Here is a 115,343-nt window from a genome sequence, read left to right on the forward strand (position 1 = left end):
ATCATGAAGAAATACTTCACTTACGACATCAAGATTTAACCGTCCACTTACCCGGCCCTCTTGGGCCGGGTTCTTCAAGAGCGTTACAACATGATTGAATACCTGTTCGACTTTCACGGCTACGGCCCCTCTATCATGAAGGGAGCATTGCTTACCATTGAAGTAGGCTTCCTCGCTCTCTTGCTTTCACTGTTATTAGGGTTAATTGGAGCCTCAGCAAAGCTCTCCAACAGCAAGACTGCTAAAGGCATTGCAACCTTCTACACCACCACAATTCGCGGTGTACCAGACTTGGTCTTGATGCTCCTCATATTTTATGGCGGACAGGTACTGATAAACTCGGCCTTGGACTGGATCAACTACGACCTCCCAGAGATATTGCTAAAGAATTTTGATCTTGAAGTAGCTATTGAGCTCCCTTGGATCAATATTGACCAATTTGTTGCTGGAGTCGGCTCAATAGGATTTATTTTTGGCGCTTACATGACAGAGACTTTCCGTGGTGCGTTTATGGCTGTCGATCGTGGCCAGATCGAAGCTGGCTATGCCTATGGCATGACCAAATGGAAAGTTTTCAGTCGGATAATGTTCCCCCAGATGATGAGACACGCCTTACCGGGACTGGGCAATAATTGGCTGGTATTACTAAAAACCACCGCCTTAGTATCAATTATTGGACTGGCAGATATGGTAAGACTCGCAAGCGAAGCATCGAAGGCTGTCCATCAACCGTTCAAGTTTTTTATTCCCGTTGTAATTGTTTACCTCTTACTCACATCCATATCCGAGTGGGTAATTAAGCTGTTAGAACGTCGATATAGTGCTGGCGTAGTTAAAGGTTAAGGGGAGGTAAATATGGAGTGGTTAGAACAAATCTTAGCAAGCAATGCAATCTTCAATTTAGAAACGCTTTCACATTATGGGGCTGGACTCATTCTCACAGTGAAACTCGTCTCTGTCGCCTTGCTAATTGGTTTAATATTATCTTTCCCACTAGCGCTAATGCGCTGCTCTGACAATCCTTTTTTATCAAAGCCTGTCTGGGTTTTTACTTACATTTTTCGAGGCACGCCACTAATAGTCCAACTATACATTATCTATTATGGCTCTAGTTTCACACTGCAAGACACGATTGTATGGCCAATATTTAAAGAGGCCTTCTATCCCGCTCTAATAGCATTTGTCTTAAACACAGCAGCTTATACGACCGAAATTTTACGTGGCGCCATTATGGCCACTCCTCGCGGAGAAATAGAAGCAGCAAAAGCCTACGGTATGAGTTGGTGGAAACGCACCATTAGAATCGTTATTCCCAGCGCATTTAGGAGAGCGCTCCCCGCTTACAGCAATGAAGTAATATTCATGCTGCATGCAAGCTCCGTCTCTTTTACAGTAACATTGGTAGATCTCACAGGTGCGGCATATGACATATATTCTCGTTATTACGCCCCATTTGAAGCATTTATTTTTGTTGCTTGCATATACCTGACATGCACCTTCAGCATTATCTATGGATTCAAGCGGCTGGAAAACCGACTTATGGCCCATTTAAAACCAGCACCATCTAACTAAACCGGCCTATTACCTCCTAATGAACCTACTTTTTGCAACACACCCTGACTTTCTTAGCCTGACGCTAAACTACGCTAAACCAACGACACCATCCGTGTCGTTGGCCTCAGGCACTGTCAGCATCCCAGAGACCGGATTTTTGATTTTCCGGACACCAGCCGGCACCCGTAACAAGGTTGTTATATCTGCCGGCATTCATGGCAATGAAACCGCTCCAATAGAACTCCTAAATCAGATAATCAGTGATATCGTCAGCGGCCAACTGGAGCCAAAAGTCGATTGCCTGTTCATCTTTGGCAATCCGGAGGCCATGAATGCAGGAGAGAGGTTTATTGACACAAACCTGAACAGGTTATTCGCCTCCTCTGGAGAGGAAAAAATCGATACTGAATACTTACGCGCCCGTATCATCATGGATCAAACCAGACAATTTCTGGAGAATGCCAGCCATAGCGTGCACTACGACCTGCATACCGCGATTCGGGACTCATTCTTCGAGAAGTTTGCCATCTACCCCTACCTGCCCGCACGCACCTGCTCTCCGACCCATATCAACCTGATGGGACATAGCGAGATTCAGGCGATATTGCTGCAGAACAAACCCTCTACCACTTTCTCAGGCTGGACCGCCAACAACTTTGGAGCTGAAAGCTTCACAGTGGAACTTGGCAAGGTTGCCCCGTTTGGACAAAACGACCTCAGCCGTCTCAACGGTATTGATGACACCATTCGTAAATTAATCCTGGGGCAATCCAGATCTGACTTACCCGAAAGACTCCCAATACAGTTTCAGGTCGTCGATGAGGTTATCAATACAGGCAAAGGGTTTACACTCTGCATCGAGGAGGACACGGCAAACTTCACCGAACTCCCCTCTGGCTTTGAAGTGTGGAAAGATCATGAGACAAGCTATATCGTGGGAGAAGAGTCACTATATATTGTCTTCCCCAACTCAAACGTAGGGCCAGGTCAACGTGCCGGCTTGCTGGTCAAACCGATGGCAGGCATCACACTCGCCTGACGCCACCCGTTTTGGATAACCAACTTAGACGCTCTGGATAATCGACTTTAGATTCAGCTGACCACCGGCAAGATAAAGTAGAAGGTGCTGCCATCCTCCTGGTTTGGCCGATAACCTATTTCACCGCCATGTGAATGAATGATTGACTGGCAAAGGGTAAGGCCGATTCCCATCCCTGATTTTTTGGTAGTGAAGAATGGGCTGAACAGACTCTCCCGATACTCCTCTTTCACCCCCGGACCGGCGTCGGCAACTTCAAAGCGTACCTTACCGCCCCCTTCTTCAACCTGGACTGAAAACTCGATAACTCCGTCAATCTCAGCCTGCTCCATCGCTTCCATGCCGTTTCGCAACAGATTCAGCGCAACTTGCTGCACCTGAATTTCTTCAACATTCAGATTGGGGAGATCTTCAGCCACCTTGATCACCAGTTCAATACCATGTTCCTTGGCTTCTATTTCGGCCAGTTCGATAATATCCTGCGCCAACTGCGCTCCGCTGACGATTTCCTTGCCTTGCAAAGGTTTTTTCACAAAGTCGCGAATATGCTGAATGACCTGACTGGCCCGTAAGCACTGGCTTTCAATTTTCTCAAGTGTGCTTGTCATGGATTCCCTGTCCAGGTTTTCAGCCTTGGAAATCCTGGCAGCGAGCCGAACATAGTTAACAATCGCCGTTAACGGTTGATTTACCTCGTGCGCGATACCTGCGGCCATTTCCCCCATCATACTCAAACGGGAAACATGGGCCAGCTGAGCCCTTTGAGCATCCAGACTCTGACGAGCTCGCTCCAGCTCCTGCTCCTGCTCAAGCTCTTCACTGATATCATGAAATACCACCACTGCATGCGTAGAGAAGCTGCCTGACTTGGTGGAAGCTGCACTGAAGGCCACCGGGAAAACCGTTCCTCCCGGCCTGGAAAACACCGCATGACCAATTTTCAGCGACTCGCCATTGGTGAGCACCCTTTGCAGACGCTCGGTAATGCGATCGAGATCGTACTCGTTATCGCCCTCAGGGATATGGCTGTGATTAAAATGCAGATTGGCAAAGCTTTGCCCAAGCAACTCACTTTCTTCGCAGCGATTCATACGACAGGCCGCTGGATTGGCAAATATGATCTGCCCTTTGCGATTGAGGCCATATATGCCCTCACTCATCGCTTCCAATATGCTGGTCTTGTCGGTTTGCAGCTCAAGGTTTTTCCATTCGAGCTGTTGCTCAAGACGATGAATCTTTAAATGAGTTTCAACCCTGGCAATAACTTCCTTGATCTGGAAAGGCTTGGAAATATAGTCGACACCGCCTGCATCAAAACCGATAACCTTGCTATCGGTATCATCCAACGCAGACAGAAAGATAATTGAAGAGCGGGCGGTTTCCGGGTCCTGCTTAAGAACGCGACAAACCTCGAATCCGTCCATACCAGGCATCATGACATCCAGCAATACCAGATCCGGATGAGACTTTTTAACGATGCTGACCGCTTTTTCACCGCTATCGGCTACAAGCAGCTTGTAGCCACGACCATCAAGAGTCTCATAGAGGATCTTTAAATTAGCAGGATTGTCATCGACCAGCAGTATTTGATCTTGACGGGAAACCTTCTTGATCACGTTAATTGCTGCTGTCGCCATATACCACCGATTTTTTGCCTGGACTTGCGACTATAGTCAGCGCTCCAGGCACGAAGTATACGCGAAAACACCTATGCAATATGGCTATTGATTCAGGAACAGTCATTCAAAAGACTTATCCCAATGGAATTAGCCGCGAACGGCCAACACCATCTGGACCAACTGCGCCAATGAGTGAGTTCCCATTTTCTGCATCACTCTTGAACGATGAATTTCAACCGTTCTTTGGCTGATATCGAGTTCGATGGCAATAACCTTGTTGGCATTTCCCTCGATCATCATGTCCATAATTTCTCTCTCTCTGGGCGTCAGAGACTCGATTCGTTGCTGCAGTTTTTCCTTATACTTCAGCGCTTCCTGCTGCTCGGCATCCATCGTCAATGCCTGCTTCACCTTATCCAGTAAATCCTCTTCCCGGTATGGTTTCTGGACAAAGTCGACAGCGCCCAGTTTCATGGCCTCCACCGCCATGGCAACATCTCCATGACCGGTGACAAAAATCACGGGAATCGCACAGCCCATTTCCAACAGCTTCTTGTGCAGCTCCATTCCCGTCATCCCAGGCATCCGTATATCCAGAATGAGACAACCTGACAGCGAGACCACATCTTCTTCCAAAAACGCATGGGCACTCTCATACCCTTTGGTCGCATACCCTTCTGCCTTCAACAGCAAAAGCAACGAATCTCTTACTGGTTCGTCATCTTCAACAACATACACGGTCTGGTTGAGTTCGCTCATTAAAACTTCCCCGGCTATCTTTTTTATCTTTTGCGTCGAGAAACGCCAGCTTTCATTCAGGATCCTTTGACCCGGAATAGTTTGATTAAAATTCTTACCTTAAGCTTACACTTACATATTTATTTAACACATAATCCCGATACTGCCCATTATGCATGCAGGGATTTTCGCCCGATCCATAGGCAATTCCTTCTCTGGAGCTCTATTTTGGCTGTGATGCAGCCATCAATAGATTCAAGGCTGTGGTTCAGCCATCAGCAGACCAGGGTCGAGTCTCGTCTGAAACCAGTTAATCCGCCAATCCAAATGTGGACCGGTAGCTCTTCCCGTAGCCCCCACCAGGGCAATGACATCTCCCTGATTAACCATCTGCCCCTTCTCCACCAGAATTTTGTCCAGGTGAATGAAAGTTGAAGTAATTCCATATCCATGGTCCACGATCAGCGTACCACCGGAAAAAAACATATTATCATGCACCAGCACAACCTTCCCGGACGCAGGAGCAACAACCTCCGCTCCACGTGGCGCAGCGATATCCAATCCAAAATGAGGACGCCTGGGCTCCCCGTTGTAATACCTCTGACTTCCATAGACCCCGGTAATGGGTCCTTTGGCTGGCCAGATAAATGTCTCCAGAAAAGACTTCAGTGTGGAAAATTGTCCGCGAGCCCCTGAAACCAGGGCATTCTCCTCACGGATCCGCTTCAGATCATCCTCATTCGGGGACATGATCTTCTTGGAAATACCTTCGATATACTGGATATCATAGTCCCTGGCCTTGATTGCCAGTGCTTTTTGCTCCTGAACACCGTCAGGATAAATCACTTTCAAGTCATGATCCGCTTCGGCATCACGACCGAAGCCAAATACGAAGTGCCCATCCGAAGTGAGCTCAAGGGATTTGCCGTCCAGCCATACCTGACTACCGGGAGGAGCCTGTCCAATTATCATCCCCCCCTGAACCAGCTTACCTTCCAGGGCCAGCGTATTGTCTTGAAATTCATCCGCTGACCAGGCGTTTTGGGCAAACACAGACAATCCAAGTGCAGCCCCAAGAAAAACCGATAACAATCTCACCATAAAATGACCCAGGTCGAGTGAATGTAAGTACCTGGTAATATAATAATTACTCTCAGCCCACAGCATCATAACGGTAGTACTCCGCAGGTCAAACAGGTAAAGGTCTATTTACGGGGAAATACGGGAAATTTACTAGTTGCAATCACCGTAAAGCTATCTGTCGGCATGCGAGTTACCAGAAATTGGCTAATGGACTACCAGATATTGCCTGGCTGGCAACCAGATATTGAAGAGATGGATATCTGCAAATGAGGGACCGGTCACCAAAATGAGCAGTTGTCATATGAGTTATAATCAACTCAGTAACACCATGGGAACCTGCGGGAGCCTGCTATGAATACTGCGACACCTCCGGAGTTTTATCCTACCCAGTATTGGCACGAGTTGGAGGATGGACGAATACAATGCGATGTCTGCCCCAGAGCCTGCAAGCTCAGAGAAGGACAACAGGGCTTATGTTTTGTCAGAGCCCGCCACGATAATGCCGTTGTATTGACCAGCTACGGCCGCTCAAGCGGCTTTTGTATTGATCCAATTGAAAAGAAACCCCTGAATCACTATCTACCCGGCACGCCGGTACTTTCCTTTGGCACGGCAGGTTGCAACCTCGCCTGTAAGTTCTGCCAGAACTGGGACATGAGCAAGTCTCGGGAAATGGATACCCTGGCAGATCAGGCCATGCCGGAAGAGTTGGTAAAGACGGCTCTGGCTTATGATTGTCGCAGCATTGCCTTTACCTACAATGATCCTGTGATATTCATGGAATATGCCATGGATGTGGCCGATCAGTGCCACCAACACGATCTCGCCGCTGTGGCTGTCACCGCAGGATATATGTGCGCCAAGCCCAGAGAAGAATTCTTCCGTCATATGGACGCAGCCAATGTTGACCTGAAAGCCTTCACTGAAGATTTCTATCACAAAACCTGCGGCGGTAGCCTTGCTGACGTACTGGACACCCTGCTCTACCTTAAACATGAAACCTCCGTCTGGTTCGAGATCACCACATTACTGATTCCCGGCCACAATGACTCCAATGAAGAATTGGAGAAAATGAGCCAATGGATCGCCGAAAAGCTTGGACCCGATATACCTCTGCACTTTTCAGCCTTTCATCCGGACTGGAAAATGATGGACACCCCGGCCACTCCACCTACCACCTTGACGAGAGCACGTGAAATCGCCATGAAACAGGGGCTGCATTATGTCTATACGGGCAATGTGCATGACAGTAAGGGCGGTAGCACCTGGTGCCCGAACTGCCACCAATGCCTGATAGAAAGAGACTGGTACCAGTTGGGAGCCTGGAACCTGGACAACCATGGATGTTGCAATCAGTGTGGCACCCGAATCCCCGGCCGCTTTGAATCCGAACATGGTCATTGGGGACCACGCAGGCTGCCGGTAGCCATTCACCGACATTGAGAAAAACAGATATTGACGTCGTTTCGCCGGCTGCCAACTCCGGGTATTATTCGCGCCTGATGCAAAGTTCGGGAAAGCCATGAAGCCGTTAGCCGCCAATTGCGACTCACTCAGCACAAGCTATGACATAGATGATGGACACATGGATCTCATCTGCCCGGTTATCGACGAATCTGGTGCGGATATCTATGACACCCTGGAAAACACTTTGAGTTGGCGCAGAGACAGTATCCGCGTTAGAGGGAACCTGGTGGAAATTCCGAGGCTTCAAGCCTGGTATGGAGAGGCACATTGTTTTTATACCTATTCGGGTCTGACGCTCGCCCCCGAACCTTTCCCCCCTGTTCTGGACAGACTCAGAAACATTGCCCAGGATCTGGCCAAGGCCCCTTTTAACTGCGTACTTTGCAATTGGTATCGGGATGGTCGTGACAGTGTCGGTTGGCATTCAGATAATGAGCCTGAGCTGGGCATCAATCCGGTCATTGCCTCATATTCTTTCGGGGCGACACGCCGATTCCTGATAAAACCCAAGAAAGGCCGGCTACGCGCCTCAGCAATCGAATTGCCCCACAACTCGCTGCTGATTATGAGTGGTGCCATGCAGCATCACTGGAACCATCAGGTACCAAAAACAGAAAAACCTGTCGGTGGGCGTATCAACCTGACTTTCCGATACATCCAGGATAAATAATACTTATTGGGCAACCAGATTCAGGATACAAACCAGTAGCCGCCATTTAGAAGACGGCATATCAGACAGAAAGCTGATAGACGACAAGTAATCTTACAAATTGAGGAGCCGAAGTGGCTGAGGAATTATACCGGTCCCGTCTGCGACAAAAGCTGTACATCATTATTTTTCATGCCAACACCCCCATGGGTAAAGCGTTTGATATTGCTTTGATCGCGGGCATTATGATCAGTGTTTTTACGGTCATGCTGGATAGTGTTCAGGAACTGCACACCCAGTATGGCAGATGGTTTGCTGTGACAGAGTGGGTCTTTACGATTCTGTTCACCATTGAATACCTGGTCAGAATTTACTGCATTGAACGCCCGGTCAGGTACATCTTCAGTTTTTATGGGGTGGTGGATCTTCTCTCCATACTCCCCAGTTATTTGAGCCTGCTGCTGCCCGGCAGCCAGTACTGGCTGGTCGTCAGAATACTCCGAGTTCTGAGGGTTTTCAGGATTCTGCGACTGGCCCGATATGTCTCCCAGGCAAATTTACTGATGCATGCCATTCGTCAGAGCCGTCAGAAAATCACCGTATTTTTCTTTTCCGTAATGGTGCTGGTTATTGTCTTTGGTTGTGTGATGTACATGATCGAGACTCCCGAAGACGGTTTTACCAGCATCCCGAGAAGTATCTACTGGGCCATCGTCACACTGACGACTGTTGGCTATGGCGATATTTCTCCCCGCTCCGATCTTGGACAAGCGGTTGCTGCACTGGTCATGCTGATGGGTTATGCCATTATTGCCGTTCCCACCGGAATTTTTACGGCTGAGCTGTCAAATGTTTTAAGGGGTGATGTATTGCGCCAGGACTGCCAGCGCTGCCTGAAGTCAGTGCATGACAAAGATGCTGTGTACTGCAGTCGGTGTGGGGAAAAACTGGTACCGCAGGAAGCCTAGCGCCTCTCCGTGCCCCCTTCGACTCGTTCAGAGAGAAGGGGGCTTCTATCAACCCGGAGTGGGATTGAATCAGAAATGGCACTCAATCAGAAATGATGTCCAATCAGGAGTGACGTTTCCGATCCAGTGCGGCAAGTTGCTTCAGGCGCTGCTGAACCATTCCGAACACCGTGTTCTTGGCATAGGTTCCTTTGTCGTTCGGATGCCCAACCTTGAGGCCCGTCAATAGCTCAATGGCTTCCGCCACAGTAGAAACAGAATAGATCACAAACTGCTTCTTCTGGCAGGCATCCAACACCTTCTGGTTAAGCATCAGGTTGCTGACATTCTGATCAGGAATAATCACGCCCTGGGTACCGCTCAATCCTTTAATGCAGCAGGTTTCGAAGAAACCTTCTATTTTCTCGTTCACCCCGCCGACCGGCTGCGCTTCGCCAAACTGGTTCATTGAGCCGGTAATGGCCAGACTCTGCTTGATCGGCACATCAGCGATCGAGGAAATCAGGGCGCAGAACTCTGCCATGGAGGCACTGTCGCCATCCACCTGGTTATACGATTGTTCGAAGGTGATACTTGCGCTTAACTTGATCGGCTCTGTCTTACCAAAGGTCGAAGCCAGATAAGACGACAATATCATCATCCCCTTCGAGTGAATGGCTCCGGCAAGCTTAACATCCCGCTCAATATCGATAACTTCCCCACTGCCGTAGGCGGTGGTTGCGGTTACCCGACTCGGCACGCCAAACTCATGATCACCGGTATGCAATACCGATAATGCATTGATCTGCCCCACCTTTTCTCCCACGGTGGCTAACAAGGTTGAGCCATCACGAATGCTGTCAAAGACCTTGTCCCGGATTCGGCTGGAACGGAATTCCGCACTGTCCAAAGCCTTATCCACATGTTCAGCATGCAGCATCTTGGCATTGGCTTCCCGAGCCCAATAATTACTTTCCCGCAGCAGATTGGCGATATCCGCCGCATGCAAAGACAACCGATTCTGGTCCTCAGCCACTCGTGAACTATGCTCAATGATCCGCATCAGAGCCTTGCGATCACAGTGCAACAGGTTTTTGTCCTGGATCAGCGAAGTAATGAATCGCGCATAAAGCTTCTGGGTTTCCGGTGTTCGCTCAATTTCGCTTTCAAAATCAGCAACAACCTTAAACAGCTCGCTGAAGTCCGGATCATACTGTTGCAGCAGCAAATAGGTATCGCGGTCACCAAACAGAACGATCTTCACTTCAAACGGCATGGCTTCGGGCTCAAGCGAAATGGTTCCGGACAAAGTCAATTCTTTCTCCAGGGTATTGATCGCCACATTGCCTGAACGCAAAGCCCGCTTGATGCCATCCCAGACAAAAGGCTGTTCGAGCACCTTAATGGCATCCATCAGCAGATACCCGCCATTGGCCCGATGCAGTGCCCCTGGTCGAATCAGGGTGAAATCGGTGAATACAGTACCTTTATAGGTTACGCTTTCCACGGCTCCGAACAGATTGTTATAGGTGGGATTATCTTCCACGACAATCGGCGCATGGCCGGTAGAGTCATGGTGCACCATCACGTTGATCTGATATCTCCGCGGCAACTTGTTATCCATGGTTGCCGCCGCAAGAGCCGCCTGCTCTTCCCCGTCTTCCAGGAACACTTCGACATTCTTCAGAATGTCGGCCTGAACACTCTCAAGATGGGAGACCACTTCCTGATACTGAGAATATTTTTTGACCAGATTGTCAATCAGGTGCTCAGAAACGGCCAGAGCCACTTCTTCATTGAGCCCCTGCTGTTTATCCGCATACTCCTGCTCCCACTGACTGAGCTTGCGTAGCACCGTTCTCAGACGTTTCTCAAGCTTGTTGATGGCATCTTCGAACTCCTGCTGCTTAGTCTCCGGCAATGCCGCAAAGGTTTCGGCGTCATATGGGTTCTCACCATCAGTGGCCACCAGACGATAACCGCCCGGAGTGGTGATTGTCAGGCTGACATTCTGCTTCTTCGCCGCGTTAGCCACTCTGGCCAGGGCCTTTTCCTGCTTCTGGGCCAGCTCATTCTTCAGCTGTTCAGAACGCTCATAGTAGGACTCATTATCGAATGCCTGGGGAACCCCCTTCTGCAGACGAGTCAGCAACTGTTCGATATCTTTCTTAAGCGGCATCCCCACACCGGCGGGCAAACGCAACACTTTAGGAGAGCGCACATCATCGAAATTGTTGACGTAACACCAGTCGCTGGCCACTGAGTCGGATCGTTTCTTCTCCAGATAGCGCATAATCATGGTGCGCTTACCCAATCCATTACGCCCGGTGGCGTATATGTTGTAACCGCTATCCATCATGGAAATGGCAAATTGCACGGCATCCTGCGCCCGGGTTTGCCCGAGAATACCTTCTAACGGTTCAAGATTACGGGTGGAGTTGAAATTAAAGTCTTTGGTCAAACAAGGCTTATACAGTCTTGACAGCGGTAGGGCTTTGGCAGACTTCATCATGTGATATACAAACGTCCGGTTAGAAATCGTTTTTCAGGGAGATACTCAGTACCCGGCATAGCTGAAAATCTATTTACAAACAAACCTGAAATTTACAGCAAGCGGTACTGGCTTTCGGTGCAGTGTAACGAATTCGACATGACGTAAAAACCAGTTTTGAAAGCAACCTGGGATGAAATACTCGCATCTTGCGCCTTTTTCGAGCAAAATTTAATCATTCCTGCCTGTTATCACCAAAAGTGTTAACAGGCAGCGATTAAAGAAAATATGGATCTGGTCGATAACTGAACAAAAGATCCAATTTTTCTAAAGATGAATTGAGATATTTAATTACGACATACAGGGCGTGGATAAACCAGGGTTTAATTAACGCGCAGCAGATACATTAACCAGTTCGAGTTTTCTATAAAAAATACAATGTCAGATCTCGATAGAAACTGTGTAGGCGATAAGAAACCTGAATGAAACGGCGGCAATGTGCAGTGACGACTGACCGCCAGGTTGATTAGAGTAAATGAAGGACTAGCCAACATGATTAATATCGATTCAAGAAACAAGCCTCTCACCCAACCCAGCTCGCCAAATTTGCAACAGGCAAAACAGGTTGAGTCCACCCCGACACAAGCGCCTATCAGAGAAAGCCTACCCAGTGATCGGCGTCTGGTACCTGATCGCCGCCGTAGACAAGACCCGGAATATAAAGGCAGCGAAAGAAGAAAACGCAAAGATCGCAGAAAACCAGAGCTGCTGAGCGCGAAAGATGGTTCCCCCGAAAGCATTTCGCAGAGACGTGGAAGATTAATTAACACTTCTGTGTGACAAGTCACAGTTTTTACATTAAATTTTACTCTCGCCGGTTATTACCGATGGTAATGTATAAGGGGTATCCCTTATCTGGTGGTTTCTGTACAATGTAAAACCCTGTCAGTAACGGTCCGGCAGTGATAGAGGCACCTGACAGGGAAAATGGAATAAAAACAATACTAAGCACTCTTGAGGCTATGCGAGATTGTATTTTCCAGCGCCACTTTGAGCGGCGTATCAAAACGAGACATAAAGCACCATTCCTAACGGTGACGGCGAACTTTGTCGGACTCTTCAGCCGTAGCCGTCAGCCTTTAAAGGTTAAATGTATCGACTTTAACCGGTATGGAATGGCCATTCTCAGTGATCAGAGACTGAAGCCTGGTGATAAGCTGGAATTCAGCTTTCGGGGTCGGTATATCACCGAAGACGGAATACAGGGAACGGTGACCAGCGTGGCTGAGTTGCAGGCACCCTGCCAGAGCTCACATCCAAGACAGATATCTGCAGAATCCTTATCGGGCTATCGCTACGGAATCAGGTTCACCTACTGCCAGTCACCCAAGGAATACAGCCGGGACGTGGACAATGCCATGTCTCGAATAGAAGGTCTGTTCGGACAGATCAGCCAGCAAATTCAGCCACAGGCCTCCTGAACGACATTGCTGAATACAGTCAGATGAATTGGTGAATACAGTCAGATGAATATCAAGGGCTTGATACTTGCCGGCGGTGAAGGCTCAAGAGCCGGAGGCAGGGACAAAGGTCTCCTGAAATGGCGCGGAATCCCTCTGGCCAGCCACATTGCTGAGGCAATGGGTGCCACCTGTCAGGACATCCTGATCAGCTGTAATCGTCATCTGGACGAATACAGCGCCATTACCCCTCATTGTTTCCAGGATATAGACACGTCAATCAAAGGCCCCCTGGCCGGATTGTTCACTGCCTGGCATTACTTTCCTGACAGCTGGTTTCTGATTTCTGCCTGCGACACCCCCATGCTGACAATGGAATACAGCCGACGTATGTGCTCATCTCTGCCCAAGGGTAACGCACAGGTCGCCTGGGACGGCGAAAGACGACAATACCTGCACTGCCTGTTAAGACCAGAGAGTTATCCTGTTCTGAAGGAATACCTGGAAAATGGCGGCAAAAATGTCCGTGGATGGCTTGAATTGCTGGAGCCGGAACTGGTTGATTTTTCTGATTGCCCGCAGCTGTTCACCAATATCAATACGCTGCAACAGCTGGACGAACTGGATCAGGCATAACCGGCTCTCTCATCAACGCACGAGGCCGGTACTTTATCTAAATTGCTATGCCACTTCTAAATTGCTATGCCACATCGAAAGCCTATGCCACAGCCCGCGTTGAGTCAGCCCCGATCAATATCCCACTTGTCGGCCCGTTCGCTATCCTTATCCCGCGCTTCTACCCAGTGTTCTCCCTGACTCGTCAGCTCTTTCTTCCAGAATGGCGCATCCACTTTCAGATAATCCATAATGAACTCGCAGGCAGCAAAAGCTTCTGCCCGGTGGGCCGACGTAGTGATCACCAAAACAATCTGATCCCCGGACATCAACCGTCCAATCCTGTGAATTATGGTGATGCCTTCCAACTCCCAGCGACGGCAGGCTTCTTCGGCAATATTGCCAAGAGACTTTTCTGTCATGCCCGGATAATGCTCTAACTCCAGGCCAGTGACCTCAGGACGTTCACTAAAATCCCGGACATAACCGACAAAGCTGCAGGAAGCCCCTACCCCGTGATCCTTTCCAACCAACCGGTCAACTTCCCCTCCCAGATCAAAATCATTTGGGGTTACTTCAATGCGGATATTTTTGGTCATGGAAGGCTTCTCTCGGAATTTGCGTTCAATTTCACTATCCTAACCCCAACTTTTCCGGGAACCAAATCTGATGACTTACAGCCTGTTAAAAAGCATCCACCTAATCTGCGTCACCCTGACCATCTTATTATTTACCCTGAGATACTATTGGATGCTCACTGACAATGCTTTGTTATTGAAGCCTCTCGTTCGGGTTCTCCCACATATTGTCGATACACTTCTGCTTCTCAGCGCCATTGGACTGGCGTTATTGCTGGTGCAGTATCCTCTGGTCAACCACTGGCTGACAGCCAAGGTCATAGGATTGGTTGGATATATTGTTCTGGGAACTGTGGCACTTAAGCGGGGGAAAACAAAAAGAACCCGGGCAATGGCCGGGATAGGCGCCTACCTTTGCGTTGCCTATATTATCAGCGTGGCAGTTACTAAAAACCCCTGGCTGATCTGAGGCCCGACGACAACTTCAGGCCTCAATACAGGCAATCTAAAGCACCAGAAGACTTATCACACCACACCGGATTAACCGGCATCAATAACGGTCGTTCTGATGATCGTCAGGTGTACGGTCTTCTTCGTGCGGCGGTTTGACATAGAACCGATTCTGATCAATTTCCTTGTGATCCGGATCGGCGTATTTATTCTGCATCTTGTTCTTGCGAATCCATACAGCAGCTATGGCAATAACCGCAATAAGCAATACCCATTTCAGCATGAGAACCTCCCTTGGCTCCGGTAACAATTCAACACCCTTCCTTCCCTGGGGATGTCACTGGGGCCGGTTAGTTTTCAGCCCCTCTACATATAAAAACACCACCCGACTCAAAGTGCAAACCAAGCAGCCGAGCAACAATAGCGAAGAGTCTATCTATTTGCCTGAGCCGGCTCGCTATTTGCCTGTACCAGCTCAAACAAGGCTTGAGAAGGCGTCATTAAACTGAACCGCGGACCCTGCATATGGCGCACCGATGCTTTGACGACCAAAGGCACTTTATTTCCTTCAATATCAAATTCAAACAGCAGATCTTCCTCTTCTCCATCACTGAGGCCTTCAGCCAGAGATATCGCAGACTGAACGCTGTCCGGAGATAAGATCGCTCCGGCCTTTTCTCCCAGTTGATGCAGATAGTTTTCCAATTGGTCGAGTGAGATATTTAAATCTGTCTGGTACATGGCGACTCCCGCAGTACTTATTATTCGTTGTTCCTTCATCCGGAGCTTTTATCTCCGAACACATATCCTTTATCTCATGACAATTACAGCTACAGACGACTGTTGCTGGCTATTACTACTGTTGCTAACTATTACTACTGTTGCTAACTATTACTATAGCCTCTGGAAGCAATTTATTATTGATTCCGCTCAATTTGCAGAGACTGTGCATTGGGAGCCCCACAGGATCCTATTAAACTCCCGATCCAAAGCTCGCAATTGCTGGCTCAACTGTTCCCGATCAATACTCTCGCCAACGGCAATATCCGTGACAATTTCTTCCTTCAACGGGAAACGGGGTATTACCCGCAGAGAATAATCACGACAGTTCCGTGAAGTTTTCACCTGAGCAGAATAACAGTAGCCGTATATCTCCCCAGGTAGCGGGTCACATCGGAGCAGACTAATACACTCCGCAGCCTGCCCCCCCAAGGAATCAGCATATAATTGCACTTCCACACAATCGGCGGGAATTTCCCCCAGGTGCACCTGCACACTGATGTCGAATCCCTCGGGACTTATAGAAACTTCGGATTCACCAAAGTGAATTTCATTCCAGTACCGCAATAACTGACTCTGCCAGGCAAGAATTTCGCGGGCTAGACGCCCCTGATCACTTTCTCTCAACCTCAGTGCCAGACTGGCTGGTTGGTATAACCGGGTCATGTATTCTCTGACCATACGATTGGCACTATATTCCGGCGCCAGCAACGCCATACTGTTACGCATCCGGCCGATCCATTTTCTCGGAAGCCCGTCTCGTTCACGGGAATAGAACTGAGGGACCACTTCATTTTCAAGGATATCGAACAGCATCTCGGTTTCTTTCCGGTCCTCCAGTTCAATATCCTCTTCACGTCCATCCCCGACCGCCCAACCAACGTCTTCCGTGTAGGCTTCAGCCCACCATCCATCAATTTCGGACAGATTGAGACCACCGTTCACCAACACCTTCATACCACTGGTGCCGCAGGCTTCCCAAGGGCGCCTCGGCGTGTTTATCCAGACATCTACCCCTCTGACCATTTCCTGGGCCAGGGAAATATCATAGTCCTCCAGCAATACGGCGCGCCCCTCGACATCACTTCGCCGCATGAACCTGGCCCATTGCTGCAGCATCTTTTTGCCTTCCATATCCCTTGGATGGGCTTTTCCTGCAACCACAATCTGCACCGGGCGCTCACTGTTCGACAGGATACGGGCCAGTCTTTCCGGCTGTCTAAGCAACAAATTAGGACGTTTATAGTTCGTAAACCTACGCGCAAATCCCAGAGTCAGCGCATTGGGATCAAGCACACACTGTGCACGCTCCAATTCCTCATCCGATCCGCCTTTACGGGATAACTCATAGGTATAGCGCTGTCTTGCATAAGTCACCAGATCCTGCCGCTGACGGCAACGAAAGGTCCACAGTGCTTCATCCTCAATTTTATTAACCGCTTCCGTCAGATTCTCCTGCACCCCAAGCCAACGATCCTTACCGGCGGCTTCAGTCCACAGAGTATCCGCCCACTCCGAATCCCAAGATGGAGCGTGGACGCCATTGGTAACATGGGTAATAGGGATTTCCGCCATCGGCCAGCGGAGAAACATCGGAGCGAACAATTTACGGCTCACTTCACCATGAAGGGCACTGACGCCGTTTACCCACAAACACCCGCGCATGGCCAGATAGGCCATATTAAAAGGTTCATTCTCTGAGTCCCCGTGCAGACGGCCCAGCGACAATAGCGTCTCCATGGGGATACCGGTTTTCTGAATGATCAAACTGCCGTACTCACGGATCAACCCGACATCAAACCGGTCAAAAGCGGCTGCAACAGGAGTGTGCGTTGTAAATACATTTCCAGCACGGGTGATCGCCCAGGCATGTTCTGCGGAAACATCGTGTTTTTTCATATAGGAACGGGCACGCTCAAGTACCACAAATGCCGCATGGCCCTCATTGATATGGCATATGTCGATATCCAGCTCCAACGCTTCAAGGGTTCGCCATCCCCCGACTCCCAGAACGATCTCCTGCAATAGGCGGATTTCCTCGCTGCCACCATATAATTGGGCAGTAATACCACGGTCAACCGGTGTATTGAGTGGATGGTTGCTATCCAGAAGATACAGTGTGACTTTCCCTACCCTGGCCTGCCACACCCTCAACAATAAAGATCGGCCGGGGAGCTCTATCGATACCTGCAGCCATTCGCCGGAGTTTCTGTACACCGGCTCGACAGGAAGTGTGGAAGGGTCACATAGAGGATAAAACTCCTGTTGCCAGCCTTCCGAATCCAGCATCTGACGAAAATACCCCTGCTGGTATAGCAGACCGATACCCACGACAGGCACCTGAAGATCACTGGCACTTTTCAGATAATCCCCGGCCAGAATGCCAAGCCCGCCCGCATAAAGCGGTAACGCTTCTCCGATACCAAACTCCATACTGAAATAGGCCACGCCCTTCAGTCTGGAATCAGGAAAGTACTCGGGAAACCAGCCTTTGCGCTCCAGGTAACGCTTACGCTCCTTCAGTACGTCTTTAAGACGTTGGGTGAACCCGGTGTCTTCCGCCAGTTCCTGCAAGCGTTGCTGGCTGATACTTTGCAGAATCACATAGGGATTTTTGGTTAACTCCCAGATGTCAGTATCCAGAGAGTTCCATAACTCGTCTCCCGCATGACTCCAGGTCCAGCGCAGATCTGCCGCCAGCTCCACCAGCCCCTCCAGAGATTCAGGAAGATCCGCAATAAGATGGGTGATAGAACGTCTTTTATCTTGCATGATGCAGCTTCTGTCCAAGCATTTCCGGGGTTACCAGCACAACACCTTTGTCACTGACATAAAAGCGTTGGCGGTCCTCGTCGGGATTCTCTCCTATGACGGTTCCATCCGGCACGAATGCCCGTTTATCAATCACCGCATTCCGTATGCGGCACCCATGACCAATAACCACGTCGGGAAGAATCACGGAATTTTCCACGACGGAATCGGATTCCACCCGCACGTTACTGAATAGCAGAGAGTGTTTGATATAGGCACCGGATATGATACATCCTCCGGAGACCATGGAATCCGCCGCCACGCCACGCTGCCCGTTGTCACTGAATATGAATTTGGCCGGTGGAGTCTGTTCCTGATAGGTCCAGATCGGCCATTCTTTGTCATACAGGTTAAGGTCCGGGGTAACATCAATCAGCTCCAGATTGGTTGCCCAATATGCATCAATGGTTCCCACATCACGCCAGTAGGCCTGCTTGCCCATCGCTTCGCGAAACGGGTAGGCAAATACCCGGTAATCATGGATCAGCGAGGGAATGATATCCTTGCCGAAATCATGCTCAGAGTTCGGCTTATCCGCGTCTTCCAATAATTGACGCAGCAGAAAGCCAGTACTGAACACATAAATGCCCATACTGGCCATCGCCAGGCCGGGTTGATCAGGAATAGGCTCGGGATCATCAGGTTTTTCCACAAACCGCTCGATCCTTCGCTCATCATTGATACTCATTACCCCGAACGCACCTGCCTGCTCCAGGGGAACTTCAATACACCCGACCGTCACATCAGCGCGATTTTTCACATGCTGGGCCAGCATGGGACCGTAGTCCATTTTGTAAATATGGTCACCAGCCAATATCAATACATAGTCTGGGTAATGTCCCTGGATGATATCGATATTCTGGTACACCGCATTGGCCGTTCCCAGATACCAGTTGCTCTCCAAGCGTTGCTGGGCCGGGAGCAGCTCAACAAATTCGCCGAACTCTCCACGCAGAAACCCCCAGCCTTTCTGCACATGGCGAATCAGGGAGTGGGCTTTATATTGGGTTAGCACGCCGACCCGGTGAATACCCGAGTTCACGCAATTGGAGAGGGGAAAATCGATAATTCGGTATTTGCCGCCAAAAGGGACGGCAGGCTTGGCTCGCCAGTCGGTCAGATTCTTGAGTCGGCTGCCCCGTCCTCCTGCCAGAACCAGGGCAAGTGTTTTCTTGGTTAATCGACTAACCAGTCGTTCAGTGGAATTGAATGTCATTCGTTGATCTCGTCCAAAGTCATCCTGAAGTACTGTCGATCAGCCATGTGAAAGCGCTGATCCGGTTTCGATGAGTTGACCACTGACTAACCCACCGTTACCCCTCCTGCATGATTAAATGAGGATTATTTCAGGTATGGCAAACAAAAAGCGCTTGATCAAGCCGCAATCAGATCGTCAGGTAACAGTTTGATGCAATCATCTTCGCTGCTGTCCCACATAAGCCCTGCCCGGCCATCGGTTGTATGGACCACCAATCCATACATGATGCAGTCTTCAGGCATCAGCGTTTTACCATCAGCATCTTTTTGGTAGGAGTAGACTGAGTGCGGGAAAATGACTTTGACGAAGTCCCCTTCAGGTAACCGGCCTTCAGAATCTTCCAGTCCAATTCCCCCCTCACTGATGTTGAGAACCTTGAAGTCCCCAAGTGATTGAGACGCGTCCCTTAATCTGACGGTGAAATTCACACGGTTTCTGATATCCAACCTGTGCTCCATAGTATCGCCCCTAACTATGACAATTTTTATTATGTGATGATGAAAGTGACAATTGTCCGGCGATTACTTCGCAGCCTACTGCGACAACTGAGTTGTTTAATTTTCAACCACAGCCAAAATATTTTTCTTGTCGCATGTCAACTATACGACCTATATCAGCAAATTGTCATATTGCCTGCGGATCTCAATATGAACAGTTTGCCTTTTCCAAGCCACGAATTCGGAAACGGCCCCATCAGCAGATTCTTGGCAATGGATCACTATAGCGCCAGTCCACCAGACGCTGCCCCCCGAAACAGGTATTCAAACTGACCATGCCTGCGTTCTCGGCCTGCACCTCCCCAATAATCGAGGCATTCTGCCCCATGGGATGCGAGCGCATCGCTGCCAACAGTTTGTCTACCTCACCAGAAGGGCAAAAAGCCAGAAGCTTCCCCTCATTCGCGATATAGAGTGGATCAAGCCCCAATAGCTCAGATACCGCCTGAACAGCCGGAGAAATGACCAGGGAACTTTCCTCCAGGACCATTCCCAGCCCCGTCTGTTGCGCCAGCTCATTCAGAGTAGCGGCAACTCCGCCGCGGGTAGGGTCACGCATACACCGAATACCGGGAACCGACTTCAGCATGGCAGAAACTAAAGTATGCAGCGGTTGGGAATCCGACTGCAAATCGGTATCAAACGTCAGATTTTCCCGTTGCGAAAGAATCGCAATACCATGGTCTCCAATCGAGCCGTTTATCAAAATCCTGTCGCCGGGTTGAATATTCCGGGGCTCCATATCAATGCCGTCAGGCACCATCCCGATGCCGGTCGTATTGATGTATAGACCATCCGCATTCCCCTTTTCCACCACTTTGGTATCTCCGGTAACTACCGGAACTCCGGCTTCCCGGGAGGCCCTGGCCATAGAGCGGACAACGCGCTCCAGGTCAGCCAGCGGGAACCCTTCCTCGATGACAAATCCTGCTGAGAGATACAACGGGCGTGCACCTGACATTGCCACATCATTAATCGTTCCGTGAACGGACAAAGCCCCGATATCACCACCGGGAAAAAATAGTGGTGATACGACATGACTGTCCGTCGACATGGCCAGCCGACCCGCCGGAACCTGAAACACGGCATGATCCTGTTTCTGCCTTAACCATTGATTATCAAAGTGCTTCAAGAACAGTTGATCGATGAGTTCCGCCATCGCCCTGCCGCCGCTTCCGTGAGCCATTTCGATGACACCATGCTGTAAATCCTGTTTCATACTTTTAGACTTCTTTATACTGTTAGACTTCTTTGCTGAGTGAATTTACTGAGAATGATTTAGCAGGGATTGCTCTTGATCGATAGGTGTAATAGGCGGCACATGCCCCTTCCGACGAGACCATACATGAACCGATGGGATTCTCCGGGGTGCAGGAGGTACCAAATAATTTACAGTCCGTTGGTTTCTTCGCCCCGCGAAGCACTGCGGGGCATTCGCAAGCTTTATTATCCTGGCCAATACTCTCGGTTAGGGAGTATCGACGCTCTGCATCCAGGTGAGCGAATGCCTCTCGGATACGCAAAGCGCTGTTTGGTAACTCTCCCAACCCGCGCCATTCAAAACTTTCCCGGACCTCGAAGCACTCTTCGATCATGGCCTGGGCCTTTTGATTCCCACTGTCGGTGACAGCACGGGTATATTGATTCTCGACCATCCTGCTTCCGGCATTGACCTGTTGAATGAGCATCAAGATGGAATGCAGCAGATCCAGCGGTTCAAAACCAGATATCACAATGGGCAATTGATAGTCTTTGACCAGATCCTGGTATGGGTTCGCCCCGATGATCAGACTGACATGGCCTGGACCAACCAGCCCTTCCAGGATGGTCTGACCCGATTGCCTCGCCGGTTCCAGAATTCCACGTATGGCTGGCGGCGTCATCACGTGGTTACAGAAAACCGAAAAGTTCTTCAGCCCCATTTGATCCGCCTGCTGCAGGATAACAGCCGTCGGCGGCGTGGTGGTTTCAAAACCAATCGCAAAGAACACGACTTCCCGGTCAGGACACTGGCGGGCAATTTCCAGCGCGTCTGCTGGAGAATAAAGCATACGGATATCCGCACCTTGTCCTTTGGCCTTCTGCAGACTCATTCGATGGGAACCGGGAACTCTCAACATATCACCATAGCTGCACAGGATGACGTTGTGCTTCATAGCTAATTCAATCGCCGCATCAATGCGCTTCATGGGCAACACACACACTGGACAACCCGGGCCATGCATCATCTGGACATTGGCGGGAAGCAGGTCGGGAATACCGTAACGGAAAATGGTGTGGGTATGTCCGCCACAGAACTCCATCAAACGATATTGCCGCTCTGGATGAACCTCTCGGGCAATTTTTTCCGCCAGCACCCTGGCAGCATCGCCATTACGGAACTCATTGACGTATTTCATCACTTCATTGCCTTATATCTGATGCATCTGACTGAACAGTTCCAGGGTCTTCTGAGCTTCTTCTTCGCTCAGCTTACTCAGTGCATACCCCACATGAAGAATCACATAATCGCCCACCTGCACATCCTCCAATAGAGCGATGGAGATATGCTTCTTAACTCCACCAAGCTCAACCAAAGCCTGGTCCTCGTCGACCAGAGCTTCAACCCTGACGGGAACTGCAAGACACATACTGACTCACTCCTGCACTCCTTCGAATGCGACTGTCTTATTTTCAATCTGTACTTCTGAGGACATGCTTTCCAGAGACATGCCCGGAGATCGGGTCATTTGCGACATGGCTATCCACGCCTGCCCCAAGCAGAGACCTCCATCGTTACAGGGCACCTGACCGGATAAATGCAATCTCAATCCACGCTTCGCCAGGCCCTTTTGCAACCCTTCCCGCAGAATACGGTTCAACAGACATCCGCCTGATGCCACAACATCGACCACACCGTATTTCCTGGCAAAGAACTCGACCCATCGAACCAAACCATCAACCAACTCTGTGTGAAATATAGCTGCGGCCTGAGCCTTATCCTCGATGTCGAGCATAGCTTTAATGATCGGCTCCAGATCCAATAGACCGGTGGGCGTAACCCTGGCCAATCCATTGGCTGTCGGCATGCAGACACTGGCAGCTTTTGCTTCAAGCGCCATAGGAGCTTGAGCTTCAAAGGTGATCTCATCATAAATGCCAAGGATAGCTGCTGCCGCATCGAACCAGCGCCCGGCACTGCAGGTCATTATCCGGGAACCAGCCGTCAATGAAGGAATTGCATTGTCGGCCAACCTGGAAAATGCTGAATACATGGGCAAATGCCCAAATCGCTGTCTCGCATGCTCCGATAGTCCCATATGGCTGAGCAAGCCGGCACCAAGTCTCCAGATCTCTCTGGTCGCTTTATCCCCACCGACTAAAGGCAATGTCGACAAATGAGCAATACGATCAAATGAACCCGCATCGCCATAAAACATCTCGCCTCCCCACGGGCTTTGGTCATCTCCCAGCCCAACACCATCCAAAGCCAGTCCTAATACCGGACCAGATACAGACGACTCAGCCATCACCGCGGCCAGATGCGCCCTATGATGTTGCACCTTAATTAATGGAAGATTGTGTTCGAGCGCATAAGCCTCAGCAAACCGAGTACTGTAAAAATCGGGGTGATCATCACAGACCACAACCTCAGGGGTGGCCTGGACCAGCTTCGTCATGTGGGAGACGACACGCCCTAACCATTGGCAGGTTTCAGGGTGATCGAGATCACCAATGTGGGGAGAAAGATAGGCAAAACGTCCATGAGTCAGACATATCGAGTTCTTCAGGTATCCACCGCAAGCCAAAACAGAAGGCCCCTTAGCAGGCAGTGTGACTGGTCGGGGAGTCCACCCCCTGGCTCTCCTGACCATCATCGGAGGATTCGCCGACAGAACAACGGAATCATCGCAGCGGGTAACAATATCCCGATCATGCAGAATAAAGTAATCGGCGATATGACTCAGCCGATTCAGACATTGATCGTTTTCATACACTAGAGGTTCGCCGGAACGATTGGCGCTGGTCATGACCAACAATAATGGGTGAGGCTGACTCAGCCAATCATCCCCCTTCGGCCGTTCCGCGGCCTCATGAAACAGGAGATAATGCAACGGGGTATAGGGCAGCATGACACCGAGGTCCGCCATTTCCGGCGCTATCTGCTCGAGCTGACGGTCACACGTGGACCCTTTGGGGGCCAGAACCACCGGGCGCTCTTGGCTTTGCAGGCAGTCGCCGAGTATCTCATCAACCTTCACCACAGATTCCAGAGAGGACGGATTCAGCCCCATCACGGCTAACGGCTTATGGGGCCGGCTCTTTCGCTCCCGCAACCTCGCAACGGCCTTGGGGTTCCGGGCATCACATACCAGATGAAATCCGCCCAGCCCTTTTATTGCCAGGATGCTCCCCTCATTTATCAGCGATACCGCTCGGGTTACCACATCGTCGGTCACCACTGACTGGCCGTGGCAATCCGTCATCCATAGCTGTGGTCCACAATCTGCGCAGGCATTAGGTTGTGCATGAAACCTTCTTGAAGCAATCGAATGAAATTCATTATCGCAGTCACTGCACATGGCAAATTTCGCCATACTGGTTCTGCAGCGATCATAGGGTAATAATTGAATCAACGTGTAGCGCGGACCACATTGAGTGCAATTGATAAAGGGATATCGATAGCGCCGGTCAGAGGGATTGAATAGATCCTGCAAACACTCTTGGCAGACAGGCAGGTCAGCGGGAATCTGGGCGGAGTCTGCACCACACGCCAATCCGCCGGTATCAGAATTCAGAATCTGGAAGCCGTCATAGGTTGCCGGTGAATTTGCCGGTGAGGTTTGAGAATACGCCTCCTGGACAGCATCAATCTCCGCGGCTGAGGGTTTATCCGTCAACAGTCGCGATCGAAAAGATTCCAGTACCTCGATATTCCCGACCAGATCAATGATTACGCCCTGCCCGTTATTCTGCACCTGCCCTTTCAGCCCAAGCTCAGTGGCCAGATGATAGACAAATGGACGGAATCCGACTCCCTGCACCCTGCCGGTGACGATCAAGCGTTGGTGTTGCATGACTCCGCTCGGTTATCCCTGGCAATGGAGGTGTCTTTCTCCAGATGCTGCAAACACCATCGGGTCCACTCTGTCATACCTTCCCCTGTCTTGGCGGACAGCTGGATAACCTCAATGTCAGGATTGATTCTCCGGGCATATTCAATGCTTTTTGCTACATCAAAATCCACGTAGGGCAAAAGATCGATCTTGTTGATCAGCATCAGATCAGAGCCATAAAACATATCAGGATATTTCAGTGGTTTGTCTTCACCTTCGGTCACTGAAAGCACGGCTACCCTGGCTGTTTCCCCCAAATCAAACGCTGCCGGGCAAACGAGATTGCCCACATTTTCAATAAAAATAAGATCCACCGAGTCGAGATCCCAATGATCCAATGCATGGCCGATCTGATGGGCATCCAGGTGACATCCTTTCCCTGTGTTGATCTGTATTGCCGGAGCGCCAGTCTCCCGAATTCGCGTCGCATCCAGCTCTGTCTGTTGGTCTCCTTCGATGACCGCAATTCCAGCCTTGTCCCTCAACTGCTCAATAGTACGCACCAATAAGGAGGTTTTACCTGACCCCGGACTGGAAACCAGATTGAATGAGGCAACATTATGAGCCTTTAATCGCTGCCGGTTATCAGCAGCAAACCGGTCATTCTTACTGAGAATACTCTGCTCAACTTCCAGTATCCGGGCCTGGTCATTATGGTGATGAATATGGCTGTCCGGGCTGTTTTGGTGATCATGAGTATGACTGCCCGAGGTATGAAGACTATCCTCGCGAAGATCATTCTCACTAAGACCGTCCTCACTAAGATCATGCTCGCTATGATGATGAGATGCTGCACCGCTGCAGCCGCAGGTTGTACACATATTCATCCCCCCTTTATTATTCGTCATTCAATATTGCCGCAATTCAATCTGAAACCATTAGATCACTGAAATGGATTTCACCCGAACCTCTCGGCCTTGAATAATCCTGGCTCCAAAACTGCCGCACTCCGGACAGCAGTCGTACAATTCCTGGACCCGCCACCGATGATGGCATTGATGGCACTCTCCCTCTCCAGGAATCGATATAATTTCCAGCTTGGCCCCCTGAGCCGGAGTACCGGCCATGACAGCCGAAAAACAAAACTCCATCGCACTCGCTTCAACACAGGCAAGTTCACCGACTTCCAGCCAGACTTTTTCCACTTTCCGGAAGCCGTCTTTTTCGGCTTTCTCCAGAATCAGGTCCCGCATATCTTCCGCCAAAGACAGTTCATGCATGACTTTCTAACTCACTGACAGGATGCCTCTGTAACCATTGCCGACAATAATCCAGAGCATTCAGTAAATTCGCTTCGGCCCGCGCAGAGAGCTTTTCCTCAAATTGATCAAACTCGTAACCCGAAATTGCCAGAATATAAGCCTCAGCTCTGGCATCAAACAGAGTTCTTGCAAGCTCCATAAGACTACCCGGAGTCAAACTGTGACTGGCAAAGGGCTGTCCCGAAGCTTCGCCAACCGGAGTAAAGCTAAACCCCTGCTCCGTCGCAATTGAGGGTTCGATAGTGGCATCCACGAAAATAATCCGTGGATACCGGGCGATATCGACCGCGTCCTCAACCGTCAGTTGGTAGTTGACCTGAGTAGACACTCCCTGCCAGTTACCGTCATCTACACGACGCACGAACTCAGGTCCGAGACCATCGTCCTGACGTCCCGGATTGCCGTAACCAATTATGAGGGTCAAACCGCCATTCATATAAAATCTACCTACCCTCATCCACCTAAAATCTACTTATCCTTTTTCCAACTCAGCATACTGACTGCCCCGGTCCACCACTTTTCCTTCGACATCCAGGACTTCCACCACCAACGGCATCTGCCCCAGGGCATGAGTGGCACAAGACAGACAGGGATCATAAGCCCGGACCGCCACTTCAATATGATTTAGCATTTTTTCCGTAATCGTCTTCTGGCCGGACAGGTATTTTTTGGCCACATCCGTTACCGCACGATTCATGGCGGTATTGTTGTGGGTTGTGGAGACAATCAAGTTGCAGTAGGTCACCTGGTCATGTTCATTCACTTTATAGTGATGGAACAGCGAGCCGCGCGGCGCTTCAATAACCGCAATTCCCTCTTCCCTACGCTCCCCCTTCAACCGCAGATCCGTGCCCTGAAGGTCCGGGTCATGCAGCAGTTCCTTGATTTTTTCCACACAATGCAGAACTTCAATCATGCGAGACCAGTGATAGGCCAGTGTCATGCTGACCGGTTTTCCCTGGCCAAAGCTGCGGAACTCTTCAAATTCCTTGTTGGCCAACGGCGTATCAATAAAGCTCACGGTATTCATCCTGGCCAACGGTCCTACCCGGTACCAACCATCCACATTGCCGCGGCTTTTGATAAAGGGAAACTTCATGTAGGACCAGGAACGAACTTCTTCCATCAGATAATCGTTGAAATCACGATAATCAATCTGGTCGAAAATAATGTTCCCTGCGGCATCCACGGCTCTCAGGTTTCCGTGATACAGGTCCAGTGCTCCGTCCTCCCGGACCAGCGACATGTGACTGGATTTGAAGTTGGCAAAATGCTCGACCAGCGGAAGATGCTCAAGGGTGTAGTTCTTGGCGACCTGTATCGCGTTCTGTGCCCAAGAGATCATCATATCCACATCAATCAACAGGGCATCCCGTTCCTGAATCGAAAGATTTTTATTAATCCCGCCCGGAATAGCACCGGTACCATGTATCTTTTTACCGGCGGTATGCAGAATCACTTCCTGGCCGTATTTGCGCATCAATACGCCTTGCTTGGCCAGATCGGGAAACTGTTTGATGACTTCGAAAATGTTGCGCTTTTTGGCTGCCGCATCAAAACCGAACAGCAGATCCGGTGAACTCAGATGGAAAAAATGCAGGACATTGCTCTGCATGATCTGGCCATAGTGCATCAGACGCCGCATTTTTTCCGCCGTTGGGGTTAACTGGTCCACCCCGACAATCATGTCCATGGCTTTAGCCGCAGCAATGTGGTGGCTGACAGGACAGATTCCACACAAGCGCTGTACGATGACCGGCACTTCCCATAGCAGACGCCCGCGGATAAAACGCTCAAAGCCTCGGAACTCAACAATATGAAGCCGGGCTTCACTGACATTATTGTGCTCGTCCAGGTGCACTGTCACCTTTCCGTGACCTTCCACCCGGGTAACGGGCTCTATTTCAACAATACGCGCTTTGCGGCTTTCCATGGTTATTCCAACAAATTCGTCGTCATTAAGAATGATGAAATGCTTTCCGCATTTTCCGGCACGATCTAATCATATTTAATCAGTGCCCAATCCAATTCAGGTGGTTCCCCCTTAATCAGCGCCGTTAACGCCGTCCAGAGCACATCCCCAGAGGGAGGACAGCCCGGTATCTGATAATCCACTTTGACCACATCCACCACGGTGTACACCTTATCCAGAAGCAATGGTAAGGCCGGATCATTGGGAATCTGGTTATCAGGATTCATGACTTTGGGAGAAGCCCGATAAGCCTCATCCAGACACTCTCTCAGAGGGTCGTCCGAATGCATGATGGCATTCCGCATCACCGGCAGCCCGCCCATAATGGCGCACTGGCCGACAGCCACCAGAACATCGCAGTTTTTTCGGAATTCCCGTAACACATGTACGTTGTCCTCGTTACAGCAGCCACCTTCAATCAGGCCGATATCACAACGACGGGTGAACTTTTTGAAATCATTCAGCGGAGACCGGTCAAACTCGGCCACTTTCATCAGATCGATAATGCGCTCATCGATGTCCAGCAGCGACATATGGCAGCCGAAACACCCCGCCAGTGACGCTGTGGCAATACGCTTTTTCTTCATCTTTCATCTCCCCTACGAATCTTCCCGGGGATCATACTGCTTCACCGGAATCAACCGGCTATCCGGATGCTGTATCTCAGAACCGATGGGTCCATGATCAAACTGCCGCTCCCCAATGGGGGCAAAAAAACCCTCCCCCTTGCGGATAATGCATCCTACCGGGCAAACATCCAGGGACATGGCATAGTCGTCGATCGAGGCATCCGTATTGGCCAGACAATCCGCATTCACCCCGATACGCTTGTGAATGCCCCTGCCTACGTATTCAAATACATTCTTGCCGTCCACATCCCGGGATGCCCGAATACAACGTCCACAAAGGATGCAGCGGTTATTGTCCAGGGCGATGTCCGGATGGGAAGCATCCACCGGCCTCACCGGCTGTAAATAAGGATATTTAGTCGCCTGGGAGATTCCCAAACGATAGGCCATGGCCTGCAGTTCACAACGGCCGCTGGCTTCACAGATCGGGCATAAATGATTCCCTTCATGGAACAGCATCCGCACCAGATCCCGTCGGTAGTTTTTAATCTCCAGGCTTTCATTTTCTATCACGGCTCCGTCTTCCAGTGGCTGGGTACAAGCCGCTACCGTACGCCCATTTTGCTTTACCGAGCAGACCCGGCAACTTCCCTGGGGAACCAGTCCGTCGGAATCGCAAAGACGCGGAACGTAGACACCGGCAGCATCACAGGCATCCATGATGGAAAGACCTTTTTTGGCGCTAAATACTTCACCGTCAACAGTAAACTGCAGGGTGTCCTGGTCAGGAGCGACAGAATTCTTCGTCATGCTTCTCCATTCCCCTTAGTCGGCTTTTTCCGATTTGCTGTAATCCGGGTCATATATCAATGACCGGCGCTTAGCGATAATACGTGACTCATCCAGTGCATGCTGAATATTAAACCCAGCCTGCAACCCGTCGGGACGCTCCTTCAACAGGGCGGCATAAACCAATGGAAAATGCTTCATGGAGGTGAGAATGGGCTTGGGAGAGGTATGTCCCAATCCGCAGCGGCTGGTTTCGATGATGGTTTTGCCCAGGTCTTTAAGATATTCCAGATCGCTGGGTTCACCCTGCCCCTGAATGATCTTTTCCAGGCCTTTTTTCATGAAGACATTGCCAACCCTGCAGGGGGTGCAATAACCACAGCTTTCTTCAATAAAGAAGTGCATATAGTAGTCAACGATTTCCAGAATATTGCGGGTCTGGGTAAAGCTCATGAAGGCTCCGGCCGTCGGCAGGTCTTCGAAACATAACCGGCGACCAAACTCGGTACGTCCGATCATATCCCCGCTGGCTCCCCCCACCTGAACACAGGCAGAATCTTTTGCACCTGCAAGGTCCAGCAGCTCCTGTACCGTACACCCCATGGGAAGCTCATATATCCCCGGTCGGCTGCAATCTCCGCTGACGCTATGCAGTTTAGTACCGGCACTTTCTGATGTACCGATAGAGCGAAACCAGCTTATCCCTTTTTCCAGAATTCGTGGCACGTTACACAGAGTTTCCACATTATTCACAACTGTGGGGTAACCAAGATAGCCAGACTGTACCGGATAAGGAGGGCGGTTCTTCGGTTCGCCGCGGCGACCTTCACAGGAACTGATCAGGGAGCTTTCTTCACCGCATATATAGGCCCCCGCACCTATCTGGATACGAATATCGAACTCCCCGTCATACTGCCCGCCGACAGTTTTTCCGATATTCGCCCCAAGCAGTCCTTTTTTGCGTCGCTCCTCAAGGCAATGCTCGAGGTAGGGACGCAGGTATCGATATTCCCCCCGCAGATAAAGGATACCGTGACGCGCACCGACGGCGTATGCGGCTATGGTCATTCCCTCAAACAGCAGATCCGCCTTTTCTGTCAGCAAAACCCGATCTTTAAAGGTTCCGGGCTCGCCTTCATCTGCGTTGCATATGACATAACGCTCTTCGGCCTCCGTCGCCGCTGCCATCTGCCATTTTCTGCCGGTACTGAAACCGGCTCCACCGCGTCCTCGAAGTCCGGAGGCAAGAATCATCTCCACCACTTCGGCCGGTGTTTGCTGCAACGCACCAGCCAACCCGGCCTCAGGAGAATAGGTATTCAGCAGAATCTCCCCGGCCAGTCGGATATTGTTTTTCACCATGGAACGAATCAGCGGATGCTGGTTGTTACCCTCTCCAGGCTTGAACAACCCGCCTTTGGACTGGGGCTTAATGTCATTGAGGTTACGGGATTTTTTCAGGGTGCTGACAATTTTGGAAACCTTACCCGGTGTCAGACCGGTAACCACCAGATCATTGATCAACACCGCCGGAGCCTGATCGCACATGCCGATACAAGGAGTAAGATGCAGGGAAAACAGACCGTCGTTTGTGGTTTGCCCGACTGCAATTCCGAGAGTTTTCTCAAAAGCGGCCCTGATTTCCTCCACTCCTGCGTGACGGTCAATGATGTCTTCGCAAATCCGAATAATGAACTGTCCCTGGGGAGTAGTGGCAAAGAACGCGTAAAAGGTCACGACACCCTCAACCTCTACACGATAACTGCCAGTCTCGGCGGCGATACATTCCATTGCTTGACCATCGATACAGCCCAGCCGATCCTGGACTTCCCATAGAATGTCCATCATCCGGTGGGCATCATTGCCGAATCGACGGCAGGCTTCCTGAACTATACCTTGCGTGTAGGTGCTTGGTTCCATGGCAATAAGCTAGTCTTTTAATTGTTTGATCCCGGTATCCCTTTGTACTGCCTGACGGGGATTCCTGTATTGAGTTGCATCAATCCCTTGTGGGTTATTTCACTATCCTGCGCCTAAGGTCTGGTGTATTTCAATAAGAGCAGGTAAAAAAGAAATTTCCGCTCAAAAGTATGCCGCTTTTTTGAAGTTGATATTACAGGAATTACAAAAATGGCCGCAGTCAAATTTGAAAAGGTTGCCAAGAGTTTCGGCCCCGTGGATGTCATCAAAGACTTTTCCGTGGACATTGAGGACGGTGAGTTTATAGTCTTATTGGGCCCCTCAGGCTGCGGTAAGTCGACCATTCTCCGCTTACTGGCGGGCCTTGAAGAAGTTACCGATGGTGTCATCAGTGTGGGCGATAGAATCGTCAACGAACTGGAGCCCAAAAAGCGGGATATCGCCATGGTATTCCAATCCTATGCGCTTTATCCGCACATGACTGTCCATGACAATATCGGCTTCGGACTCAAGTTGCTGGGACACAAGCCCGCAGAAATCACTGAGAAGGTTCAGAAGGCCGCCACCATGCTGCAATTGGACCAATATCTGGCACGTAAACCCAAAGAGCTTTCCGGGGGCCAGCGACAACGTGTTGCCATGGGCAGGGCCATGGTAAGAGATCCTGAGGTGTTCCTGTTTGACGAACCCCTTTCCAATCTGGATGCAGCTTTACGCAGCGTGATGAGAGCTCAGATCAAGGCGCTCCACCGACAATTCAAAAAGACCACGCTGTACGTTACCCATGACCAGATAGAAGCCATGACGCTGGCGGACAGAGTCATCATTCTGCGTGACGGTAAGGTGGAACAGATCGGTTCTCCGAAGCATGTGTATCTCAATCCTGCCAATAAATTTGTTGCCAGTTTTATCGGCAGTCCGGCCATGAATCAGGTCATGGCAAGGCTAAGCTATCAGGGAGAACAAGCCGTGATAACCCTCGGCTCTAACGATATCGCGCTGCCATCCTCAATCATATTGAGCAAAAAAGATGAAGGCGACATCATTGTGGGGATCCGTCCGACCGATATCCACGTGCATGCAGCCTCTGTCACCCCGGGCACGCCTTTACCTCTGCCGCTGAAAATCTCTGCTTGCGACTTTCTCGGTTCGACGGTTCATATTGAAGCCGACTTTGGAAATCAGCGGATGACAATCGAGTCACCAGCGGAATTTGATGCCCTTGAAGGGGATGAAGTCACCTTTTACTTCGATTCCGAACGACTTCACTTTTTTGATGTAAACACAGGGATTTCCCTAGTTTCCTGATACTGAATATTCATTACAATTACGCGCCGGCTGGCAACCGCAATCTCTCAACCAACGGGCGCATACCGTCGGCCAATGAGTGCATAGTGAGGGAATAAAAAGGAGCGCACGAGAAGAGCAGGCAAACGGCATGACAGTCTATTGTGATTTTAGAATTCGTGCTAGCATCAGCCTGTTTTTCCTAAACATCCGGTGGCTCTCTGCCCATCCAGATAAGACAAATTCAACAGAGGACGAAATCCCTTGAAAGGACTGCAATATCTCGCCGTATTATTACTTGCCACTTTGGTTACCGCCTGCGCGACAGAAAGCCATAGAGCTGTTGAACCAGAGAAGGTCCAATCCTATCGTTCCAACTACACAGGTGAACGTAGTACTTTGGTGGTTGGTAACTTCCAGAACCGTTCCAATTACATGCAGGGATTATTTTCTTCCAATACTGACCGTCTGGGTAATCAGGCCAAAACGATTCTTAAAACCCATCTTCAGCAAACCAACCGTTTCAATCTGGTGGACCGGGAAAACATGGACGAGCTGCAACGGGAAGCCCAACTGGCGGGTGTCGATCAGAAGATTTCAGGTGCGCGCTACGTCATCTCCGGCAGCGTCACTGAATTCGGCCGTAAAGAAGTGGGTGATCGCCAATTGTTTGGACTGCTGGGGCGCGGTAAAGAACAGGTCGCCTATGCCAAGGTTTCCCTCACGGTTGTGGATGTCACCACTTCAGAGATCATTTATTCCACTCAAGGTGCCGGTGAGTACTCCCTCAGCAACCGCGAAATTGTCGGCTTTGGCGGCACTGCTGGTTACGACGCCACACTGAACGGCAAAGTGTTGAATTTTGCCATCACAGAAGTCGTTAACAACATGGTGAACGACCTGGAAGGCGGCGTGCTGAAGTTCAGCAAGTAATCTTACCCTCCCTTCAAAACGGACAGAAGGAATATCTGATTAATGAATGCTGTGCACATAAAAGCATCAGCCGTGATCGTGCTTTTGCTGTTGAGTGGATGCGCCACCCAAAAGCCTCTCTATTACTGGGGTGATTACGAGCCGGTGATTTACGACATGTATAACAACCCGGGCGAAGCTGATACCTCTGCTCAGATAGAGAAGCTGACAGCCACGATTCAACGCGCCCAAAGCCAGGACATGCAGGTCCCCCCCGGTCTTTATGCCCATCTGGGAATGATCTATGCCGAAGACGGCAGCCCTGAACTGGCAGTCGAGGCATTAAACGAGGAAAAGGCTCTGTACCCGGAGTCTGCAACGTTTATTGACGGCATGTTGGAAAGAGCACGCAAGGGGGCCAAACAATGAAGCTCCCGTCTCTCAGCCAGCTCAAGTATTTGTCTCTCATGGTGTTTGTGCTCGTCACCGGGTGTGCCGTTCAACCCTATGACTATACGGCGCTACAGGAAGCCAAACCACGCTCGATCCTGGTCATTCCTCCGGTGAACAATACCGTGGAAGTGAGTGCGCCCTATACTTTCCTTTCCACCATATCAGCCCCGTTAGCGGAGAAAGGCTACTATGTTTTTCCGGTGGCCGTCATCGACCAATTCATGAAACAGAACGGCCTGCCGACACCGATGGAAATGAATCAGGTCCCCCTGGAAAAAATCAGGGAAATTATCGGACCGGATGCGGTTCTGTATGTCACGATTGAGGACTGGGGCCAGCAATACAATGTCATTTCCTCCAAGGCAGTTGTATCGTCCAGCTGGCGCCTGGTAGACGCCAGGACCGGTGAACTGCTATGGGAAGGGGTTGCCCATGAAGAGGAATCCTCCAATGATGGTGGAAACGATTTGTCAAAGGCTCTCCTTTCTGCGGTAGTGCATCAGATCGTCAGCACTATATCGGACAAAACACCTGAACTCTCCCGCAGAGCCAACTATTACACCGTTAACAACCAATATCGGGGTTTGTTACCTGGGCCTTACTACAAATCAGAGCCTCAATAACCTCACCGAAAATTAACGGTAAATACGAAAAAGAGTGTGGATACGAAAAAAGGGTGTGGAACTACCACACCCTTTCTTTTTGCTGTTAACTCTGTCAGATCGTTCAATCCAGCAAGATCATTCTCAACCTTTGCAGATCTCTTTCAATTCTGCCGAATCCAATTCAGCGGTGACAGGCTAAACCTCAGAGAGTTCGACTTCCGGCAAGAATACCACGCAGTCCCGGCCAGCCTCTTTTGCCTGATACAAGCCCCGGTCTACCCTCTCCAACAGAGAAGACATCGTGTCCATTGGCCTGACCATCGTGACACCGAACGAGGCAGTAACACGTCCCACCGGCTCAATGGGATCTTCACTGATCACCTGACGCAATCGTTCGCCAATTCCCATCAGAGCCTGTTCGTCCACTCGTCTTAAAATCATCAGAAACTCTTCGCCTCCCCAGCGGGAAACGCAGCCGTCTTTGCGGATTGCATGGTTAAAGCGGTCGGCAATTTCCTTCAGCACCGCATCACCTGTGGGATGTCCAAAGGTGTCGTTGATTCTCTTGAAATGATCAATATCAAACAGCACCACTCCGGCCCGGCAACCTTCGATCAGAATTTGCTGCAAATGACGCTCGCATGCACGACGGTTAAACAATCTGGTCAATGGGTCCAGATCTGCGACATTCTGCATGTGCTCATGATCTGCGTGCAGCCTTTCTACTTTGTTCTGCAAACCGCGATGAAAAGGAATCAATACCAGAACCACCAGAAAGGCGGGTCCGTAGCTGATCATCATATCCTTTCCCCGATAACTCCATAGTTCATCGTTGTGCCCCAACAGGTAAATCAGGACCGGCAATGCAACGGAACTCCAGGCAAACAGGGCTGTACAAAAAGCCTGACGGGTAGGCAGGAATATCATGATGAGGATGATAACCACTATCAATGCGGTCGATATCGGGGGAAATGAATCCACCAGACGAATGTCCGGTGAAGCGAAAGCCTGTGACACATAAAACCAGGAAGGTATCGTAAGAGCAACGATTGAGGCAGCCAACGTCAGGCGGGTAATTTTCATTATCCAGCCAGGCCGCAGCCGGAGAGCCACCAACAGCGATGTAAAAATGACGGTCATCACCGGAGGAAGTATCCGGTCCAACAGATAGGCGTCCGGCTCCAGATAATGAATCACTGTAGCAGAGCCTGAAGCAAATAACGCCAACAGCAACATCGCTAGAGCGGTACTACGAAAAAAACGTTCACCGGGATCTCGTATCGGCATTTTTATATTTATGGTTTTCGTGAGTAGTAAATTTAAGGGGGGAGAGTATAAGGTGATTATCGGTTATTTTACAGACAAAGATGACAGTAAATATTGTTTAGCCTGAGTGGCCTTCCTGGCCAGTCTCTTTCCGGTAAGAAGAAATTGGTTATTTATCGCTCATCAGGCATTCTGCGTCAGGCTGAGACTACATACCTGATTACGACCTGAATGCTTGGCTTTATATAGCTGCTCGTCCGCCACAATCAACATGTGCTCATAATCATCACCTGTAGGCTCATCACATATCCCAAAGCTCATGGTGACAATCAGCCCCTCAGCAATGTTGTGCCAGGGATGGTTTTCTATCGTCGTGCGAACCCTTTCCATCATATCCCAGGCAGACTTGGGAGACGTATTGGGAAGCGCCAGTACCATCTCTTCTCCCCCGTAGCGGGCGACAATATCACTACTCCTGATGGAAGTTTGCAGAATATGCGCGACGGTCTTGAGCACCTCATCTCCGGTGGTATGGGAGAAGTTATCGTTGATTTTCTTAAAGTGATCGATGTCCCCCAGCACGACACAGAACGCGTGTCCGTAACGAATGGCATTCGCATGCAGAACCGTCACTTCTTCGTTGAAAAAGCGCCGATTATACAGGCCGGTCAATTCATCCCGAATGCTCAGCTCCCGGAGTTGCTCTGCTTGGCGCGCTACCATATCACGGGATTCTTCAAGTTTATTGTAGGCTTCCACCAGCTGGGAATTCATGGAGTTGAAAGCAGAAGCCAGAACTCCGACTTCATCTGAGGACTTAATGGGAACCTGTTGCTCCAGCTCACCTTTCCCCATTTTATTGACCGCCAATATCAACTGGTTCAACGACCCGACCAACTTGCGGCTTTCCCAAATAACAAAGGGAATAATCAATAAAAGAGCGCACAGGGCTGAGAAGAATAAAGTTTCCTGCAGTGTATGCAGATGGGCCTCATCCGTCGGTGTTAACGGCGTCGTGCCACTGGGAACCGCATAGGCAACCACTGAAGTTTTGTAGGTGATAGGATCGGCCGAATCAAATGCGCTGGGGTCAACCTTTTGTCCTGGCTGATAATCCTTCCCGCCATGCAGGACATTGCCCTGCGTATCAAACAGTACAAACTCGAAAGAGAGCATACCAGCCGTGGCTAACGCTCCAGGAGCAGGACTCCCCGGCTCTTCAAAATTCCCCAGCAAATGAGGAGGAAGCGGCCTGCCGTTAGCGGGAGGATCGCCCAACATACGCTCCCTGCCGCGCTGCGCCATCTCGGCAAAGCGCATGGCATCCTCTTCAGTCCCCCAGGACTGGTTTCGTTCAATATAGCGACCGATTGCCTGACTAAACCTTCCATAGTGAGCTTCCTTGGCCCTCTCAACAAATTCGTGTTCAATCATCACCGGAGTGAGGATGGCCACGATAACGGCCATGAGAATACAAGCAGCCAGAAGTACTAGAATAAATTTGGTTCTTAATGAATTCACGGCTTTTCCAAACTCAAAGGTTTTCTACATTATATGCCCCTGTCCAGAAATATCCTGAAATTAATCATCCTATTGATTGACAATCGGCCCGTATTCAGAAGCAAATTCTTGGGATTTCGACTAGATTGATGGCTGCTGGCGGGAAATATCACCTCCGCCGCAGCTAAAAACGGAACTGTTTTTCCAGAATCACTAAGTCGAGCAAAAGGATGTGAAAACTTATGGACTACAAAAAGACAAATCTCCTTATTCTTTTCCTTCTGGCCACATTTATCAGTGGCTGTTCCACCCTTCAGCCAGCAGAACCGGTCAGCGACCAGGGAGTCGATGACATCGCCTGCGTGGGCTATATACAGCCACCGCCTCCTGGGGCATCGGAAGCCAGCGACCAGGAATTGTTGAGCAAAGCCCTGGGGGCTTCAGGCGAAGGAAAACTCTGTGAGGGCAAAGTGTTTGTCGCCAACCAGCCCATTACAGTGTATCGGGTCTGGAACAGTGAAAAGAGCTATACCGAGTACGGTAGCTGGTGGTCCTTCAGCCAGCCTCAAGGCCCCAAATCCAAATATCGGGAGGATAATGGGATCTGTCCTTCCTGGAGCACTCTGGACCGCTTAAGTTCATGCACGATTAAAGTCGGAGCCAAGTTCGTGGTTGGACCCGGACAGAGCGCCCAGTGCCAACACATGATCTATGCAAAATCTGCTGTTAATCAGGTATTTATTCCGAACGATACCCGGGTGAACCAGGTCTATGTGGAAAATTGTTCTGAAGGTGTTGTCTGGCCCTGATAAGCGGCATCCCGAGGAATCAAGGCTGCACTTTTATATAAGGTGCAGCCTCCTGCTATAGCCTCGAATCTCTCTTTGATAAAAACATACTAAGCTGCAGCCTGATTCTTGGCATGAGTCTTCCCTAAACTGAATTGATTTGAGCGTGTTCTCAGATATTCTTTCTTGCGCTTTTTCCGCAAACGACACAGCGGCCCTGACTCCGCGAGCATGTGTCACACATGGCCCAAGCATTATTCCTGTAGTGGCGGTCTTCACCACTATTTCGATAGTTCCACACTTTGTGGCATTCCGGACAGGCGCTATATGATCGAACCAAGCCTTCATTTTTACAAGCTTCACTGCAATAAAAAGGCTTCGGAATGGTATTCGAAGCATTCCCTGTTTCCTTATCTGCTGCTTCCTTATCTGCCTCTTCTTTATTCCTGAAAATAGTGAACAAACTCATTATCAACCTTTTTGTCCTAGCCGTTACTTTGACCTGTGGAAGCTCTCCTGCAGATACAACTCACAGCCTTAATCCAGCCGGTAAGTCACTTCTTGCTCACATAAGCACTATGAGCCCGTTAGTACAGCGCAGGAAAAAGCTGGCAATCAGATATAGAAATCAGTGAGAGCGTGGAGGCACCGTATAACGACTTTGCTAAGCGCCTCCACGGATATGTAACGAAAAAGATTCTGACGCAATGGATCCGTTCTACAAGATAGAATTATCAGAAGCTGTATCTTATAGATTGTGTGGATTAAATGTTGCCAGTTATTTATTTAGCGCGTTTTCTTGCAATCAGTCCTACCATCCCCAGGCCTAATAGAGCTAACGACGCAGGTTCAGGGGCAGAATGCACGGTGATTTTCCATTCCTCGGTTTCACCTTGATAGTAGTGGCCGGTCGGTGTCATCAGGTTCCTGTAGTTATCGGTGTATTCAGGCTTCCATTGATCATCCCAGTCACCACCGTACATATTGGTAACCGAATGAGTACAGGTAGCAAGCGCGCGCAGCCAGAAGTCACCGACCTGATCTTCGGTCAAGGTATATTCACTTGAATAGAAAGCAAAATCCGGATTAACGGGCGTCTGCCAGGTGCCCAACACAGGCTCAAAATCCACTAGCTTGTGCTCTCCGTAAGCAACTTCATCACTAACGTCGAACACGCCATTCTGATCCCAGTCGACCCAGCTTTTCAGAAGGTCGGCATAGTGATAGCCCACGTTCTGTTTGTGCATGCTGAATCTGAATTGAACCGTTTGGCCCACGGTAAGATTTTCGTTACGTCCCCAGGTAGTTCCACTGTCGGTACTCCAGGTGACACCAAAAGGATCGTTGTTCGGTACGTCCGCAAGCTCCTGCCAGGCAGTCGTGTCGTGGGTGGCGGTGCCGTAAGATAGTGGGATGGCTTGAGCGCCATACGCACACAGCAGGAGTGGCAAACCGGCAATAATTGTATATTTCATGATATCCTCTCAAGAAATTGAACTTAGTTAATATAATTGGTGCTCATTCTACAAATGTTGCGCTTTGAATCTTTTCCACCTTCGCAGATAGCAATTATTTGACCAATTTTTATACTATTGATTTTTAAGGAAATAATTTGGCTGGGCTTTTGAATTTGTAAATTTAATAGACTCTGCCTATCGGACTATCTTCAGCAGCAGGTGCCTAGACTATCGGTCTAGGAGGAAGAAACAGGCGCAAATATCACTTAATGGACGTGATCAAATATTCAAGAGAGGCCACAGACTGGAGTACATTGATTTGTTTGAAATTCTGCACCAGCATATTCTGCTGAACTACGCTTCAGTCTATATTCATAGCGACATTCAGAAGGCCTAGTATCCTCAGAATATCAACCGGCTTAAGGCTCGTAAGGGATAGGAAGTGTATTTGTGGTGCGGGATGATTGGTTTTTTAACTGTAAAAACTTTCTGATCACGTAGCGACTTTTAAGAGGCCTCAGTACTTTCGCGGTAATACTGGAAGGACTACCAATACAATCACAAGGGAGCTTGTACACTTCTAACTATGAGATTATCCGAATGAATGATATTCGCAAAAAGCTCGAAAAAACAAAATCTGTAAGGACACCAAAAAATTTGAAGATCTGGAGGCAGAATTCTCAGAAGAGGACCATAGGTTACTAGACTGCAGTATCAATGACTCGAAATCTGCACAGGGAGCTGTTCCTCTAATAAAAGCGTAACCTGAACCTTTACCTGCATTGCTTTTCGCATTTTGAACTAATTCTTTCTCATAAAAATCTCTAACTCTACTAACTTGAAGCAAACTAGTAGCAAGCTTTTCAAGACAACCTGATATTTCCAACAGCTTCTTATGATCACCATTTTCCCATTCATTGCTTAGATACTTTTGAATAGCGCTCCACTGTTTTTCACAGTTTGAACCTAAGAGGTCATAGTGTGGTACACCGCCCCCCATAGCAAAATATGTCACCTTTTCATTCATAGTGTTTCTCCGAAAATATCTGGCATTCTCATATCGAGCAAGCCATCTCTTCCTCTTTCAATTACTGAAGATATCTCCAATAGCTCTATGGTTCCACATGATATATAGAGTTCCTATAAATCCACCTATCTCAAAGGGCGACCCTTATCATCCTTTTGGTCCATTGTTGGACTCCTATGCCCCCGTAGAATGTAACTTTCATTCGTAGGACGATTTTTATAATAAAGGGAAATATATGCTCGCGACTCATATGGATGCCGAGAGACGCTATGGAAAAATCAGACAAGAAACACTCAAAGCTGCTGAAAGTGTTATTTGTGGGGATTACCCTCAACTTAAACTGACTACTTTGGATTTAGCTACCTTAAGAGCAGCTGATGCATGGGCGTGCCATCCGTGCCGCCGTGTAGACTGGGATTGGATGGGTAGTTACGGAGCCATCAAATTTCGCTATCCAAAGCGTTTTGAGGCGGCAGTATGGTATAAGGAAAAGCTGAACGGCTTGTCACTTGGGCGTCCTACTTATAATGGTGGCAGCTTGAGACTGGATTTTGTCGAAGCTAGCCCTTTAAACCGTGAAATCGCAATTTTTGATATCATAGTTGTCGCCATGAGAACCTATGCGGATATGCTGGGAGCAAAAGAACTGCGCATCATGCATCCCATTAACGACAGGGTAAAAGATTATTACGCTTCACATGGATTCACCTATGTAAAAAGTGACAACTACCTGTTTAGGAGGATATGAATATGGGAAAAATCATCGATATCAGAGACAAAAAGGCTCAGAGACCTCTTACAGCAGAAGAAGCCGCCAAGCGGGCTTACAAAGAGCACTTCCGCAAAACGCCTGTTGAAAACGAGCCGGAAGGCCTTGCTTCTGGTCAAGCGGAAAAAGACGGAAGTATGCACCTGGAGGATGAAAAAAATGGTAACTGAGAAAAAGGAAGATCGACTAACGCCAATGGAAAAACAATCAACACCTCTTTCAAATGAGGTTCAGCCGGAAGATGCTTTCCGCAAAGCAAGAGAAGCTGCATTTCAATATGCCATTGACGTTAAGAACCAATCTTTAAAGAAATAATGTCCTTTGAATGTCAGGTAAAAGGATTCAGAAGAAAATTAACACTCGGAACAGATGATTATTCCGGACTATGACAGGTTTACCAGGCAAATACACAGCATTATTCTGGAATAGTTTCAATCTGATCTGACACTTTTTCTTGAAAAAGAGAGGGTTACCGGTTTTGATGGAGGTGCCAACCATTCATCGAAACACACAAAGGATAACCCTCATGCAACATAGTAACCAACGAATCATCAAACATAAATTAGGTTTATTGAATCTGGCGGAAGAATTGGGGAATGTCTCCAAAGCTTGTCAGGTAATGGGCCTGTCCCGCGATACCTTCTATCGATACAAGTCAGCGGTCGAGGAAGGCGGTGTTGAAGCGCTACTGGAAAAGACTCGGCGGAAACCTAATCTGGCGAATCGGGTGGATTCAGAAACCGAAGACGCGGTGGTTCAGTACGCCATCGATTATCCCGCCCATGGCCAGGTTCGAGTCAGCAATGAATTGCGTAAACAAGGTATTTTTGTCTCAGCCAGTGGTGTGAGAAGTATCTGGCTCAGGCGTAATCTGGCGAACTTTAAAGACCGTCTGAAAGCGCTGGAGGGCAAAGTAGCAAACGAAGGGATCATTCTAACTGAATCCCAGATTCAGGCCCTGGAGCGCAAGAAGCATGATGATGAAGCCTGTGGTGAAATCGAGACTCATCATCCAGGTTATTTGGGATCGCAGGACACCTTTTATGTGGGAACGCTCAAGGGCGTTGGCCGGGTTTACCAACAGACCTTCGTGGATACCTATTCGAAGGTGGCTCACTGCAAGCTGTACACCACCAAAACGCCTATCACGTCAGCGGATCTGCTGAATGACCGAGTGTTGCCATTCATGGAAGAGCATCAGTTGCCTCTGCTACGCATTCTGACGGACCGTGGCACCGAGTACTGTGGTAAAGCGGAAAGACACGATTACGAGTTATTCCTGGCGCTAAATGAGATAGAGCACACCAAGACCAAGGCACGACATCCGCAGACCAACGGGATCTGTGAACGCTTCCATAAGACCATCTTGCAGGAGTTTTATCAGGTGACTTTCAGGAAGAAAATCTACAGCGGTTTGGAGGAATTACAGAAAGACCTGGACGACTGGCTGGATTACTACAATAATCATCGAACCCATCAGGGTAAAATGTGCCTTGGAAGAACGCCCATGGCGACTCTGAAGGAAGGGCAACGAATCTGGAAGGAAAAGTTCATAGGCTGAACTTGACCTGACAGACACCTCCTAAAAACCGGTCACTGTCAGATCAGATCTGAACTTCTACAATTATTCAGATAATGCTGTGATTTCTTGTGTACATTTAAATCAAGGCTACACCGTTGTAATCAGTGCAGCCTTGATCCATTGAGTTTACCTATCCATAAACTCTCAAACTCAAGGAACCCGAATCTCAACTTCCTTCAACTTCAGTTTCCAGTCCTCCATGGGCGTTCCCTTCAGATTCAAACGGCTGGTCATATAGTAAAGCCGCTTGGTTGCTTCGCCATTGGGAGCGGTGGTGAAACGCTGTTTCAGCCAATAGGGGGGAATTGCCTGATAGTACATGGTCACTTTCACGGTCAGGTTATCTCTGTCGACGCCATCGGGTAGCATGGCTTTGTATACCAACGAATCCTGTCCTGGGAATTGAATGCCCTGATCCATGTAGTCCGGATCGTCTCCGACACCGTGGGGATCGGTCGAGGCCATAAACTGCTCCATCACCTGCCCCTGGGGTTTGAATATGGTCGACACTCTCCAGCCTTTAGGCAGCAGACGGTTATCTTTGGGACTTGAAACCCGGTGGACAAAGCTAGTGGTAAATTCCTTATCGGCATCCAGATTCAGTTCCTCGTATATCTGTACCTGATTCTGTTCGGTAATCGTCTGGTAATGAGGTTGGTAGCTGGAAGCATCGGGCAGGAATTCGGTCTTCAGCGGATCACCATTTTCATCCACGATGACACCAACGTCGTTGGTTTGACCTGAGCCCCACACGACCTTCTCGCCCTCCATCACCAGAAACTCGATAAACGTCCTCCGGAATGCAACGCCACTGGGGAAGCGATGACCGGTTTTATTGGTGACAGAAACAGTTGCTTCCAACTGACCATCCGTGATGCCGGTCACGCTGACATTGATATCCACCGTATCCTGCTGGGCCTGGCGAATCATATTGTCTATGGCCAGATCTACACCATTGTCAGCAGAGGTCATGTAGTCAGTCTTCGCCACACCGAGAATATCGGGGAACTGATCAAACATCTCCAACAGGAAGACGTTCAGTCCCACATGCTCATGACGCTTGTATTCGGCGCGTAAGGGGATATCGATGTCAGCCAACGGCAGGGTTTCTTCAGCCGCAGGATAATTGGCATCCTGGATCGCAGCAATCTGGGTGACCAACTGGTCGATATCAATACTGCCGTCCAGTGTTTTGAAACCCGTCGGCATATGACAATCCTGGCAACTGGCAAAGTTTGAACCTTCCGCTCCCTCATCCTGGGCAAAGGTGCTGTTCTGCCACTCCAGGAAGGTGGCCTGTTCGATGGTATGGGCATAACCGGTAAAAGCCGGGTTCACTTCCGCACTGTCCAGCACCGGATAAGGATGGTCTTTTTTGCCGATGTTGGGCAGATTGATGGTGTGGCAGGTACCACACAACTGAGAGTCCTGGGTGAATTCATTGAATACCGGTTTCACTCCCAGTACATGGCCCATGGGAAGCTCTGAAACCTTATCAAAAGGCCCAAAGAACTCATCATCCGGTCCCTGCACAAAACGTCCGGTAGAGTTGTGGAACAAACCGTACGCCAGCTCTTTTGGTGTCAATGGAGTCAACCAACCCGATTCGGTAGGATCCCACTGTTGCACATCCTGCTCAGAGGGTTTATCAATGTGATGACATACCGCGCAACTAATGCCCTCACGCCCCAGCTCTCCATATTTGTGATAGGCATAATCAGGCGGTTCAGGTTCGTTGGACGACAATCTCTCCGTGAGGTAGAAGTAATCCACTTTGAAATTCGGATTCAACGACGAGTCCACTTTGGCATCCATCTGCAACTGACGTTGCCCCATCGCCCCATGACAGCTCAGACAGGTATTGGTAATCGCTTCCTGGGTATCCGCCACCGTACCGTTCAAAGGTGAAGGAGTCTGTCGACCGTCTTCTTCCACATATTTCATCTCACTTTCCAGTTGGGCGTGAAATATCGGATCACGACCTGCGAGCCCCATGGGCGACCAGCGCCACTCACCATATTCAGAAACATTAAAGCCTTCGCCGTACTTCGGCCCCGTTTGCAAAAACATGGTCACCCCATAAGGCAAACCACCCAGACCACCATGACACCCCAGGCAGTTGCTGGAAGTCATAAACGCCTCCGCACCATTCGGTCCCGGTACAACGTGATCCGACCACTGGGATGGAAAGGCTCTGGCTTTGCTGTTAACACTCCGGGCCAGCTCGGGAAACTGCTGCAGGAATTTGATGCTGGGATGCGCCAGAGCTTCATTTGCCATGGGCTTGGCATCCTGTTCCGAGGCTCCCATATGCCGGTTCAGAAAGGTTTCATAACCCGGCAGGGAGGACGCAGACCAGGGCCGCTGCAAGGCAGGGATGTCAAACAGTGTCATGGCATACGGATCGTCTTTCAGAACCGACAGCGGATAGTCTTTGAGATGGTCAGCACTGCGCCAGGAGTTATCGACAAAAAAGCGTAACGGGTAATCATCCGGAGAAAAGCCTTCTATATTGCGCAATGAACTGAACGTCAGTTCGGCTTCCGCTGAGCCGTGGCAACGCAAGCAAGGTGCGCCGAACCCCGAGTATAGAGCATGGGAGTAATCATCCAGTTGCCGCTCAACAGCGTCGGTAATGGATTCCCCTTCCTTGGCTGCCCCCGGCCCTCCCCAGAACCAACCATCTTTCGAACCGGCTTGATCCCTCACCATCACCGTCCAATCGGTAATCAGCGTTCCCAGTAATGATTCATATGCTGCCGGGTTCTCTTTGTATTTCGGATCATTCTCCAGTTCCTGATATAACACCGCCGGCGGCGAATACATCTCTTTGATAATCATGGCCCCATCCGGAATATCGCCCTCACGGCCATTCTCCAGCCATGTCATCACTTCAGGGGAATAAAAGATCCGCACCGCCGGGTGAGTTCCAAAGTATTCATTACGAATGTAGGGTCCGGTATCCCTGACATTCTTGTCCCGTTTCCATCCAAGCGTCTTATATTTTTCCTCCAGTAGCCAGGTATAAAGCACTCGCTCGTAGTCTTGTAATGGCATCGAACTGGGTAAAGGGAGGTCCGCAGAAGGCGGGGAATTGGAGGTTTCGGAAGAATGTGCAGCCTGCTCACCGGTCCTGCATCCTGACAGGAGCAATATCGCGGAGGCGACAAAACAGAGAAAAAGGGAAGAGACAGATCCACAACAGAGATTCACGAAGTCCTTGCGCATAGCTTCCTCCTCGCTATGGGAGAGTCACCATCCTGTGATGATCTCCTGACGCTCATGGCATTATTATTGGCTGATTATCACCTTCGCATCCCGGCTAACTCCTGGTGGTGATCGACCCAACCTTTCTGAAAACTTAGACCATGATGAAAATAACGCAATAGTGTTTCCTGAATCAGACAGAGGTTAAAAGCTTTTCGTAGAGACATAACCTTCTGTTTTCATGTAATGTTTCACTAAAAAAGCGGTAACCGAGCTTTTCGTAGATATGCCTTCCCCGGACATTATCCTCAAAAACGTCTAACCAGATTCGTGTGCGGCTGAGCACATCGGTACAGTAGCTTTCCATTTCCCGAATCGCCATCTGCCCTATTCCTCTGCCCCTGATTGAAACCACAATACGCCGGAATTCGACATTCAGGGTATCAGGATCTGGCACCAGGATAAAAAAACCAGCCAGGCTATCGCCGGCCAGTATCCGGAGATACACCAGGCCAGGATTGCACAGGCCTTTCTCATGCATTTCCCGCGTATAGGGGATTACAAAATCCCGAACGTCGATTGCCTGTTCCATGGTGGTAAACAGGAAGGCGTCCTCCCGCAGTGCTTTTTCAAGAATGATCTTCATTGGCCGGTGCCCTTCTCAATTTGACCAGTATCACTCGGGGTTTGACGAAGCTGCTTTTGCCGCTTAGCTGCTTCTCTCATCGCAACTCAAGGCGATTTATTGAGTGATCTGATGATGCACTCTTGTTCCACATCAAAAAAGGAGAGAAAAAAATCTCGCGGTAATAATTATGAACTATTCTTAATGTCGCGAAACGCCCGGAAGGAGTACCAGAAGTTTCGTGGGGCCGGATCGCCTACGCTAATAACATTAACAAGGAATCAAGGATATGAGTAAAGTTAATGCAGTACGATCAGGAGGTATGAGAGGAGGCAAAGCCCTCAAAGGGGCGGCAACATTTGCTGCCGCCATATTATTAGGTTCACAGGCATTGTTAAGTTCACAAGTTTTTGCCTTGGACCAGATTGAAGCAGGGTGTATGGAGGAAACCGCCGGCTTCAGTGTGCAGTGCTCTGCCAATGATATTCAGATCGCCGGTGTGGCGACCAACCCAGACGGAACCCCACAACTGGAGATACTTGATGACGGTTGTGCTTATCAGGGCGATACCGTCGAATTCACCGCTACCTTTGAATTGGTCTCTTCGGCCAAAGAGCGCCATGACATCGGCATTTACTTTGTCTCTGATGGAGACCCGCAGCAAGATGGTGCTGTCACCGGAGCCTGTAATATTTCCACCCTCCCATACCAGCCAGATCCACCCTGGCTCGATCTGGATGGAACCAATGACCCATTCCCAGGAACCAATACCCCATCGGGCGTTCAGGACACTTGTGGGGATATCGACAAACCCGATCACAATCCACTCTATCCTACCGTGACCTTGACCGCAGTGTGTATCGACCCGGATGCAGATGGCAAACTCAACCTGCCTTACTGTACCAGCTGGCGTCAGGCCGGGGCCAACGAGCTCTGCACCACTCCGACCGATGCTTTCCCCGGATCACCTTCCAAGTGTAAGTGTGATGATGGGTTCAATGTTCCCATAGATGTTCCCGCAGCCGAGCTGCTGGTATCCAAGTCGGCATCTCCAACTCAGTTGACAGAGCCCGGCGGTAACGTCACCTTCTCGGTGTCTGTCACCAATGTGGGTATAGACCCCAACAACTCTGTCTCCCTGAATACTTTGATGGACAGCATTTACGGCGATATCACAATGGCTGGTCACGACGGCATTACGAGTACTACCTGTAGCGTGCCACAAACCATTCCGGCAGATGATCGTAACCCTGGAGGTATTGACACTTATTCATGCCAGTTCACGGTGGCTGTCACCGGCAATGCCAACGATGTGGAAACTGATGTTGTGACGGCGACAGGTGTGGACTCCAATGGAAACAACCTGTCAGGTAATGACGATGCTACCGTAACCTTCCTGGATTCACTGCCCGATCTCGAAGTCATCAAAACAGCTACACCGACCCAACTGGCTGAACCTGGTGGCCTGGTGACGTTCAGCGTGACAGTCAATAACACCAGCCCTGCATCCAGCGATCCAGTCGTCCTGAATTCTCTGATCGACAATATTCACGGGGATCTTAACGGTCAGGGTACTTGCGTGTCCGGCATGGTCATTAATCCCGGCCAGAGCTACTCGTGCACCTTCACTGCGAACGTTACCGGGAATTCCGGAGACTCGGAAACCGATACCGTCACGGTATCCGGTGCAGATGACGAAGGTAACCCGGTCAGTGCCAGTGACTCTGCAACCGTTGTGATACTCAATGTTCCATCGGATATCAGCATGACGAAAACAGCCTCGCCGGTACAGATTTATGAACCCGGTGGTAATGTCACCTACACCTACACGATCACTAACACTTCACTTGTCGATACTGTGACGATTAACGTACTGACTGACAATATACTGGGTGACCTGAACGGCCAAGGTACCTGCTCTGTTCCGCAAGTCATCGCGCCTTCAGGATCCTATACCTGTACCGTCACCACGTTTGTCAGCGGTAACGGCAATACTTCTGTCACCAACGTGGTCAACAGCAGCGGTGTCGACGACGACAACGAACCGGTATCCGCCATGAGCGATGCCACCGTCAATATAGAGAACCAGCCTCCGGCAGCGAGCATCACTAAGACTGCGACCATGGCGCTGGTTACCTATGAAGTCACGGTGACAAACGACTCTGATGCAGAGGCTCTGACTGTCACTACCTTGGTAGACGATATGTTTGGTGATGTTACCATGGTACAAGGCGACGTCTCCGCTACCACGTGCGTGGTTCCACAGGTACTGCAGCCGGCAACACAAGCAGGAGATTCTTACACTTGCACATTCAATGCATTGGTGGATACGCCAACGCATACCAACACCGTCACAGCAACTGTGGTTGATGACGACGGCTCAGCGCCGATCACACCACAAGCCAGTGCGACTGTTACTTTGCAATAGAAGAGCCTGCACTAGAAGGACTTCAATAAAAGCCAGCAATAAAAGATAGATTGCTGAAAAACAAAGGGCCGGTTTATACCGGCCCTTCTTGGTTATGGTGCTGATTTCATAGAACAATTCACCCGAACCATCAATCAATGATAGCTGCAAATTCTTTACATAATTTCCTTATTTTTCAATAAGTTTCAAACCAATTTCTTTCTCAGATATTTGTTGCCCCGCACTAAGAAGAAACTTTTTTTAAATAAATGCAAAACAATGTCAAACCGAGAACTCTGTACAATTTATGAACTAATCTTAATGTCGCGGGACGCACGGCTGGAATGCCAATGAAAGTTTCGCCGTGCGAAATCAATCATCATTAACAGGGACATCAAGGATATGAATGACGTTAATGCGGCACGATCAGAAGTATCGTTCAAGAAGTACAGGTCATTAACGGGGACGGCGGCAGCAATAGCTTCGATAGTATTCGCCTCTCAATGCCTCGCGATGGATTCGGTGGACGCAGGTTGTATGGAGGAAACCGCTGGATTCAGCGTACAGTGCTCCGCCAATGATATTCAGATCGCCGGTGTGGCAACCAATCCTGACGGAACCCCCCAACTGGAAATACTCGATGATGGCTGTGCCTACCAGGGTGATACCGTCGAATTCACCGCCACCTTTGAACTGGTTTCCTCGGCCAAAGAGCGCCATGACATCGGTATTTATTTTGTCACTGACGGCGATCCACAAAATGATGGTGCTATCAGTGGAGCCTGTAAAATATCAACCCTCCCTTTCGCGCCAAATCCCCCCTGGCTTGATCTGGATGGTACCAACGATCCATTCCCGGGAACCAATACTCCCTCAGGCGTCCAAGACGAGTGTGGGGATATAGACAAGCCCGATCATAACCCGCTCTATCCTACAATGACCCTAACCGCAGTGTGTATAGACCCCGATGCGGACGGTAAGCTGAACCTGCCCTACTGCACCAGCTGGCGGCAGGCCGGTGCGAACGAACTCTGTACCACTCCGACAGATGCTTTCCCCGGATCTCCCTCTAAATGTAAGTGTGATGATGGATTCAACGTTCCCATTGATGTTCCCGCAGCAGAACTGTTGGTATCCAAGACAGCATCTCCGACACAGTTGACTGAACCAGGAGGCAACGTGACCTTCGCCGTATCGGTCACCAATGTGGGAATAGATCCCAACAACTCTGTGACCATGAATACTCTGACAGATGATATCTATGGTGATATCACCACTGCCGGCCATGACGGCATCATAAGCACTACCTGCGGCATACCGCAAATCATTCCGGCAGATGATCGCAACCCAGGCGGCGTAGACACTTATTCCTGCCAGTTCACGGTTGCCCTAAGTGGCAATGCCAACGATGTGGAAACTGACACGGTAACCGCTACCGGTACCGATACCAACGGCTACAGTCTGTCGGGTTCAGACAGCGCCACAGTGACACTTCTCGATTCACTGCCCAATCTTGAAGTCATCAAGACGGCAACGCCAACCCAACTGTTGGAGCCAGGAGGTCTGGTGACCTTTAGTGTAACAGTGAATAACACCAGCCCCGCTTCCAGTGACCCGGTCACGCTGAACTCATTGGTAGATAATATTCATGGCGATCTTAATGGCCAGGGAACCTGCCTATCCGGTGTCACCATCAACCCGGGCCAAAGCTATTCCTGTACCTTCACTGCCAATGTTTTGGGGAATTCAGGAGATTCGGAAACAGACACTGTAACCGCCTCTGGCGCAGACGATGACGGCAACCCTGTCAGCGCGAGCGATTCAGCGACAGTCTCCATCCTGAACGTGCCTTCAAATATTTCGTTGGCAAAATCCGCGTCGCCAGCTCAGATTTACGAACCAGGCGGCAATGTCACCTACACCTACACTGTCACCAATACTTCATCGGTTGATTCCGTCACGATTAACGTGCTGGTTGACGATATTTTGGGTGACCTGAACGGCCAGGGCTCCTGTAGCGTACCTCAGTTCATTGCACCTTCCGGCTCCTACAGCTGCAGCCTGACCACCTATGTCAGCGGCAATGGCAACACCTCCGTCACCAATGTGGTTACCGCAACAGGTGTGGATGACGATAGCGATCCGGTATCCGCGACCAGTGATGCGACCGTCAATATTGAGAACCAACCTCCGGCAGCCAGTATCACCAAGTCCGCCGTGATGGCATTGGTCACCTACCAGATTACGGTAACCAATGATTCCGATGCGGAAGCCCTGACCGTCACCAACCTGGTTGATGACATGTTTGGAGATATCACCGCGGTACAAGGCAATATCTATGCAACCACCTGTGTGATTCCCCAGGTACTGCAGCCGGCCACCCAGGCTGGTGACAGTTACACCTGCACCTTTGATGCATTTGTAGATACGCCAACTCACACCAACACTGTTACAGCGACTGTTGGCGATGACGACGGTTCCGCACCAGTCACTCCGCAGGCCAGCGCTACCGTTACTTTGCAACAATAAAATAGCTTCGTGATATATACAGGGCCGGAATTCTCCGGCCCTTTTCATTTGCGGACTCGGTGCTGCCAATTCAAGCTAACTAACCAGGTGTACCCCATTATCTACAAAGCCACTATTCGAATTAGTTCCAGGGCTTCTTTTTGGAGGGCAAGTTAGAGAAGATAAATCCAAACACACGCTTAGCCAGGTACACAATCGACACGGTAGAGAGTATTCCCTCTTCGCTCGATATCACTTCAGCTTCGAAGCCCAGATCGCCAGTTTGTGCTTCATCGTTACCAAAGATACCTGATCCTCGGGAAGGGGCTGAATAACATTATCGTGGACCAGTAAGCGATATATATACTCGATTTTTTCATTGGCAGAATCTGTGGGCTCAAATTCAACGACACCTCGTCCCTCTCCATACTTCATGCCTTCGGTGATCGCCTTTTTCAGTAATTCCTTTTCGTTTTTCAGTTTTTTCATGGCCGGAAATACCTTTTAAATTGCTTGCCCCAATCAGCTATCGGAACAGAATCTGTTCTCACACACATCCATAAACCTTAGCACGGCCTCGCTCAACTGACTATCCGGATCATTCAGGTCGCGGAACGAGGTGAAATGGTTTTTATCCGGCTGGATGAATAGCTCTGCAGGGAAACCTTTCTCAATCCAGGAAGCATGATAGTCCCGTGACTGCCGAACAAACTCTGTAGATTCTTTTGCCCCTACGGTGATAAATAGAGGCATGCCATGCTCAGGTATCTGGAGCAAGGGACTCTGAGTCGAAATGACATACTGATTCAGGGAGACGGTAGGCTGAAGCCATGAATAATAGAGCGGTGTCAGATCATAGATCCCACTGATGGGGATGCCACCCTTGATAATATTTTGAGGAAGCTCGTACTCCCTTTCCCAACCCGTTGAGACCAGCATTCCAACCTGCTGTGCTCCGGCAGAGTGACCACCAACGAAGATCCGGTTGCGATCACCGTTATACTGCTGAATATTTTGATAGACCCAGGCAACCGAGGCGCGGACTTGCCGTGTGATCTCCGGTATAGACACCTGAGGACACAAAGAATAGTTGGGCAGGACAACCGTCACTCCTCGGGCCACCAAACCACGAGCCACCAAACTGAAATCCCGACTGCTCATACTTCGCCAATATCCACCATGAATGAAGACGAATACTGGTGAATCCTTGTTTGCGGAAGGAAAGATATCCAGGGTTTCATCGCGCATCGGCCCGTATTTCACATCAGGAAAATACTCAAGTTCTTCACGGGTCTGCTGATTGGCTTGCGTATCATGCTTAATATATGGGGCTAAATCAGGCACCGACAAGACCGCATTGTATTCCGTATCAATATCTGCCTGACGAGCAAATTGACGATATAGCTTCATTGAAATTCCTTGGATGATGGGCTTTTCTGCTCTCAATTCGACGCTGAAGTCATCATGTCAATATGAGGGATACCATCTTCATCGTATGGTTCAGATACCGCGTTGAATCCGAAACCTGTATAGAATCGTTCCAGATACAATTGGGCAGAAATCTTGATAGGCTGGTTCGGGTACATCTCCCCCATCAACTCCACGGTCTTTTTGATCAGCATTTTTCCTGCACCGGTGCCTCGGGCATCTTCAGTCGTGAGAACCCTGCCAAATGACGGTTGCTCGTATAAGTGTCCGGGGGGCACCACTCGCAAATAGGCATGAATCTTGGGACTGTCGCTAATATCGAGACCAGCGCCCTCATCTTTTTTTACAGCAAATAGGTGCCAGGATCCTTTGTCCAGTTTATCAATATCCGGGTAGATGCAATTCTGCTCGATAATAAACACTTGCTGCCTGACTCTGAGAATTTCATATAACTCTTCCACAGACAGTTCATCAAAGGCTTTGAACTTCCATTCGTACATCTGAACGATTCCTTACAATTGTGCAGTACTGGTTAACTTCCCTCGTCGGGTTTACCATCCTCCAGCCACTTTACATTGCTATCCCGAATTCCCAAACCAGTTTTAAATTCCTCAGCAAATTCAAGGTCCGGTTTTCCCATCCAGCCTCTCTCAACATAAAGGTTATATCCATCATCGACTTTTTCGTATCGGACCGACGCCAGCCATATCGCATCCCAGTCCCCTAAAAACTTCAGATCTTTCAGAGACCGCGGATACTCTCCATAGCGCGTGTGATGCAGCTCAATAATAGAAATGGCTGATACAAAGTTTTGCCTGCCAAACTTTTCATCCGCTCCCGGAATGGTTAAATCGCATCCAGCAACACAAAAAGCTAAGAGCAAAATAGAAAGGTATCTCAGCATCGGTTTAGATCTAATAGTAATTGGTTCAGCCATACCGACCTTACTCCTGCCCTCTGTACGGCTCTATATCAAAAGAAATGTAATAGTATCTATGACAAGACTATATGGAGGACCGTTAATCCCCTTCCATACAACTATATAACACTCATCTTTGATATTGATGTAGGAAAAATGAAGATGGGTAGGGCCGGATATCTATCCGGCCCTTTAGTAGTGATGTTAGAGAAAAATTCTCACTTACTGCGAATCACTGAGCGTATAAGGCCTCAATGTTGACATGGCATTGCCTGCCGCTCCCATGCGGTTGGTGTACTGAATACTCTTCTCCAGGGTGTAGAAGGAATCCAGATAGTCGTCGTCATTACTGAACCAATGATCCGGCATGGCGGCCACGATACCGCTACCCAATGCCACCAGGGCACCGATTTCCGGTTGGCCCAATGCTGAAAGAATTTCTGCCGCGGCTGACAGCAGTTTCTGCGCCAGCTGTTGATAATTGGTGTTATCGTCATGCTCCATCAGGATGATATTGGCGGCTCCCCAACGATAGCGCGCCCAATAGACCATCACCTGGTTCGGGTAATAGGTTTTACCGTCATAATCCAGATAAGGCATATCAACGATATCCAGAGCTGGCTCGTCCCGGCTTGGGTCCACTCCCGAAACAATCGCATAAACCTCCGCTTTGCCGGAAATCCAGGGCTCTTCATCATCATTCAAGCGAATTTGATCCAGAATCGTCACTTGCGTTGTGTCCATCAGGCTTTCGTTCATCAGGCTTTCATTCGCCAAGCCCTCATTCATTTGGAGCGAGTTCATCTGAAGCGAGCGAACCTTGGTCTGGGCGAATACCTGCTGCATTTGCGCCAATCCAAGCTGCAGATCTTTCTTGGCATTAATATCGACCACTACGACCGGACGGTCAGGCATATTCCAGACATCCAGCATATGCAGGCCACCCCGGCTGTCATAGGCTTCGATGTATTGCCAGGTTGATTCATCACCATCCGGCTCGTAGGCATAGAGAGGCTCTACCCCCCCCTGCAACTGTGTCATCATTGAGGGAGCGGCAATACGCAATTCAAGCAACGTATCGTTTGCATTGGCCAATCCCTTTTTACTCAGAACACTTTTCTCCGCTCTCCGGGCCTGGCCGACGAACGAGTGCGACAAGCTTTGGACATCCTGCAGAAGGGTCGCTACAGATACACTCCCCTGGTGCTTCTGCAACTGTCTGGTTAGCTCGGCCGGGCTGATTTCCCGTGCAACAGACCGGGCCACTGAGCGCTTCTCATTCGCTAATGTGACAAAACCGGGAGAGCTATAAGAGGTATGATTAACGGCGGTGTTTATGGAAAGGCGACTATTGTCAGCCGCATTTGAATGGGACATCCAGCCGCTTAGCAGCAGCGCCATCATTCCTAGAGCAGTATATTTCCTCATACTGAATTCCTTTTATATTTCCTTATTGATTTGAAGCCTGGTGCGCGCTTATTCCCTCTACAGCAAATGTGGGAGATCTGGCAAAGAACAAGTGGCCCGCATCAGGTCATTGCCGGTTAACACAACAATGTATTGTCTACCTCCACTCCTTGGGTGTTACCGGTCAAATAAGCATATAACAGGATTTTGATATGGCTCAGTTGAAGAGTACATTTTTTGGTCATTTTGAGAATGAGCCGACAAAAATGAGCGTCATAGGCTGAACGGAGTAGTGACGAGAGGGGAAAGGATTTTCTATGCTTCGCCGCCAAACAGCATGCTTTGGATGTGCTTTTTTAAAAGACGAAAAGAGGGATTAGTGGGCCGGTTAGGTTGATATCTGAAAGATCAAAATACAAAGGATTGTCACACCACCAATCCAGGTAACCGGGGACAAGTACCACTCTATGGAGGTTTCTGCCGGTAATGGTCTGAGTTTGGAATAGGCATACACCAATATAGCGCTACCCAGCAAGAAGACACTTGCCGTGATCAATGCAAACTTGATCAGATTAATAATATGTTCCAGGTCCAAAGTGTCACTGCTGTATAGATCCTGCAGCCCGACGCCAACGACGACACAGATGATATTGATCGTCCATATCAAAGAAGGTTTAAAAATTCTCATAATGATTTTTTAAAATGGTCCCGCAAAAATACAGGCAAATCATTGGCCGGCAGCCCTGACGATGCCTGATACATCATATCGCCGATAAAGCCCCTGTGATAAGTATTGTGGTTAACCACGTGAAGGAGCATGTCGCCACGAGACATCACGCCCTCGCCACCACCAACAAACTGGAAATGAATCACTTCCGCCAATGTCTCTTCTGAAATCGAATCAACATATTGAACATACCATTGATCCATCTTCCGCTGACACTCCCAAAGCTCCAATAAGGGAGGATGCGTTGGTGTATTCCTGGCGGTATAGCTATGGGACACGCCCAACAAATGGGCCTTGAAGATATCATCTATCACATAGACATGATTGAGCGTGTGCACCATATTGCCAAACCGGGTTTCCCGTTTCTTTATGGCTTCATCTCCGGGCAATTTGCTGACAGCCCCATAAGTCAATTCGTTAGCCCATGCCTTATAACGGCAGAGCATTTTCACTTGTTCCAATAAGTTCATAACGACTACTTCGCTTAGGTAATAATAGCTTCCCCTATATGACGATTATTCCACCCAAATAGTGAGACCATTCAGGTCATAGATATCTTGCCATACAAATGGATTCCGGTTTCGAACAATAATGCCCATAAGGAGATATTTCATCAAAACCATTCCGGAGATAGAAGTTCACAGCTTCTATATTGACCCGACGGGTAGAAAGCACCATTCTCGAGTATCCCAGGTGGCGGGCTTTTTCGAACAATTCTGCCATCAGCATTCGCCCAATTCCCCGTTTTCGTGAATACATTCTTTTTAGCTCACAACTTTCAACATCATGACGACGAAGAGAACCACAGCCTACAGCCGCATCCTCCTCATAGATCACAATAAAAACTCCCTTTTCGGCGATAAAGCTCTCGATATCAAATGAACTGGTACCGGTGTCGCCAGTGATAATCTTCAGCTTATCGCTAAGCTCATTCATCAATTCGATTGAATGAAAATGGGTAGGTGCAAGTTCCTTTGCCTGTATCATGCTGAAATAGGTTCCCCGTAGTTGGAAATAACAACAGCGGGTGTATTTTATGATGTACTTTCGGAATGAAGCCAGCAGACTTTAGTGTCGGGATGAACGTCCTTTATTCGATTCACTGTTAACGGAGTGTCTAACGTCCCTATCGCAATTGACACCCAATCGGGAAATTTGGAATTTCCGCTCCATTCGACAGAGCTTCCACAAGTACCACAGAATTTGCGCGTGATGCCTGATGATGACTCATAAGCGACCAGCATCTCCCTTCCTTTTAGGTATACGAGATCCTTCAGAGGTACACTGCCATAGGTTGCGAAGGCTGTACCATGCTGTTTTTGACACATGTTACAGTGACAGTTGGTGACCGCCTTGGGTGGACTTTTCAGTTCATATGACACTGAGCCACAAAGGCAACTTCCCTGATACATCACACTGTCTCCATCAATCTTTGCAGCTCACTATTTCCGGTCAACTCATTTCAATCGAGAATTTACACATACATGACATCGGATCTCATGCTGTACAGAATATACAGCACTTCCTCCTGTTCACGCTGACCCACTCCATTCTTTTCCAATGCTTTGAGAGCATCATCTAGCACGGCCATAAACTCTCCACTATCAATGTTCATTCCCTTGTGAGCGGCGAGCATATCTTTACCTTCATATACATTCGGGCCTCCAGACCCGGTGATGAAGAAAGTAGCTGCCGCATGTTTTAATGCATTCTGGTCAATATTCTCAAAACGGGTGGAAATTCTCGGGTTTTCAAGATGAATATCAACTAAATCACTAACGATTTTGGTAATACCCTCAGTGCCGCCAAGTCTCTCGTAGAGTGAGGTACTCATCGTTAACTCCTCTTAGCCCAGGTTGATCTCCACCTAAGACTAGTACAGCCAACCAGAATGAGACATTATTTCATTATTCGAAATGGCAATATCAAATCAGGCGTTAATACAAAGCGCAAATGAGCTTACAGCCAATCCCGTGCTATAGGGTTTTCCTACCTTAACTCTCCTGAGAACCCGGGCACTTCCCTGGCACATAGGATTCGGCGCGGGGATCACTGCATGCTGAACATCCACTGGGAAAATCGCGAACGCTATTGTCTTCCATATGGCCACAGACCGGTTTGTAGATCATCGTGCAGTATTGGGGCCTGGGATCCGTGCACTTTATCGTCTCAGCTACCTGTGGCACGACCCTCACCAGCAACCGTTCAACTGCCACTCTGGCTCTTTCAACTCGCTGTTTCGGAGCAAACTCATCGGAGGTAAATAATTGGGCTGTTCCTTTCCAAAGGGGTTGTCCCTGATTGGAGAGAATTGAAATGACTAGCGAGCCCATTTCCTGCGCCCCAGCCCTGGACTGAATCCCAGGGTCGGGATGATCACCGGAATGTTCTTCCGGCTCCCCCAATAGAGCCACTGCCGACAACTGATAACTCACGGCATCCGAAGAGCTGATAGAAAACCCTTTTGCAGTGAGATTTTCCTCTATGGTTTTGGCCAGTATTTCCGCCGCCTTGTCATTTTCAATGCCCACCACTTTAACAGGAGCACGCCATGCAAATCGGGTGTCTCTGGACAATGACAGGTTTTCGATTCCAGTCGTCGCTACACCAAGCAATGAATAGTCTTCTTCCTTCGGGGTACCGGCATTGGAGCCCGGTCCGACAGAACTACAGCCATATAGGGACAGGCTGACGATCAGGCAGGCGATACTTTTCAGCAAGAGTCGGGATTTGTGAGGGCGTGTCTTCGGATGCAAGTTAATTCTCCCTAAAACTATGACGATAAAACCAAGCCGTATATCTGCGGCCATCAAATCAGGCCATTAATCCTGGTTGGGATATTCTGAATCCCCTCTGCAAGTCGCAGGCAAAATGATCCATCGCCTGCGACTTGCAGGTCACAGTGTATATCCGATTCAATGCATAGGGTTATTTCGACTCGTTAATATTTTAATCCCGGCAATAGAGCCGCAAATTGGGACAGCAATGACAAAGAGCAGCTAGTTTGATGACTCATATTACCGCTGCCCTTCGTACACATCTCATCTCGATACGATCAAATTATCCAATCGCTCAAGATCATTGACCACTCTCCAGCTTCCGCCCCCCTGCTGAACTCTGTCCTTCCAGTTCTCCAGACGGTGTTGGTAATCGCGGGGGTCAATATTGTCACTGCGAAGTTTCGTGACATTGAGCGCCACCACTTCGATACCTTCCAGTTTGATGGGGAAATCACGAATATGCCCCTTAGGAAGGTCCTCTTCAAGATCAGAAAAGATCAGCACATATTTTTCACCGGCATGGGTTTCATTGACATACTCCGCCGCTTGCAGCACCCCGCCGGTAATATCCGTGTTGGCACTGCCGTGCTTCAGATCACCAATGAATGTATCGATCTTATGCTTGAACAAGCGCTTCTGGTCATTTGCCGTACTGGGCCTGATATCAAACGTCGTTTTGGCAATAATGTCTTTCTCGCTGAAGCTGCCGCTGTCGATTCTCGCAATGGCAATGGAATCGTCACTGTTGAGCGTCGCCAGCAAGTAGTTCATGATTGCCTGGGCCTTGTTCAGTTCCTGGGTATAGGTGCCGGACGTATCCAGCAGCAGGTACACCGCTTTGTTGGTCGGCCGCGGTTCCCCGCAGCCGCTGACCAACATGCCGGCAGCGATAATGGAGGCTGCCATAGCGAAACCTGATAACTTTAACCATTTCATATTCAAGTTCCTCCTGTTCTTAACCTTTGTATTTCTAAACCTTTGTATTTCTAAACCTTTGCATTTCTTAACCGTTGTATTGCTAATCCATTGAATTAATTCGTCTGTGATAAAGCATCGCTGGCCAACTCATCATCCAATACCGGAATTTTCCGTTTGCCGCCTGATTTGGCCTTTTTAATTACCGGCGTATCTTCTGCCACTTTTTCATTGGCAATAGACCGGATCTGTTCTTCATCACCTGACGCATCCGCTTGTTGCAGACGTTGAGTTACCAGACGCTCAATGCTTAGAGGAATCATGATCAGCAGGTCATAAAAGCTGATCAGGATTTTGCTCAAATGATTTACTAAACCGCCTACCATGCGGACCACAACCCGCAATGCGCGCAGACCACCAATCGCGAGTGAACCCAACACAGTCCGCAACGAGTGGATGAACGATTCCAGCGGTATGGCTATGAAAGCCAGGGCAAACGGTAGAATAAATCCCATGACCATCTGCCCTATCGAGGGAATCCAGCGGAACTGCGCTTCCACCATACCGGTAGCCCCTACACTGGCCAGGGACTGACGTAATGCTTCACGATCCAGGGCCAGCAAGTCCCGCATGTAAGCTAATGAAGCTTCAATCGTCGCCAGAATGGTCAGGATGGTGAGCGTAATGATCATCATCCGACGACGCATACGATCATCCATACTGCCAATCAACGGGAACAGATGTGTAATGCGCAGGGATTCCAACAGAAACAGCCCCATGGCGATCTCGATCAGAATGATAACCAGAGCCGCAATATCCGATGTTTTCATCGCACCGATATAGCTGGTTCCGCCGACCATTTCGGACATTGGCAATGCAATCAACTGGAAATTGATCAATCCGCCCAGAGCTGCCACCACCAGAACCAGACCGGCGATAAAAAACTGCGTCAACGCAGAGGAACCCAGCGAGCTCAATGCAGCATCGGTTCCCTGACGAATGTTTTCGTAGGTCGCGATCTGACTGTCGATGGCCTTGGTACGCTCATCAAGCCCCGTAATCTTCTCGTTGACCACTTGCAGCTTGGTATCCATCTTGCGCCAGTCCGGCTGCATGGCCGCGAGCAACGAATGCCTTTCTGCGCTGGCTTTTTTATAGGTCTTCAGGGTCTGCTCGTGGGATTCTTCCACCGCCTCCTTAATGTTCTGCAGGATCTTGTTCATCGTGGCATCACCGTTGGTCGGCAGGGCGGAAATGGTTTCCACCACTTCCCCCCACGCCGGTGGCAAAGGTGCCGTTTCTGCAGACTTCTGATAATCCGCTTCTATCTTTTCAATGGTCTCCGAGATGTCTCTGTGCAAACTCGGGTATTGGCTCAGATCACGCTCCACCAGCGAATTTACCCGGGTAAACTCTCTTTCGATGGCTTTCTCCGCCGCTTTCGCTCCTTCAGCCAAAAGGATCTCACGATTTCGCCGGGAAAGATTTTGTTCCAGTCTGCCCAGGGTAAAACTCCATATCCGCATGGTCCGGAACATGGCTCTTCCACTGGTTTCCAATACCTGATGAGCCTGCCTGCGCCCCAGATACAGCACGGTAATCAAAATAGCGAGCCAGACAGTCAATGACACTGCCGGGCTGTCCGACCAGACTCTCAATAGTTCGTTAAACATGTTACACCTCCGGTTAGTCAGGGTTTGTTGAAACGAAGTATCGGAAACCGCAGTGAAAAATCGGTGAGAAAAAACGCGCGAAGTTTCACCCTCGGGTCTCTGACGCAGGCGAGCGATGAAAACTGTGATAAAGTTCAAAAACCGGGTTCGAAAAAGCAGCCAAATGAGGCTCAATCCCGACAAGCCCGCAGGGGTATTGCTAAACTGAAATGATGTGTCCGGGCAGTTCACTCTCATTCGATGAAGCTCCAGCGACACTAAAAATTAACGTTGAGAACGCAGTACGACAGACAACCTATGGCGACGCTACTTTGGGTAGAAGATCAATCCCACTGGATCGACAAATTTAAACCTATTCTGGAAAAGGCCGACTTTGGTGATGGGTCCTCAGATAATGATGTTCAGGTGTTTAAATTTGCCGAAGCCGCCTGTCAGCACATTCACCTTGCCAAGCAGGCCCCGGATATCGCCATTCTGGATGCCAACATGCGGGGCAATGACCATGCTGGTTTTGCCGTGTCCCGCGCACTTCACAAGAAATGGCCTGAGCTTCCTGTCATCTATTTATCCGAACACAGTGGAACCGGCATAGAAGAACAAGCCTTTGAACAATCCATTGCCCAGGACTTTATTGCCAAGCATCAAAGTAATATCGAAGCGGTTCTTTGCTGGCGCATAAAGGCCGTGCTACGCCAGCGAACAGTCAAGGCTGACAACAGCCGAGAAGCTTCCGGTGAAATATTGAGAAAAGGTCCCCTATCCATCGACCTGGTCACCTGGAACGTATACTGGCATGGGCAAAAACTAATGAATCCCGCCAATCCGCAACGCCCCCTGGCACCAACCCCACGAAAAATATTGAGGGCTCTGGTGGAATCCTCTCCGCGGCCGGTGACCACTTTGCAAATGGCGGAACACCTGGATTCGGATAACTTTACCTATGCCAATTACCGCCAGCATATCAAAACGCTTCGGCATTCCTTTGAGCAGGCGAGTATCAGTGCCGGGCAGACCGGCTTTATCGACCAATGCAAAGCCGGAAAAGGGATCGCCACCTTCGGTGACGAAGGTGCCTATTGCTGGATTCCACTATAAGAACGGTCCCTCGCAGAGAACCAAGTAAATGAAAGATTATCAAGAGCCGACAGAAGTCAAAGATGGCGATCAGGATCATCTGAAAAAGCTTAACAAGCTCAAAACCACTCAGGGTTATCCATGGTTGACCGGCCTGCTATCACTGATTGTGGTCGGTTACTTCCTGATTCTTCACCAACCCTATCTGGTGAGTTTCTACCATTTTCCAGAGCTGGTACAGGAACTGGAATTCCAGGCTGCTGTCGCAGGAATCTTTTTCTTCGTGGTTTTTTGGGACGTGCGCCGTTTCTACCGGCACCGCCAACGTATTGAACAGCACGTACTCCAGCTGAGAACCGAGATCAATGATATCTGGCAGAGTAAAAAATCTTTGCAGGCCCGCGCACATATCTACTCCGGCCATGCCGATAAACTGAAGCTGTTTATCAGCGACAAACTACTTGAATACATCGAGTACGATGAGAAGTTTCTGCATTTCAAAAGCATTGCGGCAGAGGTGCGTCATAACGGAGTCATCAGCTACGACAAAGTAAAAACCGCGCTGTACAGGGCAACAGAGGATTTCAAACAAAACGCCGAATTGGACCAGACGGGGACCGGTTCAAATCCTTATAGGGAAGCCCTGGATGCCATGAAGTATTTATGGGATCTGTTGGATCTCTCCACCACAGACAACATTGCCCTGCATATCGGCAACCACCTGATTGAATGTGAAGAACACTATTACCAACAGATCCTTAACAAAGAGAGTGCCGAAAATAACCCGCTTAAACCCGATTTCTCGCCACGTTCCGCGTTGATTAAAACCATTGTTCCACTGATGGAGTCGAATGAAGTAGAGGATCTTTATGGTCAGGTAAAAGAAAGCCTTGGCGATCAATCGAAAGAGAGCCCTGGTGACGCTCACCCTCCAGTTGAATACAGCGGTCACCAGTTCCGTCTGCAATTGGACGCCTCCCCTGCTCTGTTGGGCAATGAAAATCATCTGATCCTGATGTTGGAGAACCTGCTCAAGAATGCGCAGTTCTTTGCCAACAAAGCCGCTTTTAAACAGAAGACCGATCGCATAGTTGTTCAGCTGCATTCAAACAGCGGTTATGTGCATTTCAGCATCTATAACCGCGGCCCGCATATTGATGACGCCGACAGGGAACAGATTTTCCAGTTGGGTTATTCCACCCGTCGGGTTAAAGAGCACCATGGCAAAGGACTGGGACTCTTCTTCGTCAATGAAATTGTGAAGGGTTACCAGGGGCGTATCCAGATCGAAAATGTCCAGAACCAGGAGAACACCTATTCAGTCCGTGTCGCCCTCAAAAACGGCGATGTTGTTACTAAAGTGGTGAAAACGTCTCTCAATGAAGGGCGCCCGTTTATACACGAATCCGGTAGTGAGGAATATCCAAGGCATCAGCAATGGGAATTCTCCAGCCCCGTCGAATCCATAGAAGTATCCTCCACAGCTCAATCAAAAACCCAGGTGTTCAGCGACTTGGATGCCAAACAGGTATCCAATATTCTCGACCCAGGCGAAACCCGGGTTCCGCAATGGTCTATCGAGGTCAAACCCAAACGGGGAGCTCACCGGGTCCAGTTCAGCGCACTGGATATCGCCGGAGTTAAATTCCATATCAAACTTCCCACTGCCGACTCTCGACTCAGTGGGGAAGACCTTCCTCTTGAGGACAATCTGACGGATGAAATGGCACGATTGAATGAGCAGTTCCAGGAGTTTGATGAGTATTAAGATGAGTATAAATTAGTTACGACTGACTCTCGGCTTACAAAGCCTCTGCCCAAAACGCCAAACTATCACGCCATCCGACACAGTTCCCTGACCCAGTTCGCCGATTATATGCTGCGTTATATAGAACATTGTATTTCTTTTATCGACCACTCAAAACACGACCCTCTATCACACTAAATATGACTATCTATTCCTAATTGACTGTCTCTGACCACTTGACCTATACCATTCGTCCAGACGTAAAAATCTGTCTTACATCCCCCGATGCAAGTGTGATTTAATACATGTCTATAACCCTCCAAATAGGTATGGACAAATCTTCCTGACGGTTCAGTTAACCGGCACGAAGGTTCAATTAATTACGTCAATGGAGTTACACAAATGGGGGCCTCTATATTTCAGGCAGGAATCTATACACAGGATTCCCGCTCGATTCGTATCGACACGCCGCTAGGGAAAGATGCTTTACTGCTGCGCCATTTCAGTGGGCAGGAAGGATATTCACAACTATTCCACTACGAAGTTGATTTATTATCACCTAAGGGTGATATCAAGCCCGAGGATATTGTCGGTGAATATGTCAATGTGACAGTGGAAGCAACCACTGAGTCACCACGTTTGTTCAGCGGTTATATTAACTACTTTGAATATACCGGTTTGGAAAAACGCGGACTCTATGGGTACAAGGCAACACTGGTGCCATGGCTATGGTTTCTGAGCAAAAGGACCAACTGCCGCGTATTCCAGAACCAGACCGTCCCTCAGATTCTGACTGCCGTTTTCGACGAGCTGGGTTTCACAGATTACAATTTCAGCGGCTTGAGCAGCAAGCACCCGCCACTGGAATACTGTGTGCAGTACAGAGAGTCAGACCTGGACTTTGTGCTTCGATTGCTGGAACAGGAAGGTATTTATTTTCATTTTGAGCAGGCAGATGACAAACATACGCTGATGTTGTCAGACGACAAGTCCTCTTATGCCCCGCTGGCGCCCAATACCATCCTGCACAGCTCAGGAACTCGGGAGGGTCGCCATATTCTTCAGTGGCGACACAGCTTTCAGTATTACTCCGGAAAATGGAGCCTGAACGACTTCAACTTTGAAAAGTTCGGTCAGTCATTGGAGTCCGGGCTCCCTTCGGTGAGGTCTTTCAAGAATAATCAAAACTACGAGAGGTACGATTATCCGGGCTCATATGAAAGCATTGAGCGTGGCCGGGAATTGACCAAACTTCGTATGGAGCAGGAGGAAAGTGGGTTTGCCAAAGCCGGTGGCAAGAGCAATGTCACAACCTTCGGCATTGGACGTAAATTCACTCTGCTCTCAGATGAATGTGCCGCAGACAGCAAGAAAAAGTTCGTGATCACCGGCTTGTATCATCAGGCATCCGAAAGCAGCTACCTCGACAACGGGGAAGACGAGAACAAGGACGATGACCTATATTTCAACCAGTTTGAATGCATCCCCGAGGACGTCAATTTTCGCGCTCCACTACACACTCCCAAACCAAGAATAGATGGCGTCCAGACCGCCATTGTCTGCGGCAAGCTGGGGGATGAGATATACACCGATGAGTATGGTCGAATTAAGATCCAGTTCCACTGGGACCGTTACGGTGAAAAGGATGAGAACAGTTCCTGCTGGGTACGTGTTGCTACAACATCGGCAGGAAAGAAATGGGGATCAGTCAGCTTACCCCGTGTAGGCCAGGAAGTTGTCGTGACCTTTCTGGAAGGCGACCCGGATCGTCCCTTGGTCATTGGCAGTGTCTACAACATATCCAATATGCCGCCGTTTTCACTTCCGGGAGACAAAACGAAGTCGGGTTATAAGTCCCGGTCCAGCAAGAGTGGTCAGGCTTCCAACTACAACGAAATCGTCTTTGATGACAAAAAGGGTGAAGAGTCCCTCAGTATTCATGCCGAGAAAGACTTCAATATGAATGTGAAGAATAATCTCGGCGCGAGCACTAAAGGTAATGCATCAACAAGTGTGGTGGGTAATTCCTCCGATTCTGTCGATGGGAACAGCTCGCTGACGGTTGGCGGGGACCATTCTGTCAGTGTCACCGGCAAACAGAACATTACCGTGTCCGGTACCCAGACCCAGGCTGTTACCGGGAAACAAACCCTGAATGTCAGCGCTGATCAGGAAGAATCAATCTCCGGAAATATCACCCAGAGTGCGACTAACCATACTGTCAGTCTTTCTGCTGACCACACTCTGAATGCCACCAATCAGAAGATCTCCCTGGGCTCTGCACAGGAGGTATCGGCATCAAGTCAGAAATTCACTATAAGTGGGTTGCAGAACGTCCAGGCCGATGCCCAGACAGTGAACGTTACTGGTAAAACCTCCACAACCGCTACAGATATTGCATTATCCGCTGGAAGTAAAATTTCTCTTGCTGTTGGCGGCACCAGCATTCAGATCGACGGCGGAGGGGTCACCATTACTCTCGGTGCCAGCTCAGTAAAAGTTGATGCTACCGGAGTCTCAGTATCAGGCCCCATGATCAAACTGAATTGATTACAGGTCTTTAAAGCATGTTACCTAAAAACCCTATCGAAAAAGAGCTGCAAAAGCTGGATGCACAGTGGGAAGAGTTCGTTGAAAGCGAGCTCCCCATACTGCGTTGGAAGGTGTCTCCTGACGCCAACCAACTGGTGTATGCCTATATAAAACTCCGGGAGCAGTTTGAAGACTCCCCGGATGACTTTTTCATATCACTACATTCCGACTTTTCTTCGCTTGAACAGTTTGGCTATGACCTGTCGATAGAACTGGACCGGGAGATTACAACAGGCATTGAAGCCAGTATGGAGGATGAGGAAAAAAATGAGACTGAGGACGAATCAAATCAGATGCTTCAGTGGGAAAAACCTGATCTCAATACAGCTCTTAGCGGACATGATGCCCTATTTAAATGCTGCAATGCCGTTTTAACCGCCTTTAATGACTACTTCACTAACCTGGTTATCGTCATCTGGCCACATCAGATCAGTAGCCTCGCCCAGTATCAGAAGTGGCTTGAACAAGCCTGCAAAATCCATCGCGATTACCCTGTTTGGGGGAACAATCTCAAATGGATCATTCTTGATAACGAGCAACAGCCGGGATTCAACCGGCTCGCCCAGGATTACCCCGAGCAGATACTCAGCCAGACACCACCTCTCAATCTGCAGGGAGCCATTAATCAAGTATTGGAAGAAGCCGATGACGGTTCGGATGGGGCCGGATTCCGTCAATTTCTGGTCGATATGAACTATGCCGTCCAGAACAACGACTTGAATGAGCTGGAGAAAAAGTCAGAGGCCGCTCTTGGTATTGCGGAAAAAAATCAATGGAGTGACATGCAGGTTACCGTCCTCCTGCTGCGGGCCTCAGGCTACCTCAACGCCAAACGACTGGACAATGCACTTCAGGACTATCAGGACGCACAGGCCGTTGCCGCTACCGGTGTAAAAAGCAACAAGCCAGGATGTGACAAGCTGCTGTTCCAGGCACATATCAGTGAAGGCAGCGCTCTTCTGGCAGACAAGCGATATGACGAAGCAGCAGAAGCCTTCAGGCAAAGCGCTGATATTGCGGAAGAACAGGGAGATGCCATGATGAGCATGGAAAGCCGGCGCTTACAAAGCTATTGCTTTGAGCAGCTGAAAAATAAAAACCGAGCCTGGGCAAGTGCATTACTCGGATTGAACGTCGCACGAACCATTCCTGCGGATCAGCGGCAATATTCCACTCTTCCTTACCTGGGAGAGGCACTGGTACGTGTCGCCCCCGACCGCGAAGAAAAGAGCCATGTGCATCAGGCCATGACAGATCTGTTAGGTGATGCCTGGCAGAAGCCTGCCCGCAAGCCGGTGAGTGCCTGATATGTTGGCGGCAAAGCATTTTGACCCGGTACTCGGGATAGATATACATCTGGTTATCCCGCCAACAGGTACTCCCCTGCCCATTCCCCATCCACACATTGGTATCGTATTCGATGTCATGGATTACCTGCCTATTTTTGGCGGCACCATCAAGGTAAACGGTGTCCCCAGGGCCACTGCGGGCACAGCTGGGAAGCCCATTCCTCATATTCCCATGGGCGGTCCGTTTTCAATGCCTCCGGGAAATGAGGATGAAATATTCATGGGCAGTACCACGGTGGTGGCCGATGGCGCCCCCTTCACCTTCACCGCCCTTCCGGTCTTGAGTTGCCAAAGTGTGGGAATGATGGCACCGATTCGGGCCAAGAAGCCGAAAAAATCGTACGGCATGGTACTCCCCACTACGACGGTACTCCCCATCCCGGTAGGCAATCCAGTGATGGTCGGCGGACCGCCCACCGTCGACGTGATGGGCATGGCCATGACAGCCGGAATGGCCGGCCTCGGTGCAGCGTTCAAGAAAATGCGCAAGATGCAGAAAGGCAGCAAGCGCGTGAAGAAGGTCTCCGATGCCATTCATAAGAAAGCAGACAAGATGATGGATAAGATGGGAGTACCGCCCAGCGCCCGTCACAAAGTCCATAAATCCGTCTGTGCGGTGACCGGTCACCCGGTGGATGTTGCATCGGGCAAAGTATTCACCGACTGGATTGATTTCGAACTTCCCGGCCCGATTCCGCTTTCCTGGGAGCGTACCTGGTACAGTACATCCACTTACCAGGGACCACTTGGACACGGTTGGCACCATAATTACGATTGGAGGATGGCCGAGGAAGGCCGCACTATCGCTGTCATCATGCCAGACGGCCGTGGTATCGCGTTTCCGGTTTTAAATGAAGGCGAAGAAAGCTTTGACCGACGGGAGCGGATGACCCTTTTTAAGGACAGCCGGGGGTATGGATTAAGGCAAATTAACGGCAATTTGCTCCGGTTTACCGAGGATAAAAATCTCCCTACGGCATATGACGCTGAAACAAACCAGGGAACAAGGATATACAAGCTCGCAGCCATTACCGATTCTACCGGTGAGGCCAGAATTTCCTTTTATTACAACTTATCAGGCCATCTGGACCAGATCATTGACAGCGGCGGCCGACATATTCAACTGGAAAATGACACAGAAGGTAGAGTTCGAAAAATTTACCTTCCTCACCCAGATCCGGATAAAGGTAATGAATACTATTGTGCAGTTAAATACGATTACCGTGAGGACGACCTTATATCCATGCAAGATGCCATGGGTAGCACCATGGCATACAAATACAAAAATCACTTGCTCTACCAGGAAACCAACTTCAACGGACTGAATTTCTATTTCAAATATGACGATATAAATCACCATGCCCGCTGCATACATACTTGGGGGGACGATGGCATTTATAACCGCCGACTCACATATAACGTTGAGGAAAATATTACTGTTGTCGAGGATTCCCTTGGCCATCAGACCACCTACTACCACAACGGTGTTTTGCCTTATAAAGTGATTAACGCATTAAAAGCTGAAGTATTAATCAAATACAATCAATACTTCCAGATTGAATGTGAGACGGATGCAGAGGGTTATCAAACCCGCATCGAATATGACAATCGCGGTAACACCACAAAAGTTGTAAATCCAGACGGCACAAAATTAGAGATTGAATATAACCAGGAGGATGCCCCTGTACGAACAAAAGACGCCATGGGGCACGTCTGGCTTTGGCAATACGATAAATGCCGGCGGCTATTGTCGAAAATGGACCCCCTTGATAGAACCACCAGTTTCACCTACAGCGGCTTCAAAGTTACTTCCCTTAAAGATCCGACAGGAAAAACAACTTTATTGTCCTACGACTCTGACAATAACCCTGAACGAATTACTGCTCCAGACGGTACAACCCAACAGTGGAAGTTTGACAAACACGGCCGTGTTATTTTGGATCTCGACGCGAAAGGAAATCAACGCCGACTTCAGTATGATCTCCTTGGTAGAGTAATTCAGATTACTGAGCCGGATAATACGATCAAAACCTACGAATATGATCCCGAAGGTAACGTCACCAAGGCGACAGATAACCAGCGTACCATCACTTTCAAATATCAGGGAATGGGTAGGATGGTTTCTCGCACTCAAGCAGGTACAACGGTTAATTTTGAATACAACAAAGAAGAACAGCTCACTGGAATCATTAACGAATACGGCTATGTCTATAAATTCGAACTGGACCCCACAGGTGAAATTCTAGCTGAGTCAGGGTTCGACGGCCTTCTTCGACATTATCAGCGTGATAAGTGTGGTTTTATCAAAAGACAGCAACGACCTGGCAATCGATTCTCTAACTTTGATTACGACGCTATGGGGCGTATTACCCGGATTTCACACAGTGACGGTAGTGAGCAACAGTATCATTATCGTCCCGATGGTGCCTTGATAAAGGCTATTAACAACAGTGCCATAATTGAGTTCGAACGCGATGCATTGGGCCAAATAATCAGAGAAAAGTGCAATAACCAGTGGGTTTCCTCAGAATATGATCCAAATGGAATGCGGATCCATATGCATTCATCTCTTGGTGCCGAGCAATTTATTCAGCGTGATGTAATGGGAGGCGTTATCGGTGTCAAATCTGGGGATCAACAACTTGAAACTTTGTTTACACGCGACGAACTTGGACAGGAGCTAGAGCGACACTTACCTGGAGGCATTAAAAACCGCTGGACAAGAGACAAAGTTGGGCGTCCTATCAGCCAACATTTATACATAGGAGACACACTACACGCCACCAACCAATATTTCTGGAGCGAAAACAATCGTATAGAAAAAGTATACGATTCTCTGCACGGAGTAACCATTTACAATTATGATTCCTTAGGTACCTTGGTTTCAGCACGGTATGGCAATGGGGTATCTGATCTCCGTGTGCCAGATTCCATTGGCAGTCTTTTTCAAACCTATAGTTTTCATGATCGAGAATATGGCCCTGCAGGCCAGTTACTATCCATTAAAAAACACAACGGTGTAGTGCACTTTGACTATGATGTTGAAGGAAATCTAATAACAAAAACAGAACCTGGTCAAAAGATCTGGCAATATGACTGGAGTGACTCCGGTGTTCTCAAAAAAGTTACTCGTCCTGACGGCCTTGAAGTTCTGTTCGAATACGATGCCTTTGGAAGGCGGCTGAAAAAGACCTTTAATGGGTTAATAACCCAGTGGATATGGGACGGTAACAACCCACTGCATGAATGGGTTAAATCAGAAGAAGGGAGCACAGCTCCTCCTTCGTCCGGCATATCCCGTCCGGCAGATATATATTTTGATGATGAACATTCAATACCCCAAATAACGCCACATAGAACCTCTTCATTAAACGAATCGGAAGCTATAGAACACCCCATCACCTGGTATTTTGAGCCAGAGACCTTTAGGCCTCTAGCTAAACAAGTTGGTGACAGTTACTTTTCAATCATACCCGACCATCAAGGTACACCAACGGCCATGTTTAGCCAGACCGGAGAAAAAGTTTGGTCAGCAAGTATCAGTGTCTGGGGAAAACTTCGGAATATCGTAGGTAACAGATTCGCCTGCCCATTTCGCTGGCAAGGACAATATGAAGACAAAGAAACCGGACTGTACTATAACCGATATCGATACTATGACCCCGATGCTGGTCAATATATACGACAAGACCCGCTCGGCCTGAGAGGAGGCCTGAACGCACACTCTTATGTCAAGGATCCAATATCAGAGGTTGATCCATTTGGTTTGAGTGCCAATCTTTTTGATCTGAAAATTGGCCAAATTCACCCACAAACCCAAAATGAAATCCTTGCAGTAGTCGAGGAAGGAAGTAAGGCAGACTTTATTGTAGAAGGAACCAAACCTTCCCAAAAAGGTAGATTGGTTAAAAAAATGTACTACGAAAACCCCGGCCATCATGATGTGAATGGAGGGAGAGAACGTTATAACCCAAATAAGAGCGTGCTACCTGAAAATCATATAGAGCTTTTTGAAAAGAGCGTACAACATGGCGGCGCTAGATACGCTATGGACGAGAATGGTAACATCCACCAATTTCAAGATTCGGTAAACAACACATATCATTGGGCAGGTCAAGAAGGGGGGAGAACTGCAAAAGGAAAAGTAGTGCCTCTTAGGGTTCCGCCAGGTGTCCGGGAAAAATGTCAGGGTTGACGTAGTACAAAAGTTGCGTCGGAGAGTGATAAGGATAGAAATGAAAATCATTGGTAATAAAGAAGCAGTAGCACTGGGTATTGGAAACTTTTGGGAGGGGTCCAAGCAACAACAGGAAATTCAAACCTGGCTGGACAATAGACACTTAACAGAGTTTGATAGTATTGTTTATCTACCAACCTTTTACACTCATCTTGAGCGCGAAATCCAAAAGTTAAAAGGCAACTCCTTTTACCAAAAAGATTTTGTCGGCACTAATGATGATCGTATATTCGAGATATTTGACCTCGCTGATAACGACTTTCACAAAGTGCTATGTTATGACATCACCACATGCTCAGCCAGTTGCTATTTCTATAACAACGGAACCGAAGACAGAATTGTTTATTCGTTCTGGGATCCAAGGCACGAGCCACAATCTGAAATTGGAAAAGTATACGGATTAACCATCGATAAACCCTACTTAATCGAAGTACTGAGTAACACTTTAAGTGAACTGTCTACGGACTGGACGTAATCGAGGAAAATTTCACAGTAGTTATATCGCAAGACATTCTGACAAGAAGAACATCGAAATCTTTCTATTGAAGAGGTCCGTTGTTCTCTCGGAATGACATATCTAGTTACAGCCGTACTTTTTTGCATATGGGACACCTTCTTTTCAGAGTTTTCATCTTCCTCTCTTGGGATAAGCATTGCTAAGATCAGAATAGATTTGAAACGGGTCAGGATTTATCATCTATCGGCACAAGGGCGGACACACAGGTCCGCCCCTACAGGAAATCTTTCCCTACCTATCACTCAATCTCATCCCACTTCCTGGTGATAATCCCCTGCCTCCTTCCAATCGGATCTTGATCGCCAGATTATTCCGCGAGTCGGCATTATCCAGTGCAACTTCATTGGTAATTTTGCCCTGGTGAATAAGGTCAAGTAATGACTGGTCAAAGGACTGCATGCCCTGATCCGTACTCTTTTCCATCGCTTCGTGGATGTTGTCGATATCGCCTTTTCCGATCAGGTCTTTGACATAGGGGCTTGCCAGGAGCACTTCGACAGCAGGTATTCTTTTATTATCTGTTCCCACTAACAACCGTTGCGAGATGATCGCCCTCAGATGCAGAGACAAATCCATAAACAGCTCGGCATGGGCGGCTTCAGGAAAGAAGTTAACGATGCGCCTTAGTGCTTTGTCCGCGTTACTGGCATGCAGCGTGGAAAGGCACAGATGTCCGGTTTCCGCATAGGTAATGGCCTGCTGCATGGTTTCCCGGTCACGGATCTCACCCAGCATGATGACGTCCGGAGACTCCCGCATAGCGCGGCGCAAAGCGCTGTTGAACGAATGGGTATCCACGCCGACTTCCCGTTGATTCACCATGGATCGGTGGTGATGGTGAAGATATTCAATGGGGTCTTCGATCGTCAGGATATGTCCGGTTTTATGTTGGTTCCGGTATTCGATCATGGAAGCCAGGGTTGTGGATTTTCCCGACCCGGTGGTTCCCACTACCAGCACCAAGCCTCGGGGTTCCATCACCAGATCATTTAACAGCAGGGGAAGATTAAGACTTTCAATGGTGGGTATTTCCGAGGTGATATAACGGATGACCAATGCCACCTCATTCCGCTGCAGAAATACATTGAGGCGAAACCGTCCCAATTGTTCAACGGTAATGGCCAGATCGAGTTCCAGTTCTTTTTCAAACTCAGCTCGCTGGTGGTCATTCATCACTGAATAGGCCAGCTTTTTGGTGGCACCAGGGTTCATAACATGTTGAGTAATATGGGAAGTGACGCCCTCCACTTTCATCGACACCGGCGCGCCTGTTGAGAAATACAGGTCCGAGGCACGCTTTTCCACCATGTTCTTCAAATAGGGTAAGAGTTCCACAAGTCGCCCCCATGAATGCCGGCTGATCCAGAGTTTTATTAAGTGTAGTTTTCTATACCTGATTTACCCAGGTCACACTCATCTTTCAGGCTTCATCAGATATAACGACTTAAAGCCCCACACCAAGCTTCTTCAACAGGTTAAACGCGGTCTTCGCATGATTGGCCACTTTGGCAATTTTCTGGTTATCATCAGATGCCTGATTAACATCCTGGATCATATTGTGGAGGTCTTTCAGTTCATCATCACTAAACGCTGTACGCAATTGCGGTTTGGACATGGGAAGGGAGTTACCCACATCATCGGCAATCTGCGAGATGTCTGGTCCAAATTCATTTCTGAGATCATTCAGGCCCATCGCATCAATCCTCCATCATAAATCGGCTTTGGCTAGTGAGTTGGTAATAAATGAACCTATTACAGGCGGGATCGGAATCAGACTGCCAACTTCTTTCAAAGCCGATTTCTGCAGGCTGGAAACGGCACTCGCACTGGCAAGCAGGCCAGTGATACTGTCATTGGCTTCCACAGTATTCTTCACATTCGAGGCAATGATGCCTCTCATGCTGTCAGCTTCATCCTTGATCTTTTTCCTGACGTCTGACCGGATGAGAACCGCCAGACCAGCAATGTCTTCCTGTTGCTGGTACGTCAACTGAGCACCTTGCGCCACCCCCTTCCTGGTTCTGTAGGTTGAATCCGCCTTGGCGTATATTTTCGCCCATCGCTCATCAAGCATGTTATAGGCTGATTCCTCCCAGGCATCGACCATGGCGATCCCGTTACCTCCAATCGTCGAAATCCCATTAGAGACCTGTTTGTTAACATCAATGGCGGCTTGGGGAACGCTGACACAGCCGGCATTCCCCCCTACCAAAGCAGAAACAAACACGATAGCCAGAGCTTTCATCGCACAGGATCTATTCATTATTGCTTTCCTGGAGATAGCGTTTTGAACGTCGATCAGCCGAGCGAGCGGGCTGCTGGTTCTTTGATGTGAGAATCTGTTGAGGAGAAGGTTTATCTATGAAGATAAACAGAAAGAGAACAAGCACCAGGGCAAACAGGAAAGGCAGTAAAAAGTCCATAACCAGCATCCTCCCATGCTGCTGGCATTCCTGCGAACCTTGGATTGGCAAGGAGCAGGAGCCATTCCAACCGTTTGGCCAGACAGAATCCTTGGCCAGATCCGGCCCACAGAAACAGTAGGCCTCATTAGAAAAGCTAGCTCAAGTCGGGAAATTCGCAAGTGACGTACATACCGGACGCCAGGTGCGTAGCGAGCAACAACAGGCCCCGGATATTGTCATTGGCTCTAGCATCAGAGATCTGTCTCCAGCGCTATTGGCCAACTAACAGGGAATACAACCGGGGTAGTTCCTGAGGCAACTGCTCAATATTGTTTACCAGGGCATATCCTTTGTCGCCAAAAAGATAAGGCAGATACTGATTGGCTTCCCGGTCGACAGTAATGCAAAAAGGTATCAAACCCCGGCGACGTGCTTCCAGCACCGCTTCGCGGGTATCCTCCAGCCCGTAACGGCCTTCATATAAATCAACGTCATTGGGTTTGCCGTCGGTCAAAATGAGCAAAAGACGGCGAGAGGCACATTGGTCTTCCAGGACGGATACTGCCTGGCGAATTGCAGCTCCTATCCGGGTATAGAACCCCGGTTTCAAGGCCATGATCCGCCCCCTGATAGTATCCGTGTAGGGTTCTGAGAAGTTCTTGATGATATTGAATCTGACATGCTGGCGCTTGCGCGAGGAAAATCCATAAAGCGCAAACCTGTCGCCGACACTGTCCAATGCCTCAGAGAACAACAACAGCGCATCAGCGATGATGTCGATGATTCTCCGGTGATTGTCCACGTAGGCATCGGTAGACATGGATAAATCTGCCAATAACAGGCAATCCAGATCGCGCAGCCTGCCACTAAAGCTCCGATACATCGGACGCTCTATCGTATGTCCGGCCTTCTTATCCGCACAGAAATCATGCCAGCGGTCCAGTTCAATTTCTTCGCCATCTGACTGGTTACGCTGCCAATAGCGCATTGGGCGAAGCTGCTCAAACTGCGCACGAACATCCCTTACTTTACAACGCAACCTATCGGGAACCCCGCTTTGCCGGCTTCTGTGATCAAACATAGGTTGCACACAGCAATGATCTTGTATCAACTGCTGTTTGCGATAATCCCACTCAGGCAACCAGATTCCAGAACCCAGCGGGGTATCATCTTCCTGGGCAGAGGGCAGATCGAGATCTATCCTGATCCGCTTGCTACCGCCGTACTCCTGCCTGGATAAACTCAGGTGATCCAGATCCTCTGCGGTTCTTTCAGCATCATCCTCCGGACTGTCATCCGCGGTGCGATCAAGCTGAAGGTATTCAGACCAACTGAACAGATTCTCCAGGCGAAACACCAAGAGTCCCTTGTCACCTTCGTGGTCATCAACATATTCGCTTCTGGCTTTTTTTGAACTGTGTTTTAAATCGACCTTTTCCTGTTCGTCTCTTTGCCGGGAGTCGGACTCCAGACCTTGACGGCGGGGAGCTTGGCTTTCGTGTCGAAGAGAGGGGTAAAGCCAGAACGGAACGGGTAATAATCCTTCAACAGTACCGTTCGAAATCTGACACGACGCGGGGTTTCGCAAAGCCTCCCAAATTGCCTTCTCGCGATGGTGCATGGGGTCAGGCAATTGCTCAGGAGGCATTCGTAGAGAGAGGTAAGCCTCAACCATCTCTTGATAGCGGGCTGCCATTGAAGGAAAGACTCGATTCATGCGACTGATTCGAGTACAGGAATCGACGACAAAATCTTCATCCAAAGACGGTTGGGCGGCCAGCGATGCTAAGAAAATATAGAGATCGTAGTTATGCGTTCTATCAGGAAATACGGCGATTTCCTCCGGCAGAGCCAAAACCTCATCATCAAGATAAGGCAATGGGATCTTTCGTTGGCTGCCGGCAACCCGTTGCATCAACGTTTTCGGAACGGTTAATGGACGCTCTACGGCAGCCTCTATCCGGACTCCGGCAACGCCTCCCATAGCCCGGTAGATGATCCCCACTTCCTTGCGGACTTCCTCCAAAGTGACCTTGGCCTGAGGATAGCGGCTGTCAGCATAGCGGGTGGCCAGCCTATGCCAGAGGTTGCCCACCCATTCTTCTACTTCAAACATAATTCAGGCCAATTTCCAGCACTTTCCAGATCGGTTTTCATTACTCGCCAGATCGGCTTTCATTACTTGCCGGATCGGTTTTCATTTCTTGCCAATGCAGCCTCAAGCACTCTCAGGAACCGCTGTCAGCTCGGTTTCCCGCTCTCCAACAAAGAAGCTGGAGAAATAGCAAATCAGACCGAGCAGGAACACAACACCAGCACCTTCACGCAGCCAATAGAAAATGGCAATTTTGTCCTGGGTTACCATAAAGGGCAGCGCGGTCGGTGCATCAGGAAGCCTCTGCAGCCAGACCTGCAAAATACCCGCACCGGTCAGGAACAGCGTGATGAATACCATGGCAACGGTCATCAGCCAGAAGCCCCACATCTCGACGACCTGTGAACGGTTACAGTTGCCCTCAGTACGCCCGTTGAGAATCGGCATGGCGTAGGAAACGATCGTCAGTACAATCATGGCGTAAGCGCCATAGAAGGCCATATGACCATGCGCTGCGGTAATCTGGGTTCCGTGGGTATAGTAGTTGACCGGCGCCAGCGTGTGCAGGAAGCCCCATACACCGGCTCCCAGAAAGGCCATTACGGCAGTTCCCATCGCCCACAGTGTCGCGGCTTTGTTTGGGTGCACCCGACGGCGACGATTGACCATGTTGAATGCAAATATGGTCATCGCAAAAAATGGTAACGGTTCCAGTGCAGAGAAAATGCCGCCCAGCCAATGCCAGTATGGCTCAGGTCCAATCCAGTAGTAATGGTGGCCGGTACCGATAATCCCGGTGATCAATGCCATGGCGATAATCACATACAGCCACTTTTCAACCACTTCCCTGTCGACACCTGTCACTCGAATCAACACGAATGCCAGTATGGCGCCGAGTATCAATTCCCAGACTCCTTCTACCCATAGATGCACGACCCACCACCAGAAATATTTGTCCAGGGCCAGATTACTGGGGTTGTAGAAGCTGAACAGAAACATGACCGCCAGACCGATGAGACCGGTGATCAGCACCATATTGATAACCGTTTTACGGCCTTTGAGAATTGTCATGCCGACGTTGTACAGGAACCCAAGAGCGACAACGACAATCCCCACTTTGGTAATGGTCGGCTGCTCCAAAAACTCCCGCCCCATGGTGGGGAAGAATTTATTCCCGGTGATCTCGGCGAGGGTAGCGTATGGGACCAATAGATATCCCAATATCGTCAGGGTTCCGGCAGCCGCAAAAATCCAAAACAGAATCCAGGCCAGCTTCGGACTGTGCAGTTCCGTATCACACTCCTCGGGTACCAGAAAGTATGTGGCCCCCATAAATCCGAACAACAACCAGACGATCAGCAGGTTGGTGTGTACCATTCGGGCCACGTTAAAAGGTATTTCGGGAAACAGGAAATCTCCCACCACATACTGCAGCCCAAGCACCAGTCCAAACAGAACCTGCCCGGCAAACAGTATCAATGCAAAAATAAAATAGGGTTTGGCAACTGACTGCGATTGATATTTCATGCCGCTCTCTCCTTATCCTTCGATATTGGGGGGCCAGTTGTTATCGTCGATTTTTGACGTCCATTTCAGAAACTCTGCGAGATCTTCCACTTCCTGGTCACTCAGGTGAAACTGGGGCATCTTCCTGCGCCCGGGTGTCGGCAGAGGTTGTGCCGCCATCCAGCTCTTCAGAAACAGCGTAAAAGCTTCCTCACCGCCCCGGCGATCATAAACATTGGCAAGTTCGGGAGCGTAATAGGCGCCCTCCCCCATTAATGTGTGGCAACCAATGCAATTATTCTGCTCCCACACTTCCTTTCCCCTGGCAACAGCTTCCGTAAGCTGGTCCCGGTTATCTCTCTTCGGCAGAGCGCCAACAGTCTGAAACGTTAAAGCAAGAAACAGGAGGATGAAAAAAATACTACCGCCATAATAAATATTACGTGCGGCGCTTTTGCTGAATTTATCCGGCATGGTCTTCTCCCTGAGATGAGCTCATCTGGATGTAATGATATAAGGTACTTTGAAACAGCCTATTTTTTCTGGATTTTCCAGGCATTCGATATTTGGCTTCGACCATCTTAGCCGCCGACATAACGGCGAAATTGACTGAAATCAAATGACCGGGTAACCGATGCCCCTATACCCCATCAGGGGTACGACGGCTACTGAGCCCCAAAATGAATGTCGATAATTTTCTGTAATGCCCTGATGGTTGAAACGTCGTCTGTAAGCGGCTCCACCATGCAGGCGTGACACGCCTGAACGGGATCCATGCCACTTGAAATTAATCTCGCTGCATAGATCAATAGTCGCGTTGAGGCCGCCTCTTCGAGATCATGCTGCTCAAGTCGGCGTAAGGCCTGTCCCAACTCAACGATACGACGGGCCAGTAATTCATCCACCCCACCCTCTGTCTGAACCACCCGGGCTTCGATCTCAGGCACCGGATAATCCAGGCTGATTCCGACGAAGCGCTGACGGGTACTGGGTTTCATTCCCTTAAGGATGTTCTGGTAACCCGGGTTATAGGACACAACCAACAGGAAATGCGGATCCGCTTCCAGAACCTCTCCCGTGCGCTCCAGTGGTAACAAGCGCCGGTCATCTGCCAACGGATGCAGAACAACAGTGGTGTCTTTGCGAGCTTCCACCACCTCATCCAAATAACAAATTGCACCTTCTCGCACGGATCGGGTTAAAGGGCCGTCCTGCCAGAATGTTCCCTCTCCGCTGATCAAATGGCGCCCCACCAAGTCAGACGCCGTCAGGTCATCATGGCAGGCCACAGTATAAAGACGGCGCTCCAGTCTATGTGCCATGTGTTGGATAAATCGTGTTTTCCCACAACCTGTGGGACCTTTCACCAATACCGGTAAACGGTGTTCCGCGGCACGCTCAAACAGAGTGATTTCACCTCCCTGTGGAAGGTAAAAAGGTGCCTCCTTGTCAGTCTTCATCAGCAGGGTTTCCTTCTAGAAATCATCGCAGGAATACCCTAACCGAATGCGATGAATCCGCCAGTACCTCTAATGGGGTACTACCCTTTGTTGTAGGAATTTTATTGATCCGTATCAACTTTACGCGAGCGTCAGTCACCTACCCTCGATGGGCCTACGAATCTTAATACCGTCCGTAATGAGGGGCATACTATGAATGCAATCAAGATCACCGCGAATGCAATCAAGATCACCGCGAATGCAATCAAGATCACCGTAGTTATTCCAATACTCCTGTTATCTCTTCTTTCGACCACTTCTTTCGCTGCCGATCCTGCAGCGGGTAAAACAAAATCAGCAACCTGTGCCGGTTGCCACGGAGCCGTAGGTATCAGTGGTAACGACTTGTGGCCAAATCTGGCCGGGCAAAAGAAAGGTTATCTGGCCAAACAACTTAAAGCGTTTCGCGATGGCACCCGTAGCGATCCCATGATGTCCAGTATGGCCAAACCTTTATCGGATGCAGATATCGACGATCTTTCTGCCTATTACAGCGAACTTAAATAAGTTCCCGGATTTGAAGTTCCAAGATCAACCGAACATTTACCTGGATTCCGGAAGATCCTGCTCGGCTTGGGGGTCTTACCGACAGACATAACGAAACGCTCATGATGAGAAGGAACATGTTATGCAACGAACAACACATCCACTACTTATCTCAGCCCTGACGGTTGCCATTGGCACAGCCAGCGCGCTGGCCCTCGCGGAGTCCGAAGCGGAACGCGCTCATGCCAACCCCGGACAATATGAAAGCGGCCCCACAGCCATGACTGGTGAAGGGGTCAATATTGTCAAGTCTCCCGGTGCACCGGATCTCACCGAAGAAGAGTTCCACAAAGCCACCCGGATCTACTTTGAACGTTGCGCCGGTTGCCATGGCGTATTGAGAAAAGGCGCTACTGGCAAACCACTGACACCGGATATCACCCAGGCAAAAGGCTCTGCCTACCTTGAAGCCATGATCAGTTATGGATCACCGGCAGGTATGCCCAGCTGGAAAACATCCGGTGAACTCAGTGAAGAAGAAGTCAAACTGATGGCAAGCTTCATCCAACATGAACCGCCTCAGCCTCCCGAGTGGGGCATGGGCGAAATGAAAAACACCTGGAAAGTATTGGTAAAACCGGAAGACCGGCCCAAGAAACAACTCAATGATCTCAACCTGAAAAATCTATTCTCCGTCACCCTGCGCGATGCAGGCCAAATTGCATTGATAGACGGAGACAGTAAAGAAATCGTAACGGTCATTAAAACCGGCTATGCCGTGCATATTTCCCGCATGTCCTCTTCCGGTAGATACCTCTTTGTTATCGGACGCGATGCCAAAGTCAACATGATTGACTTGTGGATGAAAGAACCCGCCACGGTGGCAGAGATCAAAGTTGGCCTGGAAGCACGCTCTGTAGAGACATCCAAGTACAAGGGCTTCGAAGACACCTACGCGATTGCCGGGTCTTACTGGCCACCACAATACGTCATCATGAACGGCGAGACGCTGGAGCCGCTGAGGATTGTCTCTACACGCGGCATGACGGTGGATACCCAGGAATATCATCCTGAGCCCCGTGTGGCAGCAATTGTGGCTTCCCACGAAAAGCCTGAGTTCATCATCAACGTCAAAGAAACCGGGAAAATTCTGCTGGTCAACTACGAAGATATCGATTCTTTGAAAGTCACTACGATTGATGCAGCAAGATTTCTTCACGATGGTGGATGGGACAGCACTCATCGCTATTTCCTGACTGCCGCCAATAAATCCAACAAGGTCGCCGTTATTGATTCCAAAGAAGGCGAACTGGAAGCCCTGGTTGATGTGGGCGCTATTCCCCATCCCGGCCGTGGAGCCAACTTTATCGACAAACAATTCGGGCCGGTCTGGGCGACCAGTCACCTGGGTGACGGCAGCATCGCGGTGATCGGTACTGACCCGGACAAACACCCGGACAGCGCCTGGAAAATGGTCCGTACGCTTGACGCACAGGGAGGCGGGTCTTTATTTATCAAAACCCACCCCGAATCCCACCATCTCTATGTGGACACGCCTCTGAATCCGGATGCCGGTATCAGTCAGTCCGTGGCCGTCTTTGATCTCAACAACATCGAAGGCAAATTCAAAGTGCTGCCCATTGCCGAGTGGTCTGGTCTGGGAGAAGGACCCAAAAGAGTGGTCCAGCCGGAATTCAATCAGAGCGGTGATGAAGTCTGGTTCTCCGTGTGGAACGGAAAAGAACAGGAATCTGCCATCGTGGTGGTGGATGACAAAACTTTGGCATTGAAGAACGTGATTAAGGATGCCCGTCTGGTCACCCCGACCGGGAAGTTCAACGTCTTCAATACACAGCACGACATTTACTAAACCAGGAGGCCTGCCCGCGTCGTCATCGGTGAGTGCCGACGCGGGACATGGCCAAGTTCGATACAAGGAGATTTTCAGGTCATGTTCGGCAGGAATAATCAATGGATACCAAATGTGGCTGCCCTCCTGATCAGCATCACAACGACGGTTTGCTTTGCAGACTCAGAGACGCTGGATCATGCCGGACTGACCAACATGGTCAGACAGGATTGCGGTTCCTGCCATGGCTACTACCTGAAAGGAGGTCTTGGACCGCCGTTACGGCCAAGTGAAATCGAACGGCTTGATATCAACGCGATCCGCGCCATCATCAAGTTCGGTAAACCAGACACCGCAATGCCGCCCTGGAAGGACCTGCTCACTGACGCGGAGATCGCGTGGATCAGCCAAGGGCTCCTCAATGGAGACTTTATTGATAAGGATCCCCAATGACACATTTGAACCGGATATTCAAAACACTGTTGCTGCTTCTGTCAGCGCTGTTGACGACCTCCTGTATTTCACCTGGAAACCCGGTTTCCACAGGACATGAGAACGAAGTTTCGGATATTTATCGTGGAGGTACCGGTGACCTTGGTCTGATTATTGAGCGCACCAGCGGCAGTGTACTCATCGTCAATACTACCCATCCCGAAGTTCTGCAAAGAGTTGAGGGGCTGGGTGATTTATCTCATGCTTCCGTGGTGTATTCCCGAGATCAGCGTTTTGGATATGTATTCGGCAGAGACGGCGGTCTTACCAAAGTCGATCTGCTACAGGGAAAAATTGCCAAGCGGATAGTTCAGGCCGGCAACAGTATCGGTGGAGCGATCAGCCAGGACGGTCAATATGTGGCCGTATCCAACTATGATCCCGGCGGTGTGAACATCTTCAGATCAGACACTCTCAATCTGGTGGCGAATATCCCTTCCACCCTGCTGGCAGACACTTCAGACGAATCAGGTCAATCGGAGCAATCGAACCAATCAGATAAGCAGAAACCTTCTGACCAGCCACTTCCCAAACATTCCAAAACCGTCGGCCTTGTGGATGTCCCCAATAACCGTTTTGCCGTCAGTCTGTTCGATAGCAACGAAATCTGGCTCATCACAATGGAGGACAGCGATCCTCAGCAAGCCGGACTGCAACCTGCCGTTGAGAAGTTCACAGACATTGGCAGACAACCCTATGACGCGCTGATCACACCTGAGGGTCGATACTATATTGCCGGTCTGTTCGGCGAAAACGGCATGGCAAAACTCGACCTGTGGCAACCGGAACAGGGCATACAAAGAATCATGCCTTCATACGGCCCCGGCGAACAACGTCTGCCCGTGTACAAGATGCCCCACCTTGAAGGCTGGACCCAGGCCGGACACTACATTTTTGCTCCGGGTGTAGGGCATCATGAGGTGTTGGTCATCGATGCTCTCACCTGGGATATCATCCGCCGCATCCCCACCCACAGTCAGCCTGTATTTGTCATGGCACAGCCTGACGCAAGAAGGGTCTGGGTTAATTTCGCACACCCCGATAACAATGTCCTGCAGGTAATCGATGTGGCCAGCTTGCAGGTAATCAAGACGATCAATGCCGGCAAAGCGGTATTGCACATGGAGTTTACACCAAGAGGTGAACAGCTTTGGGTGTCCGTGCGAGATGAGAATCGAGTGGATATCTATGATCCCTATCGCATGCAGCCCATCACCAGCCTGGCGGCTACTGCACCCAGTGGAATCTTTTTTACCTCAAGAGCCAATCGAATAGGACTGTGACCATGAAGCCAGAAATCAGGAACGATGAACGGCAACCGGCGTTAAGTACATTGGATAAGGCCGTGCTCAGTCGCTACCAAAAAAACTTCCCACGGACATCCCGACCTTTTCTGACAATCGCCAACGAGTTGGGGTGTAGTGAACAGGAGGTGTTGAACTGTTTCCAGCGACTCAAACAGGAAGGTGTAATTTCCAGAGTCGGACCTGTTTTCAATCACAAAAAAGCCGGGGCCAGCACTCTCGCAGCAATCGCTGTTCCTAATGAGCATCTGGAACGAACCGCAGCGCTGATCAACGGATTTCAAGAGGTTAACCATAACTATCAGCGTGAACATGAATTGAATCTCTGGTTTGTAGTGACCGCCTCAGACCAGGATCACCTGACAACAGTAATTGGCAATATTGAAGCCGCCACAGAAATGAAAGTCTGGTGTTTTCCGATGGTCAGGCCCTATCACATTGATCTGGGATTCAGACCAGAATTTGACTAGAGCCCAGCCATCGGACAAACGATCAGGAGAAATCATCATGCAGACTTCATACATCGAAAATCTGAATCCGACAGCGCCGCTCAATACAGGAGCCATTGATCCTGAAAGCCTCGCCTACCTGCGGGCATTGATACAGGAGGGGCTGCCACTGGTCGAGCGACCTTACCTTTCTCTGGCACAACAAACCGGGCTGACAGAACAGCAGGTGTTGGACCAGCTTGATGTCTGGCAGACGGAGAAACTGATCCGTCGTTTCGGCATTGTGATCAACCACCACAAAATCGGCTACACCAGCAATGCCATGGTGGTATGGCAGATTCCTCCGTCAGATGTGGACAAGGTCGGTAAAGCGATCAGCGCCACCGGTCTGGTGTCGCTCTGCTACCAACGCAGGGCTTGCGGAGACTTTTGGCCCTACAACCTCTATTGCATGCTTCATGGCAAAAACCGAGAAGAGGTTCTGCAGCGCCTTCAACAACTCAAGCAGCAATGTGGACTCAGCGATATCCCCAGCCGGATATTGTTCAGCCTGAAACAGTTCAAACAATGTGGCGGCAAATACACCTTCGCCCAAATCGATCGTGAGAAGGAGGCGACATGCACACTGCACAGCTAGAAGAGGAATCCGTAAAGCCGGGAGTGGTCAGAAGCACACAACCGGAATATGAACTGGAAGAATTGGATCGCACTCTCATCAACACACTTCAGTATGGATTGCCGATCTGCGATGAACCTTTCGCCCGGATAGCCCGGGCATTGGGCACCAGCGAAGGCGTCGTACTGGATCGACTGAAAGACTTGCTCAATCACGGCTACTTAACTCGGTTCGGGCCATTGTTTCACGCCGAACAACTGGGAGGGGCATTAACCCTTGCAGCCATGCGGGTTCCTGCAGACGAAGTCAGCCGTATTGCAGAAATGGTCAATCGTCACCCGGAGGTTGCGCATAACTATGAGCGTGACCATGACTTTAACATTTGGTTTGTCATTGCCACCGAACAAGAGTTCCAGATTCAAGAGGTCATCGAATCAATTGAATCTGAAACCGGTTACCCCGTTTACAACCTACCCAAGCAGAGGGAATTCTATGTTGGCCTCCACTTTAAAGCCTGACCTCGAGCAGGTACCAGGACGGGATACGCCCGTTGAATTGGTTGACGAAAATACCGGTACGCTGTCGCAACTGGACCGGCAACTCATTCTTCTCACCCAGGAAGGACTACCGCTGGTTTCACGACCCTTTGAAGCGCTGGCCAAACAGCTGGGAACCTCCGCAGACGAAGTGAAGGCCCGATTTGAACGCATGCTTGCGTCCGGATGTATTCGCAGAATCGGAGCGGTCCCAAATCATTACAAGCTGGGCTACAAGGCAAATGCCATGACCGTCTGGGATGTGGAAGACAGCCAGGTGCACAAGCTTGGCCAGAAACTAGGCACCCTCCCCTACGTCAGCCACTGTTATCTGCGCCCCAGGCAGTTACCTGAATGGCGCTATAACCTGTTCGCCATGGTACATGGAAAGCAAAAATCCGAACTGAATGCCTGCTTCCGCGAAATGACCGAAATCCTCGGCGACGCCTGCAGAGCCCATGACGTTTTGTTTAGTACACGAATTCTGAAAAAGACCGGCTTACGATTCAGAGGTGACCGGTAATGTTCAGAATCACACAATATATGAGGTCCCTGACCCACAACGAGCCTTTTGTCCCCCGCGGCAAACCTTCTGCCCCGGTTGTCATCTGGAACCTGATCCGGCGCTGCAACCTGACCTGCCGCCATTGTTATTCCATCTCGGCAGACATCGACTTTCCCGGAGAATTAAGTACTGACCAGATCTACAACACCCTGGATGATCTCAGGGAAATGCGGGTTCCGGCAGTCATATTGTCCGGAGGAGAACCATTACTGCGCAAGGATATATTCCTGATCGGCGCCTATGCGAAAAGTCTGGGACTTTACGTGGGGCTCTCCAGCAACGGCACATTGATGGACAAGAACATCGCAGACCAGATAGCCCGCACCGGATTTGACTATGTCGGTGTCAGTATCGACGGCCTGGAAAGCACACATGATGAATTCCGCCAGAAACAGGGATGTTTCAAGTCCGCCCTTGAAGGCATCGAACGGTGTAAGGAAGCCGGAGTCAAAGTGGGCTTGCGCTTTACGCTTACGGAAAACAATGCTGAACAACTACCGGCCATTCTCGACCTGATGCACGAACGTGACATTGATAAGTTCTATCTCTCTCATCTTAACTATGCCGGAAGGGGTCTGCGAAACCGCAAACGAGATGCCTTTCATCAAACGACACGAGAGGCCATGGAACGACTATTCGATCGTGCACACGAGGATCTTTTAAGTGGTAGGAATACCGAGTACGTCACCGGCAATAACGATGCTGACGGCCCCTGCCTGCTGGCCTGGGCTGCACGCCGTTACCCCGACCGGATGTCGGAGTTGAAATCCCGTCTTGAGCATTGGGGCGGTAATGCCTCTGGAATCGGAATAGCCAATATCGACAATACCGGCGAAGTCCACCCCGATACCTTCTGGTGGAATCACCATCTGGGAAATGTCAAAGAACGCCCCTTCTCTGACATCTGGCGCAATACCCAGGACCCTTTCATGCTGGGCCTACGGAGTCAGCCTCGCCCTCTACAAGGGCGCTGCCAGTCCTGCGCCGCCAGACAGATATGTAACGGTAACACCCGTGTCAGGGGATATACCCAAAGCGGCGGTGACTTCTGGGCGGAAGATCCTGGTTGTTATCTTACCGATGAGGAAATCAATCTTCCTCAGAAGATCCATTAGTGACAAGGAACACTCTATGAAGCGGTCTGTCCACATGAAACTATCGGCTCTGATACTTGGCTACGGCCTCTCTTTTTCGGTGTTAGCTGATGACAGTTTATCCATGGCGGCCAAAACCAGGGCCAGTACCGATACAGAAACGCTTTACCAAAATCATTGTGCCTCCTGCCATCACCCACAAAGGCTGGGAGGGATAGGCCCGGCGCTATTGCCGGAAAATTTGGGGCGCCTCAAACCGAAGCTGGCGATTGATGTCATTCTGCATGGTCGGCCGGCAACCCAAATGCCCGCATTTGACGGAACACTGTCACCAAGTGACGCAGAGCATCTGGCGAGTTATATATTTTCCCCGTCAGCTCAACCTGTGGAATGGAATGATGATGCAATACGGAACTCTCGTCAGGTGTACTTCCCTGCATCTTCCCTGGGAAACAAACCGGTCTTCTCTGCGGATCTGATGAATCTCTTTATCGTGGTGGAAAGTGGTGATCATCACGCCACCCTATTGGACGGAGATACCTTCAAGCCCATACACCGTTTCAAAACCCGCTACGCGTTACACGGCGGCCCCAAATTTTCACCCGATGGCCGCTATGTGTATTTTGCATCCCGCGATGGATGGATCAGCCAGTTTGACATCTATAATCTTAAAACAGTGGCGGAGATCCGGGCAGGCATCAACACCCGCAATCTGGCCTTATCGGCTGACGGACGCTGGGTCATGGTGGCCAACTATCTTCCCCACACCCTCACCCTTCTCGATGCGGACCGCCTGAGCTTGGTCGGAACCATCCCGGTACGCAGCGCCGATGAAAGCTCCAGGGTCAGCGCCGTATATACTGCACCGCAAAGGAACAGCTTTATCGCGGCACTCAAGGACATCAAAGAAGTCTGGGAAATCTCCTATGCACAACCAGACTTTCCCATTCGAAAGATTGCGACAGAAGACTACCTGGATGATTTCTTCTTTGATCAGGAATACCAACACCTGATCGGAGCATCCCGTAACGGCGATAGTGGTCAGGTAATAGACCTGGATTCGGGAAAACCGGTCGCCAAACTGGACCTTCCAGGTATGCCCCACTTGGGGTCAGGCATCAGCTGGAACAGCCAACAGGGTCCCCTGCTGCTTATTCCCCATTTGAAAGAAGGGGCACTGTCAGTCATCAATATGAACGACTGGAGTCAGGTGAAGACGATTCCCACTTTGGGTCCGGGATTCTTTGCCAGAAGTCACGAAGGTTCACCCTATGCCTGGGTAGACGTATTCTTCGGCCCGAATAAAGACAAGCTCCATGTGATTGATAAAAATACCCTGGAAATAGCGGCAACCATCACTCCGGAACCGGGCAAAACTGCGGCTCACGTGGAATTCACCAAGGACGGTCGTTATGCTTTAGTCAGTCTGTGGGAAATGGATGGAGCATTGATCGTTTACGATGCTAAAACCTTAAAGGAAGTCACACGTCTTCCCATGTCCAAGCCCTCGGGTAAATATAATGTTTTCAATAAAACGCATTATGTGAGCGGCACCAGTCATTAAGCCGCTAACAGAAACTAGTTGTGGAAGTATAGGATGAAGTTGAACTAATTCGGCTCACTAAACAGTTCACTAACACTGATACGCAGAGCCTTGGCCATGGTTGCCACTTCATAGTCCGTCACCCGACGGACCCTTGCTTCAATTTTAGCAAGCGTCCCCCGACTCAAATTCCAACCCTCAATTTTGCATCGTGTTGCCAGTTGGTCTTGCGTAAGTTGTTGAATTTCCCTAAAACGTTTTACATTCGCGCCGATCAAATTCATTTCTTTTGCACTCCAGTCCCAGAGCTTGATTCCTTGAAATCAATCTGACATCATTGCTCCAAAACCGGAGCATAACAAAATAAACCGTAACAAAATATCGGGGGAAACGGATTATTTTGGTGCACCATAAGCAATTGGAAGTGCAGTAATCTCCTATGGAAAGGACCACCAGTAAATGACTAATACAAAAATAGCCAGCCTAGAATCTTTTCTTACTGAGATGCGAACTTTCCTGAAGCATGCCTCTCATCTTTCCCCATGTTTTATCCGTTTCATCAAGGAAGAATCACTGACCATGGAAGATGCCCGTCAGGAATGGACCCGACTACCGGAGTCGCTGAATCTCTCCCAACGTGAGAAGCTATTTACCCAGGCAATTGAACATCTTCAAACGTCCACCTGGAAAAAAGCAAAGGGTAGGTTTAACGATACCGAACTCGATGTCCTGGCAAAGTGGATGAAGCTGGAAACTCAGGCCTTATCTATCGTTGTAGATAGAGTGGAGTGTAAAACGACCAAACTTCCCACCACACCGGCCAGTCTCAGAACACAATAAAAGTAGTATTTCCACCAGGAACAGGCCTCAAGCTATGCGTCTTTCGGCTCTATTCTGAAGGCAAAAAACGGCAACCCCAGAAGCGCCATAACAAACAGCCCGACCAGGACAATCTGGTTACTTTCAGAAAGGTGAAACGCTCCGCCAATAAAGCCGGCGAGTATTCCCAGGAGCAGCCCTGCCAATGACAGCCCCCCGATTATCCGGGCTACTATGATGGCGACAGAATCCAGAGCTTTAATAAACACGGAGGCAATCATCAGAATACTGGCGATAATCAGTGCCACCGGCCACATTCCTACTCCGAATATATGAATCCCATATAAACACAGGGCGGTTGTGACCAGTGCCAGCAAAAGCTTCAGAGCCGTTTTCAGATCGTTGCCTCCGGTATCACTTAACAGAACCTGATTTGTTCTGTCCCAAACGCTATGTCAGGACAATCAGGCACTTGGCATCCCGTAGTCATTCATTCCTTGATCACCTGCCAGCAGGCCATTTTCTATGAATACCCATATAGCCCCGATCAACGGAATAATTCCAATTAAAACCCACCAACCGGACTTATTGCGATCATGCCAGCGCTTGACCTGAACCGCCAGAGATATCCAGATAAATGGGATGTAAAAAACAAAGGCAATCGCAGCGACCACATTGCTATCTTTCCCGAGCACTGTCGCCAGCCCCCCGATTATGGCCCAAAAGGCAATCATCCCGAGGATGGCTAGCCAGTATACCTTCCTGCCTACCCGGCCACTAAAAGAAAACAGAACCTGCTTCAATGTCAGTGTGTCGTATCCTCCCCTATCTTCGCTAAGCGCAGCATTTGGGGTTTTATAAACATTGCTATCCATTATTGAACTCCGTGTGGTGTTGCTTTCTCATTTCCAAGAAACAGCTGTAAAAACATCTCTAAAAAACAGACATTATAAATATTGATATAGCAGATATTTTTGCAAAGTGAGAGAAATCGTCACCATTTACAAAGAAAAATGTGTCTACATTTGTAACTGGTAAAATTTGTAACCAGCTAAGTGAGAGGCCTGTTGATACACACAGTCCTTCCTTTAAGTTATGCTTTGGAAAGTACCAACTCCCCTGCAATCTCGGCTGCCAGCCGGGCATTGTTCAGAACCAGTTGAATATTGCTTTCCAGACTGGAGCCGCCGGTAATTTCCGCGACCCGCTTTAACAGAAACGGCGTGGACTCCTTGCCAAAGATGTGCTGCTGCTCAGCTTCCACCAATGCCTGCTGTATTGCTCGGTCTATCAATGACTTGTCCATGGCGTACAACTCCGGTATCGGGTTAGCAATCACGACGCCACCGTCAAGACCCATCTGCCATTTAGCCGAGAGAAAGTCCGCCACCTGCTTGGGATCATCCAGTCGATAGTCCACTGTCTGGTCACTTTCACGGGTATAAAATGCCGGCAATTGATTTGTTTGATAGCCCAGCACCGGAACACCCTGGGTTTCCAGATATTCCCTGGTCAGGGCCAGATCCAGTATCGATTTGGCACCCGCACAGACAACGGCCACACTGGTGTGGGCCAGTTCCTGCAGATCTGCAGATATATCAAAAGATTGCTGGGCACCACGGTGAACGCCGCCTATGCCCCCGGTGGCAAAAATCTGAATACCTGCCATCGCTGCGATAATCATGGTTGCCGCCACGGTCGTGGCCCCATGCTGACCGGTAGCAACGACATAAGGCAGGTCCCGTCTGGAACACTTGGTGACGGACAGCCCTGCCTTTGCCAGCACATCAATTTCATCATGACTTAATCCGGCTTTGAGGCGACCGTCAATAACGGCTATTGTGGCCGGCACTGCGCCGTTATCCCTGACGACCTGCTCCACTCTTTTTGCTGTTTCGGCATTTTCCGGCCATGGCATGCCATGGGAAATAATGGTGCTTTCCAAAGCCACGACAGGCTGATTATTACGAAGTGCGGTACTGACTTCAGGGCTGATATCCAATTTGTATGTCATGGGGTTTCTATCCAATGTTGAATCTGTTTCAGGCTCAGTTCAGGATTCACTGCCAGGTTTGATGCCATTGTCATAGCAGCACAGGCCAGGCCAAATGACGCCTGATCCTGAGCCGGCATTTGCTGTAATTCGGCGAAAACGATTCCCGCCATCAATGCATCTCCGGCCCCGGTATCATTCACTATCTCGTTCGCCAGAGAGGGGAATTCCATAAATTCGTTTTGAGTCGCCAGAATCAGTCCTTCATTCCCCCGACTCATAATGACCTTTTCCACTCCGAGGGAGAGCAACTGCTGGATAATCTCGCGATCCGGGCTGTCCTGCTTGAGAATAGCGCGTGCCTCGGCGCGGTTGACCTTAAGCATACCCAGCCGGGGCAACAAAGGTCCCAAGCGAGGTGCTTTGGTTTCAGAGACAGCATCCGCAGATACCGGACCGTTAAAGGTCTGCTGGGACATCCATTCGATCAGATCGGGAGAACAATTAGCTTCAACCACAATATGGCTCGCCGATTGCAGCAACGGTAAACGACTGACAAGGTCATCAATTCCCAGGGCATCAATGACCGCCATATCTGCGACAGCCCCCTGCAACTGACCTTCAGAATTATTGATGGCCAGATAGGTGCCTGTGCGAAATTGAGGTTTCACCAGACAATGCTCAGTGCTGAGTCCACATTGAACTAGTTGTTCCAATAGCCATCGGCCCCGCACATCATTCCCAACGGCTGAAAGCAAATGAGTATGAGCACCCAGACGAACCAGATTCTCCGCAATATTGCGTGCAACGCCGCCTGCCGTCTGGTTGATGTATCCGGGATTGGAATCCTCTGCGACAAAGGATTGATGGCTGGTACCGGTGATATCCACGTTGGTACCACCGATCACCACGACATTTTTTCTGGCGGGAAAAATATAACCTTTTCCCAGAATCTTTCCTTTGCGGGTAAGACGCATGATATGTCCGGCCACTGACTCCCGGGACATGCCCAACTGGTCGGCTATCTGCTGCTGGCTGGCCAGCGGATTATGTTGTAAAGCTTGTAGAACAAGCAATTCCTGGGAATTCATAAAATTAACAGTTGTTAAACATATAAAACAAATGTTAATTCGATAAATTCTCAAAGACAAGTAGAACAAAGAAAAAGTTGGAATATGCGCCCATCATGACACTAAGTTGCGATTTCCGATCTCTCATCAAAGAACGGCTTAACCTTTATTTGACTATGGTGAGAATTAATTGGCCATGGTGAGCATTGGCCACTTAGCCAACCATCCCTTGGCTTTGACGCGTTGGATAAATACCGCGCGTGAGCGCTTGGGATTCCAGGTAATCTGAAGATTCAACAGTGATTCGAATCCAAAGGCAGAAATACACTCGAGGTTTCCCTCTACCTTTTTACTGACAGCAACTTTCCTGACAGCAACCGCCGTCTCCATTTCCGGCCAATAAGACATGGCATCCAGGCTGCTTTGATAAGGAGGGTCTCCGTTTCTTTCGTGCATGAAAGCCTGATTCCGAACCTGCCAATTTGGGCCCGGCATCAGTGACTGGAGTTCGCGCTCGAAGATATGACTGGTTGAGACATCAGGTTCTTCAGGATCGAAGTAAATAACATCAATGTCGTTAAGGGGAGAGCCTGTATCAAACTGATGAAGGTGATCCCAGACCAGATTTCGGACAAAACCTGCCGCGATATAACATTGGGGCAAGTCCAGTTGATGTACACATTCAATGGCTTTAAGCCTGAAGTCATCCCGGGAAATCCATTCAATGATGTTGTCCATTGGCACCAGCACTGTTTGTTCATTTCCTGGGAAGGTACGTCGATACGCCTGCCCGGTCAACAGACGACCAAGGTCATAACCTCCATATTCGAAACCTCCATATCCAACAGCTCAGATATGGAGGTCTGCTATCCGCCTGTTTACCTGGCGGGATTCAGTTCACCATGTATTTCTTGCAGATACTCTGCAAGCTTTCCCGGCTGGGAAAAGTTCGGGCAATGCCCTGTGTTCAGAGAAAATGTACGGCGAACATTACCCGCAGAGGCCATGGCACGCTGTGCAGTGATGGGTACGGCTTTATCTTCGGTAGCCTCAATGTAATACCTGGGGACAACACGGTAGTTTTCGCCGGTTAAAGATAACTTCTCCATTAATGGAGCTGCCGGTTCTGGCACAAAGAATTGGCTGGCGGCAATAAACGCCTCTTGCGGAACATCCTGGGCGAACGCTTCATGCATTTTTTCTTCAGCAACATGAGCCGTGGTTTCATCTCCGGAAAGATAGAAGTGCTCCACTGCCACCGAGTCTGTCACTCCAGAGACTGCATCAATAAAGCTTCCCCCGTCCGGCAACAGAAACGCGGCAACATATACCAGACCTTTGACTTTTTCCGGTCCAGCAATTTCCGCCACCTGACTGATGACGATACCGGCAAAGCTGTGCCCCACCAATACAACCGGACCATCGGACCGATCCACTTCAAGCATGATCCTGTCGACATAATCCTTGAGATGAATATCACCGGCTGGAGTATTATCTCCGCCATGCCCCGGCAAATCCGGCACAACAACGGAATGTCCCTGCTCCACCAGTATTTGAGCAACATCGTGCCATGCCCAGGCGCCCAGCCATGCAGCATGTACCAGAATAAATGTACTTTGACTCATAAGCTCTCTCTTCGTCTCGTTGATGCCAGTTCTCGTTGGTACTAGTTCTCGTTAGCACCAGTTCTCGTTGATATTGGGTGTTCCTGGATATTGGTCATTTATCAATTGATAAAATGACCATCCAAAATCTTTAGTCCCGGGAAATACTCAGGGCCAGAACAGAAAAGTCATCCTGTGCCAATTTCCATTCACCGGAGTCCTGCTTCACCCATAACTCTTTACTGATAAATCCGCTGGCAATGTTCATGCTCCAATCAGCGGCCAGAACGGCATTTCTGTCATCGATAACCTTGATGTCCACATTGCTGTATTTCAGTTCGGCGGGATGATGCCTGGCGAAATCCCGCCAGAATAAAGCGATAGCTCCCGCACCGACGAATTCACCAACAGGAGCCACCTTCATGGAGGCATCGGTGAGGTATCCCTCGAGACACCCTTCCAGATCATGCTGATTGAATTTTGCTATCCATGCCTGACTGGCGGCCATCACCTGATTAATCGTTTCCTGAGACATATTTGCTTCCTCTTGCTTGCTGTTTGGTTGGTGAAGAGCATATTATTCGACCTCATTCAGATGATAATTAGCCGAGTCTAGAACTTAATGTTTAGAAATAATGAACAAAGGTCCCTGCCTTATCGGATGCTGGTGTTTCATGAGGTCGTCAAATCAGGCTCATTCACCAGAGCAGCAGATCAGCTTGGCCATACCCGCTCCGCCATCAGCACCTATATCAGTCAATTGGAGTCGTTGGTTGGCATGAAACTCCTGACCCGGAGCACGCGAAGTCTGCACCTCACCCCGGCAGGCAGACAGTTTGCCCAACGATGCGCACAAATGGCGGAGACCCTACAACAGGCCATTGAGGAATTAGAAGAATTTGACCAGGAACCCCAAGGCCGGATTGCGATTACGGCCCCCCATGCGTTTGAGTCCCTGCTGGTAGAAACGGTCATTGCAGAACTATGCAGGCAATATCCAAAACTGATAGCCGACGTGACCTTTTCAGACCAAAAGCTCGACCTTCTGGAACACAAGCTGGATCTGGCGATTTCGGTGGGCCCACAAAAAGACAGCGACTATCACGCTATCAAGCTCGGCGAACTTCGTTCCTTTGTGGTGGCAGCTCCGGCATACCTGGAGTCTCATGGCCACCCGGAACCGGAAAAATTAGATCAGCATACGATGATTCAACTGCCCTGGCAGGATCAGGCTCAACTCTATTCGGGGGATCAGCAAGTCCCCTTACGAGGCGGTAAAACCATGAAGGTTAATACGCTTCCCGCCGCCATTAACTATGCCAATCATGGCTTGGGTATGCTTCTGGCCCCTTCAATATTTGTCTCGGAAGAAATCCGTAACGGCAAGTTGGAACGTGTCATGCCGACGTGGCAGGCAGAGCCCAGAGAAGTCTTTGCTCTTCACTCTTTTGGAAAACGCCTGCCGTTTATTCTTCGCCAGGCAACAGAGAGACTGAAACGACAACTTGAGTCTTTAGGCTGATTTCAATCTTGCCAATATCCCCTTAAAATAGGAGTTTAGATTTAACAAAGCAGAGCCATACAAAACAATATGTTATGTGTAGCCGGCTCATTCAGGAGAAACTTACATGGATAGACCAATCAGAAAAATCATTGCCGCAGCACTGTGTTCCATTGCAGTAACGACAAATGTATACGGCCTTGAAATCACTTCAGACGTTATTAAAAAGTCTCAGGACGGGGTCACCGTCGTTTATATCGGGAACGTTGAGTTAACCGCTGAAGATACCCGGGGACTCAAGATTTCCTCTGTCGATTTCACCTCAGAAGATGACCAGCAAATTTACGAAGGCGATGTAAAGATATCCCTTGATGCGGTCCACATGTTGACCGACAGAGCCGTTGTTACCAGACAAGAAAATGGACTTCGTATCAACATGGATCAAGTAACGACCTTCGAGCGATAACCTGAATACGGGGCGGACTTGCTGAAACTCCCCTTACTACAAAAGCCTGTCCGCTTCATCATTCCTGGTGGTCCCCTAACCGCCCCTTTTTTCAGTCCTCGTCCTGCTTTTCTGTCCTTATTCTGCGGCTGAATAGCAAACTCCATCAGAGACAGCACTGATTCAGCTTCATCTGAATCAGTGCGTACTCTTCAGGTCTATCAACTAGCTATTGATAGACCCTGACATAGTCAATGTACATTTTCTGAGGAAAGCTACTGGAGCCATCCGGACTACCCGGCCAATTTCCACCAACAGCAACGTTAAACAGGAACCAGAAAGGCTGATCGTAAACCCACCTGCCATACTGCTCTACCTGGGCACGAGAAGCCGAGTAGAACTCATTTCCATCAACCAACCAGCGAATACCATTGGTATCCCATTCCACGGCAAAGGTGTGATAATTCGCATCCACTACCTGTCCGACATTATAGGTCCCCGTGATAGGCGTATTACCCGAGTATCCTGGTCCGTGTAAGGCACCGTGGGTCAATGTCGGCTCGTAACCCACATGCTCCATAATGTCGATCTCCCCGCCCTCGGGCCAGCCGACAGAACCGAAGCTGTCACCCAGCATCCAGAATGCCGGCCAGATACCCTGGGTTTGAGGAAGCTTGATCCGGGCTTCCATTCTTCCGTACTTAAAGGATTTTTTATCCCTGGAAATCAATCGGGTTGAAGTGTACTGGCATGTGCCATACCAGCAGTTGTAACCGGCAGGATTTTCCTTTCTGGCTTCGATCACCAACACATTGCTTCCTGCCTGGGCATCGTAGGCGATATATGCATTCTGACCATTGGTGTAATATTGCAATTCCTGGTTCCCCCAGCCACCACCGCCGGTTTCAAAGGTCCAGGTATTGGCATCGATGCTGTTGAATTCATCGCTCCAGAGAGGTTGCTGGCCATCATCGCCTCCAGTGTCTTTTACCACCTCAATCCAATTCAGGTTCCACCCCGAACTTGAAGCATAAACACCAAGGCTGTAGCTTCCCGCATTGATATGACTGGTAAACTCCACCGTCCGCCAATTCTGCCATCCTCCTGTGGCAGGTATATTCACCGAGCCCAGAACGATATTCCCACCATTCAAATCGACCGAAGCTGTACCGCCGTTGATACTGGCAACACGCATTTTCACCCGATACGTACCACTGGTCGCGATATTCAAATCGTTAAAGGCAAGCCACTCGGTTTTGTCGATCCAGCCCACGTTATAACCTCCGCCGACATCACTGGTCGATTCAATATCGACATCGTCGGACCGATAGGCTCCTCCGCTGTTGCCTGGGGTGACATCATAGAAATAGCTGTAGTCTTCCGCCTGAAAGACCTTCGCCTGAGACACTGTCGATACACCACCCAGTGCGAATGCTGCCAGCATGGCCGACATATATAGCTTTTGTTGAGTTTTCATTATTTTTAATACTCCCGCTCTCAAGGAAATTATTGTCGGCCCCTCCCAGTGACAAGCAGGAGCGACACAAACTGCGACAAGCGAATGTTGAACTTCGTATAAAGCCTCCCGGAATACAGCTCCGGGAGGCCGGTCAGTTACTTACTGCGGACAATAGAAAGTGACTTCGTAACTCAGGTTGGTTGCTGCGGGGCAGCTGGATAACCCATAACCATCGTCATAAGCGTATGCGTAGGTTTCACAATGGGAGTGAATCATATCGCGATAGGCTGTCCTGTCCGCCGGACCGGAACGGCACTGATCCGAGCTGATGGGCGGCGTCGGACAGGTGTACATCTGCGCCTGAGGATCTGCCGGATGATAGGTTTGGAACCCGTTCGCCCAATGGCTGTAGGTCAGCTTGGCCGCAGGAGAATAGCAACCCGCCACATCTCCGGTCACCGGATTGAAGGTTCTCATATCCACATTGGACAGATAAGGGAACTGACCATCAGTACTGAGATTTTCATTCATCGGACAATCAGCCACACGCAGCGTTGAACAATCAATCACCCCTCCCTCCGGACCACCGGGACCGTAGACGGGGGCTGGCTGTGGACCAACCGGGCAGTAACCGTTAACTGTCACCTTAACCGGCACGGTGAACCCATCCACCATGCTGGAGTTCCACCAGTCTCCCCTGCCCAGAGGCTGGCTTGGTGCGGAAGGGTTTCTTGCACAGTCACTGTCATTGACGCCCGGAATACAGCCAAAGGTAGCTTCAAATTTGGAATCGATGGGAGGGGCACAACCTTCCGGAGGACAGGTAAACCCGAGGTCAGCAGGTCCGCCACTGGCTCCTACACGGCAATTATGACCGTTTGCGTCACAGTCGAAGCCAGGCCAGAACCTCATCGATGGCAAGCCTTTGTCGGGAATATCGTATTCCATAGATTGTCCACCGGAAAGCCGATAACGATTTGGCCCGTTGAACTGAACACCGGGTGCCGTCAGCCATTGTACCCACAAGGGCTTGTCACAGCCGTTAACCACTTTCAGACGTTTATGTGTACCGTTGGGAGTGCCGGGCTCATCAGTACCTCCATTTTCAGGGACGATTTCGATCCAGTTGAAATTCCAATTGGATGTGGCCGCATAAACACCCAGATTATGGGTACCCGCACTGATATTCACCGTGGCCGTCAGGGTTGTCCAATTCTGCCACCCTCCGGTATCGGGGATATTGAATTGTTTAAGAATCGTCTGCCCGGCATTCAGATCCACCGATGCGGTTGCGCCACCAGGACTGGCAACCCGCATGCGGACGATATAGTTACCGGTGGTTGGAATATGGAGATTTTCATATACCAGCCATTCACCATTATCAATCCAACCGACATTGAATCCACCACCGGAGTCGGAGGTCGGTTCGACATCCACATCATCTGAGCGATAAGCACCACCGGAGTTTCCCGGGCTCGTATCATAATAATTGTTGTAATCTTCGGCCTGGTACACCGCCGCATGAATATTGGTTGATGCGAACATTGTCATACCAATGCCAGCGACGACTTGTTTGAAAAGGCTCTTTGTTCTTTTGGACATGCCGTGAACATAAAGTTTCATACCGGCAAACCCTCCTTTGGTTGATTTTCCTTCAGGTTGTTTTATCTGCGCAGTGCTCAAGTTCCGGGCTTAGTTTGATGATGGCAGGCGCTGGCCGAGAGACTGGTATCCAATGAAGAATCCACTGAGAGATCTCCGCCCTCATACCGTTGGTTCTCATATCTTAGGTTCTCATACCGTAGATCCTCATATCGTCGATCCTGTACAGCCACAGAAAGCGCCATAGCCACCGGAGACTCAGGTTGTACGAATTGACTGAGAGTAAACTGCAGAAATTTAACGTCAGGCATAAGGTGTTACCGTGTTATTTTTACTGTTATAGACCCAACTTCAGAACAGAGTGAAAACGCTTTCATAAAATTGATCAAATCAACAGAACTGTCAATGTCAGAAAACAGTCAGTAGTGAATAAGTGTTGTTTAGAGAGATGAAAAAAGAGAATAAAAACAGATGGATGGAATTTTTGTAACAAAGTATTAAAGCTACCTTGCAAAACCTTTCAAGTGCATAAGCCTATTCCAAGGGCATTAGTCCCGGTAATAAGGAGACTATTAAACGAGGCTTATCCCTTTTTCGGAATAGCCTTTCTTCCCAAAATATAGGGCATCAACCTGGCCATATTTCTTGCATCATCAATTCCCCTGTGATGAGTCCCTTCAAGGGATAAACCAGCCAACTTCAACGCCTGCGACATTCCCAGTCTCTTTTTCAAGTTTTGGGAGCTGGAGAACTGCTTCTTGATATTCAAATGATCCGCACCGATAGGATAAGACATTCGATGAAATTGACTGTCCTGCTCCAGTTGCCCTTTGTCGTAGTCACCCCAGGAGCAAAATAAAAACGAATCGAATCGATACAGCCAATCCTTGAACATTTTAATGGCTTCAGGATATCGAGGGGCATTATCAACGTCTTTCTGGGTAATGCTGGTCAGCTCAGTACAAAACTCCGTAAGCGTTGGGTGCCTGACAGGTTTTATAAACGTCATGAATTCATCAACCATCGTCAGGTTTTCCGCATCAACCATGACAGCTCCAATTTCAATGGTTTCCATCTCCCTCCTGGCAATGGACTGTTTATCACAGCAAGTGGCTTCAAGGTCCACAATTAAAAAGTAATTGAATTTCTTTAGGTCTATTTCCATAAATTTCCTTTAAATAAGCGTTTCTATTTTTTATTCATATTGATTTTCAAAATCAGTTTTCAAGTTGCAAAGATGACGATGCCCAAAGCAACTCGCCTTCCGATTTAAGTTTCTATTGAGCGGAAGACTGCTGATTTAGCTCCGTAGGCACCTGATCCAATCGTTGTTGTTGATAATTTCCGGCAGTGACACTGATCACAACCCCTAATACGCTGTATATCAGCATCCGGCGAGTATAGCCTACCCTTTTTAGAACCCGTTCAGGCCAGTGTCCCCGATTCTTTATACCGCTTAATATCATTAACCAGGCAAGATTCACCCCGATTCGGCGTCCGTCGCTTTTCCTGTAATTAACCAACAGCACCAAATTCACGACAAATACGGGGACGCATACGATTCCGACTCCCATGGCCATGATAGTGATGGTCGTTAATAAGAGGAATTCCAGCTCCATTGTTTATCTCCGGGTTTTACGGCATTCGCGACTATTGTACTGATATCGCAAAGGAATCACGAACCGTCCCCCAAGTCCTTCATGGTATTTTCGAACCAATAAGCTCAATCCTGTCAGTCCATATTCCTCCCTTATATTGGTCACCCAGCCTTTCCATATCCTCTGGAGAATCGATCCCCATCACAATGAACTCTCCTCCTTCAGCATGCACCCTGTCTATAAATTCCTCAGGCCAACCTGGGACTCTCTCTGCCAGATATAATGGTCCGCCGAATACTCGTCCGGTACAGACTCCCAGGTCCTGCCCTTCACTACCGAGCAGCGTCTCATAGCATTCCTTTATTTGGGGCTTGGAAGGCCAGACACTGATGCCAGTCGTCAGGGCAATATGTTCAAGCATCTGCGTCGTCCCCCCGTACACCATCAGGTTTTGCCTCTGTCTGGGAGGGTATTGATTGAGGAACTCTCCCAGCAGCTTGGCTTCCACGAGATCTTTGCTTTTGATATTGATGAGAAATTTCCCCTTCGGAAAGTGTTGGAACACCTCTGTCAGAGTAGGCATCAATCCCACTCCTTTTCCCCGCAAGGGATAGCTGTTACCGCCGTCGGCTGTGTATCCATATCCGATATCGAGCGTTTTCAGGTACTCCATGGTTTGCTCTCGGGTGACCCCTTGCCCATCCGTTCTACAGTCCAGAGTCCAATCGTGAAAAACCACAAAGTGACCGTCCTGGGTCGGGTGGATATCCAGTTCCACCCAATCGGCCCCTGCAGAAAACGCCGCATCCATAGAGGCCAGAGTATTTTCAAACAATTCGTGTGTTGGAGGATATATTCTTTCCGCCGTGCATGTATCGTTGGCCAGGTGGGCAGGATCGTATGTATGGTGTACACCCCGATGGGCAATGACTGGTGCCGCTGAACAACTCAGTGCAGCTACTGCCAATATGAATACTGTTATATATATCCTGAGCGTCATTAACGAGCCTCCTTACCGTTGCAAGTGAAAACCGACGTATCCAGAAACCGACATTACAGCCAACAAAGCAATAGCTGTGGCAATGGACCAGCGCCTTGATACTTTTGCAGCCGAAAACCAAAAACAGATCGGCAGCAAAATTCCCATCTCGATCAACAGATTCCGCCAGAAATAATAGTTCTGGATATCCAGACGTCCCGCACTGGGTAGCACACCGATCTCGGAAGTGAAGGCTTCATTGAATACCGGCCATAGAAAAGGACTCTTGTGGACTCCCACCATAAAATCCAGTATCAGGTGTGATATTGGGGACATGACAAGATAAACGAATTGGATATTTCTCAAGAAATACAAACCGGTCAGTCGATTGAACGCCAGAGCGATCATGGAAATGAACAGGCAAAATCCGATTGAGTGGGTATAACGAGGTTCAATCTCGTAATCAAATATCCAGTAGACGAGATAATCGACATCCGGAGATAAACTGAGTACAGCAAAATAGGCCATCAACGCTAATTTCTGCCTTCCATCAGCATCAACTCTGGAAGCAATTGCCGCTCCTATTAATGAATGCCCCAATATAGATGACATTGTTATACCCACAGTTTTGGATGAAGTTTTAGTTCAATTCGATGGTTGTTTAACGATTCCTCTATTAATCAAGAACACCGACTTCTCTTAAACTGGCTTTCCCCAGGACAATGCGTTTCTTCGCTTCCGATGCGGAATACATATTGATATTCAAGGCAAACGCGTAAATATGATCCCCTTTTTCCACCCAGCCGACCCACCAGCCGATATCATTTCCCCAGCCGGTCTTACCATACAGCGTCCAGCCATATCCCTGTTCCAGCTTCACAATTTCGCGGGTGTGGTTTTGCGCATCCAATGGGAAAGACAATTGGTTCTGCGCAAGCTCACTCAGAAACCCCGTCTGCTCCACCGCACTGATTTTTAATGGTCCATCCAGCCAAAACCGGTCCACTACCTGCCCGATATCTGCATTTCCATACTTCAATCTTTTGACTTTGCTGCTCATCCGCTCAAGGCCGATACGACGGGCCAGTTCTTGATAGATGGGGACGTTGGAAATCGGGATGGCCTCGCGCAGACTCATGTCCTTTTCCCAGATATCCAAGGGCTGGGGCTTACCTCCATAGGGAAGCACTTCATCGACGTTTTCTATCGCTCCCACTGTCAGGCCGATCAGGGTGTTGGCGATTTTGAATGTGGAGGCGGGAATAAATCGGGTTTCCGCGCGGGATTGCTTATGTCCGATGTAGCGCTGTTCAGAAACGTCATAAAGAACAAACGTGCCTTCCACACCGGCATTCTTGAATAGCTTTTCGATTTCAGGACTCTGCTGCCAGTCTATAGCAAAGGATTTCAGGGAAAATAGAACGATCAAAAGGGAAAAAAAGAGTTTCATAAGGTCCATTTCTTACAGATTGTTTATGGAGTGGCTATATAACGGCAGCGCTCAGGCGCTTTCGGGGCAGAAGATGGCATTAGGCGGGTGAAATGTGGCGAAATATGACAAGACTAAAGAATCAGTTCTATCAATTTGCTACGACTGACAGATCTCTTTCACGGCCTCGATAATACGTTTCACGCTTGGCAGGGTGTCTTTTTCAAGACGGTGGTTATAAGGAATGGTACCTTCGACACATACTCGAACGAATGTTGGGTGTAATCCGGCTTCCAGTACCGTGGCTGCCAGTTCTCCTGAGAGCCCATAGTTTCGATAATCTTCATCGACAACCACCATTCGTCCGGTCTTGGCCACAGATCGTCGTATCGACTCCCGGTCCAATGGCGACAGGCATCGCAGATCAATCACTTCGCACTGTATATTGTCACTGGCCAAGGCCTCCGCTGCAGCCAGCGCCCGGTGTACCCCCACGGCAAGAGAAAGGATGGTAACATCGCCGCCTTCCCGGCGGGTTACTGCTCTGCCGAAAGGCGCGAATTCATCTTCGTTCACCATCCCGCTGGCATTTTCCGGGACATCAAATTCAAGATCCTCCCGACCCAGCCGCCCCAGGAATTCCAGCCACTCTTCAGACAGCAGTTTGGGTTCAAACAATATCACCGGGCCGGAATGCCTGAGAGCGGTGCGGGTAAGTCCATAGGCATCCATCGGTGTTGACGGAATGATGGTGGTTAAACCAGGAATTGCAGACAGCATTCCCCAAAGAGACTGGGCATGTTGCCCTCCATCCCCATAACCGCCACCGCTGGGAGCACGAATCAGTACCGGGCAATGCCATTCTCCCCCTGAAAAAGCTTCCAGCTTTGCCATATGATTCAGCACAGCATCAAATGCCACCGCGAGGAAATCCACCATATAAAGTTCGACTATCGGTCGCAATCCTTCCATTGCAGCGCCTACCGCCGCACCGATAAACGCACTTTCGCTGATCGGGGCCCCCATTACCCGTTCGACACCGAATCGGGCATATAAAGGAGCGCGCAACATCGGGACGTCTTCACCAATAAGTACAATCGATTCGTCTTCACTCATGGCATTCTCGATGGCCCGATCGATAGCCTGGCCCAAGCTCAGTTCAATCATGCTCCTCTCCCAGAGAAACGGCGACGGCACATCTGATTTCCTCTTGCGCTTCGAGGTCGATTTTTGCAACGTCATACCCCTGCTTTGACAGCCGTTTCCGGGTAATCACCAAGGGGTCTTTGTCGTCACCATGTGCAGGCGTGTGTCTGATTTTACCGATCGCTCCCATCATTCTGGTAAGGCCCGTCGCTCTCGAAATCAGACCACTCCCTCCCTGCGAAAAAGCCCCACCGACCACCTTTGTCAGGGTGTCTCTACCATCACTCACTGGATGCCGCGCGAGCCTGACCAATGCGTCCCCCAGATAATGTCCGTCCATTCGGGGACATCTTGCGTAAAGAAATGCCGGTCCCTTTCCTGCTCGCACATTTTTGACGAGCGCTTTCGCTGCTTGACTGACGTCTTCAATATCTGCACCGTCGGCGTTGCCCACCAGCCAGCCGAAGGAACGGGCGCGCTCAGGCAGGCTACCCGCCGTTAAGGACTCTGAAGACGTGGTAATGGCCCATCCATTATCGATACAGACCACCAGCAACGGCAGTTTCCATACTGTGGCAAGATTAAGCGTTTCAAGTGCCATTCCCTGGTTCAGAGCACCGTCACCTATTTGAGCAACCGCCAGGGCGTGCGGCCGCAACCGCTTTGCCGCCAGTGCAAATCCAGCGCCTGTCGGTAACGACGCCCCAACTATGCCTGATGTGGCAATCCGGTAATCCCGGGAAAAGAGATGCATATGTCCGCCCCTGCCGTGACAGAGACCATCTTCACGTCCCAGCAATTCTTTGATCACCGGCACCAGAGGAACCCCTCTGGCAACCACGAAGGATGAGCAGCGGTGGGTAAGGGACAGGGAGTCTTCGGCTGTCAAACACGCTGTAACCGCCGCAGCGACAAGCTCTTCACCTGTACTGGCATGCATTTCACCGGTAATCAGGCCTTGCTCCCACAGCTCTGCAACAGCCAGTTCAAATTCACGTGACCGGGACATATTGCGGTAGATGTTGACAAGCTCCATGCTGCCTCCAGGGAAAATCACCTCAGGGCTTAGCGGCTTAAGTACAACTCGTCGTAATACAACTCGGCTTAATACAAAATAGGCAGATTCTGTGAGAGTAGACCCAGATCTTTGACATTGCCATTTCCCGAATCAATTCCCGGCCCATTGACATGGGCCGGGATTCCAGCGAATGGTGAGACTTACAATGCCCTGGTCATGAATACGCTATTGGGATCATCCTTGTACCCGGCAAACGGACCACAGTATTCGAACCCGAATCCAGCATAGAGTTGCCTGGCAGGTTCAAATGAGGCTTGTGAGCCGGTTTCCAGACTTAGCCGGGCATAATTGCGTTTTTTGGCTTCATCCAATAAGTGCTGGAGCATTTGCCTTGCAATGCCTTTCCTTTGATATGCTTCCGCTGTGCGCATGGACTTTATCTCAGCATGGGAGGCATCAAGTTCTTTGAGGGCACCGCAACCGATGATCAGGTCACCTTCCCATGCGCTCCAAAAGGTTATCTCCGGTTTCTTCAACCCTTCAAGATCCAGGGCATGGATACTTTCCGGGGGCGAACGTCGCTTCATTTCCTGCATATGCTCATTTAGCAACCCGGCCACTTCCGGACCGGTCAGGTCGTCAATCTTGATTTCCATATGGCTCTACTTCCCAACAAAGTGTCAACAACATCAATGAACAACGCTCGCGATCGCCGGCAGTCTGATTGCTGCCGGCTTATTATGGGTATATCAACTCTTTGAATATCCGATGAAGCATCGGGTATTGATCATTTCACGCCACGATTGATCGCTTTACCTTCTCTGAAACTACCGGCGATATTTCTCAACAAGTCGGCCTTTTCGTCAAATTTTGAAGCCAGTGACCAGCCGATCACCTGATAGTAATGGTCTTTACCTTCAATCGTGGTTAACAGATAGGTGACCTTGATTCCCTCTGCAGAGCCGGTAAAAGCCATTTGCTCTGCCGGCAGATCACCCACCATTACCGCCTCACGCTCATAAACGATGTTAGGGGATTTCAAGGCATCGAACATCAATGACTGGATCAAATCGGTATAAGCAGTGAGGGTATAACCATCTTCAAAATCCAGTTTGGGTTCTTCCAGAATCAGGTAGTAGGCATCTTCAAAAACATTGCCAACGCCCAGAGAAGCCTCTTCATTCAGCTGATCCATCCGATCCCAACTGGCAGGAATGTCCAGGGACAAGCGGCCGTCCTTACTACGTGCTGTCTGCCCCAGCTCCGATCCCGAGCTACTTGTATTCGTTCGGCCTGTGTTACTCGCATTTGTCCCGCCAGTGTCGCTTCCGCCCGAACTGGAAGATGATCTGCTCAGGCTGGAGCTACCTCCACCCCGGCATTCTGCAACTCGGTATTTTTCCAGCATGGTGCCGCCGTAGCAGGTCCACTCAATCTGACCATTGTTTTCGACCGGTTCCAATTCAATCGTGTTGTCGCTGCCCAGCGTCTTGATATTGAAGGTAGCGACAATCACGGCGTTTTCTATCACCTGAATATCAACCACCTCATTCCCGATATGTTCGGGCAAATTAGCATCCAGGTTCTGGTTAGGATAAAAACCGGTGGTCTGAATAAATTCTGAAACCTTGTCACGGGTATCAATGACTAATGGAAATGCACCCGCAACCCTGGCCCGGGTGATGTAGTCCTGGTAGGCGGGAATAGCCACCGCAGCCAAAATACCCGTCATCATGATAAACAGGAACACACCGACGATTGCGGCCACAATCACCCCCGCGCTGGAAGGCACCTTGCCGTACTTGCGCTCCCAACGCTCTTGCGGGGTCACGAAGAAGACAATGGCTTCAATCAACGAAATGATGCTGGGAATCAGGGAACCTGCAAACAACAAATAAAATATTCCCCACCACTGCCCCAGATAAAACCGATGAACCCCGAAGCCTCCCAACAGTATTGCGAGAACACCGGCAACATACTTGTTCTTTGAATGAAAGACGATCTGTTTGTAATCACATACAGGACAACGGGATGCCTTCGGCGAGATGCTTGCACCACAGTGACGACAGAACACTTCAGGTTCATGATCAACCTGAGCTGCAGGCGTACGATACATGGAGTCCGTCTGGCTGGCCTGGGTCTCCGGCTCGTTCTTTGGAGCCTGAGCCGAACGCTCCATGATCTGAGCTGCGGGTTCTTGCATGCGCGGTTCATCAAGGGGCGGCTCATCGACAGACGGTTCATCAATAGGCAGCACAGACAACTCCGGAGCCTGAGGAGGCAGCCCGACCAGCTCACAGCTTCCGCCCGCCCGCTCAATGGCGACCCGGTATTTCTCCGCCATCGCCTGATCCACTCCTTTCTTGATGACCTGGCGCCCCTTGGCCATCATCTTGCGGACGACAGCCGCATCTGTTTTAAACAGTTTGGCAAGCCTGGGAAGCGCCTCCTCGACATCCACTCCCGGCTGGCATTGTCCCAATAAAACTATATCGACATTCGAATCAGACACGTCTATTCCTGTTGGTTAATCACTGGTCTATTTAATATGTATGCATTTTTAATCCACAAGTCTTTCTTTTTCCAGAAATTAATGCAACTAGAGCTTGCACTATAGGTTTACGGAGATGGTCTATCCTGTCGTTGACCTGTCTATTGGTTTAGGGTTTAAGGTTAAAAATACAACACAGCATCATCGAGCAAGACACCATAGAACAAGACATTTAAGAGGAAGCAGCGTGCTTACGGTGACCCAACTGGCCAACAAGTACCGGATATCTCGCGCCACAGTGCTCTACTACGAACGTGCCGGCCTTCTGAAGCCCACAGTCCGGTCAGATAACGGGTATCGCTGGTATGGTAAAAAGGAAGCTGAAAGGCTGGAAAGCATTCTCGCTTACCGCTCTTACGGTGTCCCTGTGGCACAGATTCAGGCACTTCTGGATCGGGAAGGCTCCAGAGCCCAGGAGGATATTCTGCGGGATCAGTTCAATCACCTTGAGGCCGAAATCAGGAAGCTGCGTCAGCAGCAAAAAGCCATTGTTGCCCTGTTACAGCAGCCGGACCTAATGGGAAAGCCCTCGGTGACTAAACAGCGCTGGGTGGAAATCATGCAGGCAGCCGGCTTTGATGAAGAGGATATGATTCAGTGGCACAGGCAATTCGAAAAGATGGAACCGGAAGAGCATCAAAAGTTTCTGGAGTCTCTGGGAATAGATACAGATGAAATCAGGCGGATACGTAACTTTTGATTTATAGCTTGTTCAAATATTGTTCCGACGGATCATTTCAGGATAGTAACGATCAATTATTTCTTCACCGGAGGGTAAACGAGTGTCGAGAGCCTTTTCATAATCCTGCAACTCGACAATGCACGCTTTTAGTCCCTCAATATCCTTTTGTTCATCGAACCTTCTAATGTCCATGGACTCACGACTCTCCATTTGGAAGTTTTCCAAGATGTAAAAATTTCACAATTTTGAAGTAGTAAATTTTACAGCATGCCTTCAGCTTCCGCGTGATGATAGCCAACAGAAGCACAGCCACTAACAACCACTAGGGCCAGGAGAATCCCCCATGAAAGTCTGCATTGATACTCCACTGACGCTGATTGCCATGGCGTTAGCCATTTTTACCAGCATCACGTTGAGTAGCCGACACGCAATGGAACATGGCCACAATGAGATTTTCAAACAGACAAAGGCAGCCTTATCATACAACGATTCCCATACAGTCAGTGGCTACAACTCAGGCAGAAACGATTCGTCAGATAAAAGCTATCAATCAAATAGGGAAAGCTTGTCAGACAAAGACTACCGACCAGGCAGAGCTTCCCGACTGGGATCAACACAGACAACGAGCGACCTGGAATCACTGAGATTCTCAAATATTGGTAACTACAACCTGTCCGTCAGCCAACAAAGATTACTGGAACTGTGGGGGCTGACAGAATAATCCGGCGGAGCAGTCAGGAATCAATAATGCGCAGGCAACTCATCATTGATGACAATTCTCTTTTTCTCCATACGGATATAACCCCCTACCACCAAATCTTTCATGATACGAGAAACCATTTCCCGGCTCGCCCCTACCCGATTGGCAATATCCTGCTGGGTCAAGGGGATTTCAGTCACCAGTTGATCTCCCTTCTTTTCCGAAAGCTGCAGCAAGGTATTGGCGACTCGTCCATAGACATCCATCAATGCCAGATTCTTTACGCTGGAAGTTAATGAGCGAACTCTCTGTGAAAGATAGCGCACCAGGTTATAGGCGAGTTCAGGATTATGTCGAAAGGCCTCGATAAGCGCATGTCTGCTCAAAATGAGGCAGCGACAGGGTTCCGTCGTCACCACCGAGGCAGAACGCTCTTGCTCATCGAACAATGCCAACTCACCAAAATGATCTCCGGCTTTCAGATCATTTAATGTGACTTCTTTTCCGTTTTCATCACTACAGAAAACCCGAACTCGCCCGGACACGATGATATAGAGGGAATCACTCTGGTCTCCTTCGGTAATCACAATGGCATTCTTTTGAAAACTGCGGAAAACTGCGTGCTTCTCCATTTGCTGGAGTTGTTCAGGTGCAAACCCGGAAAACAGCGGTATATTGGCCAGGTAGCTCATAGCGGTACTCTCCAATGTCTTTTGGTGAACCGGCACAATCCAATCCGGCTCTCTTTTTATTGTTAACTTCGTACTGCATCAATGTATTGTTCACATACATCATCGGATTCTATAGTGAATTATATGGTATGCCTCATTTAAAAAATTTTCTGTAGAAATTTTTATGGACAGAGCTGCATTGCGCTATTGGAAATACTGGCCGCTACCTCTTGTACTGATGTTTATTTTTTCCGGCTGGATGATTTCGCCCTGGGGACAATCCGTCGAAGAAGGATTCGGATTGGATACCCTGTTCCTTATCCGCGGTCCGCAGCCTCCCCCTAAAGACGTGGTCACCGTCACCATCACGGAAAAAACCTCCGACGCCTTAAAACTTCCCCGGCATCTGACTTCCTGGCCCCGTTCCGTCTACGCAGAGGCAATTCAGACATTGGATTCCCTTTCTACAAAACAGATAGTGTTTGATATCTACTTCAAGGATCCGGGAACCCCTGAAGCCGACATGCAATTTGCCCGAGCATTACAGAACAACGGCAAATCCCTGCTGTTTGCTTACAGTGAACGACTGATTACCGAGTTAAACAGACAGCATATCCAACAAGACCATATCATCGAGCCGCTGACGATTTTTGCGGAGTCCGCACGGGGCACGGCTCCCTTCCTGCTGCCGAAAGTATCATCCAAAGTCACACGCTACTGGCTTAGATGGGAAGCGCCTTCTACACGACTAACCCTCCCCGCAGTCGCCTACCTGCAAGCATCCACTGACAAAGTCAGGGCCAGAAATTATCTTGACCGGTTGGAGGATACCCAGATCTACAATTACTATGGCCCGCCCCGCTCCATCCCCAGTATCGCCCTTGAAGATCTTCTAGCCCGGCCGGAAAGTTACGCGTCCCTTATCAAAGACTCCGTAGTCTTTATTGGGTATTCAGCCAACTATCAACCCGACCAGAAAGATGGCTTCTATACCCCTTTCACCTCTAACACCGGGTTAGACATCAGTGGCGTTGAGCTGGCTGCCACGGCCTTTGCCAATCTCACCGAAGGTGCCAACCTTCGGTACAATCTTTTTCTCTGGGTTTGTGTGCTTGTCATGTATGGCTTAGCAGTATTTGCAGCGGGAATCACGCTATCCCCTGCCCGGGGATTGACGGTCATCTGTCTGCTCGCTGTCGTCTATGGCGGGATAAGCGAAAGTCTGTTTGCCAGATTTCATTATTGGCTCCCCTGGGTAACGCCGCTATTGATGGTGACACCGACGGCGGCACTATACGGTTTCTGGCACCGATGGCGGCTTGCCACAGGCCAAAGACAGCGGCTGGAGACTATATTCGGCCGTTATCTGCCGACAAAAGAAATTCATCGTCTGGCAGCCCACCCAGCCCAACTTCCAGAGCAGGAATCGATGTTTGGGGTATGCCTAGTCACTGATGCTGCAGGATATACCACTGTGGCGGAAAGACTGGAACCTGAACAGCTCAGTGTTCTACTTGAGCAATACTACGAGGCGATTATCACTCCCATCCGGCAGCATGGCGGGGTTATCTCAGATGTCACCGGAGATGGTGTGATCGCACTGTGGCCGCACATTCCACCTGATAATATCTGGAACACCCTTAGGCCGGTAATCGATGAGCTTCAGGTATCTATCGCTCAATTCAATCGGCATCACCCCCAGACAGCCCTACCCACAAGAATAGGTATTCACGCAGGCAATGTGGTAATGGGCCATTTTGGTGCTTCTGATCATTTTGAATACCGGGCCATCGGAGATATCGTCAACACGACATCCCGTATTGAAAACGCCAATAAGCCTCTGGGACAGATGCTTCTGATCAGCGAAGCCTGTGTTGCGCCGGCGGGACCTGATGATGAATTATCAGAAGAACTGAGGCTGCTGGGTCATTTCGTGTTGCCGGGCAAGCAGCAACCACTGACTCTATATACCTTGATGCAGCCCCCTTGGGACAGACAGAAAGAGCGTGAATTTCGACATGCCCTGACCCAATTTCGCCATGGAGATTTCTCCCAGGCAATCAATACATTTACCCAACTGCACACCCTCACCCAGGATGCCGCCTGTAACTTCTACCGTCATAAATGCGATATAGACTCACCCTTCATACTTTCCCAAACAGCCCACGACCATGTGATATCCCTGACCAAGGAAATGAGCGCAACACCCTGTAATTGAACTGGATTTATTTCCCAAATGCGCCCACAATGCAGAGATAACTATCACTCTCATCGTTCATTCAACGATGCAAACGAACAGGCAATGGAAGCCAGCCTCAATTAATGGTTTCTGCCGGTTTTATGGTGTTCTGATGACGTCCAGATTGCTCTGTTAACGTCCAGGCCATTGAGTAAAAAGTAGGTTAGAGCCAAAGAGTAGGAATAGGAAAGAGAAACGCTAGGTATGGCGGATATTGGACGGAGAAGGAGTCACGGCTGACTCACATCCGGCAGTAAGATTGTCCTCACGCAGTTATCAGCCTGAAATAATAACAAAGCTGTAAAGCAGATACCGTTGTGCAACCTCGATATGAGCATTGTCCAACGGCATTCAATTTGTTCAGGAGTGCTCAGTGGGCGTTCTTCTGCGTGACCATTTGCTGTTCCGCAAGAGGTCATCCCGGAGTTTTACCGGGGTTGTATTTTGGGGATTTCTTTTTTTATTGCCTGGGCCTGCCTTTGCCTCACCTCCCTGTAGCCAGTGGATGGGAAAGGTCATCGCGGTCGACGGCACTCTCGAATTGTCTCATCCGAACCAATCCTGGAGCAGGCTACAGGCAGGACAATATGTCTGTCCCGGAGACGTACTTCGCACCGGTATCAACAGCCGCGCTTCCATCTACCTGAGCAACAACACTTACATGCGGCTTAATCAGGTCACGCTGGTCCACTTTCCTGACAGCCCGAAAAATGAGAGCTTCTGGATCCAGCTGCAATCGGGAATAGCTCATTTCCTCAGTCGTATTACCCATCGCTTTGAAGTAGAGACTCCTTACGTTAACGCCATGGTAGAGGGCACCGAGTTTGTGGTGAGCGCCTCTCAGCAAGGCTCTGTAACAGTCATTGAAGGGCGGCTTCTCACGTCTGCCGGCTCCAGGCAGTTATCTATCGGCCAGGGAGAAATGGCCCAGATATCTCCCTCAGACAAATCACTGCAAGCGATCAGGATAGATTCCACACAAAGTGTGGACTGGGCCGTCTATTTCCCCCCGCTCATTACACTGGAGGAACTGATTTCGAAGTCTTCTGACGACAGAGAGCAATCCATCCTGAGGCAGTCCTACGATCTGATTAACAGCCGGGAGACTGATGCAGCGCTCAGCCTACTGGAAGCACAACCCGATCAATCTCCAGCTATCCGTCTGACCCGTGCGGCAATTCAATTATCCCTGGGTCAGTCAGAGGAAGCCGAATCTTCTCTTATTGCTTTACAGAACGACCCGGAACTGGCTCCGCAGGCTTTGTCATTACAGGCGATACTAGAAGTGATTCGCAGTCAGCCGGATGCGGCTTTAGATGCTGCCCGGAGTGCCTCTCGCCTGGCACCCGAGAGCGCCGCGGCTCACCTGGCGATGTCTTATGCCTGGCAGGCGAAACTGCAACTCGAAAACGCCACAACCAGCGCAGAACAGGCAACGGTCATGGCTCCAGACAATATATTGGGATGGACCAGGCTGGCAGAGTTATATCTCTCTTCAGCGTCCTATGGCAAAGCAAGACATGCTACCGAACAGGCACAGGCGCTGGCACCTCATCATCCATTGGTGTTGACCATGGCAGGCTACGTTGCTTTGTTTGACCTCGATTTAAGTCAATCAAAACAGCTATTCCAGCAAGCTTTGGAGAAAGACCCCGGCAATCCCTCAACCTGGCTGGGATTGGGCCTCGCATTGCTAAGATCGGGAGACACGGAACAGGGCCGCCATCACCTTGAGATTGCCGTCAGCCTCTCCCCCAATCAAAGTCTGTTACGCAGTTACCTTGGCAGATCTTACTTCGAAGAAAAACGCGGAAGTGATGCAGAAGAACAATGGCAATTGGCAGAAAAGTTCGACCCGAACGATCCCACTCCGATGTTTTATCTGGGGATACATAAGTTGTTCAATAACGATCCTGTTGGTGCAATAGAAGACCTGCAGCATTCAAAAAGTCTCAACGAACACCGCGCAATTTATCGCTCCGACGGCTTGTTGCAA

114 protein-coding genes (2 of these 114 running past the window's edge) are annotated in these 115,343 nt (G+C 49.5%); 44 read left to right on the top strand and 70 right to left on the bottom strand.

Annotated features, from left to right (window positions below; all coding sequences use genetic code 11):
* The 4 genes from BTA51_RS13095 to astE all read left to right on the top strand — a co-directional run.
* Positions 1 to 39, top strand: the 3' portion of a protein-coding gene (locus BTA51_RS13095) for a transporter substrate-binding domain-containing protein (protein ID WP_094707914.1). 720 nt of this gene lie to the left of the window's left edge; the window shows 39 of its 759 coding nt (coding positions 721-759); its start codon lies off the left edge, out of view; its stop codon occupies positions 37 to 39.
* A 63-nt stretch (positions 40 to 102) separates the two neighbouring features.
* Complete coding sequence (locus BTA51_RS13100) at positions 103 to 843, top strand: ABC transporter permease (RefSeq protein WP_094708127.1); 741 nt, start codon at positions 103 to 105, stop codon at positions 841 to 843.
* Between the two features lie 12 nt (positions 844 to 855).
* Entirely contained in the window at positions 856 to 1,572 is a 717-nt protein-coding gene (locus BTA51_RS13105; RefSeq protein ID WP_094707915.1) for an ABC transporter permease, read from the top strand.
* Between the two features lie 19 nt (positions 1,573 to 1,591).
* Complete coding sequence (gene astE, locus BTA51_RS13110; protein WP_094707916.1) at positions 1,592 to 2,593, top strand: succinylglutamate desuccinylase; 1,002 nt, start codon at positions 1,592 to 1,594, stop codon at positions 2,591 to 2,593.
* A 53-nt stretch (positions 2,594 to 2,646) separates the two neighbouring features.
* Here the strand turns inward: astE and BTA51_RS13115 are convergent, their stop codons facing one another.
* From BTA51_RS13115 to BTA51_RS13125, 3 genes are all read right to left on the bottom strand, one after another.
* Positions 2,647 to 4,230: a response regulator gene (locus BTA51_RS13115; protein WP_094707917.1), complete on the bottom strand. Its 1,584-nt coding sequence runs from the start codon at positions 4,228 to 4,230 to the stop codon at positions 2,647 to 2,649.
* Positions 4,231 to 4,359: 129 nt separating this feature from the next.
* Positions 4,360 to 4,971, bottom strand: coding sequence for a response regulator transcription factor (locus tag BTA51_RS13120; RefSeq protein WP_094707918.1), 612 nt, complete (start codon positions 4,969 to 4,971; stop codon positions 4,360 to 4,362).
* Between the two features lie 234 nt (positions 4,972 to 5,205).
* Entirely contained in the window at positions 5,206 to 6,051 is an 846-nt protein-coding gene (locus tag BTA51_RS13125; protein WP_094708129.1) for a M23 family metallopeptidase, read from the bottom strand.
* A gap of 333 nt (positions 6,052 to 6,384) precedes the next feature.
* Between BTA51_RS13125 and amrS the strand changes: the two genes are divergently transcribed.
* From amrS to BTA51_RS13140, 3 genes are all read left to right on the top strand, one after another.
* Positions 6,385 to 7,476 carry an AmmeMemoRadiSam system radical SAM enzyme gene (amrS, locus tag BTA51_RS13130; RefSeq protein ID WP_094707919.1) on the top strand — a complete coding sequence of 364 codons (1,092 nt, stop codon included), beginning with the start codon at positions 6,385 to 6,387 and terminating at the stop codon, positions 7,474 to 7,476.
* 79 nt (positions 7,477 to 7,555) lie between these two features.
* On the top strand, positions 7,556 to 8,170 hold the full coding sequence (locus BTA51_RS13135; RefSeq protein ID WP_094707920.1) for an alpha-ketoglutarate-dependent dioxygenase AlkB: 615 nt from the start codon (positions 7,556 to 7,558) through the stop codon (positions 8,168 to 8,170).
* Between the two features lie 113 nt (positions 8,171 to 8,283).
* Positions 8,284 to 9,117 (top strand): ion transporter, encoded by an 834-nt coding sequence (locus BTA51_RS13140; protein ID WP_094707921.1) that lies wholly within the window; start codon positions 8,284 to 8,286, stop codon positions 9,115 to 9,117.
* Between the two features lie 103 nt (positions 9,118 to 9,220).
* Here the strand turns inward: BTA51_RS13140 and BTA51_RS13145 are convergent, their stop codons facing one another.
* Positions 9,221 to 11,608, bottom strand: a complete 2,388-nt coding sequence (locus BTA51_RS13145; RefSeq protein ID WP_094707922.1) for a Lon protease family protein — start codon at positions 11,606 to 11,608, stop codon at positions 9,221 to 9,223.
* A 1,001-nt stretch (positions 11,609 to 12,609) separates the two neighbouring features.
* On the opposite strand from BTA51_RS13145, the gene BTA51_RS13155 reads away from it, so the two are divergent.
* Both BTA51_RS13155 and mobA read left to right on the top strand, forming a co-directional pair.
* On the top strand, positions 12,610 to 13,068 hold the full coding sequence (locus BTA51_RS13155; protein ID WP_141215590.1) for a PilZ domain-containing protein: 459 nt from the start codon (positions 12,610 to 12,612) through the stop codon (positions 13,066 to 13,068).
* A gap of 45 nt (positions 13,069 to 13,113) precedes the next feature.
* Positions 13,114 to 13,683 (top strand): molybdenum cofactor guanylyltransferase MobA, encoded by a 570-nt coding sequence (mobA, locus tag BTA51_RS13160; protein ID WP_094707925.1) that lies wholly within the window; start codon positions 13,114 to 13,116, stop codon positions 13,681 to 13,683.
* Positions 13,684 to 13,787: 104 nt separating this feature from the next.
* Here mobA and BTA51_RS13165 read toward each other — a convergent pair whose 3' ends face one another.
* Complete coding sequence (locus BTA51_RS13165; protein WP_094707926.1) at positions 13,788 to 14,261, bottom strand: molybdenum cofactor biosynthesis protein MoaE; 474 nt, start codon at positions 14,259 to 14,261, stop codon at positions 13,788 to 13,790.
* 70 nt (positions 14,262 to 14,331) lie between these two features.
* Here BTA51_RS13165 and BTA51_RS13170 point away from each other — a divergent pair, with 70 nt between their 5' ends.
* Positions 14,332 to 14,709, top strand: coding sequence for a SirB2 family protein (locus BTA51_RS13170; RefSeq protein ID WP_094707927.1), 378 nt, complete (start codon positions 14,332 to 14,334; stop codon positions 14,707 to 14,709).
* Between the two features lie 81 nt (positions 14,710 to 14,790).
* Here the strand turns inward: BTA51_RS13170 and BTA51_RS13175 are convergent, their stop codons facing one another.
* From BTA51_RS13175 to BTA51_RS13250, 16 genes are all read right to left on the bottom strand, one after another.
* Positions 14,791 to 14,973: a hypothetical protein gene (locus BTA51_RS13175; protein ID WP_094707928.1), complete on the bottom strand. Its 183-nt coding sequence runs from the start codon at positions 14,971 to 14,973 to the stop codon at positions 14,791 to 14,793.
* Between the two features lie 149 nt (positions 14,974 to 15,122).
* On the bottom strand, positions 15,123 to 15,431 hold the full coding sequence (locus BTA51_RS13180) for a hypothetical protein (protein ID WP_094707929.1): 309 nt from the start codon (positions 15,429 to 15,431) through the stop codon (positions 15,123 to 15,125).
* Positions 15,432 to 15,620: 189 nt separating this feature from the next.
* Positions 15,621 to 18,242, bottom strand: coding sequence for an alpha-glucan family phosphorylase (gene glgP, locus BTA51_RS13185; RefSeq protein WP_094707930.1), 2,622 nt, complete (start codon positions 18,240 to 18,242; stop codon positions 15,621 to 15,623).
* Positions 18,232 to 19,497, bottom strand: coding sequence for a glucose-1-phosphate adenylyltransferase (glgC, locus tag BTA51_RS13190; protein WP_094707931.1), 1,266 nt, complete (start codon positions 19,495 to 19,497; stop codon positions 18,232 to 18,234). Before glgC ends, glgP begins: the two co-directional genes overlap by 11 nt.
* Positions 19,498 to 19,655: 158 nt before the next feature.
* Positions 19,656 to 19,997 (bottom strand): PilZ domain-containing protein, encoded by a 342-nt coding sequence (locus tag BTA51_RS13195; protein WP_094707932.1) that lies wholly within the window; start codon positions 19,995 to 19,997, stop codon positions 19,656 to 19,658.
* A gap of 235 nt (positions 19,998 to 20,232) precedes the next feature.
* Positions 20,233 to 21,255: a hydrogenase expression/formation protein HypE gene (gene hypE / locus BTA51_RS13200; protein ID WP_094707933.1), complete on the bottom strand. Its 1,023-nt coding sequence runs from the start codon at positions 21,253 to 21,255 to the stop codon at positions 20,233 to 20,235.
* A 22-nt stretch (positions 21,256 to 21,277) separates the two neighbouring features.
* Positions 21,278 to 22,435, bottom strand: coding sequence for a hydrogenase formation protein HypD (hypD, locus tag BTA51_RS13205; protein ID WP_094707934.1), 1,158 nt, complete (start codon positions 22,433 to 22,435; stop codon positions 21,278 to 21,280).
* Positions 22,436 to 22,447: 12 nt separating this feature from the next.
* On the bottom strand, positions 22,448 to 22,666 hold the full coding sequence (locus BTA51_RS13210) for a HypC/HybG/HupF family hydrogenase formation chaperone (RefSeq protein WP_094707935.1): 219 nt from the start codon (positions 22,664 to 22,666) through the stop codon (positions 22,448 to 22,450).
* Positions 22,667 to 22,672: 6 nt separating this feature from the next.
* A complete protein-coding gene (hypF, locus tag BTA51_RS13215; RefSeq protein ID WP_094707936.1) occupies positions 22,673 to 25,093 on the bottom strand; it encodes a carbamoyltransferase HypF in 2,421 nt (806 codons plus the stop codon).
* Complete coding sequence (hypB, locus tag BTA51_RS13220) at positions 25,075 to 25,980, bottom strand: hydrogenase nickel incorporation protein HypB (RefSeq protein ID WP_246841030.1); 906 nt, start codon at positions 25,978 to 25,980, stop codon at positions 25,075 to 25,077. Before hypB ends, hypF begins: the two co-directional genes overlap by 19 nt.
* Before the next feature lie 30 nt (positions 25,981 to 26,010).
* Positions 26,011 to 26,352, bottom strand: coding sequence for a hydrogenase maturation nickel metallochaperone HypA (gene hypA, locus BTA51_RS13225; protein WP_094707938.1), 342 nt, complete (start codon positions 26,350 to 26,352; stop codon positions 26,011 to 26,013).
* Positions 26,345 to 26,830, bottom strand: a complete 486-nt coding sequence (locus BTA51_RS13230; RefSeq protein ID WP_168188162.1) for a hydrogenase maturation protease — start codon at positions 26,828 to 26,830, stop codon at positions 26,345 to 26,347. The genes hypA and BTA51_RS13230 overlap by 8 nt, the downstream gene beginning before the upstream one ends.
* 36 nt (positions 26,831 to 26,866) lie before the next feature.
* Positions 26,867 to 28,327: a Ni/Fe hydrogenase subunit alpha gene (locus tag BTA51_RS13235; RefSeq protein ID WP_094707940.1), complete on the bottom strand. Its 1,461-nt coding sequence runs from the start codon at positions 28,325 to 28,327 to the stop codon at positions 26,867 to 26,869.
* A gap of 65 nt (positions 28,328 to 28,392) precedes the next feature.
* Positions 28,393 to 28,953 carry an NADP oxidoreductase gene (locus BTA51_RS13240; RefSeq protein ID WP_094707941.1) on the bottom strand — a complete coding sequence of 187 codons (561 nt, stop codon included), beginning with the start codon at positions 28,951 to 28,953 and terminating at the stop codon, positions 28,393 to 28,395.
* 12 nt (positions 28,954 to 28,965) lie between these two features.
* The gene (locus BTA51_RS13245) at positions 28,966 to 29,745 is read right to left on the bottom strand and encodes a 2Fe-2S iron-sulfur cluster-binding protein (protein WP_094707942.1); all 780 of its coding nucleotides are present in this window, start codon (positions 29,743 to 29,745) and stop codon (positions 28,966 to 28,968) included.
* A gap of 15 nt (positions 29,746 to 29,760) precedes the next feature.
* Positions 29,761 to 31,644 (bottom strand): NAD(P)H-dependent oxidoreductase subunit E, encoded by a 1,884-nt coding sequence (locus BTA51_RS13250; RefSeq protein ID WP_094707943.1) that lies wholly within the window; start codon positions 31,642 to 31,644, stop codon positions 29,761 to 29,763.
* A gap of 210 nt (positions 31,645 to 31,854) precedes the next feature.
* Here BTA51_RS13250 and BTA51_RS13255 point away from each other — a divergent pair, with 210 nt between their 5' ends.
* From BTA51_RS13255 to BTA51_RS13270, 4 genes are all read left to right on the top strand, one after another.
* A complete protein-coding gene (locus BTA51_RS13255; RefSeq protein ID WP_094707944.1) occupies positions 31,855 to 32,952 on the top strand; it encodes an ABC transporter ATP-binding protein in 1,098 nt (365 codons plus the stop codon).
* A 243-nt stretch (positions 32,953 to 33,195) separates the two neighbouring features.
* Positions 33,196 to 33,864 (top strand): CsgG/HfaB family protein, encoded by a 669-nt coding sequence (locus BTA51_RS13260; protein ID WP_094707945.1) that lies wholly within the window; start codon positions 33,196 to 33,198, stop codon positions 33,862 to 33,864.
* A 42-nt stretch (positions 33,865 to 33,906) separates the two neighbouring features.
* Positions 33,907 to 34,272 (top strand): DUF4810 domain-containing protein, encoded by a 366-nt coding sequence (locus BTA51_RS13265; RefSeq protein WP_094707946.1) that lies wholly within the window; start codon positions 33,907 to 33,909, stop codon positions 34,270 to 34,272.
* Positions 34,269 to 34,919: a GNA1162 family protein gene (locus tag BTA51_RS13270; protein ID WP_094707947.1), complete on the top strand. Its 651-nt coding sequence runs from the start codon at positions 34,269 to 34,271 to the stop codon at positions 34,917 to 34,919. Before BTA51_RS13265 ends, BTA51_RS13270 begins: the two co-directional genes overlap by 4 nt.
* Before the next feature lie 177 nt (positions 34,920 to 35,096).
* On the opposite strand, the gene BTA51_RS13275 is transcribed toward BTA51_RS13270, so the two are convergent.
* Complete coding sequence (locus BTA51_RS13275; RefSeq protein ID WP_094707948.1) at positions 35,097 to 36,188, bottom strand: GGDEF domain-containing protein; 1,092 nt, start codon at positions 36,186 to 36,188, stop codon at positions 35,097 to 35,099.
* A 162-nt stretch (positions 36,189 to 36,350) separates the two neighbouring features.
* Positions 36,351 to 37,688 (bottom strand): diguanylate cyclase, encoded by a 1,338-nt coding sequence (locus tag BTA51_RS13280; protein WP_094707949.1) that lies wholly within the window; start codon positions 37,686 to 37,688, stop codon positions 36,351 to 36,353.
* Positions 37,689 to 37,909: 221 nt separating this feature from the next.
* Between BTA51_RS13280 and BTA51_RS13285 the strand changes: the two genes are divergently transcribed.
* Positions 37,910 to 38,476 (top strand): hypothetical protein, encoded by a 567-nt coding sequence (locus BTA51_RS13285; RefSeq protein WP_094707950.1) that lies wholly within the window; start codon positions 37,910 to 37,912, stop codon positions 38,474 to 38,476.
* 761 nt (positions 38,477 to 39,237) lie between these two features.
* On the opposite strand, the gene BTA51_RS13295 is transcribed toward BTA51_RS13285, so the two are convergent.
* Positions 39,238 to 39,930, bottom strand: coding sequence for a PEP-CTERM sorting domain-containing protein (locus tag BTA51_RS13295; protein ID WP_094707952.1), 693 nt, complete (start codon positions 39,928 to 39,930; stop codon positions 39,238 to 39,240).
* 574 nt (positions 39,931 to 40,504) lie between these two features.
* Positions 40,505 to 40,939 carry a hypothetical protein gene (locus tag BTA51_RS13300; protein ID WP_094707953.1) on the bottom strand — a complete coding sequence of 145 codons (435 nt, stop codon included), beginning with the start codon at positions 40,937 to 40,939 and terminating at the stop codon, positions 40,505 to 40,507.
* 235 nt (positions 40,940 to 41,174) lie between these two features.
* Here BTA51_RS13300 and BTA51_RS13305 point away from each other — a divergent pair, with 235 nt between their 5' ends.
* From BTA51_RS13305 to BTA51_RS13315, 4 genes are all read left to right on the top strand, one after another.
* Positions 41,175 to 41,687 carry a hypothetical protein gene (locus BTA51_RS13305; protein WP_094707954.1) on the top strand — a complete coding sequence of 171 codons (513 nt, stop codon included), beginning with the start codon at positions 41,175 to 41,177 and terminating at the stop codon, positions 41,685 to 41,687.
* A 2-nt stretch (positions 41,688 to 41,689) separates the two neighbouring features.
* Positions 41,690 to 41,878 (top strand): hypothetical protein, encoded by a 189-nt coding sequence (locus tag BTA51_RS13310; protein ID WP_094707955.1) that lies wholly within the window; start codon positions 41,690 to 41,692, stop codon positions 41,876 to 41,878.
* Positions 41,868 to 42,023 carry a hypothetical protein gene (locus BTA51_RS30175; protein WP_168188163.1) on the top strand — a complete coding sequence of 52 codons (156 nt, stop codon included), beginning with the start codon at positions 41,868 to 41,870 and terminating at the stop codon, positions 42,021 to 42,023. The genes BTA51_RS13310 and BTA51_RS30175 overlap by 11 nt, the downstream gene beginning before the upstream one ends.
* A 211-nt stretch (positions 42,024 to 42,234) precedes the next feature.
* Positions 42,235 to 43,269, top strand: coding sequence for an IS481 family transposase (locus BTA51_RS13315; protein WP_094707956.1), 1,035 nt, complete (start codon positions 42,235 to 42,237; stop codon positions 43,267 to 43,269).
* 171 nt (positions 43,270 to 43,440) lie between these two features.
* On the opposite strand, the gene BTA51_RS13320 is transcribed toward BTA51_RS13315, so the two are convergent.
* Together BTA51_RS13320 and BTA51_RS13325 are read right to left on the bottom strand one after the other, a co-directional pair.
* A complete protein-coding gene (locus tag BTA51_RS13320; protein WP_094707957.1) occupies positions 43,441 to 46,518 on the bottom strand; it encodes a hypothetical protein in 3,078 nt (1,025 codons plus the stop codon).
* Positions 46,519 to 46,690: 172 nt separating this feature from the next.
* Positions 46,691 to 47,143, bottom strand: a complete 453-nt coding sequence (locus BTA51_RS13325) for a GNAT family N-acetyltransferase (protein WP_094707958.1) — start codon at positions 47,141 to 47,143, stop codon at positions 46,691 to 46,693.
* Between the two features lie 268 nt (positions 47,144 to 47,411).
* Here BTA51_RS13325 and BTA51_RS13330 point away from each other — a divergent pair, with 268 nt between their 5' ends.
* Together BTA51_RS13330 and BTA51_RS13335 are read left to right on the top strand one after the other, a co-directional pair.
* Positions 47,412 to 49,550 (top strand): DUF11 domain-containing protein, encoded by a 2,139-nt coding sequence (locus tag BTA51_RS13330; protein WP_094707959.1) that lies wholly within the window; start codon positions 47,412 to 47,414, stop codon positions 49,548 to 49,550.
* A gap of 381 nt (positions 49,551 to 49,931) precedes the next feature.
* Positions 49,932 to 52,058, top strand: a complete 2,127-nt coding sequence (locus tag BTA51_RS13335; RefSeq protein WP_141215591.1) for a DUF11 domain-containing protein — start codon at positions 49,932 to 49,934, stop codon at positions 52,056 to 52,058.
* Positions 52,059 to 52,289: 231 nt separating this feature from the next.
* Here BTA51_RS13335 and BTA51_RS13340 read toward each other — a convergent pair whose 3' ends face one another.
* The 13 genes from BTA51_RS13340 to BTA51_RS13400 form a co-directional block, all read right to left on the bottom strand.
* The gene (locus BTA51_RS13340) at positions 52,290 to 52,526 is read right to left on the bottom strand and encodes a DUF5062 family protein (protein ID WP_094707961.1); all 237 of its coding nucleotides are present in this window, start codon (positions 52,524 to 52,526) and stop codon (positions 52,290 to 52,292) included.
* 33 nt (positions 52,527 to 52,559) lie between these two features.
* Positions 52,560 to 53,447 (bottom strand): alpha/beta hydrolase, encoded by an 888-nt coding sequence (locus BTA51_RS13345; protein WP_094707962.1) that lies wholly within the window; start codon positions 53,445 to 53,447, stop codon positions 52,560 to 52,562.
* Between the two features lie 32 nt (positions 53,448 to 53,479).
* Positions 53,480 to 53,965 (bottom strand): GNAT family N-acetyltransferase, encoded by a 486-nt coding sequence (locus BTA51_RS13350; protein WP_094707963.1) that lies wholly within the window; start codon positions 53,963 to 53,965, stop codon positions 53,480 to 53,482.
* Positions 53,966 to 53,997: 32 nt separating this feature from the next.
* Positions 53,998 to 54,402, bottom strand: a complete 405-nt coding sequence (locus BTA51_RS13355; protein ID WP_210404829.1) for a hypothetical protein — start codon at positions 54,400 to 54,402, stop codon at positions 53,998 to 54,000.
* A gap of 204 nt (positions 54,403 to 54,606) precedes the next feature.
* Complete coding sequence (locus BTA51_RS13360; RefSeq protein WP_094707964.1) at positions 54,607 to 55,812, bottom strand: DUF3103 domain-containing protein; 1,206 nt, start codon at positions 55,810 to 55,812, stop codon at positions 54,607 to 54,609.
* 367 nt (positions 55,813 to 56,179) lie between these two features.
* A complete protein-coding gene (locus BTA51_RS13365; RefSeq protein ID WP_094707965.1) occupies positions 56,180 to 56,479 on the bottom strand; it encodes a hypothetical protein in 300 nt (99 codons plus the stop codon).
* The gene (locus tag BTA51_RS13370) at positions 56,476 to 56,988 is read right to left on the bottom strand and encodes a DinB family protein (protein ID WP_094707966.1); all 513 of its coding nucleotides are present in this window, start codon (positions 56,986 to 56,988) and stop codon (positions 56,476 to 56,478) included. Before BTA51_RS13370 ends, BTA51_RS13365 begins: the two co-directional genes overlap by 4 nt.
* 76 nt (positions 56,989 to 57,064) lie before the next feature.
* Positions 57,065 to 57,505 (bottom strand): GNAT family N-acetyltransferase, encoded by a 441-nt coding sequence (locus tag BTA51_RS13375; protein WP_094707967.1) that lies wholly within the window; start codon positions 57,503 to 57,505, stop codon positions 57,065 to 57,067.
* Positions 57,506 to 57,552: 47 nt separating this feature from the next.
* Positions 57,553 to 57,930 carry a GFA family protein gene (locus tag BTA51_RS30900; RefSeq protein ID WP_094707968.1) on the bottom strand — a complete coding sequence of 126 codons (378 nt, stop codon included), beginning with the start codon at positions 57,928 to 57,930 and terminating at the stop codon, positions 57,553 to 57,555.
* 62 nt (positions 57,931 to 57,992) lie between these two features.
* Positions 57,993 to 58,352 (bottom strand): group 1 truncated hemoglobin, encoded by a 360-nt coding sequence (locus BTA51_RS13385; RefSeq protein ID WP_094707969.1) that lies wholly within the window; start codon positions 58,350 to 58,352, stop codon positions 57,993 to 57,995.
* A 160-nt stretch (positions 58,353 to 58,512) separates the two neighbouring features.
* Entirely contained in the window at positions 58,513 to 59,274 is a 762-nt protein-coding gene (locus BTA51_RS13390) for a hypothetical protein (protein ID WP_168188164.1), read from the bottom strand.
* Positions 59,275 to 59,559: 285 nt separating this feature from the next.
* A complete protein-coding gene (locus BTA51_RS13395) occupies positions 59,560 to 60,234 on the bottom strand; it encodes a vWA domain-containing protein (protein ID WP_094707971.1) in 675 nt (224 codons plus the stop codon).
* Positions 60,235 to 60,329: 95 nt separating this feature from the next.
* On the bottom strand, positions 60,330 to 61,886 hold the full coding sequence (locus BTA51_RS13400; protein WP_094707972.1) for a hypothetical protein: 1,557 nt from the start codon (positions 61,884 to 61,886) through the stop codon (positions 60,330 to 60,332).
* A 297-nt stretch (positions 61,887 to 62,183) separates the two neighbouring features.
* Between BTA51_RS13400 and BTA51_RS13405 the strand changes: the two genes are divergently transcribed.
* From BTA51_RS13405 to BTA51_RS13430, 6 genes are all read left to right on the top strand, one after another.
* Positions 62,184 to 62,981: a response regulator transcription factor gene (locus BTA51_RS13405; protein WP_094707973.1), complete on the top strand. Its 798-nt coding sequence runs from the start codon at positions 62,184 to 62,186 to the stop codon at positions 62,979 to 62,981.
* A 28-nt stretch (positions 62,982 to 63,009) separates the two neighbouring features.
* Positions 63,010 to 64,728, top strand: coding sequence for a sensor histidine kinase KdpD (locus tag BTA51_RS13410; protein WP_094707974.1), 1,719 nt, complete (start codon positions 63,010 to 63,012; stop codon positions 64,726 to 64,728).
* Between the two features lie 381 nt (positions 64,729 to 65,109).
* Positions 65,110 to 67,257, top strand: a complete 2,148-nt coding sequence (locus BTA51_RS13415) for a type VI secretion system Vgr family protein (protein ID WP_094707975.1) — start codon at positions 65,110 to 65,112, stop codon at positions 67,255 to 67,257.
* A gap of 17 nt (positions 67,258 to 67,274) precedes the next feature.
* On the top strand, positions 67,275 to 68,606 hold the full coding sequence (locus tag BTA51_RS13420) for a tetratricopeptide repeat protein (protein WP_094707976.1): 1,332 nt from the start codon (positions 67,275 to 67,277) through the stop codon (positions 68,604 to 68,606).
* A gap of 1 nt (position 68,607) precedes the next feature.
* On the top strand, positions 68,608 to 72,843 hold the full coding sequence (locus BTA51_RS13425) for a DUF6531 domain-containing protein (RefSeq protein WP_094707977.1): 4,236 nt from the start codon (positions 68,608 to 68,610) through the stop codon (positions 72,841 to 72,843).
* A gap of 40 nt (positions 72,844 to 72,883) precedes the next feature.
* On the top strand, positions 72,884 to 73,360 hold the full coding sequence (locus BTA51_RS13430; RefSeq protein WP_094707978.1) for a hypothetical protein: 477 nt from the start codon (positions 72,884 to 72,886) through the stop codon (positions 73,358 to 73,360).
* Between the two features lie 273 nt (positions 73,361 to 73,633).
* On the opposite strand, the gene BTA51_RS13435 is transcribed toward BTA51_RS13430, so the two are convergent.
* The 8 genes from BTA51_RS13435 to BTA51_RS13465 form a co-directional block, all read right to left on the bottom strand.
* Complete coding sequence (locus tag BTA51_RS13435) at positions 73,634 to 74,737, bottom strand: PilT/PilU family type 4a pilus ATPase (RefSeq protein ID WP_094707979.1); 1,104 nt, start codon at positions 74,735 to 74,737, stop codon at positions 73,634 to 73,636.
* Between the two features lie 109 nt (positions 74,738 to 74,846).
* Positions 74,847 to 75,095 carry a hypothetical protein gene (locus BTA51_RS13440; RefSeq protein WP_094707980.1) on the bottom strand — a complete coding sequence of 83 codons (249 nt, stop codon included), beginning with the start codon at positions 75,093 to 75,095 and terminating at the stop codon, positions 74,847 to 74,849.
* A gap of 15 nt (positions 75,096 to 75,110) precedes the next feature.
* Complete coding sequence (locus BTA51_RS13445; RefSeq protein ID WP_094707981.1) at positions 75,111 to 75,665, bottom strand: hypothetical protein; 555 nt, start codon at positions 75,663 to 75,665, stop codon at positions 75,111 to 75,113.
* Positions 75,658 to 75,825: a hypothetical protein gene (locus tag BTA51_RS30180; protein ID WP_168188165.1), complete on the bottom strand. Its 168-nt coding sequence runs from the start codon at positions 75,823 to 75,825 to the stop codon at positions 75,658 to 75,660. Before BTA51_RS30180 ends, BTA51_RS13445 begins: the two co-directional genes overlap by 8 nt.
* 253 nt (positions 75,826 to 76,078) lie before the next feature.
* Positions 76,079 to 77,923 (bottom strand): nitric oxide reductase activation protein NorD, encoded by a 1,845-nt coding sequence (locus BTA51_RS13450; RefSeq protein WP_094707982.1) that lies wholly within the window; start codon positions 77,921 to 77,923, stop codon positions 76,079 to 76,081.
* Between the two features lie 102 nt (positions 77,924 to 78,025).
* Positions 78,026 to 79,429, bottom strand: a complete 1,404-nt coding sequence (locus tag BTA51_RS13455) for a cbb3-type cytochrome c oxidase subunit I (protein ID WP_094707983.1) — start codon at positions 79,427 to 79,429, stop codon at positions 78,026 to 78,028.
* Positions 79,430 to 79,441: 12 nt separating this feature from the next.
* The gene (locus BTA51_RS13460) at positions 79,442 to 79,882 is read right to left on the bottom strand and encodes a cytochrome c (RefSeq protein ID WP_094707984.1); all 441 of its coding nucleotides are present in this window, start codon (positions 79,880 to 79,882) and stop codon (positions 79,442 to 79,444) included.
* Between the two features lie 191 nt (positions 79,883 to 80,073).
* Positions 80,074 to 80,868, bottom strand: coding sequence for a CbbQ/NirQ/NorQ/GpvN family protein (locus BTA51_RS13465; protein ID WP_094707985.1), 795 nt, complete (start codon positions 80,866 to 80,868; stop codon positions 80,074 to 80,076).
* A 192-nt stretch (positions 80,869 to 81,060) separates the two neighbouring features.
* Here BTA51_RS13465 and BTA51_RS13470 point away from each other — a divergent pair, with 192 nt between their 5' ends.
* The 10 genes from BTA51_RS13470 to BTA51_RS13515 all read left to right on the top strand — a co-directional run bounded on the left by BTA51_RS13470 (position 81,061) and on the right by BTA51_RS13515 (position 89,862).
* Positions 81,061 to 81,414 (top strand): cytochrome c, encoded by a 354-nt coding sequence (locus tag BTA51_RS13470; protein WP_094707986.1) that lies wholly within the window; start codon positions 81,061 to 81,063, stop codon positions 81,412 to 81,414.
* 121 nt (positions 81,415 to 81,535) lie between these two features.
* Entirely contained in the window at positions 81,536 to 83,263 is a 1,728-nt protein-coding gene (locus BTA51_RS13475; RefSeq protein WP_094707987.1) for a nitrite reductase, read from the top strand.
* 81 nt (positions 83,264 to 83,344) lie between these two features.
* A complete protein-coding gene (locus BTA51_RS13480) occupies positions 83,345 to 83,695 on the top strand; it encodes a cytochrome c (protein WP_094707988.1) in 351 nt (116 codons plus the stop codon).
* A complete protein-coding gene (locus BTA51_RS13485) occupies positions 83,692 to 85,017 on the top strand; it encodes a cytochrome D1 domain-containing protein (RefSeq protein WP_094707989.1) in 1,326 nt (441 codons plus the stop codon). The genes BTA51_RS13480 and BTA51_RS13485 overlap by 4 nt, the downstream gene beginning before the upstream one ends.
* 2 nt (positions 85,018 to 85,019) lie before the next feature.
* A complete protein-coding gene (locus BTA51_RS13490) occupies positions 85,020 to 85,508 on the top strand; it encodes an Lrp/AsnC family transcriptional regulator (protein ID WP_094707991.1) in 489 nt (162 codons plus the stop codon).
* Between the two features lie 37 nt (positions 85,509 to 85,545).
* Positions 85,546 to 86,124: an Lrp/AsnC family transcriptional regulator gene (locus tag BTA51_RS13495; RefSeq protein WP_168188166.1), complete on the top strand. Its 579-nt coding sequence runs from the start codon at positions 85,546 to 85,548 to the stop codon at positions 86,122 to 86,124.
* Positions 86,106 to 86,621 (top strand): AsnC family transcriptional regulator, encoded by a 516-nt coding sequence (locus BTA51_RS13500; protein ID WP_141215592.1) that lies wholly within the window; start codon positions 86,106 to 86,108, stop codon positions 86,619 to 86,621. Before BTA51_RS13495 ends, BTA51_RS13500 begins: the two co-directional genes overlap by 19 nt.
* A complete protein-coding gene (locus tag BTA51_RS13505; RefSeq protein WP_141215593.1) occupies positions 86,596 to 87,162 on the top strand; it encodes an AsnC family transcriptional regulator in 567 nt (188 codons plus the stop codon). The genes BTA51_RS13500 and BTA51_RS13505 overlap by 26 nt, the downstream gene beginning before the upstream one ends.
* A complete protein-coding gene (gene nirJ / locus BTA51_RS13510) occupies positions 87,162 to 88,319 on the top strand; it encodes a heme d1 biosynthesis radical SAM protein NirJ (protein WP_094707993.1) in 1,158 nt (385 codons plus the stop codon). Before BTA51_RS13505 ends, nirJ begins: the two co-directional genes overlap by 1 nt.
* A 16-nt stretch (positions 88,320 to 88,335) precedes the next feature.
* Positions 88,336 to 89,862, top strand: a complete 1,527-nt coding sequence (locus BTA51_RS13515; protein ID WP_246841031.1) for a nitrite reductase — start codon at positions 88,336 to 88,338, stop codon at positions 89,860 to 89,862.
* A gap of 44 nt (positions 89,863 to 89,906) precedes the next feature.
* On the opposite strand, the gene BTA51_RS13520 is transcribed toward BTA51_RS13515, so the two are convergent.
* Positions 89,907 to 90,125, bottom strand: a complete 219-nt coding sequence (locus tag BTA51_RS13520; RefSeq protein WP_094707995.1) for a helix-turn-helix domain-containing protein — start codon at positions 90,123 to 90,125, stop codon at positions 89,907 to 89,909.
* Between the two features lie 175 nt (positions 90,126 to 90,300).
* Between BTA51_RS13520 and BTA51_RS13525 the strand changes: the two genes are divergently transcribed.
* Positions 90,301 to 90,681 (top strand): hypothetical protein, encoded by a 381-nt coding sequence (locus BTA51_RS13525; protein ID WP_094707997.1) that lies wholly within the window; start codon positions 90,301 to 90,303, stop codon positions 90,679 to 90,681.
* A 32-nt stretch (positions 90,682 to 90,713) separates the two neighbouring features.
* On the opposite strand, the gene BTA51_RS13530 is transcribed toward BTA51_RS13525, so the two are convergent.
* From BTA51_RS13530 to BTA51_RS13560, 7 genes are all read right to left on the bottom strand, one after another.
* Positions 90,714 to 90,977, bottom strand: coding sequence for a hypothetical protein (locus BTA51_RS13530; RefSeq protein ID WP_094707999.1), 264 nt, complete (start codon positions 90,975 to 90,977; stop codon positions 90,714 to 90,716).
* A 147-nt stretch (positions 90,978 to 91,124) separates the two neighbouring features.
* A complete protein-coding gene (locus BTA51_RS13535; RefSeq protein WP_094708001.1) occupies positions 91,125 to 91,535 on the bottom strand; it encodes a DUF805 domain-containing protein in 411 nt (136 codons plus the stop codon).
* Positions 91,536 to 91,753: 218 nt separating this feature from the next.
* Positions 91,754 to 92,674, bottom strand: coding sequence for a pseudouridine-5'-phosphate glycosidase (locus tag BTA51_RS13540; protein ID WP_094708003.1), 921 nt, complete (start codon positions 92,672 to 92,674; stop codon positions 91,754 to 91,756).
* On the bottom strand, positions 92,671 to 93,744 hold the full coding sequence (locus tag BTA51_RS13545) for a carbohydrate kinase (protein ID WP_094708005.1): 1,074 nt from the start codon (positions 93,742 to 93,744) through the stop codon (positions 92,671 to 92,673). The genes BTA51_RS13540 and BTA51_RS13545 overlap by 4 nt, the downstream gene beginning before the upstream one ends.
* A gap of 165 nt (positions 93,745 to 93,909) precedes the next feature.
* A complete protein-coding gene (locus BTA51_RS13550; RefSeq protein ID WP_246841032.1) occupies positions 93,910 to 94,473 on the bottom strand; it encodes a nucleotidyltransferase family protein in 564 nt (187 codons plus the stop codon).
* Positions 94,474 to 94,601: 128 nt separating this feature from the next.
* Complete coding sequence (locus BTA51_RS13555; RefSeq protein WP_094708009.1) at positions 94,602 to 95,348, bottom strand: alpha/beta fold hydrolase; 747 nt, start codon at positions 95,346 to 95,348, stop codon at positions 94,602 to 94,604.
* Between the two features lie 130 nt (positions 95,349 to 95,478).
* Positions 95,479 to 95,862 carry a nuclear transport factor 2 family protein gene (locus BTA51_RS13560; RefSeq protein ID WP_094708011.1) on the bottom strand — a complete coding sequence of 128 codons (384 nt, stop codon included), beginning with the start codon at positions 95,860 to 95,862 and terminating at the stop codon, positions 95,479 to 95,481.
* 87 nt (positions 95,863 to 95,949) lie between these two features.
* Between BTA51_RS13560 and BTA51_RS13565 the strand changes: the two genes are divergently transcribed.
* Complete coding sequence (locus BTA51_RS13565; protein ID WP_246841033.1) at positions 95,950 to 96,849, top strand: LysR family transcriptional regulator; 900 nt, start codon at positions 95,950 to 95,952, stop codon at positions 96,847 to 96,849.
* A 106-nt stretch (positions 96,850 to 96,955) separates the two neighbouring features.
* Positions 96,956 to 97,294: a hypothetical protein gene (locus BTA51_RS13570; protein ID WP_094708013.1), complete on the top strand. Its 339-nt coding sequence runs from the start codon at positions 96,956 to 96,958 to the stop codon at positions 97,292 to 97,294.
* A gap of 208 nt (positions 97,295 to 97,502) precedes the next feature.
* Here BTA51_RS13570 and BTA51_RS13575 read toward each other — a convergent pair whose 3' ends face one another.
* The 12 genes from BTA51_RS13575 to BTA51_RS13630 all read right to left on the bottom strand — a co-directional run bounded on the left by BTA51_RS13575 (position 97,503) and on the right by BTA51_RS13630 (position 109,016).
* Positions 97,503 to 98,750, bottom strand: a complete 1,248-nt coding sequence (locus BTA51_RS13575) for a family 16 glycosylhydrolase (RefSeq protein ID WP_094708015.1) — start codon at positions 98,748 to 98,750, stop codon at positions 97,503 to 97,505.
* Positions 98,751 to 98,891: 141 nt separating this feature from the next.
* Entirely contained in the window at positions 98,892 to 100,355 is a 1,464-nt protein-coding gene (locus BTA51_RS13580; protein WP_094708017.1) for a carbohydrate-binding protein, read from the bottom strand.
* A gap of 56 nt (positions 100,356 to 100,411) precedes the next feature.
* Positions 100,412 to 100,645, bottom strand: a complete 234-nt coding sequence (locus BTA51_RS13585; RefSeq protein WP_094708019.1) for a hypothetical protein — start codon at positions 100,643 to 100,645, stop codon at positions 100,412 to 100,414.
* A 272-nt stretch (positions 100,646 to 100,917) separates the two neighbouring features.
* Complete coding sequence (locus BTA51_RS13590) at positions 100,918 to 101,499, bottom strand: 3'-5' exonuclease (RefSeq protein WP_168188167.1); 582 nt, start codon at positions 101,497 to 101,499, stop codon at positions 100,918 to 100,920.
* 112 nt (positions 101,500 to 101,611) lie between these two features.
* Positions 101,612 to 101,953, bottom strand: a complete 342-nt coding sequence (locus BTA51_RS13595) for a hypothetical protein (protein ID WP_094708021.1) — start codon at positions 101,951 to 101,953, stop codon at positions 101,612 to 101,614.
* Between the two features lie 79 nt (positions 101,954 to 102,032).
* A complete protein-coding gene (locus tag BTA51_RS13600; protein WP_094708023.1) occupies positions 102,033 to 102,932 on the bottom strand; it encodes a glycerophosphodiester phosphodiesterase family protein in 900 nt (299 codons plus the stop codon).
* 12 nt (positions 102,933 to 102,944) lie between these two features.
* Positions 102,945 to 103,523, bottom strand: a complete 579-nt coding sequence (locus BTA51_RS13605; protein WP_094708025.1) for a metal-dependent hydrolase — start codon at positions 103,521 to 103,523, stop codon at positions 102,945 to 102,947.
* Positions 103,524 to 103,587: 64 nt separating this feature from the next.
* On the bottom strand, positions 103,588 to 104,361 hold the full coding sequence (blaOXA, locus tag BTA51_RS13610; protein ID WP_094708027.1) for a class D beta-lactamase: 774 nt from the start codon (positions 104,359 to 104,361) through the stop codon (positions 103,588 to 103,590).
* Between the two features lie 138 nt (positions 104,362 to 104,499).
* Positions 104,500 to 105,507: an alpha-ketoacid dehydrogenase subunit beta gene (locus BTA51_RS13615; RefSeq protein ID WP_094708029.1), complete on the bottom strand. Its 1,008-nt coding sequence runs from the start codon at positions 105,505 to 105,507 to the stop codon at positions 104,500 to 104,502.
* Entirely contained in the window at positions 105,500 to 106,522 is a 1,023-nt protein-coding gene (locus tag BTA51_RS13620; RefSeq protein WP_094708031.1) for a thiamine pyrophosphate-dependent dehydrogenase E1 component subunit alpha, read from the bottom strand. Before BTA51_RS13620 ends, BTA51_RS13615 begins: the two co-directional genes overlap by 8 nt.
* Before the next feature lie 182 nt (positions 106,523 to 106,704).
* Positions 106,705 to 107,160: a GNAT family N-acetyltransferase gene (locus BTA51_RS13625; RefSeq protein WP_094708033.1), complete on the bottom strand. Its 456-nt coding sequence runs from the start codon at positions 107,158 to 107,160 to the stop codon at positions 106,705 to 106,707.
* 131 nt (positions 107,161 to 107,291) lie between these two features.
* The gene (locus tag BTA51_RS13630) at positions 107,292 to 109,016 is read right to left on the bottom strand and encodes an NINE protein (protein ID WP_094708035.1); all 1,725 of its coding nucleotides are present in this window, start codon (positions 109,014 to 109,016) and stop codon (positions 107,292 to 107,294) included.
* Between the two features lie 226 nt (positions 109,017 to 109,242).
* On the opposite strand from BTA51_RS13630, the gene BTA51_RS13635 reads away from it, so the two are divergent.
* Positions 109,243 to 109,755: a MerR family transcriptional regulator gene (locus BTA51_RS13635; RefSeq protein WP_094708037.1), complete on the top strand. Its 513-nt coding sequence runs from the start codon at positions 109,243 to 109,245 to the stop codon at positions 109,753 to 109,755.
* 12 nt (positions 109,756 to 109,767) lie between these two features.
* Here BTA51_RS13635 and BTA51_RS30185 read toward each other — a convergent pair whose 3' ends face one another.
* The gene (locus BTA51_RS30185) at positions 109,768 to 109,947 is read right to left on the bottom strand and encodes a hypothetical protein (protein ID WP_094708039.1); all 180 of its coding nucleotides are present in this window, start codon (positions 109,945 to 109,947) and stop codon (positions 109,768 to 109,770) included.
* A 133-nt stretch (positions 109,948 to 110,080) separates the two neighbouring features.
* Between BTA51_RS30185 and BTA51_RS13645 the strand changes: the two genes are divergently transcribed.
* Positions 110,081 to 110,458, top strand: a complete 378-nt coding sequence (locus BTA51_RS13645) for a hypothetical protein (RefSeq protein WP_094708041.1) — start codon at positions 110,081 to 110,083, stop codon at positions 110,456 to 110,458.
* 20 nt (positions 110,459 to 110,478) lie between these two features.
* Here the strand turns inward: BTA51_RS13645 and BTA51_RS13650 are convergent, their stop codons facing one another.
* The gene (locus BTA51_RS13650; RefSeq protein WP_246841034.1) at positions 110,479 to 111,165 is read right to left on the bottom strand and encodes a Crp/Fnr family transcriptional regulator; all 687 of its coding nucleotides are present in this window, start codon (positions 111,163 to 111,165) and stop codon (positions 110,479 to 110,481) included.
* Positions 111,166 to 111,292: 127 nt separating this feature from the next.
* On the opposite strand from BTA51_RS13650, the gene BTA51_RS13655 reads away from it, so the two are divergent.
* Both BTA51_RS13655 and BTA51_RS13660 read left to right on the top strand, forming a co-directional pair.
* Complete coding sequence (locus BTA51_RS13655; protein ID WP_094708045.1) at positions 111,293 to 113,326, top strand: CHASE2 domain-containing protein; 2,034 nt, start codon at positions 111,293 to 111,295, stop codon at positions 113,324 to 113,326.
* A 394-nt stretch (positions 113,327 to 113,720) separates the two neighbouring features.
* Positions 113,721 to 115,343, top strand: partial view of a FecR domain-containing protein gene (locus BTA51_RS13660; RefSeq protein WP_094708047.1) — the 5' portion only. It continues 1,782 nt past the right edge of the window; only the first 1,623 of its 3,405 coding nucleotides appear in the window; it begins with the start codon at positions 113,721 to 113,723; the stop codon falls past the right edge of the window.

Origin of the sequence: Hahella sp. CCB-MM4 (assembly GCF_002260525.1) — a bacterium.
In the GTDB taxonomy this organism is placed as follows: domain Bacteria; phylum Pseudomonadota; class Gammaproteobacteria; order Pseudomonadales; family Oleiphilaceae; genus Hahella.

Bases quoted from the DNA above. Each gene is read 5' to 3' on its own strand.
- BTA51_RS13545 (WP_094708005.1), bottom strand. From the start codon at position 93,744: ATGAATTCCCAGGAATTGCTTGTTCTACAAGCTTTACAACATAATCCG.
- BTA51_RS13425 (WP_094707977.1), top strand. From the start codon at position 68,608: ATGTTGGCGGCAAAGCATTTTGACCCGGTACTCGGGATAGATATACAT.
- BTA51_RS13270 (WP_094707947.1), top strand. From the start codon at position 34,269: ATGAAGCTCCCGTCTCTCAGCCAGCTCAAGTATTTGTCTCTCATGGTG.
- BTA51_RS13300 (WP_094707953.1), bottom strand. From the start codon at position 40,939: ATGAATGAAAAGGTGACATATTTTGCTATGGGGGGCGGTGTACCACAC.
- BTA51_RS13400 (WP_094707972.1), bottom strand. From the start codon at position 61,886: ATGTTTAACGAACTATTGAGAGTCTGGTCGGACAGCCCGGCAGTGTCA.
- hypE (WP_094707933.1), bottom strand. From the start codon at position 21,255: ATGAAACAGGATTTACAGCATGGTGTCATCGAAATGGCTCACGGAAGC.
- BTA51_RS13145 (WP_094707922.1), bottom strand. From the start codon at position 11,608: ATGATGAAGTCTGCCAAAGCCCTACCGCTGTCAAGACTGTATAAGCCT.
- BTA51_RS30185 (WP_094708039.1), bottom strand. From the start codon at position 109,947: ATGGAGAGTCGTGAGTCCATGGACATTAGAAGGTTCGATGAACAAAAG.
- BTA51_RS13525 (WP_094707997.1), top strand. From the start codon at position 90,301: ATGACTAATACAAAAATAGCCAGCCTAGAATCTTTTCTTACTGAGATG.
- BTA51_RS13265 (WP_094707946.1), top strand. From the start codon at position 33,907: ATGAATGCTGTGCACATAAAAGCATCAGCCGTGATCGTGCTTTTGCTG.
- BTA51_RS13350 (WP_094707963.1), bottom strand. From the start codon at position 53,965: ATGTACGAATGGAAGTTCAAAGCCTTTGATGAACTGTCTGTGGAAGAG.
- BTA51_RS13455 (WP_094707983.1), bottom strand. From the start codon at position 79,429: ATGAAATATCAATCGCAGTCAGTTGCCAAACCCTATTTTATTTTTGCA.
- BTA51_RS13120 (WP_094707918.1), bottom strand. From the start codon at position 4,971: ATGAGCGAACTCAACCAGACCGTGTATGTTGTTGAAGATGACGAACCA.
- BTA51_RS13285 (WP_094707950.1), top strand. From the start codon at position 37,910: ATGGACTACAAAAAGACAAATCTCCTTATTCTTTTCCTTCTGGCCACA.
- BTA51_RS13230 (WP_168188162.1), bottom strand. From the start codon at position 26,830: ATGAATGGCGGTTTGACCCTCATAATTGGTTACGGCAATCCGGGACGT.
- BTA51_RS13620 (WP_094708031.1), bottom strand. From the start codon at position 106,522: ATGGAGCTTGTCAACATCTACCGCAATATGTCCCGGTCACGTGAATTT.
- BTA51_RS13155 (WP_141215590.1), top strand. From the start codon at position 12,610: ATGCGAGATTGTATTTTCCAGCGCCACTTTGAGCGGCGTATCAAAACG.
- amrS (WP_094707919.1), top strand. From the start codon at position 6,385: ATGAATACTGCGACACCTCCGGAGTTTTATCCTACCCAGTATTGGCAC.
- BTA51_RS13655 (WP_094708045.1), top strand. From the start codon at position 111,293: ATGGACAGAGCTGCATTGCGCTATTGGAAATACTGGCCGCTACCTCTT.
- BTA51_RS13450 (WP_094707982.1), bottom strand. From the start codon at position 77,923: ATGTTTGAAGTAGAAGAATGGGTGGGCAACCTCTGGCATAGGCTGGCC.
- BTA51_RS13240 (WP_094707941.1), bottom strand. From the start codon at position 28,953: ATGAAGAAAAAGCGTATTGCCACAGCGTCACTGGCGGGGTGTTTCGGC.
- BTA51_RS13115 (WP_094707917.1), bottom strand. From the start codon at position 4,230: ATGGCGACAGCAGCAATTAACGTGATCAAGAAGGTTTCCCGTCAAGAT.
- BTA51_RS13275 (WP_094707948.1), bottom strand. From the start codon at position 36,188: ATGCCGATACGAGATCCCGGTGAACGTTTTTTTCGTAGTACCGCTCTA.
- BTA51_RS13360 (WP_094707964.1), bottom strand. From the start codon at position 55,812: ATGAGGAAATATACTGCTCTAGGAATGATGGCGCTGCTGCTAAGCGGC.
- hypB (WP_246841030.1), bottom strand. From the start codon at position 25,980: ATGACGAATAATAAAGGGGGGATGAATATGTGTACAACCTGCGGCTGC.
- BTA51_RS13255 (WP_094707944.1), top strand. From the start codon at position 31,855: ATGGCCGCAGTCAAATTTGAAAAGGTTGCCAAGAGTTTCGGCCCCGTG.
- nirJ (WP_094707993.1), top strand. From the start codon at position 87,162: ATGTTCAGAATCACACAATATATGAGGTCCCTGACCCACAACGAGCCT.
- BTA51_RS30180 (WP_168188165.1), bottom strand. From the start codon at position 75,825: ATGGACTTTTTACTGCCTTTCCTGTTTGCCCTGGTGCTTGTTCTCTTT.
- BTA51_RS13235 (WP_094707940.1), bottom strand. From the start codon at position 28,327: ATGGAAAGCCGCAAAGCGCGTATTGTTGAAATAGAGCCCGTTACCCGG.
- BTA51_RS13405 (WP_094707973.1), top strand. From the start codon at position 62,184: ATGGCGACGCTACTTTGGGTAGAAGATCAATCCCACTGGATCGACAAA.
- blaOXA (WP_094708027.1), bottom strand. From the start codon at position 104,361: ATGAAACTCTTTTTTTCCCTTTTGATCGTTCTATTTTCCCTGAAATCC.
- BTA51_RS13385 (WP_094707969.1), bottom strand. From the start codon at position 58,352: ATGAGTACCTCACTCTACGAGAGACTTGGCGGCACTGAGGGTATTACC.
- mobA (WP_094707925.1), top strand. From the start codon at position 13,114: ATGAATATCAAGGGCTTGATACTTGCCGGCGGTGAAGGCTCAAGAGCC.
- glgC (WP_094707931.1), bottom strand. From the start codon at position 19,497: ATGACATTCAATTCCACTGAACGACTGGTTAGTCGATTAACCAAGAAA.
- BTA51_RS13355 (WP_210404829.1), bottom strand. From the start codon at position 54,402: ATGGCTGAACCAATTACTATTAGATCTAAACCGATGCTGAGATACCTT.
- BTA51_RS13600 (WP_094708023.1), bottom strand. From the start codon at position 102,932: ATGACGCTCAGGATATATATAACAGTATTCATATTGGCAGTAGCTGCA.
- BTA51_RS13500 (WP_141215592.1), top strand. From the start codon at position 86,106: ATGCACACTGCACAGCTAGAAGAGGAATCCGTAAAGCCGGGAGTGGTC.
- BTA51_RS13105 (WP_094707915.1), top strand. From the start codon at position 856: ATGGAGTGGTTAGAACAAATCTTAGCAAGCAATGCAATCTTCAATTTA.
- BTA51_RS13605 (WP_094708025.1), bottom strand. From the start codon at position 103,523: ATGTCATCTATATTGGGGCATTCATTAATAGGAGCGGCAATTGCTTCC.
- BTA51_RS13595 (WP_094708021.1), bottom strand. From the start codon at position 101,953: ATGGAGCTGGAATTCCTCTTATTAACGACCATCACTATCATGGCCATG.
- BTA51_RS13340 (WP_094707961.1), bottom strand. From the start codon at position 52,526: ATGAAAAAACTGAAAAACGAAAAGGAATTACTGAAAAAGGCGATCACC.
- BTA51_RS13575 (WP_094708015.1), bottom strand. From the start codon at position 98,750: ATGAAAACTCAACAAAAGCTATATATGTCGGCCATGCTGGCAGCATTC.
- BTA51_RS13415 (WP_094707975.1), top strand. From the start codon at position 65,110: ATGGGGGCCTCTATATTTCAGGCAGGAATCTATACACAGGATTCCCGC.
- BTA51_RS13515 (WP_246841031.1), top strand. From the start codon at position 88,336: ATGAAGCGGTCTGTCCACATGAAACTATCGGCTCTGATACTTGGCTAC.
- hypF (WP_094707936.1), bottom strand. From the start codon at position 25,093: ATGCAACACCAACGCTTGATCGTCACCGGCAGGGTGCAGGGAGTCGGA.
- BTA51_RS30900 (WP_094707968.1), bottom strand. From the start codon at position 57,930: ATGTATCAGGGAAGTTGCCTTTGTGGCTCAGTGTCATATGAACTGAAA.
- BTA51_RS13440 (WP_094707980.1), bottom strand. From the start codon at position 75,095: ATGGGCCTGAATGATCTCAGAAATGAATTTGGACCAGACATCTCGCAG.
- BTA51_RS13320 (WP_094707957.1), bottom strand. From the start codon at position 46,518: ATGCGCAAGGACTTCGTGAATCTCTGTTGTGGATCTGTCTCTTCCCTT.
- BTA51_RS13345 (WP_094707962.1), bottom strand. From the start codon at position 53,447: ATGAAGCTATATCGTCAATTTGCTCGTCAGGCAGATATTGATACGGAA.
- BTA51_RS13125 (WP_094708129.1), bottom strand. From the start codon at position 6,051: ATGGTGAGATTGTTATCGGTTTTTCTTGGGGCTGCACTTGGATTGTCT.
- BTA51_RS13495 (WP_168188166.1), top strand. From the start codon at position 85,546: ATGCAGACTTCATACATCGAAAATCTGAATCCGACAGCGCCGCTCAAT.
- BTA51_RS13165 (WP_094707926.1), bottom strand. From the start codon at position 14,261: ATGACCAAAAATATCCGCATTGAAGTAACCCCAAATGATTTTGATCTG.
- hypD (WP_094707934.1), bottom strand. From the start codon at position 22,435: ATGAAATACGTCAATGAGTTCCGTAATGGCGATGCTGCCAGGGTGCTG.
- BTA51_RS13555 (WP_094708009.1), bottom strand. From the start codon at position 95,348: ATGAGTCAAAGTACATTTATTCTGGTACATGCTGCATGGCTGGGCGCC.
- BTA51_RS13475 (WP_094707987.1), top strand. From the start codon at position 81,536: ATGCAACGAACAACACATCCACTACTTATCTCAGCCCTGACGGTTGCC.
- BTA51_RS13420 (WP_094707976.1), top strand. From the start codon at position 67,275: ATGTTACCTAAAAACCCTATCGAAAAAGAGCTGCAAAAGCTGGATGCA.
- glgP (WP_094707930.1), bottom strand. From the start codon at position 18,242: ATGCAAGATAAAAGACGTTCTATCACCCATCTTATTGCGGATCTTCCT.
- BTA51_RS13530 (WP_094707999.1), bottom strand. From the start codon at position 90,977: ATGTGGCCGGTGGCACTGATTATCGCCAGTATTCTGATGATTGCCTCC.
- BTA51_RS13470 (WP_094707986.1), top strand. From the start codon at position 81,061: ATGAATGCAATCAAGATCACCGCGAATGCAATCAAGATCACCGCGAAT.
- BTA51_RS13560 (WP_094708011.1), bottom strand. From the start codon at position 95,862: ATGTCTCAGGAAACGATTAATCAGGTGATGGCCGCCAGTCAGGCATGG.
- BTA51_RS13580 (WP_094708017.1), bottom strand. From the start codon at position 100,355: ATGAAACTTTATGTTCACGGCATGTCCAAAAGAACAAAGAGCCTTTTC.
- BTA51_RS13460 (WP_094707984.1), bottom strand. From the start codon at position 79,882: ATGCCGGATAAATTCAGCAAAAGCGCCGCACGTAATATTTATTATGGC.
- BTA51_RS13430 (WP_094707978.1), top strand. From the start codon at position 72,884: ATGAAAATCATTGGTAATAAAGAAGCAGTAGCACTGGGTATTGGAAAC.
- BTA51_RS13210 (WP_094707935.1), bottom strand. From the start codon at position 22,666: ATGTGTCTTGCAGTTCCCGTCAGGGTTGAAGCTCTGGTCGACGAGGAC.
- BTA51_RS13180 (WP_094707929.1), bottom strand. From the start codon at position 15,431: ATGTACCAGACAGATTTAAATATCTCACTCGACCAATTGGAAAACTAT.
- BTA51_RS13245 (WP_094707942.1), bottom strand. From the start codon at position 29,745: ATGACGAAGAATTCTGTCGCTCCTGACCAGGACACCCTGCAGTTTACT.
- BTA51_RS13250 (WP_094707943.1), bottom strand. From the start codon at position 31,644: ATGGAACCAAGCACCTACACGCAAGGTATAGTTCAGGAAGCCTGCCGT.
- BTA51_RS13175 (WP_094707928.1), bottom strand. From the start codon at position 14,973: ATGCTGAAATGGGTATTGCTTATTGCGGTTATTGCCATAGCTGCTGTA.
- BTA51_RS13520 (WP_094707995.1), bottom strand. From the start codon at position 90,125: ATGAATTTGATCGGCGCGAATGTAAAACGTTTTAGGGAAATTCAACAA.
- BTA51_RS13445 (WP_094707981.1), bottom strand. From the start codon at position 75,665: ATGAATAGATCCTGTGCGATGAAAGCTCTGGCTATCGTGTTTGTTTCT.
- hypA (WP_094707938.1), bottom strand. From the start codon at position 26,352: ATGCATGAACTGTCTTTGGCGGAAGATATGCGGGACCTGATTCTGGAG.
- BTA51_RS13535 (WP_094708001.1), bottom strand. From the start codon at position 91,535: ATGGATAGCAATGTTTATAAAACCCCAAATGCTGCGCTTAGCGAAGAT.
- BTA51_RS13410 (WP_094707974.1), top strand. From the start codon at position 63,010: ATGAAAGATTATCAAGAGCCGACAGAAGTCAAAGATGGCGATCAGGAT.
- BTA51_RS13570 (WP_094708013.1), top strand. From the start codon at position 96,956: ATGGATAGACCAATCAGAAAAATCATTGCCGCAGCACTGTGTTCCATT.
- BTA51_RS13370 (WP_094707966.1), bottom strand. From the start codon at position 56,988: ATGAACTTATTGGAACAAGTGAAAATGCTCTGCCGTTATAAGGCATGG.
- BTA51_RS13335 (WP_141215591.1), top strand. From the start codon at position 49,932: ATGAATGACGTTAATGCGGCACGATCAGAAGTATCGTTCAAGAAGTAC.
- BTA51_RS13135 (WP_094707920.1), top strand. From the start codon at position 7,556: ATGAAGCCGTTAGCCGCCAATTGCGACTCACTCAGCACAAGCTATGAC.
- BTA51_RS13540 (WP_094708003.1), bottom strand. From the start codon at position 92,674: ATGACATACAAATTGGATATCAGCCCTGAAGTCAGTACCGCACTTCGT.
- BTA51_RS13295 (WP_094707952.1), bottom strand. From the start codon at position 39,930: ATGAAATATACAATTATTGCCGGTTTGCCACTCCTGCTGTGTGCGTAT.
- BTA51_RS13365 (WP_094707965.1), bottom strand. From the start codon at position 56,479: ATGAGAATTTTTAAACCTTCTTTGATATGGACGATCAATATCATCTGT.
- BTA51_RS13490 (WP_094707991.1), top strand. From the start codon at position 85,020: ATGAAGCCAGAAATCAGGAACGATGAACGGCAACCGGCGTTAAGTACA.
- BTA51_RS13310 (WP_094707955.1), top strand. From the start codon at position 41,690: ATGGGAAAAATCATCGATATCAGAGACAAAAAGGCTCAGAGACCTCTT.
- BTA51_RS13645 (WP_094708041.1), top strand. From the start codon at position 110,081: ATGAAAGTCTGCATTGATACTCCACTGACGCTGATTGCCATGGCGTTA.
- BTA51_RS13565 (WP_246841033.1), top strand. From the start codon at position 95,950: ATGTTTAGAAATAATGAACAAAGGTCCCTGCCTTATCGGATGCTGGTG.
- BTA51_RS13480 (WP_094707988.1), top strand. From the start codon at position 83,345: ATGTTCGGCAGGAATAATCAATGGATACCAAATGTGGCTGCCCTCCTG.
- BTA51_RS13330 (WP_094707959.1), top strand. From the start codon at position 47,412: ATGAGTAAAGTTAATGCAGTACGATCAGGAGGTATGAGAGGAGGCAAA.
- BTA51_RS13195 (WP_094707932.1), bottom strand. From the start codon at position 19,997: ATGGAGCACAGGTTGGATATCAGAAACCGTGTGAATTTCACCGTCAGA.
- BTA51_RS13375 (WP_094707967.1), bottom strand. From the start codon at position 57,505: ATGATACAGGCAAAGGAACTTGCACCTACCCATTTTCATTCAATCGAA.
- BTA51_RS13315 (WP_094707956.1), top strand. From the start codon at position 42,235: ATGCAACATAGTAACCAACGAATCATCAAACATAAATTAGGTTTATTG.
- BTA51_RS13590 (WP_168188167.1), bottom strand. From the start codon at position 101,499: ATGGAAATAGACCTAAAGAAATTCAATTACTTTTTAATTGTGGACCTT.
- BTA51_RS13585 (WP_094708019.1), bottom strand. From the start codon at position 100,645: ATGCCTGACGTTAAATTTCTGCAGTTTACTCTCAGTCAATTCGTACAA.
- astE (WP_094707916.1), top strand. From the start codon at position 1,592: ATGAACCTACTTTTTGCAACACACCCTGACTTTCTTAGCCTGACGCTA.
- BTA51_RS30175 (WP_168188163.1), top strand. From the start codon at position 41,868: ATGGTAACTGAGAAAAAGGAAGATCGACTAACGCCAATGGAAAAACAA.
- BTA51_RS13625 (WP_094708033.1), bottom strand. From the start codon at position 107,160: ATGGAAATCAAGATTGACGACCTGACCGGTCCGGAAGTGGCCGGGTTG.
- BTA51_RS13325 (WP_094707958.1), bottom strand. From the start codon at position 47,143: ATGAAGATCATTCTTGAAAAAGCACTGCGGGAGGACGCCTTCCTGTTT.
- BTA51_RS13485 (WP_094707989.1), top strand. From the start codon at position 83,692: ATGACACATTTGAACCGGATATTCAAAACACTGTTGCTGCTTCTGTCA.
- BTA51_RS13395 (WP_094707971.1), bottom strand. From the start codon at position 60,234: ATGAAATGGTTAAAGTTATCAGGTTTCGCTATGGCAGCCTCCATTATC.
- BTA51_RS13170 (WP_094707927.1), top strand. From the start codon at position 14,332: ATGACTTACAGCCTGTTAAAAAGCATCCACCTAATCTGCGTCACCCTG.
- BTA51_RS13615 (WP_094708029.1), bottom strand. From the start codon at position 105,507: ATGATTGAACTGAGCTTGGGCCAGGCTATCGATCGGGCCATCGAGAAT.
- BTA51_RS13305 (WP_094707954.1), top strand. From the start codon at position 41,175: ATGCTCGCGACTCATATGGATGCCGAGAGACGCTATGGAAAAATCAGA.
- BTA51_RS13505 (WP_141215593.1), top strand. From the start codon at position 86,596: ATGTTGGCCTCCACTTTAAAGCCTGACCTCGAGCAGGTACCAGGACGG.
- BTA51_RS13465 (WP_094707985.1), bottom strand. From the start codon at position 80,868: ATGAAGACTGACAAGGAGGCACCTTTTTACCTTCCACAGGGAGGTGAA.